General features: G+C 39.2%; 94 protein-coding genes. 58 read left to right on the forward strand and 36 right to left on the reverse strand.

Annotated features, from left to right (window positions below; translation table 11 throughout):
- Window positions 1-117 precede the first annotated feature (117 nt).
- Complete coding sequence (locus ACFSKL_RS13905) at window positions 118-249, reverse strand: hypothetical protein (RefSeq protein WP_376886901.1); 132 nt, start codon at window positions 247-249, stop codon at window positions 118-120.
- Window positions 250-585: 336 nt separating this feature from the next.
- On the opposite strand from ACFSKL_RS13905, the gene ACFSKL_RS13910 reads away from it, so the two are divergent.
- On the forward strand, window positions 586-1,713 hold the full coding sequence (locus ACFSKL_RS13910; RefSeq protein WP_376886903.1) for a hypothetical protein: 1,128 nt from the start codon (window positions 586-588) through the stop codon (window positions 1,711-1,713).
- Window positions 1,714-1,962: 249 nt separating this feature from the next.
- Here the strand turns inward: ACFSKL_RS13910 and serA are convergent, their stop codons facing one another.
- The gene (gene serA / locus ACFSKL_RS13915; RefSeq protein WP_376886905.1) at window positions 1,963-3,855 is read right to left on the reverse strand and encodes a phosphoglycerate dehydrogenase; all 1,893 of its coding nucleotides are present in this window, start codon (window positions 3,853-3,855) and stop codon (window positions 1,963-1,965) included.
- Between the two features lie 325 nt (window positions 3,856-4,180).
- Window positions 4,181-5,032 (reverse strand): DUF2911 domain-containing protein, encoded by an 852-nt coding sequence (locus ACFSKL_RS13920; RefSeq protein ID WP_376886907.1) that lies wholly within the window; start codon window positions 5,030-5,032, stop codon window positions 4,181-4,183.
- A 194-nt stretch (window positions 5,033-5,226) separates the two neighbouring features.
- On the opposite strand from ACFSKL_RS13920, the gene ACFSKL_RS13925 reads away from it, so the two are divergent.
- Both ACFSKL_RS13925 and ACFSKL_RS13930 read left to right on the forward strand, forming a co-directional pair.
- On the forward strand, window positions 5,227-6,147 hold the full coding sequence (locus ACFSKL_RS13925) for a 2-hydroxyacid dehydrogenase (RefSeq protein WP_376886909.1): 921 nt from the start codon (window positions 5,227-5,229) through the stop codon (window positions 6,145-6,147).
- An 11-nt stretch (window positions 6,148-6,158) separates the two neighbouring features.
- A complete protein-coding gene (locus ACFSKL_RS13930; RefSeq protein ID WP_376886911.1) occupies window positions 6,159-7,001 on the forward strand; it encodes a universal stress protein in 843 nt (280 codons plus the stop codon).
- On the opposite strand, the gene ACFSKL_RS13935 is transcribed toward ACFSKL_RS13930, so the two are convergent.
- On the reverse strand, window positions 6,998-7,708 hold the full coding sequence (locus ACFSKL_RS13935) for a tetratricopeptide repeat protein (protein ID WP_376886912.1): 711 nt from the start codon (window positions 7,706-7,708) through the stop codon (window positions 6,998-7,000). The genes ACFSKL_RS13930 and ACFSKL_RS13935 overlap by 4 nt on opposite strands.
- A 129-nt stretch (window positions 7,709-7,837) precedes the next feature.
- Here ACFSKL_RS13935 and holA point away from each other — a divergent pair, with 129 nt between their 5' ends.
- The 9 genes from holA to trmB all read left to right on the forward strand — a co-directional run bounded on the left by holA (window position 7,838) and on the right by trmB (window position 18,414).
- Window positions 7,838-8,860 (forward strand): DNA polymerase III subunit delta, encoded by a 1,023-nt coding sequence (holA, locus tag ACFSKL_RS13940; RefSeq protein WP_376886914.1) that lies wholly within the window; start codon window positions 7,838-7,840, stop codon window positions 8,858-8,860.
- Window positions 8,861-8,876: 16 nt separating this feature from the next.
- Window positions 8,877-11,864: a tetratricopeptide repeat protein gene (locus tag ACFSKL_RS13945; RefSeq protein ID WP_376886916.1), complete on the forward strand. Its 2,988-nt coding sequence runs from the start codon at window positions 8,877-8,879 to the stop codon at window positions 11,862-11,864.
- A gap of 26 nt (window positions 11,865-11,890) precedes the next feature.
- Window positions 11,891-13,555, forward strand: a complete 1,665-nt coding sequence (locus tag ACFSKL_RS13950) for a TonB-dependent receptor (RefSeq protein ID WP_376886918.1) — start codon at window positions 11,891-11,893, stop codon at window positions 13,553-13,555.
- Window positions 13,556-13,647: 92 nt separating this feature from the next.
- Entirely contained in the window at window positions 13,648-14,415 is a 768-nt protein-coding gene (locus ACFSKL_RS13955; RefSeq protein ID WP_376886920.1) for a hypothetical protein, read from the forward strand.
- A gap of 1 nt (window position 14,416) precedes the next feature.
- Window positions 14,417-15,109 (forward strand): MotA/TolQ/ExbB proton channel family protein, encoded by a 693-nt coding sequence (locus tag ACFSKL_RS13960; RefSeq protein WP_376886922.1) that lies wholly within the window; start codon window positions 14,417-14,419, stop codon window positions 15,107-15,109.
- A 2-nt stretch (window positions 15,110-15,111) separates the two neighbouring features.
- The gene (locus tag ACFSKL_RS13965; protein ID WP_376886924.1) at window positions 15,112-15,504 is read left to right on the forward strand and encodes an ExbD/TolR family protein; all 393 of its coding nucleotides are present in this window, start codon (window positions 15,112-15,114) and stop codon (window positions 15,502-15,504) included.
- A gap of 2 nt (window positions 15,505-15,506) precedes the next feature.
- Complete coding sequence (locus ACFSKL_RS13970) at window positions 15,507-16,460, forward strand: energy transducer TonB (RefSeq protein ID WP_376886926.1); 954 nt, start codon at window positions 15,507-15,509, stop codon at window positions 16,458-16,460.
- An 8-nt stretch (window positions 16,461-16,468) separates the two neighbouring features.
- Window positions 16,469-17,752, forward strand: a complete 1,284-nt coding sequence (locus ACFSKL_RS13975) for a bifunctional folylpolyglutamate synthase/dihydrofolate synthase (RefSeq protein ID WP_376886928.1) — start codon at window positions 16,469-16,471, stop codon at window positions 17,750-17,752.
- A gap of 2 nt (window positions 17,753-17,754) precedes the next feature.
- Entirely contained in the window at window positions 17,755-18,414 is a 660-nt protein-coding gene (trmB, locus tag ACFSKL_RS13980; RefSeq protein ID WP_376886930.1) for a tRNA (guanosine(46)-N7)-methyltransferase TrmB, read from the forward strand.
- Here trmB and ACFSKL_RS13985 read toward each other — a convergent pair.
- From ACFSKL_RS13985 to ACFSKL_RS14020, 8 genes are all read right to left on the reverse strand, one after another.
- Window positions 18,407-18,868: an RES family NAD+ phosphorylase gene (locus ACFSKL_RS13985; protein WP_376886932.1), complete on the reverse strand. Its 462-nt coding sequence runs from the start codon at window positions 18,866-18,868 to the stop codon at window positions 18,407-18,409. The two genes, trmB and ACFSKL_RS13985, sit on opposite strands and share 8 nt — an antisense overlap.
- On the reverse strand, window positions 18,868-19,302 hold the full coding sequence (locus ACFSKL_RS13990; protein ID WP_376886934.1) for an antitoxin Xre/MbcA/ParS toxin-binding domain-containing protein: 435 nt from the start codon (window positions 19,300-19,302) through the stop codon (window positions 18,868-18,870). The genes ACFSKL_RS13985 and ACFSKL_RS13990 overlap by 1 nt, the downstream gene beginning before the upstream one ends.
- 185 nt (window positions 19,303-19,487) lie before the next feature.
- Complete coding sequence (locus ACFSKL_RS13995) at window positions 19,488-20,255, reverse strand: SDR family NAD(P)-dependent oxidoreductase (protein ID WP_376886936.1); 768 nt, start codon at window positions 20,253-20,255, stop codon at window positions 19,488-19,490.
- Between the two features lie 250 nt (window positions 20,256-20,505).
- On the reverse strand, window positions 20,506-22,986 hold the full coding sequence (locus tag ACFSKL_RS14000) for a S9 family peptidase (protein ID WP_376886937.1): 2,481 nt from the start codon (window positions 22,984-22,986) through the stop codon (window positions 20,506-20,508).
- A gap of 261 nt (window positions 22,987-23,247) precedes the next feature.
- The gene (locus tag ACFSKL_RS14005) at window positions 23,248-23,700 is read right to left on the reverse strand and encodes a GNAT family N-acetyltransferase (RefSeq protein ID WP_376886938.1); all 453 of its coding nucleotides are present in this window, start codon (window positions 23,698-23,700) and stop codon (window positions 23,248-23,250) included.
- Between the two features lie 11 nt (window positions 23,701-23,711).
- Window positions 23,712-24,413: a TetR/AcrR family transcriptional regulator gene (locus ACFSKL_RS14010; protein WP_376886939.1), complete on the reverse strand. Its 702-nt coding sequence runs from the start codon at window positions 24,411-24,413 to the stop codon at window positions 23,712-23,714.
- A 268-nt stretch (window positions 24,414-24,681) separates the two neighbouring features.
- Complete coding sequence (gene tyrS, locus ACFSKL_RS14015; RefSeq protein ID WP_376886940.1) at window positions 24,682-25,974, reverse strand: tyrosine--tRNA ligase; 1,293 nt, start codon at window positions 25,972-25,974, stop codon at window positions 24,682-24,684.
- Window positions 25,975-26,724: 750 nt separating this feature from the next.
- A complete protein-coding gene (locus ACFSKL_RS14020; protein ID WP_376886941.1) occupies window positions 26,725-28,371 on the reverse strand; it encodes a UxaA family hydrolase in 1,647 nt (548 codons plus the stop codon).
- Window positions 28,372-28,476: 105 nt separating this feature from the next.
- Here ACFSKL_RS14020 and ACFSKL_RS14025 point away from each other — a divergent pair, with 105 nt between their 5' ends.
- From ACFSKL_RS14025 to ACFSKL_RS14065, 9 genes are all read left to right on the forward strand, one after another.
- On the forward strand, window positions 28,477-29,472 hold the full coding sequence (locus tag ACFSKL_RS14025; protein WP_376886942.1) for a PfkB family carbohydrate kinase: 996 nt from the start codon (window positions 28,477-28,479) through the stop codon (window positions 29,470-29,472).
- 298 nt (window positions 29,473-29,770) lie between these two features.
- Complete coding sequence (locus ACFSKL_RS14030; protein ID WP_376886943.1) at window positions 29,771-30,430, forward strand: beta/alpha barrel domain-containing protein; 660 nt, start codon at window positions 29,771-29,773, stop codon at window positions 30,428-30,430.
- 28 nt (window positions 30,431-30,458) lie between these two features.
- On the forward strand, window positions 30,459-31,439 hold the full coding sequence (locus ACFSKL_RS14035) for a TRAP transporter substrate-binding protein (RefSeq protein WP_376886944.1): 981 nt from the start codon (window positions 30,459-30,461) through the stop codon (window positions 31,437-31,439).
- Window positions 31,440-31,470: 31 nt separating this feature from the next.
- Window positions 31,471-31,959, forward strand: a complete 489-nt coding sequence (locus tag ACFSKL_RS14040; protein ID WP_376886945.1) for a TRAP transporter small permease — start codon at window positions 31,471-31,473, stop codon at window positions 31,957-31,959.
- A 1-nt stretch (window position 31,960) separates the two neighbouring features.
- Window positions 31,961-33,256 carry a TRAP transporter large permease gene (locus ACFSKL_RS14045; protein ID WP_376886946.1) on the forward strand — a complete coding sequence of 432 codons (1,296 nt, stop codon included), beginning with the start codon at window positions 31,961-31,963 and terminating at the stop codon, window positions 33,254-33,256.
- 384 nt (window positions 33,257-33,640) lie between these two features.
- Window positions 33,641-34,039, forward strand: a complete 399-nt coding sequence (locus ACFSKL_RS14050) for a hypothetical protein (RefSeq protein ID WP_376886947.1) — start codon at window positions 33,641-33,643, stop codon at window positions 34,037-34,039.
- 173 nt (window positions 34,040-34,212) lie between these two features.
- A complete protein-coding gene (locus ACFSKL_RS14055) occupies window positions 34,213-35,118 on the forward strand; it encodes a DUF1684 domain-containing protein (protein WP_376886948.1) in 906 nt (301 codons plus the stop codon).
- A gap of 193 nt (window positions 35,119-35,311) precedes the next feature.
- Window positions 35,312-35,776 (forward strand): DUF6364 family protein, encoded by a 465-nt coding sequence (locus ACFSKL_RS14060; protein WP_376886949.1) that lies wholly within the window; start codon window positions 35,312-35,314, stop codon window positions 35,774-35,776.
- 28 nt (window positions 35,777-35,804) lie between these two features.
- Window positions 35,805-36,050, forward strand: a complete 246-nt coding sequence (locus ACFSKL_RS14065) for a type II toxin-antitoxin system RelE/ParE family toxin (protein WP_376887387.1) — start codon at window positions 35,805-35,807, stop codon at window positions 36,048-36,050.
- A 66-nt stretch (window positions 36,051-36,116) separates the two neighbouring features.
- Here ACFSKL_RS14065 and ACFSKL_RS14070 read toward each other — a convergent pair whose 3' ends face one another.
- From ACFSKL_RS14070 to ACFSKL_RS14100, 7 genes are all read right to left on the reverse strand, one after another.
- Window positions 36,117-36,551, reverse strand: a complete 435-nt coding sequence (locus tag ACFSKL_RS14070; protein WP_376886950.1) for a hypothetical protein — start codon at window positions 36,549-36,551, stop codon at window positions 36,117-36,119.
- Window positions 36,552-36,865: 314 nt separating this feature from the next.
- Window positions 36,866-38,053 carry a class I SAM-dependent rRNA methyltransferase gene (locus tag ACFSKL_RS14075; RefSeq protein WP_376886951.1) on the reverse strand — a complete coding sequence of 396 codons (1,188 nt, stop codon included), beginning with the start codon at window positions 38,051-38,053 and terminating at the stop codon, window positions 36,866-36,868.
- Between the two features lie 257 nt (window positions 38,054-38,310).
- Window positions 38,311-38,991, reverse strand: a complete 681-nt coding sequence (locus tag ACFSKL_RS14080) for a LytR/AlgR family response regulator transcription factor (RefSeq protein WP_376886952.1) — start codon at window positions 38,989-38,991, stop codon at window positions 38,311-38,313.
- A 179-nt stretch (window positions 38,992-39,170) separates the two neighbouring features.
- The gene (locus ACFSKL_RS14085) at window positions 39,171-39,305 is read right to left on the reverse strand and encodes a hypothetical protein (RefSeq protein WP_376886953.1); all 135 of its coding nucleotides are present in this window, start codon (window positions 39,303-39,305) and stop codon (window positions 39,171-39,173) included.
- A 372-nt stretch (window positions 39,306-39,677) separates the two neighbouring features.
- Window positions 39,678-41,084: a sensor histidine kinase gene (locus tag ACFSKL_RS14090; RefSeq protein ID WP_376886954.1), complete on the reverse strand. Its 1,407-nt coding sequence runs from the start codon at window positions 41,082-41,084 to the stop codon at window positions 39,678-39,680.
- Window positions 41,081-41,248, reverse strand: a complete 168-nt coding sequence (locus ACFSKL_RS14095; RefSeq protein WP_376886955.1) for a hypothetical protein — start codon at window positions 41,246-41,248, stop codon at window positions 41,081-41,083. The genes ACFSKL_RS14090 and ACFSKL_RS14095 overlap by 4 nt, the downstream gene beginning before the upstream one ends.
- Before the next feature lie 364 nt (window positions 41,249-41,612).
- Entirely contained in the window at window positions 41,613-42,071 is a 459-nt protein-coding gene (locus ACFSKL_RS14100) for a copper resistance protein NlpE (RefSeq protein ID WP_376886956.1), read from the reverse strand.
- Between the two features lie 287 nt (window positions 42,072-42,358).
- Here ACFSKL_RS14100 and ACFSKL_RS14105 point away from each other — a divergent pair, with 287 nt between their 5' ends.
- Window positions 42,359-45,145 carry an outer membrane beta-barrel protein gene (locus tag ACFSKL_RS14105; protein WP_376886957.1) on the forward strand — a complete coding sequence of 929 codons (2,787 nt, stop codon included), beginning with the start codon at window positions 42,359-42,361 and terminating at the stop codon, window positions 45,143-45,145.
- A gap of 156 nt (window positions 45,146-45,301) precedes the next feature.
- On the opposite strand, the gene ACFSKL_RS14110 is transcribed toward ACFSKL_RS14105, so the two are convergent.
- Genes ACFSKL_RS14110 through ACFSKL_RS14120 form a run of 3 tightly spaced genes read right to left on the reverse strand, consistent with a single transcriptional unit; the run spans window position 45,302 to window position 47,421 of the window.
- Window positions 45,302-45,751 carry a hypothetical protein gene (locus tag ACFSKL_RS14110; RefSeq protein ID WP_376886958.1) on the reverse strand — a complete coding sequence of 150 codons (450 nt, stop codon included), beginning with the start codon at window positions 45,749-45,751 and terminating at the stop codon, window positions 45,302-45,304.
- Window positions 45,726-46,289 carry a GNAT family N-acetyltransferase gene (locus tag ACFSKL_RS14115; protein WP_376886959.1) on the reverse strand — a complete coding sequence of 188 codons (564 nt, stop codon included), beginning with the start codon at window positions 46,287-46,289 and terminating at the stop codon, window positions 45,726-45,728. Before ACFSKL_RS14115 ends, ACFSKL_RS14110 begins: the two co-directional genes overlap by 26 nt.
- A gap of 7 nt (window positions 46,290-46,296) precedes the next feature.
- Complete coding sequence (locus ACFSKL_RS14120; RefSeq protein ID WP_376886960.1) at window positions 46,297-47,421, reverse strand: pyridoxal phosphate-dependent aminotransferase; 1,125 nt, start codon at window positions 47,419-47,421, stop codon at window positions 46,297-46,299.
- A gap of 222 nt (window positions 47,422-47,643) precedes the next feature.
- Between ACFSKL_RS14120 and ACFSKL_RS14125 the strand changes: the two genes are divergently transcribed.
- Window positions 47,644-48,435: a hypothetical protein gene (locus ACFSKL_RS14125; protein ID WP_376886961.1), complete on the forward strand. Its 792-nt coding sequence runs from the start codon at window positions 47,644-47,646 to the stop codon at window positions 48,433-48,435.
- 287 nt (window positions 48,436-48,722) lie between these two features.
- Here the strand turns inward: ACFSKL_RS14125 and mgrA are convergent, their stop codons facing one another.
- The 3 genes from mgrA to ACFSKL_RS14140 all read right to left on the reverse strand — a co-directional run bounded on the left by mgrA (window position 48,723) and on the right by ACFSKL_RS14140 (window position 52,360).
- Window positions 48,723-49,739 carry an L-glyceraldehyde 3-phosphate reductase gene (mgrA, locus tag ACFSKL_RS14130; RefSeq protein WP_376886962.1) on the reverse strand — a complete coding sequence of 339 codons (1,017 nt, stop codon included), beginning with the start codon at window positions 49,737-49,739 and terminating at the stop codon, window positions 48,723-48,725.
- Window positions 49,729-50,760 carry a patatin-like phospholipase family protein gene (locus ACFSKL_RS14135; protein ID WP_376886963.1) on the reverse strand — a complete coding sequence of 344 codons (1,032 nt, stop codon included), beginning with the start codon at window positions 50,758-50,760 and terminating at the stop codon, window positions 49,729-49,731. The genes mgrA and ACFSKL_RS14135 overlap by 11 nt, the downstream gene beginning before the upstream one ends.
- A gap of 268 nt (window positions 50,761-51,028) precedes the next feature.
- Window positions 51,029-52,360 carry a YfcC family protein gene (locus ACFSKL_RS14140; RefSeq protein ID WP_376886964.1) on the reverse strand — a complete coding sequence of 444 codons (1,332 nt, stop codon included), beginning with the start codon at window positions 52,358-52,360 and terminating at the stop codon, window positions 51,029-51,031.
- Between the two features lie 121 nt (window positions 52,361-52,481).
- On the opposite strand from ACFSKL_RS14140, the gene ACFSKL_RS14145 reads away from it, so the two are divergent.
- The 10 genes from ACFSKL_RS14145 (at window position 52,482) to bglX (ending at window position 70,054) form a co-directional block, all read left to right on the forward strand.
- Window positions 52,482-53,081 (forward strand): RNA polymerase sigma factor, encoded by a 600-nt coding sequence (locus tag ACFSKL_RS14145; RefSeq protein ID WP_376886965.1) that lies wholly within the window; start codon window positions 52,482-52,484, stop codon window positions 53,079-53,081.
- 544 nt (window positions 53,082-53,625) lie between these two features.
- Window positions 53,626-54,648 carry a FecR family protein gene (locus ACFSKL_RS14150; RefSeq protein WP_376886966.1) on the forward strand — a complete coding sequence of 341 codons (1,023 nt, stop codon included), beginning with the start codon at window positions 53,626-53,628 and terminating at the stop codon, window positions 54,646-54,648.
- A 151-nt stretch (window positions 54,649-54,799) separates the two neighbouring features.
- Complete coding sequence (locus ACFSKL_RS14155; protein ID WP_376886967.1) at window positions 54,800-58,159, forward strand: SusC/RagA family TonB-linked outer membrane protein; 3,360 nt, start codon at window positions 54,800-54,802, stop codon at window positions 58,157-58,159.
- Window positions 58,160-58,173: 14 nt separating this feature from the next.
- Window positions 58,174-59,718, forward strand: a complete 1,545-nt coding sequence (locus ACFSKL_RS14160; RefSeq protein WP_376886968.1) for a RagB/SusD family nutrient uptake outer membrane protein — start codon at window positions 58,174-58,176, stop codon at window positions 59,716-59,718.
- Window positions 59,719-59,750: 32 nt separating this feature from the next.
- The gene (locus tag ACFSKL_RS14165; RefSeq protein WP_376886969.1) at window positions 59,751-60,836 is read left to right on the forward strand and encodes a LamG domain-containing protein; all 1,086 of its coding nucleotides are present in this window, start codon (window positions 59,751-59,753) and stop codon (window positions 60,834-60,836) included.
- Window positions 60,837-60,938: 102 nt separating this feature from the next.
- A complete protein-coding gene (locus tag ACFSKL_RS14170) occupies window positions 60,939-62,903 on the forward strand; it encodes a glucoamylase family protein (protein ID WP_376886970.1) in 1,965 nt (654 codons plus the stop codon).
- A gap of 11 nt (window positions 62,904-62,914) precedes the next feature.
- Window positions 62,915-64,276: a glucoamylase family protein gene (locus ACFSKL_RS14175; RefSeq protein WP_376886971.1), complete on the forward strand. Its 1,362-nt coding sequence runs from the start codon at window positions 62,915-62,917 to the stop codon at window positions 64,274-64,276.
- A gap of 24 nt (window positions 64,277-64,300) precedes the next feature.
- On the forward strand, window positions 64,301-65,863 hold the full coding sequence (locus ACFSKL_RS14180) for a sulfatase family protein (RefSeq protein WP_376886972.1): 1,563 nt from the start codon (window positions 64,301-64,303) through the stop codon (window positions 65,861-65,863).
- Between the two features lie 235 nt (window positions 65,864-66,098).
- Entirely contained in the window at window positions 66,099-67,724 is a 1,626-nt protein-coding gene (locus tag ACFSKL_RS14185; RefSeq protein ID WP_376886973.1) for a family 43 glycosylhydrolase, read from the forward strand.
- A gap of 38 nt (window positions 67,725-67,762) precedes the next feature.
- Window positions 67,763-70,054, forward strand: a complete 2,292-nt coding sequence (gene bglX / locus ACFSKL_RS14190) for a beta-glucosidase BglX (RefSeq protein ID WP_376886974.1) — start codon at window positions 67,763-67,765, stop codon at window positions 70,052-70,054.
- A 124-nt stretch (window positions 70,055-70,178) separates the two neighbouring features.
- Here bglX and ACFSKL_RS14195 read toward each other — a convergent pair whose 3' ends face one another.
- From ACFSKL_RS14195 to topA, 3 genes are all read right to left on the reverse strand, one after another.
- On the reverse strand, window positions 70,179-70,874 hold the full coding sequence (locus tag ACFSKL_RS14195; RefSeq protein ID WP_376886975.1) for an SIR2 family NAD-dependent protein deacylase: 696 nt from the start codon (window positions 70,872-70,874) through the stop codon (window positions 70,179-70,181).
- Window positions 70,871-72,058 (reverse strand): carboxypeptidase-like regulatory domain-containing protein, encoded by a 1,188-nt coding sequence (locus ACFSKL_RS14200; protein WP_376886976.1) that lies wholly within the window; start codon window positions 72,056-72,058, stop codon window positions 70,871-70,873. Before ACFSKL_RS14200 ends, ACFSKL_RS14195 begins: the two co-directional genes overlap by 4 nt.
- Window positions 72,059-72,222: 164 nt before the next feature.
- The gene (gene topA, locus ACFSKL_RS14205; protein ID WP_376886977.1) at window positions 72,223-74,541 is read right to left on the reverse strand and encodes a type I DNA topoisomerase; all 2,319 of its coding nucleotides are present in this window, start codon (window positions 74,539-74,541) and stop codon (window positions 72,223-72,225) included.
- Window positions 74,542-74,697: 156 nt separating this feature from the next.
- Between topA and ACFSKL_RS14210 the strand changes: the two genes are divergently transcribed.
- Together ACFSKL_RS14210 and ACFSKL_RS14215 are read left to right on the forward strand one after the other, a co-directional pair.
- Window positions 74,698-75,180 (forward strand): SixA phosphatase family protein, encoded by a 483-nt coding sequence (locus tag ACFSKL_RS14210; RefSeq protein WP_376886978.1) that lies wholly within the window; start codon window positions 74,698-74,700, stop codon window positions 75,178-75,180.
- Between the two features lie 188 nt (window positions 75,181-75,368).
- On the forward strand, window positions 75,369-76,436 hold the full coding sequence (locus ACFSKL_RS14215) for an agmatinase family protein (RefSeq protein ID WP_376886979.1): 1,068 nt from the start codon (window positions 75,369-75,371) through the stop codon (window positions 76,434-76,436).
- Between the two features lie 462 nt (window positions 76,437-76,898).
- Here ACFSKL_RS14215 and ACFSKL_RS14220 read toward each other — a convergent pair whose 3' ends face one another.
- From ACFSKL_RS14220 to ACFSKL_RS14230, 3 genes are all read right to left on the reverse strand, one after another.
- Window positions 76,899-79,853, reverse strand: a complete 2,955-nt coding sequence (locus ACFSKL_RS14220) for a TonB family protein (RefSeq protein WP_376886980.1) — start codon at window positions 79,851-79,853, stop codon at window positions 76,899-76,901.
- Window positions 79,854-79,860: 7 nt separating this feature from the next.
- Window positions 79,861-80,223 (reverse strand): BlaI/MecI/CopY family transcriptional regulator, encoded by a 363-nt coding sequence (locus ACFSKL_RS14225; protein WP_376886981.1) that lies wholly within the window; start codon window positions 80,221-80,223, stop codon window positions 79,861-79,863.
- A gap of 205 nt (window positions 80,224-80,428) precedes the next feature.
- Window positions 80,429-81,178 (reverse strand): acyl-CoA desaturase, encoded by a 750-nt coding sequence (locus tag ACFSKL_RS14230; protein WP_376886982.1) that lies wholly within the window; start codon window positions 81,176-81,178, stop codon window positions 80,429-80,431.
- 142 nt (window positions 81,179-81,320) lie between these two features.
- On the opposite strand from ACFSKL_RS14230, the gene ACFSKL_RS14235 reads away from it, so the two are divergent.
- Window positions 81,321-81,689, forward strand: coding sequence for a phage holin family protein (locus tag ACFSKL_RS14235; RefSeq protein WP_376886983.1), 369 nt, complete (start codon window positions 81,321-81,323; stop codon window positions 81,687-81,689).
- Window position 81,690: 1 nt separating this feature from the next.
- Here ACFSKL_RS14235 and ACFSKL_RS14240 read toward each other — a convergent pair whose 3' ends face one another.
- Window positions 81,691-82,128, reverse strand: a complete 438-nt coding sequence (locus ACFSKL_RS14240; protein ID WP_376886984.1) for an AlbA family DNA-binding domain-containing protein — start codon at window positions 82,126-82,128, stop codon at window positions 81,691-81,693.
- 129 nt (window positions 82,129-82,257) lie between these two features.
- Between ACFSKL_RS14240 and ACFSKL_RS14245 the strand changes: the two genes are divergently transcribed.
- The 8 genes from ACFSKL_RS14245 (at window position 82,258) to ACFSKL_RS14280 (ending at window position 90,849) form a co-directional block, all read left to right on the forward strand.
- Window positions 82,258-82,830, forward strand: a complete 573-nt coding sequence (locus tag ACFSKL_RS14245) for a hypothetical protein (RefSeq protein WP_376886985.1) — start codon at window positions 82,258-82,260, stop codon at window positions 82,828-82,830.
- A 59-nt stretch (window positions 82,831-82,889) separates the two neighbouring features.
- Complete coding sequence (locus ACFSKL_RS14250; protein WP_376886986.1) at window positions 82,890-83,792, forward strand: histone deacetylase family protein; 903 nt, start codon at window positions 82,890-82,892, stop codon at window positions 83,790-83,792.
- 417 nt (window positions 83,793-84,209) lie between these two features.
- A complete protein-coding gene (locus ACFSKL_RS14255; RefSeq protein WP_376886987.1) occupies window positions 84,210-84,824 on the forward strand; it encodes an OmpH/Skp family outer membrane protein in 615 nt (204 codons plus the stop codon).
- Window positions 84,825-84,947: 123 nt separating this feature from the next.
- Window positions 84,948-85,919, forward strand: coding sequence for a deoxyhypusine synthase family protein (locus tag ACFSKL_RS14260; RefSeq protein ID WP_376886988.1), 972 nt, complete (start codon window positions 84,948-84,950; stop codon window positions 85,917-85,919).
- A 16-nt stretch (window positions 85,920-85,935) separates the two neighbouring features.
- The gene (locus tag ACFSKL_RS14265) at window positions 85,936-87,651 is read left to right on the forward strand and encodes an OmpA family protein (protein WP_376886989.1); all 1,716 of its coding nucleotides are present in this window, start codon (window positions 85,936-85,938) and stop codon (window positions 87,649-87,651) included.
- An 11-nt stretch (window positions 87,652-87,662) separates the two neighbouring features.
- The gene (locus ACFSKL_RS14270; RefSeq protein ID WP_376886990.1) at window positions 87,663-88,178 is read left to right on the forward strand and encodes an acyl-CoA thioesterase; all 516 of its coding nucleotides are present in this window, start codon (window positions 87,663-87,665) and stop codon (window positions 88,176-88,178) included.
- 371 nt (window positions 88,179-88,549) lie between these two features.
- A complete protein-coding gene (locus tag ACFSKL_RS14275) occupies window positions 88,550-89,143 on the forward strand; it encodes a DUF3244 domain-containing protein (protein ID WP_376886991.1) in 594 nt (197 codons plus the stop codon).
- 164 nt (window positions 89,144-89,307) lie between these two features.
- Entirely contained in the window at window positions 89,308-90,849 is a 1,542-nt protein-coding gene (locus tag ACFSKL_RS14280; RefSeq protein ID WP_376886992.1) for a M20/M25/M40 family metallo-hydrolase, read from the forward strand.
- 123 nt (window positions 90,850-90,972) lie between these two features.
- On the opposite strand, the gene ACFSKL_RS14285 is transcribed toward ACFSKL_RS14280, so the two are convergent.
- Complete coding sequence (locus tag ACFSKL_RS14285) at window positions 90,973-92,292, reverse strand: hypothetical protein (RefSeq protein WP_376886993.1); 1,320 nt, start codon at window positions 92,290-92,292, stop codon at window positions 90,973-90,975.
- 290 nt (window positions 92,293-92,582) lie between these two features.
- Here ACFSKL_RS14285 and ACFSKL_RS14290 point away from each other — a divergent pair, with 290 nt between their 5' ends.
- From ACFSKL_RS14290 to ACFSKL_RS14305, 4 genes are all read left to right on the forward strand, one after another.
- Window positions 92,583-93,470 carry a LytTR family DNA-binding domain-containing protein gene (locus ACFSKL_RS14290; protein ID WP_376886994.1) on the forward strand — a complete coding sequence of 296 codons (888 nt, stop codon included), beginning with the start codon at window positions 92,583-92,585 and terminating at the stop codon, window positions 93,468-93,470.
- A 262-nt stretch (window positions 93,471-93,732) separates the two neighbouring features.
- Window positions 93,733-94,896 carry an acyl-CoA dehydrogenase family protein gene (locus tag ACFSKL_RS14295; RefSeq protein WP_376886995.1) on the forward strand — a complete coding sequence of 388 codons (1,164 nt, stop codon included), beginning with the start codon at window positions 93,733-93,735 and terminating at the stop codon, window positions 94,894-94,896.
- A 175-nt stretch (window positions 94,897-95,071) separates the two neighbouring features.
- Entirely contained in the window at window positions 95,072-96,754 is a 1,683-nt protein-coding gene (locus ACFSKL_RS14300) for an AMP-binding protein (protein WP_376886996.1), read from the forward strand.
- Window positions 96,755-96,825: 71 nt separating this feature from the next.
- Window positions 96,826-97,248 carry a hypothetical protein gene (locus ACFSKL_RS14305; protein ID WP_376886997.1) on the forward strand — a complete coding sequence of 141 codons (423 nt, stop codon included), beginning with the start codon at window positions 96,826-96,828 and terminating at the stop codon, window positions 97,246-97,248.
- A gap of 52 nt (window positions 97,249-97,300) precedes the next feature.
- Here ACFSKL_RS14305 and trpS read toward each other — a convergent pair whose 3' ends face one another.
- Window positions 97,301-98,272 (reverse strand): tryptophan--tRNA ligase, encoded by a 972-nt coding sequence (gene trpS / locus ACFSKL_RS14310; RefSeq protein ID WP_376886998.1) that lies wholly within the window; start codon window positions 98,270-98,272, stop codon window positions 97,301-97,303.
- A 71-nt stretch (window positions 98,273-98,343) separates the two neighbouring features.
- Here trpS and ACFSKL_RS14315 point away from each other — a divergent pair, with 71 nt between their 5' ends.
- Both ACFSKL_RS14315 and ACFSKL_RS14320 read left to right on the forward strand, forming a co-directional pair.
- A complete protein-coding gene (locus tag ACFSKL_RS14315; protein ID WP_376886999.1) occupies window positions 98,344-99,438 on the forward strand; it encodes a DUF1573 domain-containing protein in 1,095 nt (364 codons plus the stop codon).
- Between the two features lie 128 nt (window positions 99,439-99,566).
- A complete protein-coding gene (locus ACFSKL_RS14320) occupies window positions 99,567-99,824 on the forward strand; it encodes a YtxH domain-containing protein (protein ID WP_376887000.1) in 258 nt (85 codons plus the stop codon).
- A gap of 60 nt (window positions 99,825-99,884) precedes the next feature.
- Here the strand turns inward: ACFSKL_RS14320 and ACFSKL_RS14325 are convergent, their stop codons facing one another.
- Window positions 99,885-101,093: an acyl-CoA dehydrogenase family protein gene (locus ACFSKL_RS14325; protein WP_376887001.1), complete on the reverse strand. Its 1,209-nt coding sequence runs from the start codon at window positions 101,091-101,093 to the stop codon at window positions 99,885-99,887.
- Window positions 101,094-101,213: 120 nt separating this feature from the next.
- On the opposite strand from ACFSKL_RS14325, the gene ACFSKL_RS14330 reads away from it, so the two are divergent.
- From ACFSKL_RS14330 to ACFSKL_RS14365, 8 genes are all read left to right on the forward strand, one after another.
- Window positions 101,214-102,173, forward strand: a complete 960-nt coding sequence (locus ACFSKL_RS14330) for a tryptophan 2,3-dioxygenase family protein (protein ID WP_376887002.1) — start codon at window positions 101,214-101,216, stop codon at window positions 102,171-102,173.
- A 417-nt stretch (window positions 102,174-102,590) separates the two neighbouring features.
- Window positions 102,591-104,171, forward strand: coding sequence for an NAD(P)/FAD-dependent oxidoreductase (locus tag ACFSKL_RS14335; protein ID WP_376887003.1), 1,581 nt, complete (start codon window positions 102,591-102,593; stop codon window positions 104,169-104,171).
- 89 nt (window positions 104,172-104,260) lie between these two features.
- Window positions 104,261-104,872, forward strand: coding sequence for a fumarylacetoacetate hydrolase family protein (locus ACFSKL_RS14340; RefSeq protein WP_376887004.1), 612 nt, complete (start codon window positions 104,261-104,263; stop codon window positions 104,870-104,872).
- Window positions 104,859-106,718, forward strand: coding sequence for a M23 family metallopeptidase (locus ACFSKL_RS14345; protein WP_376887005.1), 1,860 nt, complete (start codon window positions 104,859-104,861; stop codon window positions 106,716-106,718). The genes ACFSKL_RS14340 and ACFSKL_RS14345 overlap by 14 nt, the downstream gene beginning before the upstream one ends.
- Before the next feature lie 23 nt (window positions 106,719-106,741).
- Complete coding sequence (gene bcp / locus ACFSKL_RS14350) at window positions 106,742-107,191, forward strand: thioredoxin-dependent thiol peroxidase (protein WP_376887006.1); 450 nt, start codon at window positions 106,742-106,744, stop codon at window positions 107,189-107,191.
- Between the two features lie 15 nt (window positions 107,192-107,206).
- Entirely contained in the window at window positions 107,207-108,058 is an 852-nt protein-coding gene (locus tag ACFSKL_RS14355; protein ID WP_376887007.1) for a transketolase, read from the forward strand.
- Window positions 108,059-108,069: 11 nt separating this feature from the next.
- The gene (locus ACFSKL_RS14360) at window positions 108,070-109,038 is read left to right on the forward strand and encodes a transketolase family protein (protein ID WP_376887008.1); all 969 of its coding nucleotides are present in this window, start codon (window positions 108,070-108,072) and stop codon (window positions 109,036-109,038) included.
- A 564-nt stretch (window positions 109,039-109,602) separates the two neighbouring features.
- Window positions 109,603-110,124: a hypothetical protein gene (locus tag ACFSKL_RS14365; protein WP_376887009.1), complete on the forward strand. Its 522-nt coding sequence runs from the start codon at window positions 109,603-109,605 to the stop codon at window positions 110,122-110,124.
- A gap of 61 nt (window positions 110,125-110,185) precedes the next feature.
- On the opposite strand, the gene ACFSKL_RS14370 is transcribed toward ACFSKL_RS14365, so the two are convergent.
- Window positions 110,186-111,568: an exonuclease domain-containing protein gene (locus tag ACFSKL_RS14370; RefSeq protein ID WP_376887010.1), complete on the reverse strand. Its 1,383-nt coding sequence runs from the start codon at window positions 111,566-111,568 to the stop codon at window positions 110,186-110,188.
- Window positions 111,569-111,903: the final 335 nt, after the last annotated feature.

Here is a 111,903-nt window from a genome sequence, read left to right on the forward strand (position 1 = left end):
GACACGGAAGGCGAGAGGCGGGAGTTTGTGGACTACATGGGCATCAGCATCGGAAAGCTCGACGATGAGATCAGGATGGTCTACGACAGGATCGAAAGCGTGGATTAGCGGGCTGGGTCAGGAATTGATCTTGGTGATCCTGTTTTGAAGCTCCGCATAATGGTTCTTCCCTATCGGGATGTTGTGGTTGCCGATTATCAACTCCTTCGAATTGATGGCATCGATGTTTTTTAGGTTGATCAAAAACACTTGCTAAGAAATTTTATCTATTTCAAGATTTGTTTTTTGTTGAAAAATTATCTGTCCGGTACGGTTTAATATCTACATCTGTATTTTTTAGTCGTTGGGATTATCTCAGCAAGTCTATAAATCTATGAGTCTCCCTACAAACTATAACAGGTATTGGTTTCTGTTCCAAAATACATTTAATGTAATTTATTTGACGTTTTAAGTGGTGTTATACAAAATAAAAATGTAGTTTATTTTATAATTACAAAATATAGTTTCTTTTCTTTATCTTTGACTTTCAAGTCTATGATTTGAATTATATAATTATTTTGGATTTTTCCAAGAAAAGGAAATATCATGAAATATTGGTTAGGGAAATTGAAAATATCAGTATTTGGTATCGCTTTAAGTATGTTGCCGATATGGAATTATGCCCAAGGTGACTTGAGAAACTGTGGATTTGGTTGTACTTCCAATGATATTACCATTATGGGGTTTGCACTTGTCGATGCAGTTACTGGAAATCCTATTGCAAATTCGGTGTCTGAATGTGGAGATGGGCAGACTTTTCAGGTGAAACTGGAAATGACCTACAAGTTTAATGCTGCCGCAACACGTTATAATGCCAGATTTCAGAGCCTGCTGCGAATTGGGAACATGGATATATTTGTAAACGATTATGTGGGGACATTCAGCAGTACAACAACCGAAGCCAAGTTGATTGTATTTGATACCTTCACATGGGAATGTGGTACAAACTTATCTTTTTTTAATCCCCAGTTCTTTTGGAAAGCAAGTGAAGGTGAGGGGACTCTGGAAACTACCTATGCTTGTAACGATTATTCCAATTCAAAATGCAGTGCATCAACGGGAGAAATGATTGTTGAAATACCAGTTGAGCTACCGGTCGTGTGGCATAATTTCTCGGTGTCTATGTCTGAAAAAAAGGACTATGCAGAAATCAATTGGTCTACTTTAAAAGAATGGGAATCCAGCCATTTTGAGATAGAGCGGTCTATTTATGGGATAGATAAATTTAAAATAATAGACAGTGTATCTGCTGCCAATTATAGCTTTGAGATCAATTATTACCAATATTTGGATAAAAATATACCTCCGTATGTTAGCCGTGTGTATTATAGGCTAAAGCAGGTGGATCTTGATGGAAAGTATGATTATAGCAAGGTGCAGATGTTGAACATCAATAGGACAAAAGAAGATGTTGGGGCTTGGTTGTTTTATCCAAATCCAATGAAAGAAAATGAATTAAAAGTAAGCCTGAAGAAACCCAGTGTATATAATGGAGAAGAAATAACCATAAAGGTAATTGCTAATCAAAAAATCTATGTTCAATTACAATTTACCCCATCAAATCCCTATGAAATTGATCTTGGGCATTTTTTAAAAAACATCCCAAAAGGTATTCTTTTAATTGAATTGTCTTGGAGGGATCAATCGGAAGTCTTTAAAGTCATCAAGCACTAAAATCTTTTGGGATGTTTCAATACATGCCTAATGTTACAAAAGACGAGGGGAAAATCAGAAATAGTAGTAAAGTGAAGTACTCAGATATAATAATCATATCAAGTACAATCAAAAAAATAAACATCTCATTCTTTTGGATTTGAGATTCCTCCTGATCGTAATAACACTGAATTAGTGAAACAATTTAACCAACAATCGCTACGAATAGCAATTGTTGGCTTTGTTTATATAGGTTTGATAGGTAATGAATTAATAAAGTACCCTAAATCTGATCGTGCCAGGGATTTCCTTCATGGCATCAATCACTTCGGGGGAATAAGCTTTGTCAATATCAGTGATCACATATCCAATTTTCTCATTTGTCTTTAGGTATTGGCCTACGATATTGATCTCGTGTTTTGCTAGGCTGTTGTTGATTTTTGCCAATACACCAGGTTCGTTTTGGTGGATGTGGATCAATCTATGTGCATCTTTCAAGAAAGGTAACTGTATGTTTGGAAAGTTTACAGAGTTATAGGTGTTTCCTGTATTGATATATTCCATGATTTTTCCAGGTACAAACCGTGCGATATTCTGCTGGGCCTCCAAAGTAGATCCGCCAATATGTGGGGTAAGGATTGTATTTTTCATACCGATCAATTCAGAAACCAATGGCTCGGAATTGTTTTTGGGCTCTTCGGGAAATACATCTATAGCAGCACCTGCAATATGTCCGGATTCCAAAGCGTCTTTGAGTGCCTTGATATCGACAACATGTCCCCTGCTAAGGTTTAGCAAGTAGGATCCAGGTTTCATTTTTGCGATTTTAGCTTTGTCAAGGATGTTTTTGTTGTCTTTGCGTCCATCTACATGGAGTGAAATCACATCACAAGTACTCAATAGCTCATCCAGGGAATCCACTTTGGTCGCATTACCTAGGGCCAACTTCTCAATCACATCAAAGTAATACACATCCAAGCCCATGTTTTCAGCCAAAACAGAAAGCTGTGCACCAATATTCCCATAACCGATTATACCAAGTTTTTTGCCACGGATTTCGAAGCTACCTGTAGCTGATTTGTCCCAAATTCCCTTGTGCATGCCATGGCTTTTGTCATGGAAGCCACGCATCAAGAAAATAATCTCTGCGATGGCCATCTCCACTACAGAACGTGTATTGCTGAAGGGTGCATTGAATACAGCTATTCCTTTTTCAGTACAGGTTTCCAAATCAATCTGGTTGGTACCAATACAGAATGCGCCTATAGAAATCAACCTATTGGCATTTTCCAAGACTTTCTTGGTCACATTTGTTTTGGATCGGATACCCAAAATACTGACATTCTTGATTTTTTCGGCCAATTCATCTTCTGAGAGTGCAGAAGAAATCACCTCTACATTGTATCCTTCCAGCTTCATCAATTCAACACCAATAGGGTGGACATTTTCCAGAAGCAATACATTGATACGGCTTTTTGGGTAGGAGAATTTTTTGTTCATTTTGTTAACGTAAAGGATTTCATCTAGACTTGGGGCAATGTGGTCGGCTTTGGAAGTGACTTTTGGTCTCTCTACATTTTCTGTGAAAGCATAGAATTTATTGGCCATCCCCGAAGCTTTGATTTCGTAGTCGGTATAACCATCACCGATTACATAAATCTCACCCTCTAAGTTAAGGTTTTTGATGGTCTCAGGCTTGCCTCCATTTTTGGAGAGTATATTTTCCCTGTCAAAATCAATGATTTTTCCCGTTTTGTCATATACAAATTCATTTGCAAAGACATTCTCAGCTTTGATTCCATATTCTCCTACAATAGGGGTAATGAAGTCCTTGAAACCATTGGAAATGATAATGATGTTGTCTGCATTTTCCTCGAAAAATTCTTTGTTCCTCTGAAATGATTTGGAAACTTTATGCTTCAAAGCATCGATCAATTCTGAAATCTGCGGTTTTGAAGCCTCAAGAATTGCTAATCTCTTCTCTAAACTCTCCCTAAAATTGAGCGTACCTTCCATTCCCATATCGGTAATGTCTTTGATCGCCTGCAATTTTTCGTCTCGCTTCGGGTCATTTTCTAGGCTGATTTCCCCAAGGACATCCAATGCTTCTACTTGGGTGAATGTACTGTCAAAGTCAATGATGAATTTTGTATTATTGGGCATTATTGTGATGAAGTTTGAATGAATTGATGTCCAAAATTAGGATATTATTAAAAAATAAACACTTTTATTGACAAAAATACTTTTCAAGATTGGTCGATCCTGCTACGAAATCGATTGTATATGATTTAAATGCATTATTTTGGGTAAAGATATTTTTACTAACTAATATTTTGCTGATTGTTTCCTATGCAATTGAAGATGTAAGTATGTGTTTTACTTTCATTGTACGATGGTATAATAAGATGGGAACCTAAAAAAATGGAAGGGATTTTAAGTAAAAAAGATGATCTTCCAGGAATTCAATTCCAGGAAGATCATTCAAATTTTATTTAATTGATTTTATAAGTCTTTCGTTTAGGCCTACATAGTCTGGGTTTTTGGCCTCCATGGCCATTTCCTTTGATTTTGTAGCACTTGAAACAGCCTCTTTTTTCATTCCCAAGGCCAATTCAATTTTCGCTTTCAGGTGCATCGTCCAATATTTGGGATCAGAATCAACTGATTTATTGATCCATTCCAAGGCAACGGGAAGTTCTTTTTTGTTTGTGAAATAATAATTTGCAGCTTGGTAATACAAACCTGGATTTGTAGGCTCTTGATCGATGACCAATCGTTTGATCTGATCCATGACGATTCCATCGACTTCGGTTTCTACTCTAAATTTGATACCTACCTGTTCCCATTTGATTGCCACAGATGCCCCGGTATCAGTCATGTCTATGAAGCTAATTTCCATCGTTTCATATTTAGTACCGGTTTTGCTTGGTTTTACTTTGAAACGCAATAGATCATCTGCTTGGTTGTAACCTACTGCACCCCATAATTTTGTGTTTTTGGAAAGTATCACAGTCCACTCACTTTTGTTTGGGATAGCGTATAATGCATATGAACCTTCTGGCACATCATTTCCCTCGATTTTTACTGCTGTCGAAAAGCTAATAATGGTGGCTGCATTGGCCCCTGCTCTCCAAACTTCACCATAGGGTACAAGCTCACCGAAGATTTTCCGGCCTTTGGTACTTGGTCGGCTGTATTCGATTTTGACATCACTCAGACCGATTTTCTGTGAAATACTGGATGCGGGGCTAGCTTGGGGCATTTCGATCTGTTGTGCCTTTAAAGCAACTGAAGTACACAAAATCAAAGCAAATAGGAATAGGGCTTCTTTAAGTTTCATTTTTGTAAGTTTATTGATTTAAATTTATATTCGTAAGTAGGTAATTCTTAATAGCGACTTTTAGAATTTGGGACTATTTCATTTTCACATTCTAGATTTGCTTATAAATTTGGGCATTCTTTAGCTATGCTACAAACTATCGAATATTTAAAATTCGACATTTTATTTAAATTGACTAAAACACTTTCATTTCCATGGGAATAGCTATTATATCACCTAACAGAAATCCACAGGTTTGGATACAGAATATTAAGAAACTTGACGACAGCATAGATATCCAAGTCTATCCGGAGATCTCAAGAAAAGACGACGTCGAAGTTGTTTTGTTATGGCAGCACCCAAAGGGGATTTTGAAAGAATTCCCCAATCTGAAGCTGATTTGTTCTATGGGTGCAGGAGTGGATCATATATTATCAGATGATACCATTGATCCGAAGTTACCAATAACTAGAATCGTGGACGAGAAACTAACTTTCTCGATGACAAATTATTGTATCATGGGAGTATTGAATTACCACAGACAAACAGAAAGATACAAGCAACAACAAAAAGCAAAAAAATGGGACATGACAGATCCCGAAAAAGATGTTCACGTGGGGGTATTGGGAGTAGGGGAGTTGGGAGGCGATGTGATAGAAAAATTACAGTCATTGAATATCAAAGTGTCAGGATATGGGAATTCTGAGAAAAGTGGATTGTCCTTCCCGTACTATTTTGGAGATCAGTTGGATACGTTTCTCAATGAAGTAAACATTATTGTTTGTCTGCTGCCTTTGACTAGTCAAACTGAGAATTTTCTAAATATTGATTTTTTCAGAAAATGTACAAAAGGGACTTATATTATCAATGTGGCCCGAGGCAAACACCTGGTTGAAGAAGATCTTTTGGAAGCAATCAGGGAAGGACAAATTTCCGGTGCCTTGTTGGATGTGTTCAGAACTGAGCCTTTACCTGTTGGGCATGCTTTTTGGGATGAAGAGAAAATTACCATAACACCACATATAGCAAGTGTAACAAATCCGGATGCAGCAGCTCCCCAAATTGTCGAGAACTATCACCGTTTGTTAAACAATCAACTTTTAAAAAATTCCATCAATAGATTGAAAGGTTATTAAACTCAAATAAAATGCATAAGAATTTTAAGATCGTTTGTCCTGTAGATTTTTCAGAGTGTTCATTAAATGCGATCGAATACGCCGCTAAATTGGGTGAGAAATACAATGCAGCGCTTTTTGTTTTCCACGTACCCAGCAAAGAAGATTATCTGAAACTTAGTTCAAAAGACGGGCATGGAGGTGATCAATATAGTTTTATCAAAAGGAAGTTAGACAGCTTGGTGGCAACTGTCACAGAAGAGTGTATTGAAAATGGTTTGGCTTCCTGTATTTCCGAAATCAAAGAAGGGAAAACCGTTGATACAATCTTGCAGTTTGCAAATGAAATCAAAGCAAACTTGATCGTTATGGGGACAGAAGGAGTGAATGACTTCAAGAAAAACTTTATTGGGACGAGGTCATCTACTTTGATGGAAAAGTCCGACATAGACGTGTTGTTGATCCCCAGAAAGGTTTTCTTCAAAGTTCCAAGGAAGTTCGTCTATGCGACTGATTATCATGAAGAAGACAAGTTGGCAATTCAAAAAGTTGTCCAAATGGCCAGTTTTTATGATTCAGAGATTGATATGGTGCATGTCAGTTCCAAGTTGACTTCAATTGACAAAGTCATGCACCATTCTATGGTTCAGGATATAGAACCATTCATAAAATATGAAAAGACAACATTTGTCCTGAAGACATACAGGGACGAGCCTGGCTTGGGATTGGAGAATTATCTAAATACAGCCAAAGGTGATGTCTTGGTTACATTGAGCACCAAAAAGACATGGTTTGACCAACTCTTTGCCCAAAATCTTTCAAGAAAAATGTCCTATTTTATCAATAAGCCATTGTGGGTGATCAAGCAACCTTAGCTTTTTTTGCTTCTGAATCCACCACCGATAAAATCAACAAATTCATTCCATGTTGATTTATCAGTGAATATTTTCTTGAACGTATTCATGTAGTCTCCAAATGACAAGGACTGAGAAGCATTTTCTTGTTTTGGCATAGAGAATGCCGGTTTTTTCTCTTCCGTATTTCCATCCATTTCCTGTTTTTCAGCTTCCTTAGGTTTGTAACCAACCAATTCATCAGCTTTCTCAAAACTTTCCTTTGATTTGGATGCGTAGCCCATTTTTTCTTCTACCAGGCCTCTGTTGTTGTAGGCTACAGCGTCTTCGGGATCCAGTTCTATAGCCCTGTCATAATCTTCGATAGCACCTTGAAAATCACCGATCCTATCTCTGAAATATGCCCTGCTAGAGTATCTATATGGATTGGAAGGCTCTAGGTTCAATGCCCTGTCAAATTCAGAGGCGGCATCTTCATTCCTTTTTAATAAGTGCAAAACAACTGCCCGATCACTGATATAGCTTGGATTGAATGGTTCTAGTTGTACCAGGTAATCAAAATCATCCAGCGCAAGATTGAAATTCCCCATTCTGGAATGTACCCTTGCCCTGAAAAAATAATATTCAGAATTATTACCTTCAATCTCTAAGCATGAATTGATTGTAGCCAATGCGTCTTCAAATTTTCCTTCTTTGAAGTATCCAACTCCTATTTCGAATTTCCCCACTTGTTTTTGGTTTGATTTAATACTGATACAAAAATATAGCTTAGAAAGTTTAGATTTATATAGTTTTGATTTAAAAATGCCCTTTTTAAAATATGAAATCTTTCTATCTTTGACTTGAAAATTTCAACTATGCCAAGTAAACCAGAAGACGTTCTCAAAGACCTCCAAGCAGGTAAATATGCTCCTATTTATTTCCTGCAAGGTGAAGAACCTTTTTTTATTGATCAAATCTCGGATTTCATAGAAAAAAATGCCATTCCAGAACATGAAAAAGGCTTCAACCAGACAGTCATGTACGGGAAAGATGCCCAAATGAGCGCTATTATTGGCAATGCAAGGCGCTTTCCGATGATGGCAGAAAGACAAGTGGTCATTGTCAAGGAAGCTCAAAATATCCCCAACTTAGGAAAGGAAGATACAGATACACTTTTGTTGAATTATGTCCAAAACCCACTTCCAAGTACCATTTTGGTTTTTGCGCATAAGTACAAGGTTCTGGATGGTAGGAAGGCGTTGGCCAAGGAGTTGGATAAAAAAGCCATTCTTGTAAAATCCGAAAAAGTTCCGGAGTATAAACTTGCGGCATGGATAGAAAGTTACATTGCATCAAAAGGACATAAAATCGATACGAGGACAGCAACATTGCTAGCCGAGAGTATTGGCAACAACCTAGAGGTGATGACCAATGAAATCGGTAAAATGCTGATCAATTTTACGGAACAGACTCAGATCGACTCGAACCATGTCCATAGATATGTAGGGATCAACAAGGATTTCAACAATTTTGAACTGACAAAGGCAATAGGGGTAAAAGACATTATCAAAGCCAATAAAATCGTCCATTATTTTGCCCAAAACCCAAAGGGGCATCCCTTGATCCCATTGATAGGATTGATGTTCAATTACTTCAGCAAGATTGCGATTACTCATGATATGAAAGGGGCTTCAGATGGGGAGTTGGCCAGGAGTTTGGGGGTCAATCCATACTTTGTTAAAGAATACACCATAGCAGCCAAAAATTACCATTTGGGCAAGGTTATTGATGCCTTCGAATACATAAAAGAGGCAGACCTTCGTTCTAAGGGAGTTGATGCCAACGGGATGGAGGAGTCCCAAATCCTTAAAGAATTGATTTTCAAAATTATGCACTAATTAGCATATTGACACTATGAAGAAAACTCTCGCATTGCTTTGGATGGCTATCACCGTTCAGCTGTCTTTTGCTCAGTCGGGCTTGTACCAAACAGGATCACAAAAAATTTTAGATGATAATTTTGAATTGTTTGATAAGCAGCTATTCAGTGCTTCCAAATATGAATTCGAAGATCTCAAGTCCAAGGAACTTTCGGGGAATGAAGAGGTTTTTGTAGATTTTCACCATGCTATATCGGCATTGAAAATCGATAATCCTGGAGCAGCGGATTTGGTTTATAATTTTATCAGAAAACACCCCGATCATCCTAAAATCAACGAAGCAGCCCATGTTTTGGGTAATTTCTTTTTTGAGAAAAGAAATTACAGGGAAGCGATTCCAGCTTACCAAAAGGTAGATATCAATAAAATCTGGCCAGAGCAAAGAGCTGAAGTGCTTTTTAAGATGGGCTATGCCCAATTTCAGCTTAAGGATTATAATGAAGCTTTGGTAAACTTCAATCTTGTAAAGCGCGAAAGGACAGCTTATACACCCGATGCAAATTATTATGCAGGGTTTATCCATATGGAAAACAAGCGCTATGACCAGGCGATTGCGGATTTCAAAGAAGCGGATAAATCTAATTTTTATTCTGGAAAAATCCCATACATGCTCTCGGGGGTATACTATCGTCAAGGTCTCTATGATGAGCTGATCGCCTATGCAGAGCCTGTTTTAGCCAACAGAAAGAATTTGGATAGAAAAGAAGAGATTCATTTATACCTGGCTGAAGCTTATTTTGAGAAAAGGAATTTTTTGAAAGCTGGACAGCAATATGATGAATTTGTCAATACTAGAAAGGGTACTTTGGAAAGACCTCAAATTTACAAAGCAGGTGTAGCGCAGTACGAAGTCCAGAACTATCAGCGAGCGACGGATTATTTCAAAGTATCGGCTGGGGGAAATGATAGAATCGGACAGGTTTCGAGCTATTATCTGGGACATTCTTATCTGAAATTAAATAATCCCCAGTTTGCCTCAACAAGTTTCAATGCTGCCTACAAAAGTGATGCAGATCCCAATATCAAAGAAGAGGCATTGATCAATTATGCCAAAGTCAACTTGGAAAGAGGGAGTTTTCAGGATGCAGTGACAGGATTGGATACCTATTTGGAAATCTATCCAAGAGGTCAATATGCACGCGAAGCGGAAGATCTTTTGGCTGATGCCTTGATCAACACGAGTAATTACCTACGTGCGATTGAACAAATCGAACGCATGCCCAACAAATCCACAAGAATCAACGCTGCCTACCAGAAAGTTTCTTTTTATCAAGGCATTGTATATTACAGAGACAAAAGAAATGATCTGGCGACAGCTTATTTCGATAAGGCAATCAATACATCTGTAGATAAGGATTTGGTGAACCAGGCACATTTTTGGAAAGCTGAGAATTTTGCGGCAAGGGAAAATCTGCCAGATGCCATCAAGTCCTATGAAAGATTGCAGGCTTTGAGGCCGAGGGCAAACGATCCTTATTTGATCAAGTCCCACTATGGATTGGGATATGCTTATTTCAATTCACAGCAGTATGCAAAAGCCGAAACCCAATTTAAGTTATACATTGACAAACTACAGAGGGCTGAGGACAAAGAAAATTATGATGATGCTTTGATCAGATTGGGTGATACATACTATGTCCAGAAGAAATTTGGAGATGCATTGAACACATTTCAACGTGCAGTAAGAGAGGGGAATGCCTATACAGATTATGCACATTTCAGATCCGGTGTGGTGCACAACTTCCAGAACAACAATCCCGAAGCGATCAATCAATTGAATAGGGTTATTGACAATTTCCCATCGAGTCTGTATATGGAAGATGCTATTTTCCAAAAAGCACAGATCAATATGGAAATGACGCGTTATGCTGAGGCAAAAAGTGGCTTTAGCAGATTGATCTCATCTAGGCCAAACAGCCAATTTATCCCTTTTGCACTGGAAGGCAGGGCTATTGCGAGTTATTCTCTTCAACAATACGACGAGACGATCAATGATTATAAGAAAATCTTGGAAAACCATCCAAACTCCTCCAATTCTGAGTCTGCATTGGTAGGCTTGCAGGAGGCGTTGGCATTGCAAAACCGATCGGGAGAGTTCTCGAATTACCTTTCAAGATACAGAAATGCAAACCCTGATAACAAGAGTTTGCAAAATGTGGAGTTTGAGGCTGCCAAAAACCTCTTCTTCTCAAACTCACATCAGCAAGCAATTCAGGCTTTTCAAACGTATTTGAAAAATTACCCACAAACATCCAATAGGGCGGAAGCAACCTATTTTATAGGCGATGCATATTCCAAACTTGGAAACCAAGCCGAGGCTTTAAATTACTTCTACCAGATTGATGGCCTGAAAGAATCTCCACAGAGAATAAGGGCTGTTCAGAGAATTGCAACCATTGAATTGGAGAATAAAAATTATACCAAAGCGCTTCCCTATTTACGAGAATCCTCAAAAAGTGCAAGGAATAAACTGGAGGAATTCGAAGCATTCAAGGGGCTGATGGATGCGCATTATTTTACAAATAAATATGACTCGGCTGTTTTCTATGCAGATAGAATCATCAACTTAGGAAATGTGATGGCTGATGGCATACCTTCGGCAATGTTGACCAAATCCAAGGCATATTTCCAAACAGGAAATGTAAATGCAGCTGAGGATGCATTGATGACACTGATCAATGAATACAAGACAGTTCAGGGTGCAGAAGGCCTATATCTTCTTGCGGAGAGTTATAGCAAGAAGAAAAACTTCACCCAGTCCAATGATGCCATATTTGATTTCTCAAGTCCATTCTCCGCCCATGCTTATTGGTATGGAAAATGCTTTATCCTGCTAGCAGACAATTACATGGCTTTGGGGGAAGATTTCCAAGCAAAAGCCACCCTTGAATCTGTAGTGGAGCAGGCAGAAGATGAAGGTATCAAAAAGGAAGCACAAGATAAGTTAGCCCAAATCAAATAAAATCCGAGAATTATATTTAAATAATTATGAATAAGAATTTGATTTTCAGATATATACTTATTGTATCATTCTCAGGATTGTCGACGTCAATCTTTGCACAGCAGAGAGGAGAGGTTCAAGATCAGGAATTTGTCATCAGAAAGGACAGGGTATTGACTGTTCCTGTCCAACCGAGAAATTTTGAGAGAATTCCAGTATTGCCCAGTCCCAAAAGCACTGCCAACTTCAATTATATGGTAAAACCGTTTTTTCTGGAATTGCCACCGTTGGAGATTGCACCAGAAGCTTCTTCGAAGCAGTTTCCAAGGAACAATGAAGAATTGTTTCCCGGATTTGCAAGAGTTGGTTATGGTAACTATTCTTCACCAATATTGGAGTTGAGGTATAATCTTTGGGAAGATGGGGATTATAATATTGGGGCAAAGCTCAAGCATGAAGGATTCTATACAGGACCAATTGGCGGAAAAAATTCAGCTGAAACACACACGAATGTTGGGCTGGATGGTACCTTGTTCAAAGATTATTTCTCGTTGTACGGCCAGGTAGATTACAGTAGGGATCTATACAATTTCTATGGCTATGACCCCGGGAATATTATTTTACAGGATTATGTCACTTCCCAAAATATCTTCAACACATTCAAGATCAAAGGTGGGATTTCAAATATCGAAAAGATGTCGGATTTGAATTATGACGCGAACCTGAATGTGAGGTTGTTTGCAGATAGTTATATGGCAGTGGAGAATGAAGTGGGGATCAATGGGAAAGTGGATTTTTGGTACAACGAAAATCTCAGGACCGGAATCGACGCCAAACTATCCCTGACTACCCCTTCTGATGAATTGTACAGCGATATCAACAGAAACTACTTCAAAATCAAACCATTTGTAGAATACAGAAAGCAAGGCTTGAGTGTATCTGCCGGAGCAAATATTGTTTTTGAGAATGATATCACGATGAATAAAAAATCAGATTTTCATGTATTTCCCGCTATCAAAGGTAGCTATATGCTGGATGAAGGATTTGGGATATATGCCGGGTTTGAAGGTGATGTGATCCGGAAGACCTATTATGATTTTGTGATGGAAAACCAGTTTTTGGGACCAAGTAACGAATTGTTGAATACAGTTCAAAATTTTGTGGCAAGTGCAGGTGTGAAAGGGACGGTCAACGGAGAGTTTACCTACGAAGCTGGAGTCAATGTTGGGAAGTATGCTAACATGCATTTTTTCAATACATCCCCAACCGATAGTCTGAGATTCAATTTGGAATATGATTCAGATACCAGAGTGATCAATTACACTGCCAGTGTAGGTTGGGAATATCAGGATTGGTACAAATTGACCGGATCGGTCAATTATTATCAATATACACTGAATGACTTAAATGCAGCATTCCATAGGCCGGAGTGGGAGTTGAGTTTGGGAAATACATTCAAACCAACCGAAAAATTCCTGATCAACGCCAATATTAATTCGATGGGAGGCATAGTAGCTTATCGTTCAACTACGGATAAGACTGAAGTCTTACCAGTCATCTTTGATTTGAACTTGAAATTTGACTATAAAATCAACAACCAAGTATCCATATTTGCTGTAGGAAACAACCTGCTCAACCAAACAAACCAAAGGTATCTGAATTATCCTGTAAGGGGAATTCAGGGTATTGGGGGATTGACAGTCAAGTTTTAAACATAAATACTGATCGGGAGAAACTATAATTTGCGAATTGGGGCAAATGTCTTTAGTTTCGTAGATTGAACCTGAAAATAACTAGATGGCCAATGAGGGAAAATAGAAAGAATTTAGATGACCAAGACCGTGATTATGGTTTTCCTTTTGTGGAACTAGTACCATTGGAAATAGCCGAACCTGCCAATGCAGATGTTGTTGTAGCTCAAAATGAGATGGAGCAGGAGGAGAAAATGGAAGAAGCGGAAGCATTGGTACCGGCAGCATCTAAATTACCCGAAGTTGAGAAGGTTCAAGAACCACCTCTACAAGCAAAAAAATCTCCCGATAAAGCATTGGATCAAGCGAGTAAAAAATCATCATCACCTATGATCTTGATTCTTTTACTCTTGGCTATCGTGATATTGGGGGCAATGGCTTATTTCCTCTACTATGTTCCAAATCAGGAACAAAGTACTTCCGTGGATGCTTCCGAAGCGGTTCAGGAAACTATCAATGCACCAATAACCATCGAAGAAGAAAATATACAGGATGAGAATGCCGTTAATGAAGGTGAAACGCAGGTAATTGAGGAGGAAGAGATAACTCCAACTGAGCCTGAATTGACAATAATTCAAAGCAGGGCAGACAAGCCACGGTATTTTATAGTAGTAGGGAGTGTGGTAGCAGAGCGCTATGCAATGGAAGAATCAAAGCAATACTTGGAAAAAGGGCATCATACCTGGATAGTTTTCCCATATGGGGATATCAAAAATTTCCGTATTGCCGTTGGTAAGTATGATAATATAGAGACAGCCACTGAAGCTTGGGAAACAGCGAAAAGTGAATTTGGAGATGCAATTTGGATTTTGAAATATTAATATGATTTTACTACAAACACTTTCTACCGACGATAACCTGATGGTAGATAGCCTGGCAATCATGGATGCCGGAAAAGGGGACATAGGTCTTCTGGATTTATTGATCAAAGGTGGATACATGATGATCCCACTGTATGCCTTATTTGTTTTGGCTATTTTTATTTTCGTAGAGCGGATCATTACGCTCAGAAAAGCAGAGAAATCCCCAAAGCATTTGATGGATCAAATAAAGATTTTGGTACAAGGCGGTCATGTAGAAAAGGCGAAGATTTTATGTCAGGGTGAAAACTCCCCAGTTGCGAATATGATAGCCAAAGGACTGGAAAGAATAGGAAGCCCTTTGAAAAACATAGAAGTAGCAATCGAGAATGTAGGTAAAATCGAGATTTATAAACTCGAAAAAAACCTAAACCTACTGGCGACTGTTTCTGGAGCAGCACCGATGATTGGCTTCTTGGGTACAGTTGCAGGGATGATTCGGGCATTTATCGGAGTAGCACAAGAAGAGGGGATGGTATCTCCAAAGTTGCTTTCCACTGGCATCTACGAAGCCATGATCACGACAGCTGCAGGCCTTGTGGTAGGAATCATCGCATATTTGGGTTACAACTTCTTGGTTTCAAGAGTTTCAAAGTTGGTGCACAATATGGAATATACTTCCATTGAGTTTATGGACATTTTACAAGAGAAATAAGGATGGCATTACAATCCAAACATAAAGTAGAATCAGCATTCAGCATGTCATCCATGACTGATATCATTTTCTTGCTGTTGATTTTCTTCATGCTGACTTCATCATTTATCACTCCATCTGGACTACCTGTAAACCTCCCTTCCAGTGAGGCATCAGACATAGTCATGCAGGAAGTGACAGTAACCATAACCAAAGACCTCAGGTTTTCCGTTAATGATAGGGTAGTCGATAGAGAAGCTATCAAAGGAGAATTGACGACGCTGCTAAAAGATAAGAAGGGTCAGGTCGTTCTACATATAGACAAGGATGTACCTGTGGAATATCTGGTAGAAATAGGCGGGATAGCAGCAGGCTTGGAAGCCAATGTTTCGATAGCCACAAAACCATACAAATAGAAATGCAAGTTTGGGAAGCAGATAAAGAAGAAGCAGATAGCAAGCGCAAAGCTTGGATCATTACCATCGTTGTAAACGTGCTGGTATTGCTATTCATTTATTTTATGGTTGTCTGGAAGCAGCCTATTCCACCTTTGCCACAATATGGATTGGAATTGAATCTTGGTTTTTCTGATTTTGGAAGTGGCAATACACAAACACTCTCCCAACCGAATGAGATCAAATCCGAAGTGACTACACCAGCCGCTCCAGGGGAAGTTTCGACCACACCGACAGAGAGTGCTACACCTATTTCCCAACCTGCACAGGCAGCAAAACCTACCACCCCAGCAAAGTCGACCCTAGAAGCCAAATCCAAAACGGCAAGTCCACTGAAAGGTGCGGAGAAAACAACTCCAGTAACGAAAGAATCAACTCCAGTCCAAAAAGAAACTACAGCAATATCAGAACCTGCCAAAGCAGAAGCCGAGAAAACCACGACAAAAAGCGTAGAGCAACCAAAAGTGGATCAAAGGGCCTTGATGGGAGCGGGGGGTACTTCCGGTACGGGAACGCAAGCAGCAACAGGAAGTGCGCAAGGATCTTCTGAAAAAGCCGGGGATGAAGGGAAACCGACAGGAACGATTGACGGAAGATCATTGATGGGTTCGGGAACGGGGCCAGGTGTGGCAGGCCCAGGTGCTGGATATAATTTGGATCTTGCAGGCTGGGACTTTGCCTCAAGACCAAATATTCGTGATAATGTTTCATCAAGGAACGGCAGGATTGTATTCAAAATCACCGTGGATGACTCAGGGAAGATCGTACAAGCTATTCCTCTGGAATACAATGTTTCCAATGAAGTACTCGCATATTACAGAACTGTAGTCAACCAGGTATCTTTTAAGCGCCAAAGTGGAAACCGTACCGCTGATTATTCTTCGGGAAAAATTACTTTTATCATCAAAGTAGATTAGTTTTGGGCATGAATTACACGCAAACATTGGACTACATGTTCAATGCGCTTCCCATGTTTCAGAGAATTGGCTCTGCTGCATTCAAAAAGGATTTGGGCAATACGATTTCACTTTGCAGACATCTTGGAAATCCCGAAAGACAATTCAAAAGTATCCATGTTGCAGGTACGAATGGAAAGGGAAGTACATCCCATGCTTTGTGCTCTGTATTGATGGAAGCAGGTTATAAAGTCGGACTTTATACTTCACCGCATCTCAAATCATTTACTGAAAGGATAAAAATCAACGGGCAGGATATTTCCGCAGCAGCCGTTGTGGACTTTGTTGGTACACACAAGGCATATATTGATGAATTGAAGCCGAGCTTTTTTGAAATGACAGTCGGGATGGCTTTTTGGTATTTTGCCAAAGAGGAGGTGGATATCGCTGTCGTGGAAGTTGGAATGGGCGGAAGGTTTGACAGTACAAATGTATTGATTCCGGAGGTTTCTGTGATCACGAATATAGGTTTTGACCACATGCAGTTTTTGGGCAATACCTTGCCAGAGATAGCAGGAGAAAAGGCGGGGATTATCAAAGAAAAGATTCCGGTTGTAATCAGTCAGAGACAAGAGGAAACTTCTGCTGTTTTTGAAAATATTGCCAATTCGAAAAATTCCCCGTTATATTTTGCTGAAGATTTTTTTGAGATTCATAAAAAAACAAATTCACCTTTAGGGGTTTTTGAAGTGAAAACTGCTTCCAAGCAGTTCAGAATAGCACTGGATCTGAAAGGGAATTATCAAAGAAAGAATCTTGCCGGGATCTTGCAAACCATCACTGTTCTCCAAAATCTAGGCTATCAAATAACCCAAAGCCATATCGAATATGGTCTTGGCCAGGTAACCAACAACACAGGCTTGAAGGGGAGATGGCAGCAAATTGGTGCTGAACCTACCGTGATTTGCGATACCGGACACAACGAAGATGGTGTGAAGTATATTATAGATCAGATCAGTCAATATGCTTACAATCAATTATATATAGTTGTAGGGATGGTCAATGATAAGGATGTGTCAAAAGTATTGTCTTTGTTGCCAGAAGATGCTTATTTCTTTTTTGTACAGGCAAATATTCCGAGGGCAATGAGGGCTGCGGACTTATCCATCAAGGCAAATGACTTGGGCTTGAAAGGGGAAATCATTGAGGATGTGAATATGGCAATTGCGGCAGCGAAGAAAAAGGCCGGAAAAGATGATTTAATATTTGTGGGAGGCAGTACCTTTGTGGTCGCTGAAATTAATGGATTGTAATAATGGGTAGGAACAAGCTACAGAGATTTAAGGAAAACGAAGAAAACAGAAATGTTGTCCAAGACGGAAAAGACATTTTCAAAAATATAAAGGGAAACTGGAATAAGCTCCAGTTTGAAAATGCAAAACCGCTGGTGGTAGAGCTGGCTTGTGGTAGGGGGGAGTTTACCGTAGGATTGGCAAGAAAGCATCCAGAGCAGAATTTTATCGGTGTGGACATCAAAGGTTCAAGAATCTGGAAAGGAAGTAAGATCGCTACCACTGAGGGCTTGGAGAATGTCGCATTTCTCAGAACTCAGATCCAGTTGTTGGAAGAATTTTTTGAAGAGGGGGAAATCTCTGAGCTATGGATTACATTCCCCGATCCATTTCCTAGGGATGGAGATGAAAAAAGAAGGTTGACCAGTCCAAGATATTTGGATATGTACAAACCAATGATTAAACCGGGTGGAATTATCAATTTCAAAACAGATAACACAGGTTTGTTTGATTATACCTTAGAGATCGTTTCTGGGAGGGAAGATTGTGAAATATTAGCCCATACACATGATTTTTACCAATCTGATTACAAGGATGACCACCATGGTATCAAAACCCGCTACGAGGGGATCTTTAGCGAAAAAGGAGAGAAGATCAAGTATTTGAAATTTAGGTTTAAGTAGCTTGGCGATATACTCTGGGATCAAAAACAAAAGGTTCTGTTGCAAGTAATTTGAGATTATCGATGTTTCTAGAATTTGGATTTATCAAAAAATTGAAATTTGAATGTATGATGGCACTGGGAACTTTCAGTGCCAATATTTTTTCATCTTGATAATACTTTTCGGCAATCTTTGCCAAAGAATTGGGGTATGGATATTTGAACCAATTTGGAGGAAGCTGGTCTTCAGGCAAATTGAAGATAAATTGATCAGGGATTTCTAAAGTCATCAAATTCATCAGAGGCTGCATCATGGGAGGAAGGTTTACAATCACTTCCAATAGCGATAGCGCAATAGATTCACTTGAATAAACAACCGCCCTCCCTTTGGTATTCCAACGTCCTCCCGCCAATGCAGCACCCGTACCAGTTAGGTCAGTGGAATACTTTCTGTTTGCCAACCTATATACGAGCATCAGCTATAAACACCAAATTCTATCCTATTCAGAAGATCTCTTATCTTGGAGATTCCTTCAGGATATTCGATTACTTTGGATGGTATGAGGCCTCCAAGGGCAGTATTGGGCAGCTCCAGCCATTTGAAAAAATTCTCCCTTGATTCGAATACTTTTTCACCGTAAATATATAAGTCTGTCACTTCCAAAAGCTTAATGCCATCAGATGTGCTTAACTTTTGGTTTGACTTGATCTTACGATACAGGGTGGGCTCAGAAGTACCAAGTATGGCAGAAACCTGGCCAATCGAAAGATCGTAATAGACCCTGAAATTATTGATGGTGTCGGAAGCCAGACCCTCTGAAGCCAATGAAATGTACTCAAGGGAATTATCATCATCCAAAGTAAATGAAGAAAATCCCAAGATGCTTGATATGGATTTATACTTTTTCATTTGATAATTTATTTTATCAAATTTAATTTTTTTATTTGGTATTTCAAATTTTGATCAACTCTTTTTTTTAAATGACATCCAATAAATCAATGTTTTGAAGGAAATTCAATTTCTGAACATTATTATAAAAATATTAAAATAAAGTCTTCGTCTAAAGGCGAGGGATTTTCCCCCAGAGTGAAATATTAAATGGTGAAGCCCCCATCAGCCGTCAATACGGCTCCGGTAGTATAAGAGGCACTCTTGCTTGCCAAGAAGAGCGCCATGACACCAATATCGTCAGGGTTGCCTATTCTCTTGATAGGAAGTCTTTTCATGATACGGGACATGATTTTTTCGTTGCTCCACAACGCCTCGGAAAATTTTGTCTTGATAATACCCGGACATATCACATTGACCCGGATTTTGTGTTCCCCCCATTCCTTGGCAAAGCCTTTTGACATGGAGATCAAGGCTGCTTTGCTTACTGAATAGATTCCCAAGTCTGCTTCCGGAGAAATCCCACCGATTGAACTGATATTGATAACAGCTGCGGAAGAGGATTTTCTAAGGTGGGGAAAGCAAAGCTTCATCAGTTCAAATGGTGCTTTCAGGTTTACATTCATGATTTTATCGAAAGCATCTAAACTAGTTTCATGAATAGGACCAAAGACTGGGTTTGCTGCAGCATTGTTTACAAGGATATCGATTGTACCATATTTTTCAACTGTTTTATCGACCAACCCTTTCAATTCATCAATGTTTCCAACATTACAGGCAATCCCAAACACCTCATAGCCTTTGCATTTAAGTTTGCTTGCAAGTTCATCTAGAACATTCTGTTTTCTGCTGGATATAACGACTTTGGCACCAGCTGCAGCAAAAACCTCTGCAATACAATATCCGATTCCTTTGCTGGCGCCAGTTATTAAAGCTACTTTGTTTTCCAGTGAAAAAACATTCGATAAATCCATGTTTGGTTGGTTTAGTTGTTGTGATTAGTAATTCCCAAGATATGATAGCATTTTGTTGGTTGCGACAGATCAGTCTGGTCGAACTGAACCGTTCACCCTGTACATATGCTATAATGATACAAATATTTATTTGAATAATCACTTTCAAGTTAACCAAAACTGATCGTTTTTCTAAACATAAATCAAAAAATCCCAACCAAAATGGCTGGGATTTACAGGTTTGTTTTTTCAGTAGGAGTTTTCGTGAATTTTATTTTGTCAATGCTTTTTCCCTCTGGACTTCAAGCATATCAGTTGGGGGAGGAGTATTGTCGCCGAGTAGATGTTGGACAAAATAGTCACCCATTCTCCAAAAGAAATACTCGGTCATATCCCCAAATCCATGTCTTTGGCCCGGTAAAACGATAAAATCAAAACGCTTGTTTGCTTTGATCAATGCATTTGCCATCCTGATTGTATTGGCAGGGTGTACATTGTTGTCGACATCCCCGGTTACCAAAAGAAGCTTTCCCTTCAGATTTTTTGCCAAATCTGGATTTTTTTCAACCTTATATACAAATGAGGTGTCTCCTTTGGGAGAAATCAATTCCTGAACGCCATGATGCTTTTCTGACCACCATCTGTTGTAGATATTGTTTTCGTGATTCCCGGCAGAAGAAACTGCCACTTTGAAGAAGTCGGGATAAACCAACATTGCGGCGGTAGACATGAATCCCCCTCCGGAATGTCCATGGATGCCAACCCTGTTCCTGTCTATGTATGGGTGGCGGTCTGCCAACTGCTCAACAGCAGCTTTTTTGTCTGCCAATCCGTAATCCCTAAGGTTTCCGTATCCATAGTTATGATACCACTTGGATCTTCCCGGATGACCACCTCTGTTTCCAATCGTCACTACTACAAAGCCAAATTGGGCCAGACGGTCTGTTCTATCCAATCCTCTACCGAATGATTTGTTTACTGCTTCGGTTTGTGGCCCTGGATAAACATATTCGATGATAGGATATGATTTGGTAGAATCAAAATCGAAAGGTTTGTACATTACCCCATACAAATCCGTGATTCCATCATCCGCTTTGAATTTGAATGTCTCAGGGAATTTGTATCCAGCTGCAAAGAGATTGGTTAAATCGGCTTCTTCCAAATCCATGATTTTTCTTCCTGTATTGTCGTGTAGGGAAGAAGCAGGGATGGTATTGACTCTGGAATAGTTGTTGACAAAATAAGTGCCTTTGTCATTTGCAGAAGAACTGTGATTGAAATCACCAGGGTTCAACAATGTAATAGCGCCACCATTCAAACTTACTTTATACATATGTTCGTAATATGGATCTTCCCCTTTCTCCTTTCCATTGGCAATGAAATACAGAAACCTGCCTTTCTCATCTACAGTGGCAATTCTATCAGTGTGAAATGCACCAGAGGTGAGTTGACGTTTTAAGTTTCCGTCTCTATCATAAAGATAAAAATGTCCCCAGCCATCTCTTTCAGACCAATGGATTATTTCATTGCCATTGTTGATGATTTCGGGTTTGTTGATGTCGATGTAGGTATTGCTTCTTTCTTCTATGATGATTTCCTTCTTGCTCTCTGATAGGTTCCATCGTACGATATCGATTTTTTTCAGATCCCGTGAAGTGATGGAGAAATAGAAGCTGTTTTCATCTCCCAACCATGTTATTGGGGTGAAATCATCATCTCTGTTTGTCACAGGCCTGGAGGCAGTATACAGACCGATTGTCTGATCCTTAAATGTATTCACATCCAATCTGGACATTTCTTTGGAATCAAAAGAGTAATGTACCAATTCGGTGATAGGCTGCTCTTTTTCACCAGGCATAGCATACTTGTAGGTTTCCAAAGTAGGTCTTGGATCCTTGGTGTTCTGTATAACCCAGAGATCCTTCACTTTGCGCATATCTGATCGGGTAAACACAAATTGTTTACTATCTACAGCCCAGATGATACCTGCACGCTTTCTTTTATCCTTGTTTTTTTCTTCATCGACATTGTCCTCGCCGCGACCACCACCATAGCTATAATCCTTCTCACCATCTTCTGTCAATTGATTTTCTACAATCGTACTGTCCTTTTCATCTTTTACAGCTTTCAGGAAGTTCTCCTTATCCATCCAAAAAAGGTTGTTGTGCTTTGCAAAGACTATCTTGGTAGAGTCTGGTGAAATATTTGCCCAGGCAAGTCTTTTTGCATCCTCTTCAGGATCAGAAATTTCAGTCAACTGTTGGTTTTGGAGGTTGTACCTAAATACAAACGTCTTTTTCTCTAAAGAATCTTTGGCACTTTTGTCTTTTTCTTTGATCTCTTCCCAGTCTTTTTTGACTACATCCTGAGTACTTTTGATTTTGAATTGGATGGTGTTTTCATCTTCCAAAAACTTCAAACTGGTAATATCCAAGTGCTGTCCATCAAATGGATCTTTGACAATCTTGGTGATTTCAGCTGCTAATTTGTCTTTGTCGAAAAACTGCTTTTTAGACTTTGCAACAGGGTCTACGAGATACCATTCCTTTCCGGCAGTTGTCTCATAGGTATACCAAAAGCGATCCGATTTCTTTAACCAATGAGGATCAACATCGGTCGTAAAAATCATTTTTTTTACTTTTTCAGGAGAAAATCTGGAGGCTAGCTCATAATTTCCTTTAGTGGGGGATTCCTGTGCTTGGGCAAATCCAATGGAAATGGAAAACACAAGAAAAGCGTATATTTTCTTCATATAGGATGTTTTATATGAATGTAAAAATATTAAATCATCCTGCTAGGCTAGAACCACTGATGTAAAATATCTATTGGAAGGTAATTTAGGCGATTACTTTGATAAAGGCGGTTAGTTTTTTCGAATCTAGCCTCGTCTCATTTGGAAGATTGGAATACTTGATAGAATTCCAATCTTCCAAAATGACTTTAAGATAAAATATTTAAAAGTCAGATTTATAATTGATTATCGATGTTATGATTGTTATTTACTGCCTTTCATCTATCCAATAATTTTTCTCATCCTCAAAATTGGATAGGCATTCCCTTGGTCATCCAATTCCGACCTTTCGTAAACTACAAATCCGAATTTTTGATAAAATCCAACAGCATGTTCATTTTGCTCATTTACATCTACTTTGTCAGCTCTAAGGTCATTGATAGCAAAGTCCAGTAACTTTCTCCCCAAATTTTTCCCGATATAATCTGGAGACAAAAACAACATTTCAATTTTGAAGTCAAAAACCCCAATAAAGCCAAGCACTTTTTCTTCCTGTACCAAACAAAAAACATCAAGCTCATTGAAGTCCATAGATTGAACCAATTCCTTTATTGATTCAAAATCAGAAGGTTTTAAAAATGAATGGGTTGCCAGTACAGATTTCTCCCATACATCAATCAATTGACTTCTGAAGTTATTTGAGTAAGGGAGTATTTGAAAATTATAATTTTCCATTATTTTGATTCTTAAAATAGACTTCCTTGAACTACGTTCGGTTTGGTGGCTTGGATTGTGCCTTTGAGCATATCTTGCATCAAGCGGATAAATCCCGGCTTCCAGTTATCAATGTGGATTTTGATCTCCTTGTTTTCGTAGTTGACAGGACCACTCAGTCTTTCATAACCTATCAACATGCTCCAGATGGTATAAAAGGTGATTTCTGGTTGGAGTTCAGGTCTGATACTCCCATCTTTGATACCCTGTGAGACCATCTGTATGCCAAATTTTCCGCAATCATGGTGAATGTCCAGAAGCTTTTGGAAATGCACACTTTCCAATATCAACGGATCGATTTTTTGACGGGTCTCTTCATTGTTATAGAGACTCAATACGCCAAGAAAATTTAAGATTGCTTCATAATACATTCTGTTTTCCATGCTGTAATCCAAGTATTTTTGGACAAGATCTATCAGCATCTGCATGCCATTTTTACCCTTTGAGCGAAAGACGTCCCTGAAGACATCCTTCAATCCATCAAAAGCCTTTCTGGTAACTGCCATGTAGAGATCTTCTTTGTTTTTGTAATAAAAATAAGTGAGTCCCTTTGATATTTTTGCACCTTTGGCAACATCATCCATTTTGGTAGCATGATACCCTTTTTCAATAAAAAGCTTGATAGCTGATTCTAATATCAGTTTTTCCTTTTGTGTTCTTTCCTGTGCACCCATGGTCTAAAGAATTGTTGAATAGTATTCAAATATATTAAACAAAATTCAAAGAAAGGTGCTGGATTGACCCCTGAATCTCTAAAGAGGTGGTATTGAGACTGAAAAAAATCTATTTTGTTGCAAAGAGATTCCATGTTAAAAAATGCTGTATAGTTAAAAAAAAAGACCTGGCAGGTTTAGAGCTTTCTAATTGTCTTCCTTATTACATATTACACAGAAGATTCATAAAAAACCTGCCAGATCTTATCTAATTGACATCGAATGATAACTAGATAACTTCGATAATATAATAGTTCTTTTTACCCTTTTGGACGAGTAAATATTTGTTTTGAAGCAAACTTGCAGCAGTTGCAGCATTGGGGTCAGTGATTTTTTCCTTGTTGATACTGACTCCACCACCTTGGATCATCTTTCTGCCTTCACCTTTGGAAGGGAAGATAGCTGATCCGGCTTTTTCTGCCAAAAGATCCAATACCGAGCCAGTTTCCTCAAAATCAGCTTTCGAAATCTGAACTTGGGGAACACCATCAAACACCTGCAAGAACGTACGCTCATCCAAAGATGCAAGATCTTCGGTGGATGATTTTCCGAATAGGATAGAAGAAGCTTTCAAAGCCATCTCGTAATCTTGTTCACTGTGGACCATGATCGTCACTTGCTTGGCGATTTCCTTTTGCAAGGCTCTCAGGTGCGGTGCTTCTTGATGTGCCTTTTCCAATTGCTCCACAGTTTCTTTGTCAAGCGTGGTAAATATCCTGATGTATTTTGATGCATCTTCGTCAGAGACATTCAACCAAAATTGATAGAATGCATATGGGGATGTCTTCTCTGGATCAAGCCATACCGAACCGCCTTCGGTCTTTCCGAATTTAGTACCATCAGCTTTGGTAATCAAAGGAACTGTAAGGGCATATGCTGAGCCAGAACCCATTCTTCTGATCATTTCTGTACCCGTCACGATATTCCCCCACTGGTCTGACCCGCCTAGTTGTACACTTACATTCTTGTTTTTCCAAAGATGGTAAAAGTCATATCCCTGTATCAATTGGTAAGTGAATTCTGTGAATGAAAGTCCATTTCCTTCTTCCAATCTTCTTTTGACAGAGTCTTTGGACATCATATAGTTGACAGTGATATGCTTCCCAACATCCCTGATGAAATCCAAAAATGAAAAATCAGCCATCCAATCATGGTTATTGACCAATTCAGCTTTGTTTTCGGATCCTTGGTTGAAATCCAGAAATTTACCCAATTGCTTTTTGATTCCAGCGATGTTGTGGTCAAGTGTTTCTTTATCCAAGAGATTCCTTTCGGCTGATTTGAAACTTGGATCACCAATCATACCTGTAGCTCCACCGACCAAAGCGAAAGGTTTGTGACCAGCTCTTTGGAAGTGTAAAAGCGTCATCACACCCACCAAATGTCCGATATGCAAAGAATCCGCTGTTGGATCGAAACCCAGATATGCTGAAGCCATTCCTTTGTTGAGGTGTTCTTCGATTTCTGGTGTCATGTCCTGGAGCATTCCTCTCCAGCGCAATTCTTCGATAAAGTTGTTCATTATAATCTGTTTGTTTTTTTGATTTGCAAATATAACTGAATGTTTTGGGAAGCAAATAGGAGAGATTGGGTTCTCTTGTAGATTTAATCCAAGGGAAGGGAGAAGTAAGAAACAAGTGTGCTTTCTACTACCAAGTCACCTCGACGGTAGGAGAGGTCTCGACCCGTCTTTATATAAAGAAGTGGGGACATGAATAGTATGTATAAATTTCAGTTCGAGATTTCTCTCGTTGTTCGAAATGACCACCAAGTCACCTCTCTCCTGAAAGCATTCGGGAGAGAGGTCTCGTTCCGTCTTTATCGAACATCGGGAGGTTGAATCTTTTAATTTATCTATGAAAAAAGTGTCAAGTACAATCAGAACGTGATAACAAGCAAAAGAGTCAAGAAGCAAGAGAAAAGATGCAAGACACAAGACGTGAGATTCAAAGAGCCAAGATATTTCAAATCTTGGCTCTCAGAAAGAGAAGTAAGACCTTTGAGTGTGCCGTGGCGTACTCGAAGATTCACAATAAAGTGCCAAGCAAATTCAGGCATGGCGAATTCTTCTTATAAATCAAATTTCATATCTAAATCTTACATCTCGTTGGAACGAGTGGGATAAAAGAAAGATGTGAGACTAGAGGGGTGGCAATAAAGCGAGAACAAGCTTTTGGTGAAATAGATTGAAATATTTCAATTTTATTTCTATTGTATTTCAACTTTATTTCCACCTACCTAGCCTCTCATTTCCTGTTTTTCGATTCATCCTTTACAAAGACACCCCTCTTTTCCAAGGGATGAAATCATCTTGGTCTAGGAGTTGTGCTTTTGATTTGATTTCTCCACTCGCAACTTTGATAATGTGTTCGAGCATTTCTTCCCCCATTTCTTGGATGGTTTTTTCACCGGATATGATACCACCTGTATTGACATCTATGATATCAGGCATTCTTTCAGCCAATTTGGTATTAGATGATACTTTGATCACTGGAGTCACAGGGTTGCCGGTAGGAGTACCGAGACCAGTTGTAAACAAGATGACATTGGCACCAGATCCCGCCATGGCTGTGGTACTCTCCACGTCATTTCCTGGTGTACAAAGTAGGTTTAGCCCTGGTTTCGTTGCATATTCAGTATAATCGAGAACATCCACAACTGGTGAAGTTCCTCCTTTTTTTGCTGCTCCGGAAGATTTCATGGCATCTGTAATCAAACCGTCCTTGATATTGCCCGGGGATGGGTTCATATCGAAACCTGAACCTACAGCCTCAGCAGATGCAGCATAATCTACCATCAGTTTACTGAATTTGTTCGCGATTTCGTTGTCTACGCATCTATTGATCAATTCCTGCTCCACACCACAGAGTTCTGGGAATTCGGAAAGGATAGATTTCCCTCCCAATGCTACTACCAAGTCAGAGACATGGCCCACTGCTGGGTTGGCGGAAATACCGGAGAAGCCGTCAGATCCACCACATTCCAATCCTACAGTTAGTTTGCTCAAAGGAGCATCTTTTCTTTCATACTGATCGGCTTCTGCCATAGCTATAAAAGTCTGCTTGATCGCTTGGGAGAGTAGCTTGTTTTCAGTTCCTTCTTTCTGCTGTTCCAAAAGAATAACTGGTTTATCTAAGTTAGGGTTGATTTTGGCAAGCCTGTCTTTTAGTATGGATGGTTGGGCATTTTGGCAACCCAAGCTCAATACTGTAGCTCCGGCTACATTGGGATTGTTGATATATCCTGCCAGCAATGCACAAAGGGCATCAGAATCCTGTCTGATACCTCCGCAACCGCCCTGATGGGTCAAGAATTTGATTCCATCTATATTTTTGAACAATTTTGGGCCACTTTCTTGGATCAACTCTTCTACAACCAAGCTTTCTATCTGCTCTTTTTTTCCTGATTTGTACAAATCAGCCATTTGTTGCACAAGACTTTTGAATGGATTTGGCTTGCCAAAACCGAGTTCGTCTATAAATGCCTGTTTGATGACTTCCACGTTTCTGTTTTCACAAAATACCAATGGGATTACTATCCAGTAATTGGCAGTACCAACTTGTCCGTCTTTTCTGTGGTAACCTTTGAATGTACGGCCTTCGAACCTGCTAAAATCAGGTTTAGTCCATCCTGTGGTTTCTGTTTTTTCGCTGAAAGAATTGGCTTCATGCTTCACATTGGCAATTGTTAGTACACCTCCTTCAGGTATACTTGATACCGCTTTGCCTACTACAGAACCATACATAAAAACATATTCTTCTTGGTCTATTTTGCTCAAAGCAAATTTGTGTTTGGCTGGGATACTGTCTTTCAGAGTGATAGATTTACCTCCAAATTCTATTATTTCACCAACGTTTAAGTCGGTTAGTGCGACAAGTACATTGTCTTGTGGATGAATTTGTAAAAACTTATGGTTCATTGATTTTTTTGTTTATATTGCGCAATCGATTGCACAATTTAGGCAAAAGAATTTCAAAAAAGAAAATATAAGCCATTAATTTACCATTGGAAATAATTTTACAAAATGACTAAAAAGGTAATTACATTAGGGGAAGTGATGATGCGCCTAAGTACACCGGGCAATGATCGCTTTTTGCAAACGGATCAATTCCAAATCGTCTATGGTGGTGCAGAAGCAAATGTCTCTGTTTCATTGGCCCAATGGGGCGTAGATGCATACCATGTTACGGCATTTCCAAACCATGACCTGGGAAAAGCCGCAACAAATTATTTGAGGCAGGTAGGAGTGGGGATTGACTATATATATACTGCCGAAGGTAGAATGGGGCTTTATTTTTTGGAAAATGGAGCGATGCAAAGGGCTTCCAAGATTATTTATGACCGTTTTGATTCTGCTTTTGCCGATTTTGATGGTGAAGAGATAGATTGGGATCAGGTATTTGATGGAGCAGATTGGTTCCATTGGACTGGAATTACCCCAGCGCTTTCCCAGAAAGCAGCAGACCTTACTTTGAAAGCCTTGGAAGCAGCCAGCAAAAAAGGAATCATGGTGAGTGGTGACATCAATTATAGAAGAAACCTTTGGCAATATGGCAAAGGACCGCTTGAAGTAATGCCTGAGTTGATAAAGCATACCCAGGTTATTGTGGCTGGTTTGGCGGATTTCGAAAACTGTATGGGCATCAAAGCTGACGATTATGTCGAAGCATGTACACAAGCCAAGTCTGAATTTCCACAAATCAAATACATAACCACAACTGAACGGAATTCAATTTCCGCATCTGTAAACGAATTGTATGCAGTTCTCTGGGATGGAAAGGATTTGTTGACATCACAAACCTACGAAATGACGCATATAGTGGATCGAGTAGGTGGGGGCGATGCATATATGGCTGGATTGATTTATGGCTTGCTACATCTGTCCGACCAAGAAGCCCTTGAGTTTGGGGTAGCTGCTTCAGTATTGAAACACAGCATTCCCGGAGATGCCAACTTAGTCAGTTTAGATGAAGTAAAGGCGCTTGTAAAAGGAGAAAATGTAGGGAAACTGCTGAGATAAGGATGAATTAAGAAGGAGGAATTAGGAAGGATGAAAGAGAAGTTCAACATTTGAAGTTCAGAGTTCAAGATTCAAAATTTCGATTGATGAAGGGTGCCTCGCGTAGGAATTTGCAAAAGTTCGCAGATCAATAACCTAACCTTCAGGGTTTTCAAAACCCCGAAAGTTTAAAACCTATTCAATCCAAAATCATGCGTTAGCCAACCTTAAAACATTCCAACTTTCAAACCTTTCAATTTCTCAATTCTACAACCTTCCAACTACTACCTAAATTTAAAATTTAAAATCTACAATATAAATGAACCATCACAACACCATCCTTCAAGCCATGACAGAAACCGGAATGATCCCGGTGTTCAACCACAAGGATATTGAAGTTTCCAAATCAGTATTGGCATCTGCTTACAAGGCAGGAGTCAGGGTATTTGAATTTACCAATAGAGAAGAGAATGCTTTTGAGGTTTTCAAGGCATTGAAAATATACAGTGAACAGTTTGAAGGATTGTATTTGGGTATCGGGACGATATTTTCAGCAGCGGATGCACAGAGATTTATTTTTGCCGGAGCTGATTTTATAGTATCACCTGCACTGATTCCTGAGGTTGCACATTTTTGTAACATGAAAGGGATGCTTTGGGTACCGGGATGTGCTACAGTGTCTGAAGTGTTCCAAGCGAAAAGTTTTGGTGCCAAATTGGTGAAAGCATTTCCGGGAAACCTCTTGGGAGCAGGCTTTATCAAAGCCGTAAAGTCCATCATGCCGGATGTCAGAATGATGCCGACAGGAGGGGTAGAGCCAACAAAGGAGAACCTATCTACGTGGTTTGAGTCTGGAGTTCATTGTGTGGGAATGGGTTCACAGCTTTTTGACAAAAATGTGATCGCAGCAAAAAAGTTTGATGAATTGGAAAGTAAAATAAAAGTGGCCTTGTCAGTTATATCTGACATCAGGGCATAAGATTGTATGTCGATTAAATTTACCCAAAATGAAGTATAGATTATTTTATGCAATTGCAGTTTCGTTCTTTTTTCTCTCAGCCTGCAAAGGACCGGGAGGAGTGAGGGTGATCAAGTTAGGGCATGGGTTAGGTGTAACACACCCAGTGCATGAAGCGATGGTTTTTTTGGCTGAAAAAGTCAAGGAAAAATCCAATGGAGAAATGATGATCAAAATCTATCCCAACCAGCAATTGGGATCTGAGAGGGAATTGGTAGAGTTACTCCAAATAGGGAGCCTGGGTATGACGAAGGTATCTTCTGCCGTGATGGAAAGTTTTGCACCGAAGCTTCAAGTGTTTAGCATGCCATATCTTTTCAAAGATGACGAGCATAGGGATCATGTCCTGAAGGGACCTATTGGTAAGCAGCTTTTGCTGGATGGTGAAGATTTTTGGCTTAGGGGCTTGTGTTATTACGACGCTGGAAAAAGAAGCTTCTACACCAAAGCCAAACCGGTTGAGTCTCCAGATGATCTGAAAAGTTTGAAGATTAGGGTGATGGAAAGCAATACGGCCATCAATATGGTAAAGAGTTTTGGGGGTTCCCCAACTCCGGTTTCATATGGTGAATTATATACGGCATTGCAGCAGGGTATTGTGGATGGAGCAGAAAACAACCCCCCTAGTTTGTATACATCCAGACATTATGAGGTCTGCAAGTATTATTCAATCAATGAGCATACAGCGGTACCTGATATTATGATCATCAGCACAAAAGTCTGGAATTTGCTTTCTGACCAGGAGAAAGAGTGGTTGCAGGAAGCTGCTGATGAATCGGCTGTTTTCCAATACAAAATTTGGGCAGAAGCGGTGGAAGAGTCATTGGCAGAAATGGAAAAAGCAGGGGTTACCATTGTATATCCTGAGCAAGCTGGCTTTAGGGCATCAGTGGAAAGTATGTATGAAGACTTGAAGATTTCCCAGCCGGAATTATATTCTGTGGTAGACCAAATCAGAAATGAACCTTAAAATCAACCTAACCTCCAAGACCTATTAGAAAATGTTTAGTATAGAATCCAAACAAAGTTTAGATAAAATCATAGCCTGGCTATTGATCTTTTTGATGGGATCGATGGTTTTGAATGTTACTTGGCAAGTGTTATCCAGATATATTTTTCAAAATCCCTCTTCTTTTACCGACGAACTCTCAAGATATATGTTGATTTGGTTGGGTATGTTGGGAGCTGCATATGTTGCAGGTCAAAACCAGCATTTGGCCATTGATATTGTTTTGAGGAAATTGGAAGGGAAGGCAAAAATGAAGTTGCAAATCCTCATCAACGTTTTGATTATAGTCTTTGCGTTAGCGGCTATGATAATGGGAGGTAGCAATTTGGTTTACATTACTTATTTGTTGGGACAGAAATCTGCCACATTGCAGATTCCGCTGGCCTATATCTACAGTATCATTCCAGCGAGTGGCTTGTTGGTGTTTTATTACCAAGTTGCTGCGATTTTTCACATGATCAAAACCCAAAACAACGATTAAGATGGAGTATATCAGTATTATCATACTTGTATTGACATTTGTCACCTTGATGGCTATCGGAATGCCGGTAGCCTGGAGCTTGGGTTTATCAAGCCTTGTTACCCTGATGGTTTCAGTAGCGGTTGGGCCATCTGCGACCACTATTGCCCAGAGGATGGGTACAGGTTTGGACAGTTTCTCACTTTTGGCCATCCCATTCTTTGTGTTGGCAGGCGAGATTATGAATCGGGGAGGTATTGCAAACCGGTTGATAGAATTGGCAAAAGCAATTACGGGAAGGCTTCCAGGTGGTTTGCTTTATGTCAATGTGATTGCAGCCATGCTATTTGGTGCCATAGCAGGATCAGCAGCGGCGGCTGCTTCGGCGATAGGAGGGATTTTGGGCAAAAGAATGGAAAATGAGGGTTATCCAAAGGAACTTGGGGCTGCTGTGAATATCACTTCCTCAACTACTGGTTTGATTATTCCACCTTCCAATATTTTGATTGTATATTCATTGGCTTCTGGTGGTGTTTCTATAGCAGCACTTTTTGTGGCAGGCTATGTCCCTGGGATTTTTATTGGATTATTGTTGATGTTGACAGCAGCAGTATTTGTCAAAAGAAAGAACCTTCCGGGTGGGCAAATTACTAGTATAAGAGAATTGACAAGTAAGTTCTTAAGAGCATTGCCAAGTTTGATGTTGTTGGTCGTGGTTATGGGAGGTATCGTTGGAGGTGTTTTTACCGCAACGGAAGCTTCTGCAATCGCAGTAATCTATACGCTTGCATTGTCCTTTTTCTACAAGGAATTGAAATGGAAGGAACTTCCTTCAATACTTCTTAAATCTTCGGAAACTACAGCTGTCGTGATGCTTTTGATCGCTACCTCCATGAGCATGTCATGGGTGATGTCAAGCGAAGATATTCCCCAATCAATCTCGGAATCATTGCTATCGATCAGTGACAATATCTTCGTCATCCTTTTGTTGATCAATATTCTACTTTTGTTTGTAGGTATTTTCATGGACATGACTCCGGCAGTATTGATTTTCACCCCGATCTTCTTGCCAATAGTTACGGCATTGGGAATAGATCCTGTGCATTTTGGAATTATCATGATCTTGAATCTTTGTATTGGACTCTGTACCCCACCAGTAGGGTCGGTGCTCTTTATCGGCGTGGGGGTCGCCCAGACCAGTATCGAAAAAGTCGTCAAACCTTTGATCCCTTTCTTTATTGCAATGATTCTTGGTTTGATAGTCATTACCTTATGGCCTGGATTGACTTTATGGCTTCCAAGGTTGTTTGGATTGTAAGAATAAAATTGTTGAATTAATGGTTAATAATTGAAATAAGAGGCTGGCCGGTGGTCAGCCTTTTTTTATAGTTATCAAGGGTAATCGTTATTTACCCCACTTCTTGAAGCCTTGGTGTAGCGCTCAAGAGTTATTTGTCGATTAGTTATCAGTGCATTAATTGATTTAAAAAGTATCAATGGTTTTGTCTAAAGGTGAAAAAGCAGATATACATGTTTCTTTTATGGCCCAAATTGATATCTGAAAATCTATTTTTTTAATCCGTGATCATCTGTTCAATCCGTCCAATCTGTGTTCTATAATTTTTCAAGATTTTGGACAAGGATTTTCTTATATTGCATAGATAGTTCAGAAAAACACCTTCTTTTGATCAATGTAAAGCCTATGAAAATTTATGACAAGCATTCATATAAGTTTTTGATTTTTTTCTCTGCTCTTCAGGTTGTATTTGGTCTGATTGGGCTATTTACAGATTACCCCAAATTCACTGCGTATCCACAAATTTTAATTGGATTGGCCGGAATTCTGGCTGGTTTTTATTCGATCAAAATCCCTTATGTTGAGATAGTGGGAAGGACAATTGTCAAACATAGCCTTTTCAAAAAGAAAATGGATATGGATGAAGTGCAAACTATCGAGAAAATAGATAATGTTCTGATCTTAAAATCTGAGAAATCGAAAATAAAAATACGAAGAGCTATGTTGGATGTTTTGGAAATCCGGGAGTTTGAGGAATTTGTAAGGAATGCTATTGCCAGTCGGGAAATACAAGTCGAGAAGTAATCATTTATTATACCCTGAGGCAATTCGGACTGTAAAGTATCGTGAGAAATCTTAGGCTTAATATGTTTTACAAACGTCTCTCTCTACATCTAGTATGCTTGGAGCAGTTTGAGTGAAAAAATTGAATACAAAATTCTTATCTTCATGTATTATTAGCACAACTTAATCTTTTCATGAGGCAACTTTCATTTTATCTATTGCTTTTCTGTATCATATTCTCCTCTTGTCAGGAGCAAAAAGAATTTCACTATCCAATTTCTGAAGAAGATCATTTGGAGGAAATAGGCAAATGGTATAACAACAGAATAGAGTCTTTGAAGTCGGAAGATGGTTGGTTGAATCTGATTGGTCTGTATTGGTTTGAGCAAGATACCAATAGGTTAGGTTCTGGAGTAGAGGTGGACTTACAGGTTGAAGAAGAATTGTTTCCAGCATTTTTCGGCACTTTTCAAAAATTGGACAAGCAAGTATATTTTGAGCCTTCAATAGATGGTATTCAGATAGGTGAGGATAAATTGGAAGGAAATACGCTTGTTTTTGATGCAGAAATGAATTTTTCACCGACTTTAAGTTTTGAGTCATTTCGTGCAAATGTTTTGCAACGGTCAGATTTGGTAGGGGTGAGGCTAAGGGATTTGGAATCCGAAACCATTTCCAATTTCAATGGGGTTGATAGGTTTCCAGTCAATTTGGATTGGAGATTTGAAGCGGAATTTATCCCTTATGATCCTGTCAAAGAAATCCCCATATCCAATGTGCTGGGGCAAACTTATCCTGCCAAAGCATTGGGATACCTAAGTTTTGGTTTTGAAGGACGGGTTTATAATATCGATGCTTTGGAAGAAGGAGATCAGTTGTTTTTGATCTTTGCTGATGGCACCAGTGGTGCCGAGACCTACGGAGGAGGTCGCTATCTCTATACCAAGAAGCCTGATGAAAATGGAATTGTTGTTTTGGATTTTAACAAGGCTTATAATCCGCCATGTGTTTTTACTCCTTTTGCTACTTGTCCACTGCCACCAAGGCAGAATATCTTGGAGCTGGCAATAGAGGCGGGGGAGAAGAATTGGGGGAAGTAGATTTTTAGCTCGCAAAGTTTGCTAAGGTGCAAAGGGCGTAAATAGGAATTAGAGTTGGACGAAGAGCTTTATTAAAGTAAGTATTAAGGCATGAACTAGTTTTGTATAGTCTTTATTATCAGTTTTCTTTGTGTTTTTCCTTTGATTTTCACGTATAAGTTTTTAAATTTTATTGTACAAACGATTAAATATTATGGATTCTAAAATCACACTCTCTTTTGATAAAAAAGTAATTGAAAAAGCTAAGGAATTTGCTGCAAAGCAAAACATGAGTCTTTCAAGGCTGACTGAATATTTGTACAGTCAAATTACATCTGGAGATTACAAGGCTTTAGATGATATGTCAGTTGCTGAATGGGTCAATGCTGTAGCTGAAGGTCAGGCTGAATACAAGAAAAGCTCTTTTCGTGAAAACTTTAAATCTACTTATTTTGATTCTAAAAAGTTAGAGTTAATTGATATGTTATTAAAAACAGAAGAAGAAAGTGTATTGCAAAAAATCAAGGCATTATTAGATGACTCTTCAAATAATGATAAAGGGTTATCTGATAAAGATTACAAAGTTATGGATCAGAGAAGAGAAAGGCATCTTGCTGGTCAGTCTAAATCTTTTTCTTGGAATGAAGTCAAAAATTCAGCTAGAAAGTTAACGAAATGAACTTGCTTTTAAAAGAAGAAGCTAGATTATTGAAGCTTATGTTTATTACGAAAAAGAGCAAGCTGATCTTGGTGAATTTTTTTTAACTCAATTAGATAAAAGTTTTGAACGTATTAAGTCAAACCCCTTACATTTTCCTAAAAAGAGAGATCCCTTCCGTGAAGCTTTAGTCTCGAAGTTTCCATATATTGTGATTTTTGAAATTGAAGAGGAAAACATAATAATATATTCAGTTTTCAATACTTGGAAAGATCCTAGGAAAAAACCTTTATAATATTTCCATAAAAAAACACCCAAACATATCTGCTTGGGTGTTCTAAGTTAATTTTTGTTCAGAGAATTAACCTAACCAACTTGACCAAGGGATTCTGCTTAGGATCAATACCAAACCAATGCCATAAGCCATATAGATAGCTCTGAATCTAGCTTTACTGTCTGTCATTTTCTTGGCTTTGGAATAGCCTACTGTGATCACCACAATAGCAATGATGTTGATCACTGGGTGCTCCAAGGCTGTCAATCTTGCAATTCTGTCTCCCATAGCTCCGCCACCTGTCAGCAAAGATAAACCGAGTGGGCTCACGAAGTATAGAATCAAGCCAACCAAAAGTTGAATGTGGGAGAGGATAAAACCAATCAAAGCGATTTTTCTGTGTTTTTCGGTGAACTCTTTCCCACTTAAGGCCCCAATCAGAGCAATAATCATGATAATAGCCAATGCTGCCAATACCAAATAGGCAAGTCCGGAATGTGCGTGTTGTAGTCCTGTATACATTTTATTTTAGATTTATGAATTAAGATTGTAGATTTTATATTTTGGTATTGTAAGATTTGAAGATTGAAAGATTGTTAGAAGGTTTGGGTGTTTGAGAGAATGTTGGGTTAATAGATTTAATCTCTCTTTTAAGATTAAATTGCTTAATCTCTGAATTTAAAATGTTGATTTTAAGAATTCTATGATTTTCTTTAATAGTCATTCCATTAATTGACTAAGGAGATATCTCCTAAAGTCGATGTGAATAAGAAACAGAAATCAAGTTTTGATCTCTCGCATCTCGTATCTCGCCTCTGATATCAAAGTCTCATATCTCATTCAACATACACCACCAATCCCTTCAAATACTCCGTTTCTTGGTGGAAGATGTTGATGGGATGGTCGGATGGTTGGGAAAGATAGTGAAGGATTCTGATATTTCTACCACTTTCCAGCGCTGCTGCGGTGATGGTGTTTGCAAAAAGCTGTTTGTCAACTACCTGTGAGCATGAGAATGTAAATAAAATCCCACCGCTTTTGATATGTTTGAATGCTTCGGCATTCAGTCGCTTGTAGCCTTGTACTGCATTATGCCTCGATTTTATATTTTTGGCAAATGCCGGCGGATCCAAGACAATGACATCATAATCCTGTTCGATTTCTTTGATGTATTTCACTACATCGGCTACGATAGATTGATGCTCTCCTTTAAATTCTGACGCATTCAAAGCCACATTTCTGTCCGTCAGCTCAATCGCTTTGGCTGATATATCTATAGAATGCACTTCTTTTGCACCAGCTTTCAAAGCAGAGACGGAAAATCCACCGCTATAGCAGAATGTATTCAAGACCTTTTTTCCGGCACTGTACTTTCCAAATAGATGTCTGTTCTCTCGCTGGTCTACGAAAAAACCTGTTTTTTGACCTTTCTCCCAGTCGATTTCATATACACAGCCATATTCCTTTACCAAATTGGTCTGAGGCTCTCCGAAGATCAATTTGTTTTCAATCCCCGAAATATTTTTTGGTAAGGTCTCGGCTGATTTGTCATATATAGCCGAAAGTTTTTTTCCATAAACTTCCCGAAGTGCTTGGGAAATCCCCTCAATATGCTGATGCATGCCAATAGAATGAGCCTGAATTACAGCTGTGCCATTATAATAATCAATAATCAAGCCCGGCAGCCCGTCCCCCTCTCCATGCACTAACCGATAAACACTGGTTTCTTCGTTGTCTGTCAGTCCAATGCTTTGTCTTACCGCAAATGCACTTTTGATCTTTTTTTGCCAAAATAATCTATCAATTGGCTCTTCTACAAAGGAAATCATCCGGACCATGATAGATCCATTCTGGAAATGTCCAATTCCCAAAAACTGATCTTTGGCACTGATAACTTGCACCAATTGGCCGTTTTTCAAATCATTGTCTCTTGTGGCTATAGCTCCTGAGAAAATCCAATGATGTTTTCTGAGGATTGATATTTCTTTGTTCTTTAATAGGATGATTTTTGGATAATCAAGCATGTGTATTTTTGTTTTTTGGAAAAATCAATATTCCCAATATCATTTAATAGGCTCCTCTAAAAAAGGGCTTCTGGGTAAGGTATGTTTGGAGGAATCAAATTTTCAAAGGGCAAATATTTGTTGTTATCAACTACTGAAGCTCTTATTGATAACCATTCCCTTGGCTTCAAATAAGTACAAACCCGCAGCCAAAGGTACGAATAAACTTGTCAACATGGGTATGGAAAGGTACCCAGTAATCGGAAAAAATACTTGACCTACTTTACACTATCCATCAAGATTTCATAATAACTCCCACTGACTGGTGCAGTTTTGTTTTGAAGGGTGACTTGGTGCTTTTCTATTTTTTCTATTTTGGACTTGTTGACAATAAACGAGCGGTGTGTTTTGATAAAGTAGGAAGGGAGCAGGTTTTCAGTTTCTGCCAAAGTCATTCTGCTGAGGATTTTTTCTTGGGCTAAGTGAAAATTTACATAATTGCCATTGGCTTCACAAAATAAGAGGTCATCAAAACTGATTTTTACTTGTTCATAACCTGTTTTGATGAAAATAGAACCATTGCCGTAAGTCTGGCCATTTTTGAGTTCATATAGTTCTAGGGCTTTTTGGCAGGATTTGACAAAACGCCCCAAGTTGAAAGGTTTCAATAAATAATCGATGGCATCCAATTCAAAACTTTTGACAGCATGCTCTGAATAGGCTGTGGTAAATATAACCATACTGTTTTTTGGAATCAGCGTGGCTAGTTCCAAGCCTGAGATGTCAGGCATTTTGATATCCAAAAAAATCAAATCTACAGGATTTGCTTTCAGATAATCCAATGCTTTGATAGCATCGGTAAATGTTTCTTTCAAATCAACGAACGACACTTTGGAAGCATGGTTTTTCACAACTTCCAAAGCCATAGGTTCGTCGTCGATAGCGATTGCTGTTAGCATTTTGATTGTGGTTAGAAGGTTATAATGTTGGAAGGTTTTAAAGTTGGGAGTTAAGTTTTAAGATTGGAAGTGTCACGTCCTAAAATTACTTGACACTTTTTTATGCTTACGTCCTCGTTTTAGGGGAAAGTCATTTCGACTAGAGGGAGAAATCTCGTACTGAATTTCACACTCCAACTTCAATTTTCACCTTCTTGCTTCAAAGACGGGACGAGACCTCCCCGCAATTCTGCGGGACAGGCTTCTGCCGAATGCTTTCGGTATGGGAAAGGCATTTCGGGGCATTTGTTTCTCGCCTTTTTGTCTTGCTTCATGTTTCTCGCCTCTTTATCTTATGCCGAGACAGGGTTTTTCGGACAAATATTTCAATTTATTTCTATCATATTTCTACTTTATTTCAATACTGTCACGTCCTGAAAATACTTGACACTTTTTCTTATTGTTTTACTTTTGTTTTCAATCCTCTTAAATACCTCTTAGTCCAAGTAAAGAGACCTCTCCTGCCGTCGAGGTGACTTGGTGGTCATTTCGAATTTACCTTACTTTAGGGAGGCGTGGAGCCTGTCCCGCAGGATTGCGGGAAGAAATCTCGAACTGAAATTTATAGACACTGTTCATTTTCCAACTTCTTTGTGTTTTTGTCTCATATCTCATGTCTCACGTCTCTTTTTTCTCGTCTCTCGCTTCTAAAGCTTGACACTCAAATGTACAAAATACTCCAATTCATTTTCTCTTACGACCAAATCATGTTTACCGGGATAGAGGATATTGAGTCTTTGTTTGACATTTTCCAACCCTATTCCGGATGATTTGCGTTCGGGATCTTCTTCATTGCTTCGGTGGATGCTGTTGTTGACATCCAAATGGACAGATCCATCTAGGCAGCGCAAACTTATTTTGATCCATGATTTTTTCTGGAAACTGATACCGTGTTTGAAAGCATTCTCAACAAAGGGAATCAATAACATTGGGGCGATTTCTCCTGGACAACTTCCATCATTGTGGCTAAAGATGATTTCAATATTCTCCTGTTCCTTGATTCTCAGGTTTTGAAGGTCTACGTAATTGACTAGGTATTCTTTTTCCCTGATTACAGGGATCAGGTCTTGATTGTTTTCATGAAGCATAAAGCGCATCATGTCTCCGAGCTTTTGGATGCCTTCTGCAGTGTTTTCAGCATTTTCATGCAAGGCATTGCCATAGAGTGTATTCAATGCATTGAAGAGAAAATGGGGATTGATTTGGGAGCGGAGGAAAGAGAGATCGGCTGTACTTCTGTCTACTTTGACAGTAAGCGTATTGATTTCACTGAGGTAATTTTCATATTTCCTGAAAAAGAAATTCGAAATTGGGAAAAGGATGGCAATGATACCAATAATGATAACTATACCAGGAATTAAAAACTCAGGATCCCCATTGGCAATAGCAAGGGAAGTAAAAAAAACAGCTATAATAAAGATTAAGAGTACGTAAAATGCTGTTGCTTCACCTTTTCTACCTTGATTTTTTAGTCCATAGACCAAAAAGAAATTATATAGAACCAAGGTCAGAATGGAGGGAAGAATCACAACAAAAAGTATTGTGATTGGATCACCTGCTATTCTTTGGAACTGTAGGAGGAAAATAACTACAAAAATATATATCAAAACAAAACGGATGATGTTATATGGTTTAAAATCTTTGTCCTCCTTAGCTAACAGGATCTGGTTCAAAATGTATATAATCGCCCCATAGCCTGCATAGACAGCAAGTGAATTGAAGTAAAATGGCATCAAAAAGTCAGAGGTGAAGTTAGCACCAACAGAAAATGCCCCAATTAAGATAAACGAACCAAAAAAGATTAAAATGGAATAGATGATCAGTTTTGCTTTTTTTCCATCTTGGAGAAAGTTGGGAAAAACCCTCATGTGGAAAAGGTAGAATGAAGCCAAAAATATCAATGGGATAAATATTTTGGCAAAATAGGCAATGCTTTGATCGAAATTGAGGTGGAAAGTAGGAGTCGATACTACATTGGAAAGGATGATGCTCACAAAAAGGAAGGTGACTACCCACCACTCGATTTGTCTAAAAGGTAGAATTCTGTCTTTCATAATTTATTGAATATAGTGTCTGTTGATTGAATTGAAGTAGAATCTATGGAAATACTTTCCGATTTGTTTTTTTGGATTTTGCTTTCCTTTTTCGCAAAAAGAATGAAGTTGTAAAGCAATCCCGCAAAAATCAAGAAGTAATAGATTCGATTTTTCTTTTTCATGGATAGGGAATTAACATGACACAAGAATAAGCGAACTCTGAAAAATGGACAAAAAAATGTGATGAAATAGGGTGATTTAGGGGTGGATTTGGTAAAAAAAAGGTTGTAGAAATTGAGGGGTTTCAGTTTGAATTGTCAGTGGGATGTAACAGTTGTTTTCGAATAATACATCAAATCCCATCCGAGAGGTAGGGTTTTTGCTGATTTTGAATGTTTTATAGTCCTAAATCAGCAACTATAAAGCCATATATCTTTCTTCAAAAATAGCTTGGCCAATCGGCCAGGCTATTTTTATGTTACCGTATGCTTTAGTCAAAACAGGGTTGGTATACCCAGTGTTGACCTGCATTTACCTGTTGAGTTTTTACTCTTTTTTCAACTTATAATTTTCTGCCAAATCCCCTTCAATTCTATTTCCATCCATATCTAGGTGGAACAGTACATTTTCTCCTACAAAATACTTGTTGGGTTCATCATCTTCATTGAGTGTGATGGTATTCCCCTCATCATTCCAAGTGAATGTGCCACTGGATTCTGTTACTTTCTGATCATCTTTTCCCAAGTAAATGACTTTCTTAACGTAGGAATTTCCGCTTCCAAGTTCTATGATTGTCTCGATGCCTTCGCAATCAGCGCAAGGTAGAGTACCTTTGTAGATCCCCATGTAATCAAGAGAATTCATTGCGTTGTGATGGTCTACAAACTCTTCCGATTCGAAAACTTCGTCATCAATAACCAAGTCATCAGCATGCTTTGATTTTTGGCAACTGAACATAATAAGTAGCAGAGAGCATGTCAGTGCAATTTTCAGGTTGTTATTCATAATAGTCTTTGTTTGTTTCAGTAAAAATGCAAAAATTTTTATAATCGGTAATTTAATGAATTAACTCTAATAAAAACGAAAGCATAGGGGGATAATTTTTCACAATTATCCAATTAAAAGGTTAGGAATTGACCAATCAAATCCAATTTTATACCAATCAAATAAACAATGACCATCTGCATTTGGTATTTGACTAGTGGTTTGTAAACCGTCTTTTGCGGGTCTAATTTTACATTTCCTATGCGGGATTTGATGCTTCCAATAGGACGTAAACCAAAAAAATTAAAATGATGATTCGAGTAGTATTTCTATTTTTAACCTTTTTTGCCTGCACCAATTTTACTTTTGGACAATCTGAAATCACGGGAAGGGTAGTGGATAAAGCTACCAAAGAATCCTTGCCTGGAGCCTATGTGTTTATCAAATCGCAATTTGGTGAAACCATCTCCTCTACCTTTACCGATGGAAGTGGGAAATTTTCCTACAAAAGACCAACAATCAATTCCTACAACATTGAGGTAACATTTATAGGGTTTTCGAAATTCACCAAAAACGTAGAAAACTTTGATGGCAACAATATCGGGGATATTGAGATTTCTGAGGATGGTCAACTTTTGGAGACTTTTGAAATTAAGGCCCAAGTCTTGACTGGGGAGGTGAAGGGGGATACCATTGCGTTCAATGCGGATGCCTTCAAAACCAGGCCACAGGCGAATGCAGATGATTTGATCAGCAAAATGCCTGGTGTGGTGATGAGGGGAGGGACTATTGAAGTTCAGGGTGAGGTAGTGGGGAGGGTATTGGTAGACGGGGAACCTTTTTTTGGGGATAATCCTGCAATGGCTATGGCAAACATTCCAGTTGAGATTATCGATAAAATTGAGTTTTTGGATCAGCGAAGTGACCAAGCTGTGCTTACGGGTTTTGATGATGGAAATACTACAAAAACAATCAATATAATCACCAAAAAGGAAGTGAAATCAGGGATGTTTGGGAGAGTTTCCGGTGGCTATGGAACAGACAACAATTATTTGGCATCAGCTTCATTGAATTTTTTCAATGGAACAAGAAGAACCACAGTGCTTGGCTTGACAAACAACATCAACCAGCAAAATTTCTCATCGGATGACCTTTCCGGTGCTTTGGGGGAAAATGGTGGACAAGCAGGTGGTGGAGGAAGAGGTGGAAACGGTGGCAATAATGCCCTTCAGACGCGTGAAAGGGACGGAATTACGGTTACCAATGCACTTGGTTTAAACTTTTCGGACAAGTTTGATCAGGGAAAAGCGAAATTGACAGGTTCCTATTTCTTCAATGATAGTAGAAATGTATTAGAGAGGACTTCTTCAAGAGCATACATTTTGCCCAGCGATAGTTTGCAGCTGTATAATGAGCAAACCAGAAATATCAGGGAATCACAAAGACATCGATTGGATTTGCGTTTGGATTATGATATTTCAAAGCGCTCTGCCCTTATCTGGAGACCAAGGTTAACGTATGCGGTTAATGAATCCAGGAACGAAACCTTCGCCCAAAACCTTTTTGATCAAGACACCCCAATCAACGATGTGAACAATGTTACAATTGGAAATAATAAATGGATGAGTGTTGACAATGACTTTACCTACAGGTATAAATTTGGTAAGGAGGGAAGGGTAATATCAACCAATATTACTTCTAGGTTTAACGAGTTTGACCGTACCGCCAGACTTACCTCAGTAAATACAGATTATGGCAGTTCACAGGTAGACAGCCTGATCCAGAATTCATTTAGCAATTCGGATAATCTTAACTACAGATTAGGTATAGATTATAGTGAGCCTTTGACCGCAAACTCCCAATTGAGGCTTGAATATAGAATCGGGAATGATCTGGGGAAGACCGATCAAGACGTGTTTCAAAGGGAAGCAGAATCAACATTGTTTGTCTTGGACAGTGCCCTTTCAAACCAATTTGAAAACAGGTATCTTCAGCAGCAGAGTGGGATTGGTTACAGATTCAATAATGAAAAATGGAGGATATTTACTTCATTGGATTATGAAATCTCGAAATTGAACAGTGATAGGCTGTTTCCTGGATTTGAGAATACACAAAGAACATTCGAAAACTGGATTCCCAGGGCGGTAGTCAATTACAACTGGTCAGAGCAGACCAATATCCGGATAGATTTCCGTACAAGTACAGATGCCCCATCCATCAGACAGTTACAATCGTTGATCGACAACAGAAATCCTATCCAGATTTTTGCAGGAAATCCAGATTTGGTACAGGAATATCAACAAAGGTTATTCGCCAGAATCAGGAGGGTAAACGCAGAGACCTCCAGGTCTTTCTTTATGTTTGTTTCAGGATCTAGACGGAACAATTATTTGGGTAATGCTACATTCATTGCGTCTCAAGATACTTTGATTGGTGGGGATGTTTTATTGAGGCAGGGAGGGCAGTTCAACCGACCTGTCAATTTGGATGGGTTTTGGGATACTAGGGCATATATGTCTTTTGGTTTTCCTGTCTCACTCATCAAAAGCAATATCAACCTCAGTTCTAGGGCGAACTATTCCAACCGTCCAGGGATCATCAATGATCGTTTGAATATCAACAAGAATACGACTTTTGGGCAAGGTATTGGTTTAAGTAGCAATATCAGTGAAAGGGTAGATTTTAACTTCAATACGGAAGGCAATTACAATCTAGTCCGAAGCAGCTTGCAGGAAAACCTAAACAATAATTTCTATATGCAAAACACCAGGATTGATATGTATTGGCAGTTTTTGGGAGGGCTATTTATCAGTACCAATATCAATAACCAGATTTATTCCGGTCTAGGTGAATCATTTGACCAGTCCATCTGGTTGATGAATGCGGATGTTGGGTATCGTTTTGGAGTAAAAGAAAAACTGGAAGCAAAATTGTCCATATTTGATTTGCTCAACCAAAATACAAGCATCGCCAGAAATGTAACCGATGTCTATATCCAAGATGATAGAACACAGGTTTTGACACAGTTCTTTATGCTTAGTCTGACTTATAACCTCAGGAGTTTCTCGGGAGCGAGACCAATAGAGCAGGATTAGGTGAGGAGGGATTGGAATCAAATATTGCGGAAAGCCTATTTAAAGCATTTTCATATTCTTGCTCTATGGTGATGATTTTATCCCATTTCATATCTAAGATTGGATTTTCTGATTTAGAACTGCTCAATTCCCGATGCTGAAACAACAAAGCCATTCTCACCTCACAGGGAATGGTTTTGTTATTTTTTCACGAATCATTTCTTTGAGCGATTCTCCAGTTAGTATCAGGGCGCCAAAGCATAACATGATGTCTTTGATGATATGTAAGAAGATCATTTTAAAAGGGACATTTTCACTGTACTCCAAAATACCCAAATAAATTACTGTGATCAAGAATAGCAGGGAAGCCAACGCTCCTCCAATTGCCCCATATTTTGGAAATTTGAAATGTAAAAGCAAAAGTGTGGAGGTAACCAAGAGAAGAATCAATAAGAGAAGGTTTTGAATCAAACTGCCTCCGCCACCAATTCCATTGCTAAATTGAAGTGTGCCGATAAAGAGAAAGTAGGCTACCATGCCAAATCTGAGTAATTTCTTTCCAATTTTTTCGATTTTTAGGATGTTGTCTATCATTGTGTTTTTACCAATCGTTTTCTCTTTTGACATGATTCCATTCTGAGGACAAGATACTAAAATATATGGTGTCTCTTCTCCTTCCTTTTGTCATCACAGTATGATTTCTAAGGACACCCTCTTCAATTGCCCCAATATTTTTAAGTGCTGATCTTGATTGGGCATTGAGAACGTCTGTTTTGAATTCAACCCTTTCCATGCCAAGTTTTTCGAAAGCATAGGTGATCATCAATTGCTTTACTTGCCCATTGATACCAATTCCTTGGAATTCTTTTCCCAACCAAGTCCAGCCAATTTCGATCCGTTTATCCTTCATAGAAAGATTTCCAAAAGCAGTTGTGCCGATCAATTCTTGCTTGGTTTTGTCAATGATTGCAAATTGCAGCCTTTTTTGGTTGAAAGCAGGATCGAGCCACGCTCGGAATTCCAATGGATCAGAAAGGTCGTGTGTGAAAAACCTCCACATAGCCGGATTTCCTGTATAGCGACTTAATTTCTCAATATCCATTAGCTCGATGGGCCGTAGCTTAAGTCGGTCATTTTCCAATATAATGTCAAGGTTGATTTCCATGGTCAGATTATGAATAAATTTCAGTCAGTGCTAGATTGAAAAGTTGGACTTCTTCAAGTGTGCCGGTACTTATCCTGCACCAATCGTTCAGTGGGGGGAAAGGCCTTCCAATTACCACTCCTTTTTCCCTCATTTTTTCTCCCAAAACCCCTACATCCTGTTTGGCATGAAAGAACACAAAGTTTGCTTGCGATGGAATATAAGCCAAATCCAATCTTCGGAGTGTGTTTTCAATTGATTTTCTGGCTTCGTGATTTTTCTTCAAACTGAAATCATAAAAATCTTGGTCTTCCAAAGCTGCTTTGGCAGCCTCTATTGCCATGATGTTGGTATTTGCCACCATTCTATCGGACAATTGTTCTGCGATTTCAGGCTTTGCAATCAAATATCCGATCCGGATACCTGCCAATCCATATACTTTGGAAAGCGTTTTGGATACGATTACGTTTTTGCCTTTTTTTACCAATTCTACCATCGAGGGGTAGGTATTATCTTCGATATAATCATAATAGGCTTCATCACTGAAGACCATGGTTTTGTTGGAGGCAGTTTCACAGAAATCCAATACCTGTTCTGCGGGCAAAAGCTTTCCTGTTGGATTGTTGGGGTTACATACAAATACCAATTTGGTATTTCCATTGATTCTTTTCTCCATTTCCTGGAGATCGAAATTCATTTCCGAATCTAAGGGAACCCAATTGATTTTCGCTCCCCATACTTCGGAATAAGACATTAGGGACAAAAAGGTAGGCAGTCCAGAGATTATTTCACCGCCGTTGTTCGCATATGTGATCCCGGCAATTTTCAATCCTTCCATAGATCCGGCTGTCAAGATTATATGATCCGAGGGAACCCCTTCTTTTTTTGCAACCATCTCCTGCAATTCCCTATTATAAGACCATGGATATCTACATGCCAAATCAAATCCATTCTTCATTGCCTCCCGTACTTTTAAAGATGGACCATAGGGATTTTCATTGGAACCAAGCCGTACCAATCCATCCAAAGGGCGGGGGTTGAAATTTCTTTTTTCCTCTTCAGTGAGTGCAAAAAGGGATGTTGGTCCTGATAGTAATGCCAAACTACCAGTCAAACTTGCATTTTTAAGCCATTGCCTTCGGGATAATTTCATATAGGTGGGTATATGTTTTTTAAAAGTTAGCAATATCAAGATTTTATTCCTAATGATACTTTCAAAGATTTATTGAAAATAGTATAGTTCTCAAATTGGTGAATTTTACCAAATTGATATTTTGCAATAAAAAAATGGGTGAAAAATTATTATTATCAAAATTATATTCTTAAATTTTAAGAGAAGCATATCAAATGACAAAAACCCAAAAGATCTATAGCCATGAAAAAATCAGTTTTATCTCTAATTCTCGGAATATTCTTGCTTGGAGCAATGCATGCTCAGGAATCACGGTATCTTGTATTTGAATTTATTAAAGTTGAGACTTCTCAAATGTATGACTTTATTGAGTATAAAGACTTTATGGAAAAGGTTTATCAATCAGCAGTAAATGACGACAGGATTTTAGGTTGGGATTTTTGGTCTCTTCACTCTGGTGCTGATGCTGGAGAGTTTCAATATATAACCATCACTTACTACAAGGATCCGGTTTCAATGTTGAGTGGGCTTACAGAAGAAGATTTAATAAGGTACTCAATGGTTTCAAATCCACATATGACAGAGAAACAAGTGAGGGAAAAATTTGAACATGCTTTTTCAACGCATGATTTGGCGCAAAGAACATACATGCAGCAAATTTCAAATACCAAAGATAATTTTAGAATGAAAAAAGGGGTGTTGGCATCATTTGATTTGATGAAAGCAGTAGAAGGGAAATTTCAGGATTATGAAAAAGCTGAAAGGGAAGTTTTCATGCCAATCCATCAAAGTAGGATAGAGAAAGGTTTGATGGGAAGTTGGACATTGTTGCGGACTGCATTACCTTTTGGAAGTGAGGCCAAATCAACGCACCTGACGATGAATATGTATTCTGATTATGTGCAGTTTTTCAATGCAATGGAATACGAGGATCTGGAGTCTACTGCTGAGCAGCAGGCAGCCGTGGAAAAGGGATTGAAATCCAGAGACCAAAAATGGGTTTATCTTGCTACCCTCGAAAGTACAATTAGATAACCTAATTAATGTACCGGTCAGGGGGAAATCCCTCTTGTTTAGGCGAAAATTTCAGTTTAATATTTTTGTGTCCTTTGCGTATTCATAGTGTTCCTTGTGGTTAAGTTTTTCACCACCAAGCCCACTAAGGTTTCAACAAAGTCTGCAAAGTCAAGTTTTTGTCTAGGCCAAAGGAAAAAGGGAAAAGAAGCTATTCTTTTTCCCTTTTTTCTTTCCCCCACAAGTATTTAATCTACAGAATGGTATATTCTTGAAGTAAAGCAATTACTGACTGATAATTGTATTACCTATTTCAGGATATCTTCAATGGCATCAATCTCTTCTTTGCTGAAGATAGTGTTATTGACAGATTTGACATTGTCTTCCAGTTGGGATGGTTTACTTACCCCAATGAGTACTGTGGTGATTCTTGGGTCTTTGAGTAACCAAGCAATAGCCATTTGTGCCAAACTTTGGTTTCTGTTTGAGGCGATTTGGTTGAGTGATTTTACTTTATTGAGCAGCTCCTCTGAGATAACCTCCTTTTTGAGATACCTTCCGTCTTTTGCTATCCTGCTATCTTCAGGGATTCCATTCAGGTATTTGTCAGTCAAGATTCCCTGACCCAGGGGGGAAAAGGCAATCGAACCAATCCCTTCTTCTTCTATGACATCCAAGAGCCCATTTTCCACCCATCTATTCAGCATGTTGTACCTTGGCTGGTGGATTAGACAAGGGGTACCCAGATCTTTTAAGATTTTGGAAGCCTTGAGAGTGTCTTCAGGACTGTATTGTGAAATACCTACATATAGTGCCTTTCCTTGTCGGACTATGTGATCCAAAGCTCCCATGGTCTCTTCCAGTGGTGTATTCGGGTCAGGTCTATGGTGGTAGAATATGTCCACATATTCCAATCCCATCCTTTTGAGACTCTGGTCTAGGGAAGCAATCAGGTATTTTTTAGATCCAAAATTCCCATAAGGGCCAGGCCACATATCCCATCCAGCTTTGGTAGAAATGATCAGTTCGTCTCTGTAGTTTTTAAAATCCTTCTCTAGGATCCTGCCAAAAGTTTCCTCTGCTGAGCCATAAGGTGGCCCGTAGTTGTTGGCCAAATCAAAATGGGTGATTCCAAAGTCAAATGCTTGTCTCAGGATACTTCTGGCATTGTTGAAATCAGCATTATGCCCGAAGTTGTGCCATAAGCCGAGGGAGATTTCGGGAAGTAAGAGGCCACTCTTTCCACATCTTCTAAAGGGCATTTGGTCATATCTGTTTTCTTTGGCAACAAAGGTCTTTAATGGTTCTTGATCGTTAATCTTCATAGGTTTGGTTTGCGATAAGTTTGTCTACAAGGATATTGATTTTTTCGGGATTATCCTTGACATATTTTATGGCTGCATCTCTTAAGGCATTCATATTTGACCTACTTGCATCATCCATATCAGGTTTTGCTTGATGTAGTTCTGGCTCAATCCTGATAAAACCATCCCTATTGTTGCCAGCATCAAACAGCCACTCAAGTTGGTGCGAAACTGTTTCGGAATTTCCGGACATCATGACATCTATGAGGGGCTTGATCCACTGTGCCAGCCCGAAATTCTTGGCTTTGCTGTACGGGATTTCTTCTTTGACAGAGCCGGTACCCAAGGAAAGTAACAACATGTCTTTGGAGGTAGGGTTTGCAATATTTCCAAAAGTGCATTTTCGAACCTCTGCATAAGCACACATAGCTGGATTGTTGGCAAATACACCTCCATCTATCAAGGGATACTTTGATCCAAATCTTGACTCGATGAGCGCAGCTTCGAAATATGTAGGAGCAGCGGCAGTAGCCAGCGATACATCCCTCACATAAAAATCATGGGATTCATCTTGACAGGCATATCCATGTTTGAAAAATTTCGCTTTCCTACTTTCAATGTCATAGGAAGCAAAAAGACTTGGCCTCATCAATTCGCTGAGGTATACATCACCAAAGTACTTTTTTAAAGCTATTTTTAAGTTTGTGCTGGGGTACTTTTCTTCCCGCCAGCCAAAAACCGATTTCAATTTGTGTCCAAGGCTTTTGCTGAAAATAGCAGCACCATTTTCATGATAAAGATTGACGACCTCTTCCATGCTGTATTTCGGGCGTGAAGGATCAATCGGATCTGGCACCAGCATGGCACAACCCAGAATCCCTCCGGTACTGGTACCTGCCACAAAATCTATATAGTCCAAAAGCCGTGCCTGTGGATTTTGTGTTTTCTCCTGGATTTTCTCTTCAATCAGTTGCAAGATTGTGCCTGGAATGATTCCCCTTATTCCACCGCCATCTATGGAAAGTATAGCTACTTGTTTCATGGGTATTGAGCGATTATTTGTTTGAAAATAGAATGTCAGTAGCTTAAAGTTAATGAAATATGGAATAATATTAATATTAATGGTTAATAATTAAGCAGTTATAATCATTCTGTATGATTGCCTGCATTAACACCTTAAACTAAATTGAAAGACAGGTTCAAGCGGATAATCATTATTTACCCCACGGCGGACAAGGGTTATTAGTCTATTGTTGCAGTGAATCATTTCGGATACTCATATTATTTCATAAAAAACCATTATAAAACCATTATAAAACGTAAATCCCCAATACCACTGATATGGATGCGATTAAAAAAATCACCAAAATAGGTTTCCACGCATATTGGATCCATTCTTTGTATGATACACCAGCTGCAGCCAGAATTGCCATCAAACCACCATTGCTGGGAGTCACCAAATCCATGATGCCAGCGCCATATTGGTAAGCCAGTACCACTACTTGTCTGGACATGCCTATCAAATCAGCTATAGGAGTAAGCAAAGGCATGGTCAATACAGCTTGTCCAGAAGTACTGGGAACAGGGATATGTAAAATTGCCTGTGCTATCATCATCCCGAATGCCGACAATCCCAATGGCAAGCTTTCAATTGGCGCAAACAAAGTGTAAATGATGGTGTCAATGATCTGCCCTTCTTGGAGTAGGAGGTAAATACTCCTTGCAAGCCCTACTATGATGCCGGCAAAAATAAGTTCAGCAAACCCTTCTGAATAAGCTTTGGCTGTTCCATTGATGCCCAGTTTTCCAATAAATCCGGCTGCCAATCCCATTGCAAAAAAGATAGCTGACATTTCATTGTAATCCCATGCCCAATTGGTCAAGCCATAGATCATCACCACAAATGTCAAGGCTACCAGTAATAAAATGACAATATGGGAAGGGGAAATGTTTGCTGGCTTTTCAGTGTACGAGTGCCACTCAGCGCTATCATCTTTTCCGGTCTTGATCACATAGATGATCCAAAACAGCAAAGCGATACCGAAAAATACCATCCTATACATGCCAGCAGAGAACAATGGTACTTCGGCAAGCTTCTGTGCGATGATTACCGAGAATGGATTCGTAGGGCCAAAGGCTCCACCAATCAAGGCTGCTCCCAAGCTGATCGCTATACCTGCCACTTTCGTGTAACCTATCCTTTGGGAAAGTATCATCAGAATAGGGACCATGGCAATAATCTCCTCTTGTAAACCATTCAGTGCCCCAGCTGTGGCAAAGAGAACCGCAATGATGGCTAAGAGATACGATTTGGCATTTTTGAATCTATAAATCAAAGATTCTAAGCCAGTTTGAAAAGCACCTGTCTTGTCCACTACATAAAAAGCCCCGCCGACAATAATAATCAAAACCACAATCTCTGCTCCTTCGATAATCCCTTCAGGAACACTCAAAAACATCTGCCCAACCCCGACAGGTGCATTCTCAATTCTTTTGTAACTTCCCTCAACAACCACCTCACGACCTGTTTCTACATCCAAAACCCTGTCATATTCCCCAGAAGGTATCAGGTAGGTACATATTGTTGCCAATACCACAAAGGATAGCATAATAATCATGGGGTGTGGAAATGATCGTTTCATATGGGTAGAAATCAGAGTGTTAAAGATAATTAATTGAAGATTAAATGGTATTGCTTTCCAAATATCTAATTTAAATGACTAGATTTAAAAGTATTTTAAATTTGTTATAATCACTAAGATTATGGTAAATAGCAATAAACCCTATTATATTAATTTTGTTGAACCAGATTCAAAACCTGTAAACAAGGCGTCGGATATTGAAATCTGGAATGCTTTTAGATCTGGAAGCGAATCGGCATTTATCATGATTTATCAAAATTATTTTGATAAGCTCTATGCCTATGGATGGAAAATTTGTCATTCGGAAGCGATGCTGAAGGATGCCATCCAAGATTTGTTTATAGAGCTGAGAAAAAACAGGTCAAAGCTGGGCCAGACAAGTTCCATAAAATTTTATCTTTTTAAAAGCCTTAAAAGAAAACTGATCAAAGAAGAAGGCAAATGGTATTCAAACCTGGAAACTGTGGATGAGAATTATTTTTTTGATTTCAGTTTTTCACCAGAGCAATTGTTGATTGATAGACAAGTTGATGATGAGAGGTCAAGAAAGCTCAATCAGGCGATCAAACAGTTGAGCCCAAGAAAGAAAGAAGTGGTATATTATTATTTTTATGAAGAACTGACCTACAGGGAAATTCAGGAAATCATGAATTTGGATAACATCAAGTCAGTCAGGAATCTGATTTACAAATCAATATCGTTTTTGAGGGATATATTTTAAGGTTTTTGATTCAACTGTTTTTCAAAAAGAATCTGATAATCATATCGACAAGAAAAACACAATCACAAGCAAATGAAAAAAGGGCGTTAGCCCTGAAACATCAATGCTTACCGAACAAATTCAAGATCACAGGGCTACGCCCCTTAAACCCACAACATCGAGCATTTTTTCTACTAAGAAAAGAGGGCTACGCCCCCAACGCCAAATTGAAGGGATGCATGAATGATATTTTGTCAATGTTTTTTTTGTGAACTAGTCTAAAATTTCACCATCTCTTCAATCAACAAATCCATTTCAAATCAAACAAAGACGTATTCCTACCATCTTTGTATTCTCAAAAAACCTTGCTACGCAATCCAGGGGCGTAGCCCTGCATACTTCGTAGAAAAACAATAGACCGCCATTCCCATGAGGGGCGTTAGCCCTGAAATCTCCCTATAATTTGGTGATTTGAAAAAAACTTAAAATTTCTTAAAAAATAGTGATGTCATTTAACGGTTTTTTGTCTTTACTAAATGTAAGACAACGCTAATATTAATTATAAATGTACACGAAAGAAAGTTTTTTGATGAATCCCGAATTTATTAAGTGGGTCAAATCACCTAATGAAGAGTTGGAGCTTTATTGGAAAAATTGGTTGGAATCAAACCCAGAATCATTACCGGCTTTCAAAGAAGCTAGGGAATTGGTCGCTGGGTTGAAGTTTGAAGATAAAATACCAAGTGAAGAGTTGAAGAAAGCTGTTTTATCACAAATATTGAAAGAATCGGCAAACCATGATGGTGAGATAAAAGGTGAAAGCGGTTTTCAAAAGTGGTTTAACTTTGGCCAATTTTTTAAAGTTGCTGCAATATTTGCATTTGCTATATTGGTTTCATGGTCATTTTATGCTTGGAACTATTCTGTCACTGAAGTCGATGAGGTCATATTTTTAGAAAAGAAAGCTGGGGTAGGGGAAAAATTGAGTTTCACTTTGCCTGACGGAACCAGGGTATGGTTGAATACGAACAGTAAATTGATTTTTCCAGATAAATTCTCTGATTCTACGAGGGTAGTAGAGCTATTGGGCGAAGGTTTTTTTGATGTTGCCAAAGATGAAGAGAAACCATTCAAAGTTATTTCCAGAAATAGTATTACAACAGCACTCGGCACTTCATTCAATATCAATTCCAAGACTGATGGGCTTATCAAAATCTCTCTGGTTTCAGGAAAAGTAATTGTTGGAGATGATCAAGATATTTTGGAATCAATGGCTTTGAAACCCAATGAAGAGCTGCATTTTAATCTTACGTCTAAGGAATTTGAGGTGCGATATTTTGATTATTCCAAGGTATTGGCCTGGAAGGAGGGGAAAATTATTTTTGACAACAATTCGCTTCCTGAAGTAATAGAAAAATTGGAAGAGTGGTATGGTGTGGATATCAGTCTTTACAATTCCAATGGAATCAAATGGGATTTTTCGGGTGAGTACCAAAATCAATCTTTAGAAGTGGTACTCAAAAGTATGTCCTATGTTGAGCATTTTGATTTTAAAATAAAGGATAAACAAGTGGAAATTAAATTTTAGCATTATGTACAAAGACAATAAAACTTAAAAAGAAGGCCAATAGATACGGGTATCTATCGGCCTAATTTGGGTCAATTGATAAAAAACATTGGGGAATGGCATTATCAAAAGACCTTTTATCGAATCGTTCAATTCAATAAACCATGAAAATATGAAAATAAATTTTAGAAAAGTCATTTATATGTTTTCCAAATATTTTATATATGGATTTGCATTCCAATTATTGACGTTCAATTTTGTTCTTGCCACAGCTGCCAATGGTCAATATAAGCCTATTGACAAAGTAAGCATAGACATCAAGAATGGTAGTCAAAGTCTTGGTCAATTCTTCAATCAGGTGGAGAGTCTCACTCCGTACAATTTTTCGTTTGACAGGAAAGATATCAAACTTGATACAGAGATAACCATTACAAAAAAGACAGGTACTGTTGAGTCTTTTTTGATAGAGGTAGCAAAGCAGACTTCATTTTCATTTAGACAAGTCAACAATAGCATCGACGTCAGGAAAGATAGAAGAAATGTCAGCAATGTAGTTTCTATCATGGAGGAAATCACAGTCAAAGGTACGGTTGTTGACCCTTCCGGTGAACCTTTGCCAGGTGTTACGGTAGTCATTGATGGAACTACAAGTGGTACGGTTACAGATATCGATGGGAACTATTCCATTGAAGTAGAGGAAGGTCAGGCTTTGGTTTTTTCATTTGTAGGGTTCGAAAAGCAACGTTTTGTAGTAGGCAATTCTGACACCATCAATGTACAGATGCAGGAAGATCAGAGTACCTTGGATGAGGTAGTCGTCATCGGTTATGGTACCATCAAGGAAAGGGATTTGACATCTTCAATTTCTACGGTAAAGACAGAGGATATCGTAAAAACCCCAAATGCCCAAGCGATGCAATCATTGCAAGGTAGGGTAGCAGGTGTTCAGATTGTTTCCAATGGTGCACCAGGTGCTTCGCCAACGGTACGTGTAAGAGGTGTAGGTTCATTCGAAGGAGGGGGAGCACCGCTTTATGTGGTGGATGGGATGTTTTTTGACAATATTGATTTTCTAAATCCAGGGGATATTGAGACTATCAATATCCTAAAGGACGCATCTGCCGCAGCAATTTATGGGGTAAGGGCTGCCAATGGTGTGGTATTGATAGAAACCAAATCAGGAAAATACAACCAAAAGGCAGAAATTATCTATGATGGCTATGTAGGTATCCAAAACCCACAGAATGTTTTGAAAATGGCAAACACGCAACAATATGTTGGGTATGTTAATGAGACTGGAAGTGCAGCAGATATTGCTTTTGTAAACAATGCAATCCAGCGCTATGGAAGAAGCAGGATTGATCCTAGTTTGCCGGATGTAAATACAGATTGGTACTCTGAGGTCATGAGTCCGGCATCTATCCAAAATCATTCATTGACTTTTAACGGTGGAGGTGAAAATACCAGGTATTCGATTGGAGGTAGTTATTTCGAACAGCAGGGATTGTTGAATGATACTAGAAATGAATATAAGAGGTTGAACTTCAGGGTTAAATTGGATTCGGATTTGAGAGATTGGTTGTCAGTAGGAGGGAATATAAACCTAAGTACAGCCCGACAATTCAATGGAGACAACAGTGCCTGGTTTAGATCGTACTTTGCTGTCCCTATTCTTCCAGTGTATGATCAATTGAATACCGCCGCAGAACCTTTTGGGCTTTCGAACGCGCAGCAATTGGGATATAGAAATAACCAAAATCCATATTATAGCTTATTATACACTGACAGAAGAAATCATGTTGCTAAAGTAATGGGTAATTTCTTCGCAGATTTTGAGATTATTCCAAACAAATTAAAATTCAGGACTGCTTACAATTACAGCATTGATGTCGTAAATGCGAGAAATGTCAATTTTTCTTACAACGACGGTGTGACCGAGAATCCATCAGGAATGAGTAGAAGAAATTTAGCTGCATACAATCAAATTGTGGATAATTTCTTTACCTATACTGATGGATTTGGAAAGCATGACTTTACTGCTGTATTGGGCCAATCTTTCCGTACAGAATATAATGAGGTTTTATTCGCAACAGGCCAAGGACTGAATCCAGAGCCTAATAGAAATCAAGAAGAGTTTTGGTATCTATCAAATTCCACAAATTTCGACCTTGATAGAATTGGTGATGAAGGTTTAAGATTGAACTACCTTTCATTTTTCGGAAGGGTAGCCTACAATTATGACGATAGATATTTGCTCTATGCTACTCTAAGAAGGGATGGTAACAATAAGTTCCAGGAGAAATGGGGTAATTTCGCAACTTTTGGTGCAGGATGGGTTTTGACTTCAGAGAGTTTTTTCAATGTCAGAGGAATAGATTTCCTGAAGCTAAGAGGTTCTTGGGGGCAACTGGGGAATGATGCGATTGATCCAGCTGTAGGGAGACCTACTTTTGGACAAAGAAATGTTGCATTAAATAATACACTAATTGTTGGTAGGACACTAAACCCTACTTTTGATTTGATTGACAGATGGGAGACCACTGTGGAAACCAATGTTGGGATCAATGCAAGATTCTTAAATGACAGGTTAACCTTAGATGCCGATTATTTTATCAGAGATACTAGGAATCTTGCTGTTCGTATCATTCCTCCGGTAATCAGACCGACTGAAAGAAGAAGTGTTGGACAAATTAGAAATCAAGGTATTGAATTGACCTTAGGTTGGAGTGATCAAGTTACAGAAGATTTTTCCTACTACGTTTCTGGGAATATTGCCACTTTGAAAAACTCGGTTTTGAGCCTTGGAGGTCCTGAATATTTGGATGAAGGTCCTGCTGAGTTCCGTCAGCGATCGATTGTGGGACAACCGCTTTCAGCGTTTTTCGGATATGAAGTAGATGGTGTATTTCAAAACCAAGCGGATATTGCCAACAGTGGTTATACAGAGGAGTTTATTGCTGAGAATAATATCCAACCGGGGGATTTAAGGTTTAGGGATTTGAATGGTGATGGAATTATCGATGACTTGGATAGAACAGTTTTAGGATCATTCCTTCCAGAATTGACTTATGGTTTCAATGCCGGATTTAGGTATAAGAATTGGGATTTTTCTGCCTTGTTTCAAGGCCAGTCCGGATTTAGCATTATGAACAGAAAAAGAGGGGAAATGATCTTTACCAATGATACCAATATCGATGCGAATTTAGCGGATAATCTTTGGAGAGGTGAAGGCACATCAAATATGTATCCATCTGCAGCAGGATTGAGAAAGGGTTGGAATCAAAATATGAGTACTTACTTCGTGGAAGATGGATCATATTTTAGAATCCAAAATGTCCGGGTTTCTTATTCCATAATTGACAAGCCACTTTTTGGATTGCAGATGCCTGAAACAAGGATTTCCTTTACCGCAGAAAGGCCATTGACGATGTTCAACTACAATGGTTTCAATCCAGAGGTTGCAGATGGTATAGATAGAGAAGTTTATCCAATCCCTGCAGTTTACACAGTAGGTCTGAATGTTAAATTTTAAGAAAGGAGAATATCATGAAAACTAATAAATATATAAAAAGTGGCTTGGCATTGATGTTTGTTGCCTTGTTCAGTATAACTTCTTGCTCGGATTTCTTAGATCATCCACTTGAAAACGAAATTATAGCAGAAGAAACAGATTATTCCCAATCTGAAAATATGATTTTACTGCTGTACGGGGCTTATGGAGAGCTGTATGATCTTCAATGGGAAACCTTCCCAACGATTGCAGTAAGAGGAGACGATGTGACTCCAGCAGGTGACCAAGAAGCATTAATTGAAACAGACTTGTTTAGATATGACAGAAATTTTTGGATATACAACTCTTCTTGGTTGAATTTATATACAGATATTCTCCATTGGAATGGTGCTATGGAAGAAATCAGAAAATATCAAGAAGCTGGAGCAACAGCTTCTACTGCCGAACAATATATCGCTGAGATTAAAGTAATGAAGTCTTTTCAACTGTTGCTTTTGGCTAGACTTTGGGGTACAATCCTGATTCCTGAAATCTCACAACCTACTGCATTGTTTGATGTAGAATTGTCAAATTTTGATGAGGTAATGACCTATATATCGACACAGATGGATCAGGCAATTCCTTTGTTGCCAAATGTCCATCCAAACCAAAGATCGGATATCAGGGGAGGTGTGACCAGGGCTACAGCATTGGCAATCAAAGCACAGGCAAATTTGGAAATGAAAAACTGGCAGGGAGTAGCAGACGCTACCAGTCAGATTATCAGCTCGAATCAGTTTGCATTGGAGTCTGACTATTATGAATTGTTTAAAATTCCCGGTAAGCTAAATAGGGAAAATGTATTTGAGTTTCAATATTCTGACTTTGGTAATGCTACAGGTACTGTGTTGAGCTATAATTTCTCCTTCTTTGGTCCTTCCAGCTGGACACCAGCTGTGGCAGGTGCATCCAACGGGTGGGGATTCTGGGCTCCTACTCCTAAATATATCAAGTTTATGCTTGATAGAAACGAAAGAACCAGATTGGAAACTACAGTCATCTTTACTCCAGATGGAATTGCGGAAATAAGGTCAGATCCGAATTACTCGAATTTGCCTACTTGGATTTCCAATGTAACACCAGATGGGGATGTTTTCAATAACCATCCTAGGTATAACTTTATGAGTGGCAAACACTATTTACCATCTAACCAACTCACCCCAGGAAGATTTACTTATGGCACCAACAAAAACATGACGGTCATCAGATATTCCGAAATTTTGTTGATGCATGCTGAAGCTTTGGTGAATGGAGCCAATTCTCCATCACTGTCAGCTACTGAGGCTGTTAATTTGGTGAGAAATAGAGCTGGATTGGGATCGGTAAGTACAGTTACACTTGATACTGTTTTGGATGAGAAGTTTGCTGAATTTGGAATGGAATGGGGTATCAGGTTTTACGATTTGATGCGCTATGATAGGGGTAGTGAATTGAATTTTGGAGGAAGGAATTTCCAACCTGCTATACACAAGTACTATCCATACCCATTGATCCAAGTAGATATCTTACCACAATTGTCTGGTGATACACCCCAAGGTTAAGAATGATTGTTAAAATCTTAAAACGACTAAAAATGAAAAACTTAAATATATACCTGATTGCATTGGCTTTGATAGCCTTTGGATGTGATGGGACCTATACTGACGATATCGTACCGGTAGCTCCCGGTCCCGATGAGACGGCACCTTCGATTGTCATAAATTTCCCGCTTGAAGGAACACAGATCAGGGTTCCTGATGAAACTACTACGCTCAATATCAATTTTGAGGTTTCTGATGATATTGAAATAGAATCTGTAATAGTGAGGTTGAATGGAACAGAAATCCTTCAGGTGAATGAGTTTCTTGATTATAGGAAGTTTGTAAAAACCTTTGCCCATGAGCAATTGGGAAATGGTAATCATGTCCTTGTGATCGAGGCAAAAGATCTCTCGGGAAAGACTACGATAGAGACTGTGAACTTTGAGAAAGTAGAGCCTTATGTTCCTGTATATGACAATGAGGTTTTCTATTTGCCATTTGATGGGGATTACCTTGAGTTGGTGAGTGTAAAAGAAGCCACGATTGTCGGTTCTCCGGGGTTTGCAGCTGCTGGCGTCCAAGGAAGAGCCTATCAAGGTAGCAGTAGTGGCTACTTGACACTGCCTACCACTGGGCTTACAAACGAAGAGTTCTCAGCTGTATTTTGGTACAAAGTAAACCCTAATCCAGATAGAGCTGGAATCTTGGTCATGGGGCCACCAGATCCAAACAATCCAACAAACCAAAATTTCAGAAACCATGGGTTTAGGCTGTTCCGGGAAGCAGCTGGATCCATGCAGAGGATCAAACTCAATGTAGGTAATGGTTCAGGAGAGAATTGGTTTGATGGTGGGCCAGCAGCAGATATCGATCCTAGTCTCAATGAATGGGTACATATAGCAATTTCTATCTCAGGCTCAAATGTTGCAGTTTATTTAGATGGACAAGTCGTTAGCCAAGGTTCTTTTTCAGGAATTGATTGGGCTGGATGTGATCTTTTGTCAGTTGGCTCTGGAGCACCAAGATTTGCTGAGTGGGGACACCTCTCTACACAGAGTTTGATCGATGAGCTGAGAATATTCAGTAAAGCACTGACACAAACTGAAATCCAAGCAATCATCGATGAAGAAAAACCATAATGTTATTCTATAAATAATAATTCAAGGGGAAGGTTTGGTCAGGCCGAACCTTCCCTTATTTAGGGCCCTATTTATTTACTAAACATTTTGATTGCTTCAACAATGAAAAGATTCACAATTTTGTTTTCTGCAATTTGGCTTTTGTTGATTTCCTGCAAAGAGGAAAAAGAACTTCCAAATATCATCATGACTGAATTCTCGGTAGGCAGTGAAACGCCAATTATGCAGGATTTTACATACCAAAATATTCCATTGGATAAGCCTTTGAGCTTTAAATTTTCGGGTGCCTTGGATCCCAGTTCAATTGAAAATGGAATTGTGTTTAAAGGTCAGTTGCAGGATGAAGTAGTGCATACTTTCACCTTGGTTTCGAGCAATAGGGAATTATTGATTTACCCAAATGGTCTTTTAACCCCAAATCATATCTATACACTAGACCTAATGAACTTTAAGGGGGCAAATGGTGAAGGTTTTACCAACACAGGAATAAGGTTTATTACCGAAAAAACAGACAACGAAATTAGGAGAATAGATTTTCACGGAGGGAAAATCACCAGTACTGGCCGATATGTAAATACACCTAGATTCCTGAATGCTACCATAGAATTTACAGATAATCTAAATGAAGACCAAAATCTATCCGATAAAATCAGATTGATAGGACCAAGTACAGTTCAATTGGAAATCTTTCAAATAGGAAGGATTGTCATAGTTAAAAGTGAGGTTCTTTTAAAAGGTTTTTCAAAATATCAACTTGTATTTGAACCTGGAATTGAATCAGAAAATGGGGTGGTTACCCAAAACAGTAAAACATATGAATTTTTTACTGTTCCGAATTTTGAACAGTCGAATTTTCCAAGAATTCCGACAGAAGAACTATTGACTAAAGTTCAAGAGCAAACTTTTAGATATTTCTGGGACTTCGCACATCCGGCATGCGGTATGGCGAGAGAGCGAAACACATCAGGAAATTTGGTAACAGTAGGAGGGTCTGGTTTTGGTGTGATGGCGATTGTTGTGGGCATAGAAAGAGGATTTATCACTAGGCAACAAGGTGTTGAAAGGTTGACACGGATTGTAGACTTCTTGGAAGGTGCAGATAAGTTCCATGGGGTTTGGCCTCATTGGCTGGATGGCAATACTGGAAAAGTCCTTCCATTTTCTCAATTTGATAACGGTGGAGACTTGGTAGAAACAGCATTCATGATCCAAGGCCTTTTGACTGTCAAGCAATACCTTGATGAATCTACACCAAACGAGAAAACCATCATCGATAAAATCACCAAGCTGTGGGAAGAAGTAGAATGGAGTTGGTACACTAGAGGCAATCAAGATGTTCTATACTGGCATTGGTCTCCACAGCATGAGTGGACAATGAACCTACCGATTCGTGGCTACAATGAATCTCTGATAGTATATGTATTGGCAGCATCATCGCCTACTTTTCCAATAAGCAAATCTGTTTATGACAAAGGCTGGGCAAGAAATGGGAATATGGGAAATGGCTCAGATTTCTACAATATCACACTTCCTCTAGGAGAGGATTTGGGAGGTCCCTTGTTCTTTTCCCATTACTCTTTTTTGGGGCTTGACCCCAGGAATTTATCAGATCAGTATGCTAATTATTGGACTCAAAGCAAAAATCACACTTTGATCAATAGAATGCATGTGATTACAAACCCTCTAGGTTATGCCGGATACGAAACATATTCTTGGGGGCTTACGGCAAGTGACAATCATGAAGGGTATTCTGCACATTCACCTATAAATGATAAAGGTGTAATCACTCCAACAGCAGCACTTTCTTCCATGCCTTATACACCAGAAGAGTCGATAGAAGCCCTTGAGTTTTTTTACTACCAGTTAGGAGATAGGTTGTGGGGTGATTTTGGATTTTACGATGCCTTTAACTTAACGGAAAATTGGTTTGCAGATTCTTACTTGGCGATTGACCAAGGGCCAATTATATTGATGATAGAGAATCATCGAACTGCTTTGCTCTGGGATTTATTCATGAAAGATGAAGAGGTCAAAGCAGGTTTGGACAAATTAAATTTCAATTACTAAAATTACATAGAATGAAGAAATTAAGCTTATGGATATTATCGGTTTTGTTCTTTGTAGTCTCCTGCAATCAAAAGAATCGGGAACAGGTGATTCAAGATTCTGAAGACGATATGATCTCTGATGATTCGTTGATGACTTTGGTCCAGTATAGGACATTCCAGTACTTTTGGGATGGTGCTGAGCCGACATCGGGTTTGGCGAGGGAAAGGGTTCATCTAGATGGAGAATACCCTGAAAACGATCAAAATGTGGTAACAACAGGAGGGTCAGGTTTTGGGATAATGGCTATTTTGGTAGGCATTGAGAGAGGTTTTATTACAAGAAAAGAAGGATTTGATAGACTGAATCATATTGTTGATTACTTGGAAAAAGCAGATAGATTCCACGGTATTTGGCCACATTGGATTTATGGCGAAACGGGAAAAGTCAAACCCTTTGGTGCTGATGACGATGGAGGAGATATTGTAGAGTCTGCATTTTTGATTCAGGGATTGTTGACAGTGCGCCAATATTTTCTGGATGGAAACGGAGAAGAAAAGGCAATGGCCAATAAAATTACGCAACTCTACGAGGAGATGGAGTGGTCATGGTACAAAGCCAAAAATGAAAATGTATTACTATGGCATTGGTCTCCGAATATTGAATTCAAAATGAATCATGGATTGCGAGGATATGATGAAACGCTGATAGCATATATTCTTGGGGCATCCTCACCAACATATTCTATTGATCCCAAATTGTATCATGAAGGATGGGCGAGAAAGGGAGCAATAAAAAATGATACAGAACCATTTGGACATCTTCTGGAATTGAAGCACAATGGTGCGGAAGAGATGGGTGGGCCTCTTTTTTGGGCACATTACTCGTATTTGGCTTTGGATCCCAGAGGCTTGAAAGACCAATATGCAGACTATTGGAGGCATAATGTCAACCACACATTGGCTAATCGTGCCTGGTGTGTCGAGAATCCCAATGGGTTTGAAGGATATGGGGAGCAGTCCTGGGGGTTGACTGCAAGCTATTCGGTCAATGGATATGCTGCCCATGCACCGGGAGAAAAAAGAGACAAGGGGGTGATTTCTCCAACGGCGGCACTTTCTTCTTTTCCCTATACACCGGAGTATTCTATGGAAGCTATGAGGTTTTGGTATGAAGAATATGGGGACAAACTATTTGGAAAATATGGTTTTTATGATGCTTTTAGCGAGACGGAAAATTGGTTTCCACAGAGGTATTTGGCTATAGACCAAGGACCAATAGTAGTGATGATCGAAAACCATAGGACTGGTTTGCTCTGGGATTTGTTTATGTCCTCTCCAGAAATCCAGCAGGGACTTGGGAAATTAGGCTTTCAAAACCCTGGCTTGAAATAAATATGAACTGAAATCACGACAATTATGATGAAACCCAAACTACACCATATCTATTTCTTTGCCATTTGTATACTTCTGATCTCATGTGAAAAACCTAAAAAAAAGGAAGTAGAAAGGCCAAATATCTTGTACATCATGGCCGATGACCATGCGGTACAGGCAATCAGCGCATATGGACATCCTATATCCAAGCTTGCACCTACTCCCAATATTGATAGGATTGCGAAGGCAGGGGTATTATTTACTGCGAATTATTGTGCCAATTCCATTTGTGGTCCAAGTAGGGCAAGCATCCTAACCGGAAAGCATAGTCATGCCAATGGGTTTATGCAAAACAACAACGAGGGTTTTGATGGGAGTCAAGCAACTTTAGCGAAGATATTTCGGGAAAATGGTTACCAGACTTCCTTGATAGGAAAATGGCATTTGGTTTCTGAACCTACTGGTTTTGACCATTGGCAGATACTGAATGACCAAGGCGAATACAACAATCCCGATTTTGTCACGTCCAAAGATACTGTAAAGATATCTGGGTATGTGACTGATATCATTACAGAGCTTACGGTAGATTGGTTGGATCAGAGGGATCCTGAGAAACCATTCTTCTTGATGATGCAACACAAAGCCCCCCATAGGAGTTGGATACCGGCAGAGCGGCATTACAATCTTTATGATGATGTAGAATTTCCTGTTCCCAATAATTATTTCGATGATTATGAAGGAAGATTTGCGGCAGCCAATCAAGAAATGAATGTATATAGGGATATGTTTGAGGGGCATGATCTCAAATTGAGTATAGAAAGAGGAGTTGATAGCTTACGTTTTGACCCTTGGTCTCATGTATTTTTTGGCAGAATGACTCCGGAAGAGATAGAAAAGTTTTGGGATGCATACAGGGAGAAGAACGATGCCTACTTTGAAATAGATCCAAGTGATTCGGTGAGTATCGCTGAATGGAAATTGCAAAGATATTTACAGGATTATCTAGCTGTAATTAAGGCGGTAGACGAAAGTGTTGGTAAAATTTTGGATTATCTGGAAGAAAATGACCTTGTGGATAATACACTTGTAGTCTATACAACAGATCAAGGGTTTTATCTGGGAGAACATGGTTGGTTTGATAAGCGGTTTATGTATGAAGAATCATTTATCATGCCTACACTGATGCAATATCCCGGAAAGATAGAAGCCGGTATTTCGATTCCACATTTAACGCAAAACATAGATTTTGCACCTTCATTTTTGGATATATGTGGGATTGCAATTCCCGGGGATATGCATGGTGCTTCATTTAAGCCATTACTTTTCGGTGGTTTGGCGGCAGATTGGAGATCATCTATTTATTATCACTATTATGAATTCCCTGGGATTCATAATGTGAGAGCCCATTATGGAGTCAAAGAAGAAAGATACAAGCTGATTTATTTTTACAAAGAGGATATCTGGGAGCTCTATGACCTTCAAAATGACCCTACTGAAATGAAAAACATCTATGGAAATGAAGGGACCGAAGCAATCTCGGAAAGATTGAAGACGGAGCTTAGAAAATTGCAAGACCAATATGCAGTTCCTGATGAGCATAGGTAAATCGATTTGAAGGAAAAAAATGTGCAGGTAAAAACTTACTCACCTTGGTTGGATAATTGGCTTGCATATGAAAACAAAGAGTTTTGTTATAGTCTAAAATAAACAATAGATGATGATATCAAACAGAAGGGTTTTGGTTAAAATAGTAAAATGCATTTGGTTATTTAACATTTTAGCTATTTCAGGTACGTTAGCCCAATCCATGACCCAATCGACTTATTGTAATCCGATTAATATGGATTATACCTACATGATTTACAATTCCCATCAGGACAAATCCTACCGATCAGGTGCAGATCCTGCGGTGGTAGAATTTAAGGGGGAATATTACATGTTTGTCACCAGATCCATGGGGTACTGGCATTCTTATGATTTGAATAACTGGACATTTATAGAACCTGAAAAATGGTATTTTGAAGGTTCCAATGCACCAACAGCCCATAACTACAAAGACTCTGTCCTTTATGTTACCGGAAATCCATCAGGCCACATGAGTGTGCTTTACACGGACAATCCAAAGAAAGGGGATTGGAAAGCCGTACCGGGTATCCTCAACAACCTTCAAGACCCCCATGTATTCATAGATGATGATGACCAAGCCTATGTCTTTTGGGGTTCATCAAATAGATTTCCAATTCGGGCGAAAAAATTGGATATGAAGAAGAGGTTTCGCCCTTCCGAAGAGACTTATGAGCTTTTCAATTTGGATATGGAGAAGCATGGATGGGAGAGGTTTGGGGAAAATCATGCAGACACAGTTTTGGGAGGTTACATTGAAGGGCCCTGGTTGACAAAATATAATGGGAAATATTATATGCAGTATGCTGCACCAGGAACAGAATTCAATGTGTATGGAGACGGTGTTTATATCGGTGAAAGTCCTTTGGGACCTTTTGCGTATGCTCCAAACAACCCTGTTTCGTATAAGCCAGGTGGATTTATGAATGGAGCAGGACATGGAAGTACAGTTACAGGACCCGGAAATTCCCATTGGCACTTCGCCAGTATGGCGGTTTCCGTAAATATCGGTTGGGAAAGAAGGATTGCCATGTTCCCAACTTTTTTTGACAAGGATGATTTGATGTTTATGGATACCTATTTTGGGGATTATCCACATTATGCTCCGGCAGCACCAGGTCATCAAGGTGAGTTTGCCGGTTGGATGCTTTTGTCCTATAACAAGCCCATAAAAGCATCATCATCCATCGAAAGCAATGTTGCAAGTAATATGGTCGATGAAAATGTAAAAACATTTTGGCTGGCTGAAAATACCAACCAAGGGCAATGGGTCAAAATTGATTTGCAAACACCAAGTACGATACATGCAGTTCAGCTGAATTTCCATGATCATGAATCAGATATGTATGGAAGGATTTCAGGATTGTACCATAGATATGCTGTCATGGGTTCTGTTGATGGAAAGGAATGGGAGTTGATTGTAGATAGAATGAACAGCTACAAGGACGTTCCAAATGATTATGTGGAAATAACCAATCCAAAACAATACAGGTATGTGAGGTATGAGCATATCCATGTACCGACCCCACATTTGGCGATTTCAGGTTTTAGGGTATTTGGGAAAGGGGCAGGAAAATCCCCATCTGAAGTAAAGAAATTTACTGTCGAAAGGAAAGTGGACAAAAGAGATGTAATAATTACTTGGGAAAGCGATCCACAAGCTCAAGGATATAATATCCTATGGGGAATAGCTCCAGATAAGTTATACAGTTCATGGATGGTTTATGGTGAAAATGAGTTGGATTTGAAAAGTCTGTCAATAGACCAATCCTACTATTTCACTATTGAAGCATTCAATGAAAACGGTGTTTCGAAAAGGAATCCAGTTGTTAAAGTTGATTAGGATATTAACTGTTTTATTTTATTGATAGATAATGTATTATGATAAGAAAATATGCGATTTGTATACTGCTTTCAGGAAGTTTCATAAGTTCCTGTTCACAAGTTTCAAGTGATAGATTAGACGATGATTTCTCCTTCAAAGTAGATTCTGTATTGGCATTGATGACATTGGAAGAAAAATTGGGTCAATTGAATTTACCAGCGGCTGGTGATATTACAACTGGTCAGGCAGAGAGTTCCAACATTGCCGAAAAGATCAAACAAGGAAAAGTGGGAGGACTATTCAACTTAAAATCTGCAGTGAAAATCAGGGAAGTGCAAAGAATCGCTGTTGAAGAAAGCAGGTTGAAAATCCCACTGCTATTTGGGATGGATGTGATCCATGGATATGAAACGCTCTTTCCAATTCCATTGGGGCTATCCAGCAGCTGGGATATGGAGTTGATTGAAAAGAGTGCCAGAATTGCAGCAATTGAAGCAAGCGCTGATGGGATCAATTGGACATTTTCACCTATGGTGGATGTATCCAGGGATCCAAGATGGGGGAGAGTATCAGAAGGAAATGGAGAGGATCCTTATTTAGGTGCCCAAATAGCCAAGGCAATGATCAAAGGTTATCAAGGTGATGACCTTACTTTGGAAAACACCATCATGGCATGTGTGAAGCACTTTGCTTTGTACGGTGCACCAGAAGCCGGAAGGGATTATAATTCAGTGGATATGAGTAGACAGAGGATGTTCAATGAATATTTTTTGCCCTACAAGGCTGCGATAGAAACAGGAGTAGGAACAGTAATGACCTCTTTCAATGACATTGATGGGATTCCTGCCAGTGGGAACAAATGGTTGATGACAGACTTGTTGAGAGAGCAATGGGGATTCAATGGTTTTGTGGTAACTGACTATACCGCTATCAACGAGATGATTGATCATGGAATGGGAAATCTCCAAGAAGTTTCTGCCATGTCACTGAATGCAGGGGTAGATATGGACATGGTTGGAGAAGGGTTTTTGAGTACTTTGGAAAAATCACTTGAAGAGGGGAAAGTAACCCAAAATCAAATTGATGAAGCTGTTGGAAGAATATTGACCGCAAAATTTAAACTTGGTCTTTTTGATGATCCTTACAAATATGCTGATCCCGAACGATCTAAAAGAGATGTTTTTAATGCTGAACATAGAAAAGTAGCCAGAGAGATTGCTTCCCAGACATTTGTTTTGCTAAAGAACGAAGGGGGAATTCTTCCGATCAAACGAGAAAGCAGGATCGCATTGATTGGTCCAATGGCAGACAATAAGGAAAACATGGCTGGAACTTGGAGTGTAGCTGGTAAGTTTGAAGAAGCAATATCTCTGAGGGAGGGGCTAGAGAATGCAATAGGAGATAAAGCAAAAATAGTCTACGCCAGGGGTTCAAATATCACAGCCGATTCTCTGTTGGAATCCAGGGTAAGTATTTTTGGAAAACCTACCTATCGGGATAACAGATCAGAGGAAATTATGATCAAGGAAGCGCTTGCAGCCGCAAAAAATGCTGATGTCATCATCGCAGCTATGGGAGAGTCTGCCGAAATGAGTGGTGAGGCATCAAGTCGATCGGATATCGAAATTCCCGAAAACCAAAGAAAACTGATGGAAGCTTTGCTGAAGACTGGCAAACCTGTGATCATGGTTTTGTTTACGGGACGGCCATTGGCAATCAAGTGGGAGTCAGAAAATGTGCCAGCCATTCTGAATGTTTGGTTTGCTGGAAGTGAGGCAGGGGATGCCATAGCAGATGTCCTTTATGGAGATGTCAATCCTTCAGGGAAATTGACTGCAACTTTCCCCCAAAATGTAGGCCAAGTTCCGATTTTTTATAACCATAAGAATACAGGAAGACCTTTGCCGGAAGGAGAGTGGTTTCAGAAGTTCAGGTCAAATTATCTGGATGTATCCAATGAACCTTTGTATCCTTTTGGTTATGGTTTAAGCTATACTTCGTTTGAATATGGGGATATCAAATTGAGTGCGAAGGAACTTGAAGGAGAACAAATACTAACAGCAAGTATTGACTTGAAGAATTCCGGAAAGTTTGATGGAGCCGAAGTGGTTCAACTTTATGTACGGGATTTGGTGGGTTCTATCACCAGGCCTGTGAAAGAATTGAAAGGCTTTCAAAAAGTTTATTTAAAGGCGGGTGAGTCCAAAACCGTTGGATTTGAATTGACTCAGGAAGATCTGAAGTTCTACAACTACGATATTGATTTTGTGTTTGAGCCAGGGGAATTTGAGATCATGGTTGGAGGCAATTCCAGAGATGTCAAATCGGCGAAGGTAAATTGGAAATAGGATTTAAAGATAAAAAAGGGGATCAATTGAGTTTGATCCCTTTTTTTATGGTTTTTCCTATTCGATTAAGTAGTAGTTTAATTGCATCTTTATTTTCTTATGAGGTTCAACTTTGAATTTAATATCAAGTATATTTTTCAATAATTTCTTCCGACATTTTTTTTGTTCCCACAGAAGCTAGGCCTTCTATTGGATAGAGCCTATGGATGTTACCCACATCTGGGATTCTCAGATCAATGATGTATTTGGTACAGGATTTAGGAGCATATTGGATCAACCCTGCAGCTGGATATACGAGCATAGAAGTGCCGATGACAGCAAAGAGGTCAGCTTGGCTGACGATGTCGATGGCAGGTTCTATCATGGGAACCATCTCTCCAAACCAAACTATAAAAGGCCTGAGTTGACTGCCTTTTTCACATTTGTCGCCGATCTTGATTTCCCAGCCATCCATTTCATAAACCAAAGAAGGGTCTACAGTACTTTGGGATTTGAACAATTCTCCGTGGAGGTGTATCACGTTGCTAGAGCCAGCTTTTTCATGGAGATTGTCCACATTCTGGGTGATGATCGTGACATCAAAATACTTCTCCAACCTTGCCAATTCATAATGGGCTTCATTCGGTTTTACACTCAGCGCCTGCTTTCTCCTTTGGTTGTAAAAATCAAGCACCAATTCCCTGTTTTTTCTCCAGCCTTCAGGAGAAGCGACTTCCATGACATCATGCCCTTCCCAAAGGCCATTGCTGTCCCGAAAGGTCGCAATTCCACTTTCTGCTGAAATGCCAGCACCTGTAAGTACTACTAGTTTCTTTTTCATTTTGATTCCGGATAATAATCTAATGGTAGCATGTCGCCTGTTTTCATCCAACCCATATACCCCTCAAACAAAAGGTCATAGGGTGGAGAGTAACTACCGTTTTCATAAATTACAATTTGTCCATTTAGGAAGTGGATGAGACTCTCTTGGATTTGGAGATTTTGTGGATTTGGATAGTTTTGGTCTGGTTTGGATTTGGTATATATCACTTGGAGGTAGTCTTCAAATTTCAGAACTTTTTGCCCACCTTCGCCTTCCTCAATCATCTGACTTAGATCTAAGGGGTTTTTATCCAGTACATCGATTGTTTTAGGTAGTCTTTTCAATCTCGCATACTCCTCAAAAGAATAGGGGGTAGGCCGCCCGGTTCTAAAATTTTCAGCAATAGTATTTAGCTCCTCGTCGTCGGGTCGGTTGATGTTTGGGATTTTTTTGAGCCTTCTCACTATAAAACCTTCTTCTTCCACTTTGCCTTCGTACACAGCTCTCATAAAGTGCATTGTACTTCCTAAGTAAGCCCTCACCCGGCTTTTCCCAACTTGTTTTATTTTTCGCTTTGATAGCGTGGAATCTGAGGTGAAAAATGCATAGCCACCATAAAAAACACGAAAATCTGCTTTTGAATACTCAAAATTTTGGAGGATGTATCTTATAGTGTATCCCAAATTGGCATTTTCAATGAGCAAAGCATCATTAGCTCTTGCTATCAGCACCTTTGGAGTGGACTGGTCATCCAAAACCAAAATATTGGGATTCTCCAACTTGATTTTTTGGGAATTGGTACTTGTGCCTAAGAAGTAGCGTTTGAAAATTTCCAGATTTCCATACCAAGCTTGATCCCTTTTCGAATTGACTTCTAATTCTGAAAGTACCAAATCATCTGAAGCCAATTTGAACCGGTAAAGTTTATCTTGGATCTCTGTATGCTCAAACTCATAGGTCAACGTAACGAAGCCAATGGACCTGATGACCAATTCATATTTTCCGTTATCAATCATCAGTGAAAAATGCCCCAAAGAATCACTCAATGTACCATTGCTTGTATTGGTCAGGAATACCATTGCATACGGGATTGGAGTTCCATCGACTGCATTTTCGATGATTCCATTGATTGTAGTCTGTGAATATGATACGCTAGTATAGATCAATAAGAATAGCGCAATTAGGCAATATTTGAGCTTCATGTTTACTTCATCTCCATTTTTCAATGTATCCTTTATCGCAGAATAATATTAATTAATATTGTCTAAAAAAATCAATTAAATAGAATATTTGTATAAAGAGAAGTCTAAAGATGTATCAATTTCCGTAGGCATAAAAAAAAGCAGGATTTTACCCCTGCTTCCAATTACTTTTTCTTGGCAAACCTACCTTTTTTCTTTTCAGGTTGATTTTCTATAATCTCGATGGTCTCTGCATAGCTTAATTCAGCAGCTTCTTTGTCTTTTGGTATTTTGAAATTGTTTTTGCCGAACTTGATATAGGGTCCCCATCTACCATTGAGAATTTGGATTTCTTCATTTTCCTCAAAGCTCTTGATGTGTTTCTCTGCATCTGCTTTTCTTTTGTCCTTGATAAGTTGGATTGCCTCCTCTTCGGTTATGCTCAATGGATCATATTCTTTTCCCAAAGAGACAAATTTACTGTCATGTCTGAGGTATGGCCCAAATCTTCCGATTGCAGCTACAATTTTCTTTTCTTCAAACTGGCCAACATCCCTTGGTAGCTTAAACAACTCCAATGCATCTTCTAATGTGATATTCTCAATGAATTGACCTTTTTTCAGACTAGCAAATTGTTTTTCTTCATCTTCCTGATCACCAATCTGCACCAAAGGTCCAAACTTCCCAAGTCTTGCAATGATCATTTTGCCTGTTTTGGGATCGAGGCCTATTTCTCTGGAGCTGTTGACATCTGCTCTAGCGACGTTAGCCGTTTCTTCCACCCTGGTGTGGAATGCGCCATAGAAATTTTGGATCATGTCTTCCCAGTTTTGGGTTCCATGGGCTATTTCGTCAAATTCCTTTTCTACCCTTGCCGTAAATGTGAAATCAATCACATTTGGGAAATGTTCTACCAAAAAATCATTCACTACCATTGCAATGTTGGTAGGGAACAATTTGTTCTTGTCAGCACCGGCGATTTCGGCTTTGCTTTCTTTCTTGAATTCGCCTTTTGCAATTTTCATTTCTACATACTTCCTTTCATTTCCATCACGCGACTCTTTGATCACATAATTTCTCTTTTGTATTGTAGAGATGGTCGGTGCATAGGTAGAAGGTCTTCCTATTCCCATTTCTTCCAGTTTCTTCACCAGAGAAGCTTCTGTATATCTGGGGGCAGGTCTTGAGAATGTCTCCCTGCCTTTCATTTCCATTAATTTCAAGGCCTGACCTACAGTCAATGGAGGCAATAGACCTTTTTCAGTACTTTCATCATCCTCAGGCTCCTCGTCGGTACTTTCTAGATAAACTTTAAGAAATCCTTCAAACTTGATGACTTCACCGCTTGCAGAAAGTGTCTGCGGCAGTGTAGAGATGGCTATGCTTACATTGGTTTTCTCCAGTTCTGCATCCGCCATTTGTGAGGCGATGGCCCTTTTCCAGATCAATTCATATAAGCGCTGCTCGTTTCTATCTCCTGAGGTATCGTGCTTGGAAAAATCCGTAGGACGTATGGCTTCGTGGGCTTCTTGGGCTCCTTCGGATTTTGTTGCGTATTTCCTTGATTTATGGAATTCAGAACCATAGGAAGAGGTGATCTCATTCTTTGCGGCTGCCATGGCATCTTCTGATAGGTTGGTACTATCAGTCCTCATATAGGTGATCTTACCAGCTTCATAGAGCTTCTGGGCTACCGACATAGTTTGTGCTACTGAGAAGCTTAGTTTCCTACTTGCTTCCTGCTGTAGGGTAGAAGTGGTGAATGGCGCGGCTGGGGTTTTCTTTCCAGGCTTTTTTTCCAAACTCTTGATGCTGAAATCAGCACCTATACATTTCTTCAAAAATTCTTCAGCCTCTTCCTGCGTGTCAAATTTCTTTGGCAACTCGGCAGAAAGTGTTTTTCCATCTACATCGAATAATGCCGTAATCCTAAAAGAGGATTTTGAATTGAATTTTTCAACCTCTCTTTCCCTTTCTACGATCAAGCGGACAGCAACAGATTGAACCCTGCCTGCAGATAATCCTGCTTTGATTTTCCTCCAAAGAATTGGGGAAAGCTCAAAGCCAACCAACCTGTCCAATATTCTTCTGGCCTGCTGTGCATTGACCAAGTCATAATCGATTGTCCTGGGATTTTCGATTGCTTTGGTGATCGCATTTTTGGTTATCTCCCTAAAGACAATCCTTTTGCTGTTTTCATCTTTTAGCTTTAGTACTTCTTTCAAATGCCAGCTGATGGCTTCCCCTTCACGGTCATCATCACTTGCTAGGTAAACCATTTCTGATTCCTTTACAAGCTTCTTCAGTTGTTTGATCACTTCCTTTTTGTCGGCAGTGACTTCATAAGTTGGTTTGAATTTATTTTGGATGTCTATCGCATTGTCACCTTTTGGCAAATCTCTCACATGGCCATAGCTAGAAGCTACTTTGAAATCTTTCCCCAAGTATCCTTCTATGGTCTTGGCTTTGGCGGGTGACTCTACTATCACTAAATTTTTTGACATATTTCCTATATATTTATGAATGGAATCTTTTTTAATAGATCCATTTAAATCCTAAAAATAGATGTGATTAAATTCTATTCCAAATTATGAAAGACACTATATTGTATTTGGCATGATTATTTCAATTGGTCTTCTTGTAACATAAGCAAAGGATTTATGCAGAAAAGTAAGCTATTAGTTGTATTAAGGCACGGAGAGGCAGATTTTAGTTTTGGGAATGGTGCAGATTTCCAAAGGGAATTAAATCAAAATGGTATAGATCAATTGCATCGGATTAAAGTACTTTTTGAAAAAACAGGCATCAAACCGGATAAGATTATAGCAAGTGCTGCTATCAGGACTACCCAAACTGCCAATATTATTGCAGCTGATTTAGATCAATCCATAATCCAATATTCGCATGAAATATATGAAGCGGAAGCTTCTGAATTGTTCAAAGTCATCTCTGGTGTGGATAATGCTATTGCTTGTCTTATGATCATAGGACACAACCCTGGAGTCAGTGCACTCGTGTCTTCAATTACAGACCAGGGATATATAAATATGCAGACAGGTATGTTGGCTATTGTCGAGCTTACTGTAGACTGCTGGAGTCTACTTGGGATCGGGACTGGGCTTGTAAGGGAAGTGATGCAATAACCTAAGTCCATTCAGAAAAAAAATAGCCTTGATTTAGAAGAGAGTAGGCCAAAATACGTATATCTATACGTTGAATTAAGCTAACCTTTGAAATTATTACTCGATTATCTCTGTTTTGATCCTAAAGACGGCAATTGATAAGATTGCATCTTATAAGATTGGGGAATTAAATTAAAAACAAACTAAATATGTCTATTAAACATCAGCTTATTGATAATTTTGATCCTAACGGAGTAAGTACACATAATGCATTGTTTGGACTTCCATTTGATGCCGAATCTGCTGAAATGATCATTATCCCTGTACCTTGGGAGGTCACAGTTTCCTATTCTTCTGGAACAGCAGATGGTCCTGAAGCAATATTGGGTGCATCCCTTCAAGTGGATCTTTTTCAAGACGACATAAAAGATGCTTGGAAAATGGGGGTTTGCATGCTGCCAATTCCTCAGGATATAGCAAACAAAAGTTCAAATTTTAGAGTTTTGGCAAAGAGCTATATTGATTGGTTGGAGAGTGACTCGCCGGAAGAAGAAGAGGAACGGTTTGCGGCTGTTCCAGATTTGATCAACAAAGCTTGCGTTGAAATGAATGAGTGGGTTTATGGACAAGCTAAGAAATATAGATCCCAAGGGAAAATGGTAGCCTTACTGGGAGGGGATCACAGTACCCCTTTGGGCTTGATCAAGGCAATTTCAGAAGAACATGATAATTTTGGCATACTTCAGATTGATGCCCATGCGGACCTGCGGGTTTCCTATGAGAACTTTGAATATTCTCATGCTTCCATTTCCTATAATGCCCTGAAATTTCCCCAGATTGAAAAATTGGTGCAAGTTGGGATCAGGGATTTTTGTGAAGCAGAGTCAATTATGGCAAAAGAGAATAACAGGATCACAACCTTTTATGACAAAGAATTGAAAAAAGAATCATATGAAGGGAAAGCGTGGAAGATCATCTGCGATGAAATCATAGATCAATTGCCAGACGAAGTTTATATTACGATAGATATTGATGGTTTTGACCCAAAACTTTGTCCCCATACAGGTACGCCTGTCGCTGGTGGTTTTGAATTGGAGCAAATAATGTATCTGATGAAGGAGCTGGTGAAATCAGGTAGAAAGATTATAGGTTTTGACCTTGTAGAAGTAGCTCCAGGGCCAGAAGGGGACGAGTGGGATGGAAATGTAGGAGCCAGAATTCTTTATAGGATGGCAAATCTGTATGGTGCTTCCCAAGGTAGGTTGGATTTGAAGTAATTGGAAAAAAGTGACATGCCAATTTTTTTCCAATGCTGGGATTGCCTGGTATGACATCAATAGATAGGGTCTACTTAAAAACACAAAACCAATTAGTAATGTATGGGTTCGTTTACATAGTCAATATCTTACGCAGGTTTTTTCAGCAAATGAACGCAAAAACCTTGCAGTATATTAACTTAGTTTTGTTAGCCAGCTTCATCCCGATACGCTTCGACATCGGGACTACTTCCTTGGCTTCAGTTCGCAGTATATTTATACAGCTTCACTTCGCCAACTCGTATCTTACGCAAATCTGACTTTTTCAGCAGACCCTAGATATCTATTTGAATTGTTCATAAAAAAATCCATATCACAGGATATGGATTTTTTTATGGAGTAAAGCTATCGGGAATCACTTGCCGATAATTTGTACCTTTATATAATTGTCAAAAAAATATACAAGGTTTGGGGTAATGAGAATTACTTTTTGCCCAACTGAACGAAAATAATTCCATTTTTTGCCCCTTCACCATATTTAGACAAATCTTCACTACTTGGTTTTTTAACAACTTCCATATTTTTAATTTCACTTGGTTTGATGTCGTTTAGCTCTCCAAACTCTTTGATAGTCCCATCTACCACAACCATTGGTTTTGCTTTTACACTGGATTCAAGAGGTGTAGAGAACTTGTCTGCGTAGGTGTTAAATTGTTGCTCCTTATATTCATCAATGACTTTACTTGATTTTGAAGTTGAACCATAGCCTACTACTACGATCTCATTTTTCATGCCAGCGCTTGGTTTGGATTCACCGCTACTGACTCCACCCAATCGAAATGTAATCGGTAGAACAGCCTTGAACTGGTCACCATTCCCAGAAACTTTCCAAGATGGGGCAGACGTATTTACCACGCGATCGACTTCTTCATCAATCTCTTTGCTTATCCCTTTTACAATCTTAGAGGATTCAATCTTCCCTTTTGAATCAAAATCCAATTGCACCAAAACAGTACCTGTTTCTCCACTTCTCCTGGCTTCCGTAGGATATTTGATGCTTTTCGTGACGTGCCTATTAAATGCTTCTGTAGGGGTAACTTCTCCGGTTTCTCCTGAAGCTTTGCTTAGATTAAAGCGTATGGGAAGTCTCATTCTTACATCGACAGCTTGTCCTCCTTGCTTTCCTGGATTCCACTTCGGTGAATTTCTGACAACCCTCAATGCTTCTTCATCGCACCCAGCTCCAATTCCCCTTAAAATTTCAGGGTTTTCAACCGTCCCATCCTTTTTTACTATAAAAGTCAAGTAGACGGTACCCTCAGTTTTATTTTCTTTTGCTGTATTTGGATACTTTAAGTTTTCGGCAAGATATTGATTCCATCCTTCCATCTTGCCTTGTGGTGATGGAGGAGTATCTACTTTATCATAAGGTTCGTTGTTGTTACGGACTACAGTGGGGATTTCCTCGGTGCTATTGGCAGTAGGATTTATACTTCCATTCTTAAAGCGAATAGGAAGTCTCATTCTTACATTCATATCTTGCCCTCTTTGCTTTCCAGGCTCCCAATTTGGAGAAGCCTTGACTACTCTTAGAGCTTCAGCATCAATTTCAGGGCTTACACCTTTTAAAATCTCAGGATCTTCTATGAAACCTGTTTTATTGACAACAAACACCACAAAAACGGTACCTTCGATACCATTCTCTTTTGCAGCTTCAGGATATTTGAGATTTGATTTGAGGTATTCGTTCCAACCTTCCATTCCTCCAGGAGGATTCGGAGCTTTTTCTACAACATCAAAAATGGTGTCATCATTGATTATCCTATTTCTGGTGTTGTTGATTGGGACTTCTATTACTTCTGGGAAAAAATCATAAGAATCCCTGTTTTCAGCCATCTTGGATGGATATGACAATTTTAAATTAAGATGATGCACTACATCAACCTTCTCACCACCATGCTCGCCAGGTGTCCATGATGCGCTTTGCTCATCAACCAGCATTTTAATGATTTTCTCGTCCACACCGCCACCAATGCTTTTTCTGACGATTGGATTTTTGATTTTACCTTCTGAGGTAATGATGTATTCCAGTTCAATTGATGAGGCCAGGCCTAATTCCTTTTCTTTCTCTGGCATGATCTCGGCAAGTGCATCTGCAAGGGTTTTATGCCATTCATCTTCACCATTTTTTGGAGAAGGCTTTATGGCGACCTGATCATATGTTTTTACTGGGCCATAGTTTTTGACAATCCTTGAATTGCCTCTAAGGGTATTTATCAAGCTTCTTACTTTGATATATTCTTCATCGGAAGAAATGTCCGAGAATTCATAGATTAACTCACCTAGTTGTGCAGTAAGTTTGTCACCTTCCAGAGCTCCTATGAGCTCATAATGAACCGGATTTTTGATTTTTTTGACTTTGATGGCTACCTCAAGGGAATCTTGGGAAGCTGTCAATTGATCTTTGATCAATTCAATCTTTTGAGTGTTCGAAATCAAAAAGTCAGTCAGACCGACTTTTGTTTTCATTGAGACCAAGGCCAACAGCATCAATGTCAGCGGAAGGATCATCGTCATTTTAAACCTGTTTGGTTTTTTTGAATTTTTCATCATTAAAATTCTTTTAAGGGTAGTTGATCTAATAAAATAGTTACCAATAGGAAGATCCATTCCCTTAAATGCAATTTTTACGATTAATTTCGGATAATTTTCTTTGTTCGTAGTTTGTTTGAGTACGTTTTCGTCAGCAAGGTATTCATGCACATCTACCAATGCAGCACGCATCAAATGGATGGCAGGATTAAACCAAAACAGCACACTTAGAATTTGGTAATACATAATATCCCAAGAGTGGCCCTGTCTTATATGTTCAATCTCATGTTTGATGATCTGGTCTTTTTCCTCGTTGCTCAACTCCTGCGTTTCGTCCCAATACAATTCGTTGAAATAGGAGAAAATAGGGGCAAGACCAAAGGTTGGGATAAGGAAATACTTTTCTTTCAGCTTGTAAATCGTTTGATACCAGCCTTTTTCCTTCAAAAGTCTTAATTGTATAACCTGCCAGAACACCTTTGATGCCAAGAAAGTAAATACAATAAGATAAAAAATGATGAAATAATCTTTCAATTCCATCAACATAGGAAGTTTGGTGCTTTGCACTGTGACTTCGGGCAATCCGTAGAAGCCTGCAACTTCGTCGGGCACCTGCTCAAGTGAAAGTGCCCGAAAAAGCTGTGAATTTTCTAATGATATATCTGGCTTGTAAAAGCTGACCGGTATTTTAACCAAGGGAAACAACAACGCAAGAATCGGGGTGATTAGGATGTAGGCCCTTGTGAATACAAATACTTTTTCATTCCTCAAGAATACCCAATATACTCCAAAGAAAAAGAAAAGACAGAAAGTACTTTGCCAGATATAGTCAATTAGAACGGCCATAAGGTGTTTATTTAACTTCCTCTTTGACCTCGCTCATTATTTTTTCCAGTTCTTTGATGTTCAAATTTTCATCTTTGGCAAAGAATGATGCCATTTTCGTAAATGAACCTCCAAAGTAACCGGAAAGTAAATTTTTGATTGAGTGGCTTCTGTACTCGTCTTTGGATACTATTGGGTAATATTCATGGGACTTTCCATAAGCCTTGTGTTGTACAAACCCTTTTCTTTCGAGTATTCGAATGATGGTGGATACGGTATTGTACGCTGGCTTCGGCTCAGTCATTCTTTCAAGTAGATCCTTTACGAACCCCTTTTCTGCTTCCCACAGGATTTGCATTACCTGCTCTTCTGCTCTTGTTAGATTTCTCATAATATGTGTTTAAGTTTAAATTACGCTTCAAATTATTCACTTAGTTTCGGAAAAGCAAATTTTTAAGAACGAATCTTTTCTATTGGTATCTATAAAGTTAGTAATAATAGTTTAGGTAAACAAATGAAATATTAGTTATATTGGTTTGGACAGAAAAAAAGAGCCAATCTCTTGACTCTTTGTAATGAATTTAGCGAAGATACAATCAGGCTGCCCTCAACTTAATGATGCCGCTGGCGTGCAGGAGCTTCACAATAGGGTAGGTGGGGTCAAACTCGTACCATTTGACTGCAAAATTGGGTCTGTTGGGCAATTTGTGGTGGTTGTTTTGGAACAGCTCACCCAGCATCAACACATCCAGCAACAAACTGTTTTTAGATTTGTCATTGTTGTCAAAATTGGCATAGCCGTATTTATGGCCACTCCAGTTGACGATGGCTCCATGGACAGGCCCCATCATCAAGTGGATAGGCAGTAGGAAATACATCCACCAATGGGTTCCAGCCAATTCAAACACAGATATGGATAAGACATAGATCAATATATAAAGTAATGCCCATCCAACCCTTGCGATCATAGAATCGGCAAATAGATCAAACTTGTTCCAATCTGGGACATCTTTTGAAAAACGCTCTTCCGGTTTCAACCTAAAACTGAAGTAGTCGTTGTATATATTCTTTGTCTTCCACATCATCGTAAACAAGTTCTCTGTATGGTGCGGGCTGTGGGGATCCTTTGGAGTGTCACTGTATGCATGGTGCATTCTGTGGAGAATGGCATATGCCCTTGGTGATAGGTAACTGCTTCCCTGTGTAATCCAAGTAAATATGTAGAAGAATTTTTCCCAATATTTAGACATGAAAAACATTTGATGTGCTGCATATCTGTGAAGAAAGAAGCTTTGGCAAAATAGGGAGAAGTACCAATGCAATAAGAAGAATACTATTAAAATCACTTTTATTTTATTGTTTTGAATGTGGATGTAAAGATACAGGCTAATTTTTTACAATAATATTTAGATAGAATATTTTTATTCAATTAACTCTCAAAATCAAATTTATAGTATATTAGAGCAGTTTAAAACCAAAATAAAAATTATGAGCAAAGCATCTGAAACTTGGGGGATTCTTGTACAATTACTGTTGGGAGGTATTGCTGTGTTGATTACCAGCTATCTGCTTCCTGGTGTTTCGGTAGAGGATTTCCTTACAGGAATTGTCATAGCAGCCTTGATTGCCTTATTGAACATCACTGTAAAGCCGATTTTGGTAATCCTGACCATTCCTATTACTATTGTGACTTTGGGCTTGTTTTTGATCGTCATCAATGCACTCTTGATTCTATTGGCTGCCAAAATCGTCCCTGGGTTTAGTGTCGATGGGTTTTGGTGGGCCCTGCTGTTTGGCTTGATCCTAGGCCTGATCAATTCCCTGTTGGGGGTTTCTTTGGGAGGTAAAAATGTCTGAATTATTCCGAATATATATCAGGTAGGTTGTTGTCAGCCTTCCTGGTATATTTGATGAGTTCACCATTTTTATGTTTTAGATAATGTGTATCCATTGATTTTGGAATGCTTACTATCAGGATATAAAGGTTTTCATCAAGTTTTTCTTCGTCGAGATATTCTATTTCGTAAACTTCGGCGCTGAATATGACTTTTGGCTCGCAATATTCACTTGAGGCTTTCTCAATCATGAATAGCTCTTCTTCTGGATCTATGCCCTTGATTATTTTTTGGTCGTTGATACCAATAGCAATGATTCCACCCTTGGTGTTTGCAAATGCAACCAGTGTCTTTGCAATCTTATAGCTATCGGATATATTGAGTTTATAGTCCAACTCTTCATTTTCTTCATTGCTCAGAAGGGTTTTGACAAACTCTGGATTTTTTAAGGGAAAAAACATTTTTTTTTAAATTAAATAGTTGTATTTTAATTACTTAAATTTATATTGAAAGACGATGTAAACAAAACGTTTTCAAATTACCCTTTTACGTCGTAAGTTGTCCATACTAAATTAAGATTTTTGAAAAATATGAGTTATCAAAACGAAGGATTCGATCCACAAATTATAGAAGCACTCAAAAGAGAGCTGAAATCTTCAAACAAATCATTCAAGATGATTGAGGGTGATGAAGAGAATACAGATGATTTTGTGAATTTCCTTTTTGTAGGAATGTTTGAGGGCAAAGAAGTGATCTATGACGCAGCTCTTTATACCTTAAGACTTCATCATTCTTCTGAAGTGTTTGAGCTTGCAGAACATGAAGCCGCCAAGAAATTCCCGAATTTCAAAGGGATCAAATATGAAGAAGATGAAAATGGAAACTTAATTCCCCTGACTAGCGAAGAAGAAGAGATTGGATGGTTTATTACTGAAATCATCATGGATATGGAAGAAGAGGAAACCGTGAAAGTCCAGGAATTTATCGATTTGGATACACACCACGACTATGGTATCGGTCTAGATGCAGCATTGAATGTTGAATCGATTGATGAATCGGTTATAGAAAAATTCATCAGGGAATTCAATGACGACAGTATCAGATTGGATGATACGCACTATTCCTTCCAGACAGCTGAAGAAGAAGATTACGAGGAAGATTGATTCAGTTTCATTTTCAACAAAAATTCAAATCGCTTGTTATATGACAAGCGTTTTTTGTTATGCTAAAGATTGCCTATTCACCGCTTTATTCCCACCCATTGCCTTCAGGACATAGATTTCCCATGGAAAAATATGAGCTGTTGCCAGAGCAGTTGCTCTACGAAGGTACCGTCTCGATGGAGAACTTTTTTGAGCCAGGTCTATTGGATGAAAAATGGATTGTCAATACCCACGAACCAACATATTTCAATAAACTAACCAGCCAAACACTCAGCAAATCAGAGATACGGAAAACAGGATTTCCACTGAGTGAAGCTTTGGTGCAAAGGGAAATCCATATCATGCATGGCTCTGTACAGGCGGCGTTATTTGCGTTGGAGTTTGGAATAGCCATGAATATTGCCGGAGGCACCCATCATGCCTTCACGGATAGGGGGGAGGGATTTTGTTTGCTGAATGACATTGCCATCGCAGCCAACTACCTCTTGGAAAATCGGTTGTCGAAAAAAGTGTTGGTTGTGGATTTGGACGTACATCAAGGGAATGGAACTGCAGAAATATTTAAGAATAATGATGACGTTTTCACGTTTAGTATGCACGGTGCTTCCAATTACCCCATGAACAAAGAAAAATCAGATTTGGATATTGCCTTGCCTGATAAGATCGGTGACTCGGACTATCTTAGGTTACTGGTAGACAATCTCTATCCTTTGCTTGATAATCTCCAGCCGGACTTTATAGTGTTCCAATGTGGGGTAGATGTTTTGGAAACTGATAAGTTGGGAAGGTTGGGGTTGTCTGTATTGGGATGCAAAGAACGGGATAGGATTGTGATAGAGTTGGCTAAAAGGAACAATATCCCAATCATGTGCTGTATGGGAGGGGGATATTCCCCAAAAATCAGCGATATCATCGAAGCACATGCCAATACATATAGAATAGCACAGGAAGTATATTTTTAGCATGAAAAAAGTAGAATATAAGTGGATACATAAAATCATCGGAGGTATTCTATTGGTCAGTTTTGCCTTTTGTCTATTTGAAGACAGTAATTATTTGCAAACACAAAATCCTAATAACAAGAACTGGACTCTATTATATTTGTTGGCTACTTTCATATTGTTCCTCGGATTTTACTTTTTGATCATCGGGCCAAACAATCATAAAAAGAATAAATCCAAATGAATTATCTCAAGTGATAACTCCAATATATGTATATCCACTTTCATACCAGTAAGCATATTTATTTCCTTACTGGCAAAGTAGCGGATAATCACATTAATATTTAACTCAAATTAACAAATCAACAATGGATAATAATTTGAACCAACAATACTTTGTTTATATTTGCGCCAAGTACAAATAATAAGCAAACAAACGTGAAAAAATTATCAAAAGTATTGGGCCTCCTAGGATTTGCAACAATTGTTTTTTCTTCTTGCAATAATTCAAGCTCCCCCTCAGAAAAAAGTTCTGAATCAGAACAAAGCTCAGAAGTAAGTATTTCAGATCTAAAAATCGCCTATATACTTACCGATAGCGTTATTGCCAATTATGATTTCTTCAAAGAACAATCAGGGCAGATTACTGAAAAGGGCAAAAAATTCGAAACGGAATTGGGTAGCAGAGCTAGGGGATTTGAACAGGAAGTTTCAAATTTTGAACAGACTGCAGGTTCCATGACACCAAACCAAGCTAGGGCTAAGCAGGAAGATTTGATGAAGAAAGAAAGAAACCTTGTGACTTACAGAGATAATCTGATGCAGGAACTACAGACTGACGAATCAAAACTTTATAGTGATGTAATAGATCAGATCCAAGAGTATTTGACAGAATATGCTGAAGCCAATGACCTTGAAATGATCCTTTCCTACACAAGGGGAGGGGCAGTTTGGTACTCCAAAAAATCTTTGGACATTACAGATAAAGTTACAGCCGGATTGAATGCGAAATTTTCAACAAAGAAGACCGAACCGGTGACTCCTGAAAAGTAAATTGTATAAAGTAGAGTATGTCAATCAATACGCTAATAAAAAGGCTACCAAAACATTTGGTAGCCTTTTTTTGTGTCGTTTAAATTGATAATTTTATAACCGCAAATCAACAAATACAAATTCATGAAGATTACTGAATTTTTAAAACATAACTATAGACATTTCAATGCTGCGGCATTAATCGATGCTGCCGAAGGGTATAAGGCCCACCTTGATAACAACGGGAAAATGATGGTTACTTTGGCAGGTGCTATGTCCACTGCCGAGTTGGGGATTTCACTTGCCGAAATGATTCGTCAAGATAAAGTTCAGATCATCACTTGTACAGGAGCCAATCTGGAAGAAGATGTTTTCAACCTTGTTGCCCATGACTACTATGAAAGGATTCCAAACTATAGGGATCTTTCTCCAGAACAGGAAAATGATCTTTTGGAGCGTCATATGAATAGGGTGACTGACACATGTATTCCAGAGATGGAAGCCATGAGAAGGATTGAAGACGTGATCTTGGAGGAATGGGTAAAGGCTGATCAAGCTGGTGAAGCTTTCTTCCCCCATGAATTTTTCTACAAAATTCTTCTTTCCGGTAAACTTGATAAATCTTTCCAGATAGATCCCAAAAACAGCTGGTTGCTTGAAGCAGCCAAGAAGAACCTCCCTATCATCGTACCGGGATGGGAAGACTCAACTTTGGGCAACATGTATGCTGGACACGTAATATCAGGTGATATCAAGGATGTCCATACTGTAAAAGGAGGAATCCAATACATGATGTATTTGGCAGATTGGTATACCAACAATGCAAAAGAAGACAGCACGGTAGGTTTTTTCCAAATCGGTGGTGGCATTGCCGGTGATTTTCCTATTTGTGTAGTGCCAATGCTGCACCAAGATTTGCAAAGAGATAGTATTCCATTATGGGGGTATTTTTGTCAAATATCAGATTCCACGACTTCTTATGGCTCTTATTCGGGAGCTGTTCCAAATGAAAAAATCACGTGGGGCAAACTGGGGATCAATACACCTAAATATATTATAGAATCTGATGCAACTATAGTCGCACCATTGGTGTTTGCGATAGTTTTGGATCAATAATTGATAAGATTCAATTATGATGAAAATTGAATTGAAGACTAATATAAAAAAGGCAAGCGGGATATTTCTGCTTGCTTTTTCATTATCCACTATTGGTAATGCACAGAGTATTTCTTCCCTGAAAAATCTCAATTCCCCTTATGATGAGCAGCATCCTGTCATTTCTCCGACAGAAGAGATATTCTTTTCAGTAGGCTATCACCCCGATAATATTGGTGGTGAAACAGATTTTGGTGATATATGGATGACAAAAAAATCAGACAATGGTGATTGGAGTAAGCCTTCCCATATCAAAAGTTTATCAACAGATGGGAACGACGTAGTCGTAGGTTTTCCAGATGCCCTGACGGTTTATGTATACCATAGCGGCAGTGGAAATGGACTGAAGCAGGGGATCCATCAGTACGCAAGATTTGGTTCAGAATGGAATTATGTGAGACCTCTGGAAATGGGGAATTTCAGAAACCAAGGGACGCATTTTAGTGGAAGACTCAGCCAGGATCGTTCAGTGATCATTATGTCGATGAAGTCTTTTGGGTCCTATGGGAATGAAGATATTTATGTCTCTCGGCAGATTCGGGAGGGAAATTGGACTTCTCCCCAAAATTTAGGTGCAGACATCAATACTTTTTCGCAAGAATTGACACCTTCATTATCCAAAGATTTAAAAACTTTGTATTTTTCCACCAATTCAAATACGTCCAACAGTGGGCGGAATGTCTACTCTTCGACAAGATTGAACGACTCTTGGGAAAGTTGGTCAAAGCCAAGGGCTATCGAGAAAGTGAATTCTTCAGGTGCAGAACTCAGTTATGTGGTCCATGAGGATTTGGATAACTTGGCTTTATATACCTCAACCCAAAATTCAGAAGGTTTTGGAGATTTGATGATGGTAATGCATCAAATAGAAGATGAAGTACCTGTTGAAGAAACACTTGCAATTCAGAATTCGAATGAGGAAATTGAGGAAAGGATTGAAGTTGAAGTTAAGAACGAAAATGAAGTTGCTGAGTCGCAGGTTGAAAATATAGAAAGTACGAATGAAGCCACAGTTACTTCAAGTATAAGTGAAGCATCGATTGAAGTTATAGAGACAAGCATTGATTCTGCAATGACTTACGTTGAAAAAACAAAGCCAATTTTGGATTATAAGGTTTTGGATGCAAATACCAATAAGCCTATTCCTTACTTGATCACGTATACAAATAGACAGGGGATCAAAAAAACTGCGGGAAGCTTTTCGATGATCGAGTCCGCACTTGAAGAAAATTCATTGGATAGGTTTGCCATTACTTCAAATGGCTATATTCCCAGAGATTTCTCTGCTGAGGATTGGAAGAATTCCGAAACAGAAGTGATAACCATGATGCCTGTCAAAGCAGGAGCAAGTATGGTGTTGAACAATATCCAGTTCAACAGAGGTACTTCCGATTTTGCCGATTCCAGATCCATACAGCTTTTGGATGATTTGGTCGACTTTATGAAAACAAACCCAAGTCTCAGAATCCGGTTAGACGGGCATACAGATAATGTTGGGGATCCACAGCTGAATAAGGAATTGTCCATGAATCGGGCGTCCAAGATCAGGGGGTATTTGACTTTGAAGGGGATTGATTTTGAAAGGATAAGGATTGCTGGTTGGGGAGGTTCAAAACCTATAGCCGATACTTCCACGGAAGAAGGACGAGCTTTGAATAGGAGGGTAGAGTTGGTGATTGAGAGATTGAAATAACCAGAATAGATATGTTTGAATTGAATCCGGATAAGCATTATCCAAAAGAAACAGAGAGCAGGGTAGTCGTTCGCTTCCAAGATTGTGACCCACTACGGCATTTGAACAATGCGAAGTATTTCGATTATTTCTTTAATGCAAGGGAAGATCAAGTCCCTAAATTATATGGAGTGGAAATGATCGACTTTATCCAGAAATACAAAGCTGCTTGGGTGGTGTACAACCACAACATAGCTTATGTAAAACCGGCAAAAGTCGGTGAGTGGGTACGAATCATGAGTCGTCTGCTTTGGCACAACCATAATACAGTGGTAGTGGAGTATTACATGACTGATGATAGCAAAAAGGAATTGAAAACCCTTTTATGGACTACCATGCGGTATGTGACTATCAAAGAGGGGATCTCTACCAATCATACTGGTGCGGTGGAAGATTTTCTAAAAGCGACTTCGGAGAATCTTGATATTTCAAGCATGACCATTGCCGATAGGGTAAAGTTTTTGAAATACAATCTCAAACAAATATAATTTCTTCACAAAATTGTTCGATTTAAATCATAACCTGTACGCTCGTGTACAGGTTTTTTTTGCTTTTGGCATTGGCAAACACCGGTTAATTTTTTCTGAATTTTTTTTTGGGATTATTTTTTGGAATGGTGCAACCTTGATGGATTTCAAAAACAATGGTTTTGAGTAAAAATATGTTCGTTTTCAATACAGTCGGACATGGATTTGACTGGTATTGATACAGTTTTCTTTGAGTTTGTAACTTATTTAATATTAAGGGAATATGATGTGATTTTTATCTTTTTCACAATCTGGTTTTGACTGGAAATATTGGTACAGATCATGGATAATACCCGACAGATATCAAACAAAACAAAAAAAACATATATATCATGAAAACTCTATTAACATTCGCATTGGCACTTAGCTTAGGAGCAAGCACTTTTGCAAAAGAAGGAACTACAAATGTCAAAGGATCTTCACATGTGAAAACGCATGAGAAGACAATAAAAGTCACCTTAGGGGAAGACCTTGGAAAAGTAAGGATGACGATCACAGATGAAAACGGCAAAAAGCTACATCAACGTATGATGATGGTAAAATCCAATGTGACCATTCCTTTCAACCTATCTGAATTGCCAGCAGGACAATATAATATTGAAGTGGCTAGTTTTGAGAAAAAAGATATGGTGGGTGTTGCAAATTACAAGGTGGAAACCAAAGAGCCAGCAACTCAAATCCAATATCCATTAATGGCTTCCGGTAAAATCGTTGAGGACAACAGAGTAAGGTTGTCAGTCTTTGGTCTGGAAAAGCCTGGGGTTAAAATTTTGATAAAGGACGAGTATGGCAAAGTTCTACACAAAGAAACAATCAATGAAGAAGCAGGCTTTATCAAGTACTACAATTTCAAAAATATTGATCCCCAAGGAAAAACTTTAGAGCTTGAGGACGTCAAAGGCAGACAGAAGACTATACAACTGTAAACAAATTGAATAATCGGTAAATCCAAAGTCTCAGCGAAAACTGGGACTTTTTTTATGTCAAAAATTACACTAGCGGTGGTTTGAAGATGGAAAAAATCAACATTTTTGATAAATGAAAAAAGCTTCTGGAGAAGTTCAAAAGTAAAATATCTAAACCGAAAAACATGAAATTATATTACCGATTTTCATTGGTGCTTTTTGTTGCCGTATTGTTTTCTTCCATTGTCCATGCCCAGGAGGAGATAGATCTTGAAGTGATGTACAAGATTAAAACAGAAGGGACACGAAATTCCCAAATACAAGATTTAGCTTTTCATTTGACAGATTTGATGGGGCCAAGACTTTCCGGATCCACGAATCTCAGAAGAGCAAGGCAATGGACTGCCGATAAATTTACCGAATGGGGCTTACAAAATGTAAAAATTGACTCGTATGGTGAATTTGGTAGGGGCTGGGATGTGAAAAAATCATACATCGCCATGAAAGATCCTTATTATGCTCCATTGATCGGTTACCCCAAAGCTTGGACAGAGGGTACAAACGGTCTTGTAAGCACTGAAATCATCCTGTTGGACATCCAGTCAGAATCCGATTTGGAAAAGTATAAAGGTAAACTCAATGGTAAAGCCATCATGATACCGACTACTTTGTCTACTGCTCCTGCGTTCGAGCCTGAGGCTAGAAGGTTGACTGATGAGGATTTGGAAAACAGGAAAGTTGTCTCTATCAACCCTAGTTCAGGAGGAAGGTACTCACCTGCACAGCTTCAGCAAATGAGGGAACAAAGGGAGTTGGACCAAAAAATAAATGAGTTCTTATTGAATGAAGGAATTGCTTTGCGGTTGTCTGGTACAAGGGGGAATTTCGGTACAGTATTTCATACCAGGGCAGGTTCGTACAGCATTGACAAGAACAAAACCCTTCCAGAAATGGAAATTGCCTTGGAGCACTTTGGAAGAATTGAGAGGTTGATCAAGAATGGGCAGACTGTAAATATCGATGCTGAGATTGAAGTAGAATGGCTGGATGATGACTACAAAGGATACAATGTATTGGCAGAAATCCCCGGAACGGACAAAACCCTAAAGCCAGAGCTCGTGATGCTTGGTGCCCATTTGGATAGTTGGCATGCTGGAACTGGGGCGAATGACAATGCTGCGGGCGTTGTTGTGATGATGGAGGCGATCAGGATTCTCAAAACACTGGGAATCCAACCAAAGAGGACAATCAGAATTGCCCTTTGGGGGGAAGAGGAGCAAGGTCTATTTGGTTCTAGAGGCTATGTTCAAAAGTATGTAGCCGATAGGCAGACACAAGACAAAAAAGGAGAGTGGGATAAAATTTCGGCATATTACAATGTTGATAACGGATCAGGAAAAATCAGGGGAATCTATCTGGAAGGAAATGACCAGTTGGTACCGGTATTTGAAAAATGGTTTGAGCCATTCCACGAAATGGGTGCCAAAACGATCACCAGAAGAAATACTGGATCTACAGATCACGTTGCATTTGATGCTGTGGGTGTTCCAGGTTTCCAGTTTATCCAAGATCCGATAGATTATGGAAGAGGATATCACACGAACATGGATCTTTACGAAAGGATGCAGCAGGGAGATATGACCCAAGCAGCGATCATTGTTGCCGCGATGGTTTACAACACCGCCCAAAGAGATCAAAAACTCCCAAGAAAACCTTGGGGTAAATAGGAACTCAAAGAGTTGGACTTGGGGTAAGTGGCTAAAATCAATCAGTTATTCCAAAATGATGAAATTGTAAAAAAGCTCAGGGTGTTTTTCCTGAGCTTTTTTGATTGATGGCTATTTATACTTCTAAAATTCGACAAACATGCTTGTCCCCGGTGGAGATACAGCCCTAAACCCAAAGTTCAGCTGGCCGTTCTGGTTACGTATAAAGGTGATAGATTCTGGGTCAGTCCCGTCTATGTACTGGAGCAATACTTCAATCCCCCTTGGGGAAACATGATCCAACGGCAGTGCAGTAATGCCACCAGAAATCAATTTTCGCTCAATTAACCTCGTGTCTCCAGAATTCATGTCAGCCCACCAAATAGCCAGACCTGATTCATTATATCCTGAAGTAAAGCCTCTTTCTGATGCTTCTGTGTTGATGTTTTCCACAATAAGATATTCATCCGGAGATCGGTTGCTATAGAGGATCAGTGCAGCCTCAGTTTGGGCACTAGCCTGGATTCTATAGCATCTTCTTCCTTCAGGAATCCGTTGGTTGGCAGGAAGTAGGATTCGGGGTTTTACCCAGCCGATTTTCATCTTGTCATAGATAGTCATGTGGATATTTCTGAAATTGTCACTCATGATGTCAAATTGTCCCCCACGCCCTGTTCCCGAAAAATCCTGATACCTATCGGGCAATCCGAAGAATCCGTGCCCTAATTCATGCCAAATAAGTGGGTAGTTGTAGCTTATCATCCTAATATCCCTTTCTGGCTCATCTAGCCTTTTGCAATCCATGAATGTAAAACTACTGTTGATAGTATAAGGTTGTCCGTTATAGGTTATGTTCACTGAGCCAGGTCTATTTGCACCAAGATTTCCAGCTGGTATGATAAATCCGACCAATGCTTCATTAGGAGTTATTATCCTGTCCCCATTGAGATCCACACTAGCCCAATCTATAGTGGATGCTTGGCAAGCATCGCGATACATGTTGCTGTTGCGTGTCCAATCTCCACCTTGACCGTAAAACTCACGGTCATTTGCCAATGTTATCCAATCGCTGATGCCTGCATTGGTCAGACTAAATTGCCCCCAGGAATTTTCATAAAAATAATCCCTAACACTTCCCGTACCTGATCTGAAAAAGGCTGTTTCGATGATTTCCCTTGTCACGAATTCATTGGCAGGTAAATTTGGAAAAGCCGTAGGGATTAGAACTAATCTTCCGTTTCGATTATAATCTGGATGTTGGGTATGGATGACCCAAGTCTGTGGGGCAGGATTATAAATCCGGTTTTTCACTTCAGAGGATACATTGCTGTCATCCAAACTTAAAACAGATGCCCCAGAAGTACAATAGTTGTCATCAGGGCCTACTTGGTCAGGTAGATCGCATGAATACAGCAATAAGTACATAGCCATTAATGCGATGCTTTTTTTGTTGTTTGCTTCCATAGTTAAAGAGAATTTAGATTAATTAAAGAATTGGTTTTTGATCAAAAGCTTGTTGCAACAAACTTTTTTTCCTGTTATTTTGGAATTAAAATCTGCCAGTTATTTACTTTTCCCATACTTTTTTAGGTATGGAGAATGTCCTAATATAATGTGATATTGGGATTGCATTGGATCCTTTGGGATGGATATCGAATATATGTGATAGAAAACAATGATGATTTAACCCTGAGTGAATAGACAGTGTCTGTTGGATTTTTTTTATATTTAAGATTCACTATTTGAATTGGTAAATGATCAGGAAGATCAGGGCATTTTTGGGGCAACCACATCCTGATTATCAGTATTTCAGGATATATTTCCGTACTATTACAGGGATTAGCATAATCGTATTTCTGATATTGCTGATCTTAAGACCGTTCGATATTGGCCATAGAAATATCCAGAACAGTGCAGGACTTACGGCCTTGGTATATGCGGGAGGTGCATTCATTACTATGTTGGTTAGTTATGTCTGGATTTTGTTGTTTCCTGTTTTTTTTACAAGTAAGTATTGGACATTAGGAAAGGAGTTGATTTTTATAGTATATCAAATGTCTAGTATAGCCATGACAGTTTGGTTGATAAATCTTATCAGGGGAACGATGTATCCGGATGGTAATACATTTTTAAGGGCGTTAATAATTGTAGTCTCAATCGGGATATTGCCATATATTTTAATAACACTAATTCGACATAATTACCTGCTAAATCAAAATTTTCGGTCTGCAAAAGAGTTAAACTTGGGGTTGGGAGAAGGGGCGGCTTTACCAAATAAAAATGAAAATATTTTGGTTGTTTCCAAGCTTCTAGTTCCTGTCCACTTATCTGAGTTCTACTTTGCAGAATCCAAGGGCAACAACCTCCATGTTTTTGTTGTAAAAGATGGACAGCCCCTTGAGTATGTCATTCGTTGTACGATTTCTGAATTTGAAAATGACAACAGTTGCCATTCCCAAATATTCCGCTGCCATAGATCATTTATTATCAATCTAGACAAAGTAAAGCAAATCGAAGGGAATACAACGGGGTATAGACTATGGATGCATCAAAAGCTATCCGATGTACAGGTTTCTCGCTCTAATGTCTTTGATTTCAAGCAAAAAATCAACTTTCGGAACAATGAGAGTGGTTTGGCATGAGATGAACTTGTTGTAGTTTTTTAGAAAATAAACATTGACAAAGAATGAATTGTAGGGATTGTTTCAGTATTGATAAAATCTTTTTTTGATAGGGAGAGGTCGTTTGGGGTAAGGAAAAAGAGAATGACGGAATGCAACAGTCCCAAATACACGGCCGTATGAGGGGAATCATCTGGTTTTGTATTATATTTATCCGGAAATATCCCCTTTTAACATTACCATACCCAGAGAGTGGATATTTATAAGTAAACCCAAATAAAACATGAACGGAATACCAAGAACGATTTTTACGGAAGAGCACGAGATGTTTAGGCTGTCCGTTAGGGATTATATAGCCAAAGAAATCAGTCCAAAAAATGCTGAATGGGAGAAAAACAAGATGGTTTCAAGAGAATCATGGTCAGCTCTTGGCAATAATGGATTCTTATGTCTCCAAGCACCAGAGGAATTTGGTGGGATGGGGATCAATGATTTTAGGTACAATGCGCTTTTTATTGAGGAATTGGGCTTAAGTGGCTGCTCGGGACCGGCAATTGGCTATCCTTTGCACAGTGATATTGTACTTCCCTATATCCTTCATTATGGTACCGAAGCTGCCAAATCCAAGTATATTCCAAGCATGGTTTCAGGAGAAATGATCTCAGCGGTTGCAATGACAGAACCCGGTGCCGGAAGTGATCTTCAAAATATCAAAGCCACAGCAAAAGATATGGGCGATCATTATCTGGTCAATGGCTCAAAGACTTTTATCACCAATGGATACCTATGTGACTTGGTGGTAGTGGCAGCCAAAACAGACCCCAACCTTGGTGCAAAAGGCATCAGTCTTTTTATAGTGGACAACAAGATGGAAGGTTTCACCAAAGGTGTTCCATTTGAAAAAGTAGGGCTTCATGCCCAGGATACCTGCGAGCTCTTTTTCGAAGATGTAAAAGTACCAAAAGAGAACCTGCTAGGGAACGAAGGCGAAGGGTTTAAATACCTAATGACAGAATTGGCCCAAGAAAGACTCGTAGTAGCATTGGCGGCATTATCCCTTGCCGAAGGCACATTTCTTTCAACGGTGAATTATGTAAAGGAAAGGCCTGCATTTGGAAAGACTGTTTCCGACTTTCAGAATACCAGATTCAAGATAGCAGAGATGTCTGCGAAGTTGGAAATGGCAAGAATCTATTGTGACCAGTTGGTGGTGCTTCACAATGATAAACGGGTAGATTCGGCGATGTCTTCGGCAGCAAAATACAGCATGACAGAGTTGCAATGCGAAGTAGCCGACGAATGCGTACAGTTGCACGGTGGGTATGGGTATATGTGGGAATATCCTGTCGCAAGAGCGTATGCCGATGCACGGGTTCAGAGGATCTATGCAGGGACAAATGAAATCATGAAAGAGTTGATAGCCAGAAAAATCCTCAAGAAAGATTGATGTTCGTTTAGAATTTCAGATTGTAGATTTCAGATTGTAGATTTAAAACCTGAAAGCTACAATCTGAAATATTCTCTACTAAATGAGCTTTCTTTTTTTAAAAATCGATATTTCTTTTATATTTTACCGAATTAGAAGTTGAAATAAATCTTTAACCCAAAATATTTAGATATTCATGCAAGACTTTCCATGGTATAAATTTTATCCGCAGTCGGTAGACAAAAACATAGATGTGGAAGCGTATTCTTCTGTAGTCGATCTTTTTGAAGAAAGTGTCAAAAAATATGGTGATTCCGTCGCATATGAATGTATGGGCAAAACGCTTACGTTTAATGAAGTAGAGCAGTATTCAAAAATCTTTGCAGCCTATCTTCAGAATGGATTGAAAATGAAAAAAGGAGATAGGGTTGCCATCCAGATGCCAAACTGCCTCCAATATCCGGTTGCGATGTTCGGTGTATTGCGTGCAGGAATGGTGGTGGTCAATACAAATCCACTCTATACTTCCAGTGAGATGAAGCACCAATTCAATGACTCTGGTGCGGATGCAATAGTTATTTTAGCCAATTTTGCGGCTAACCTTGAGAAAATAAGAAATGATATTTCTGCCAAGCATGTCATTGTTACCGAACTTGGTGATATGCTGGGTGGGTTGAAAGGATGGATAGTCAATTTTGTGGTAAAACATATCAAGAATATGGTGCCTTCATACAATCTTCCTAAAGCAATAGGTTGGAAGAAAGCCATGTCTCTTGGAAACAACAGCGAATTCAAAAGGGAGAACATGTCACTTGGGGAGCCTGCTTACCTGCAATATACTGGAGGTACGACGGGTGTATCCAAAGGCGCTGAACTGACACATGGGAATATCGTTGCCAACATGCAACAGATTTCTGCCTGGATGAAACCAAAGCTGAAGGAAAAGGAAGAAGTGGTCATCACCGCCTTGCCGCTTTACCATATTTTTGCCTTGACGGTAAACTGCCTTGCCATGATGAAGATTGGTGCACATAATGTTTTGATTACCAACCCAAGGGATATGCCTGGTTTTATCAAAGAATTATCTAAACATAAGTTCACGGTATTCACTGGGGTAAACACACTGTTCAATGGCTTGCTGAACCAAGAGAATTTTCAGAAACTGGATTTTTCTTCCCTGAAGATCGCTGTTGGCGGTGGCATGGCTGTACAACAAGCGACTGCTGAAAAATGGAAAAAGGTAACCAATACACCTTTGGCAGAAGGGTATGGGTTGACAGAAACTTCCCCAGTAGCAACCTGTAATCCCATAGACGGAACAGAAAGGAACGGAACCATAGGTGTGCCACTTCCAATGACTGATATCAAAGTAATTGATGATGATGGGAACCAACTTTCTGTCGGCGAAAAGGGAGAGCTTTGTATCAAAGGACCCCAGGTAATGAAAGGGTATTGGAACAGGCCTGACGAGACTGAGAAGGTAATGGAAGGGGAATGGTTCAAAACAGGGGATATTGCTGTGATCGATTCGGATGGCTTTGTCAAAATAGTGGATAGGAAAAAAGAAATGATTTTGGTTTCCGGCTTTAATGTATATCCCAATGAAGTGGAAAACGTACTTGCATCCCATCCAAAAGTCCTTGAAGTAGGTGTGATAGGAATGCCTGACCCAAGGTCAACTGAGAAGGTGGTGGCTTATATAGTTCCTAAGGATAAGTCAGTTACTGAAGAGGAGCTGATCGCTTTCACCAAGGAGAATTTGACAAACTACAAAGTCCCTAAGGAAGTATATTTCTCTGACGAATTGCCAAAAACCAACGTTGGAAAGATTTTAAGAAGGAAAATCAAAGAAATGCATGAGAAAAAAGTAGGCTCTTAAATACTTCTATATTTTGGATTCACTCAGGAGATTCAATACCTTCGTACATTAATGAAAAACAAAATTAATCGATGGATTTAAACAAACTGGATCAAGACCTAACTGCAATCGTAGAAAAGAGAATTGCCTTGAGTAAGATTACCTACGCAGACGAACGCTACGATGATATTGAAGAAGAGCTACATGATCTTGAAGATGATTTTAATGAAGAATATGGAGACGAGTTGGAGTCTGAGTTAGAAAAAATATATGCCAAACTCAAATCTGACAATGATGTGTTGCTACCTTCTGCCTATTTGGCAAATGCATACACACCAATGTTGCCCGATGCTAGAGGTATTATCTCTTATGAAGTAAAAGGTGCCGAAGGTGTTCCGATTGAGTCAGAACAATTTGATAAACAGGATGTCAGGATAGTCCTGATACCCAATCCAACAAGATTTGTAATGCAGATCAATGGGCTGTCATTGAAAGATCTTTGGAGATCCAGATAAGTACATTGTATAGATAAAAAAACGCCTGAAATTCAATTTCAGGCGTTTTTACTTAAAATCCCAATTTTTTCCTGATTCTGACCAATACGTCTTTGGCTACCAACCTGGCTTTTGCTTCACCCTCAGCTAGTTTCTGTTCCAGTTCAGCTTGGTTGTTCATAAAGTAGTCAAAAGTTTTTCTTTCTTCTGCATATTTTTCCAGGATCAAACTTAAAAACTCTTTTTTGGCATGTCCATAGCCAAAGTTTCCTTCCAGATATTTCTTGCGGAGTTCTTGGGTCTGTATTGGATCTGCGACCAGCGAGTACAGTTTGTAAACATTGCAGGTGTCAGGATCCTTTGGCTCTTCCAATGGTGTGCTATCAGTGACGATACTATTGATGTTTTTCTTCAATTCCTTTTCTGGAAGAAAGATGTCTATATAGTTGTTGTAAGATTTGCTCATCTTTTGCCCATCCGTTCCTGGTATGATCTTTACTGATTCACTGATGCGTGCCTCTGGCAGGATAAGGATATCCTCTTCTATCCGACGGTTGAAGGTAGAAGCAATGTCCCTGGAGATTTCCAAATGCTGCAATTGATCCTTACCGACCGGAACAAGATCAGCACTGTACAATAAAATATCCGCTGCCATCAATACAGGATAGGTAAACAAGCCTGCATTGACATCTGATAGCCTGTCAGACTTGTCTTTGAAACTATGCGCATTGGCCAGCATCGGGTAGGGGGTAAAGCAACTCAGATACCATGTCAATTCTGTTACTTCAGGAATCTGTGATTGGCGATAGAAAACCGTCTTGTTGATATCCAGACCGAATGCCAGCCAAGCTGCTGCTACTGCCAAAGTGTTTTTTCTCCTAAGTGGGCCATCTTTGATGGTCGTAAGAGAGTGCATGTCTGCTATAAAAATGAAAGACTCATTCTGGTCTTTCTTTGTTAATTCGATCGCAGGAACTATTGCTCCCAAGATATTTCCCAAATGGGGACGACCGGAACTTTGAATACCTGTTAATACTCTTGCCATTATTCAGAATTTTGACGCAAATTAATCAAATATGGGTACAATTCGGTTGAATTTTATCGTTATTTGCCATTATGAACAAATTGATTTTACCATCATTATTATTTCTTATTGCGCTTTTTCATTATGGACTGGCTGATGCTCAGGAGCTTGAAAGGCAATTGTTGTTTTGGGAAAACAGGACAATCAATATCGGTACTACATTGGAAGAAAATGGACATGTGGAATTGGAATTTTTCGGATTGAACCAGACAGATTCTTTGATTGTCATTTCTGATATAATTACGGATTGTGGATGTACCACCGTGTTTTACAGCAAGGATACCATATATCAAAGCAAAATAGGAAGTGTCAAAGTGAATTTTGATCCTGATCATAGGGGTGGCCCTTTTACAAAGATGATTGTAGTCAGGACAAATCAGGATATTTATGGAGATACTCTTTATCTACAGGGATTCAATATCCCTTTCCCTGATGATCTTGAGACTGCCTATCCATACAGGGTTCAGGATATAGGTCTGAGACTTCCTGCTGTGAATATGGGGAACGTCTACACCAACGAACCAAAAAGCAAATATATCGAGTTGTACAACTTTGGCACAGATAGTCTGATGTTGTCAGCTATTGCAAATGATTTACCTGATTTTTTGAAAATCAATCTTTTCCCAAATGCTTTGGGACCGAACCAAAGAGGATTGCTGCATCTCGAATATGATGCTTATCTTAAGAATGATTTTGGTTATGTAGAAGATGCTTTGATTTTGGATTTTCATAACAAACCCGAACCAGTGACCTTGAGGTTGATGGCAAATATTTTTGAGCATTTTGAACCTGTACCGAAATCCTTGGAAAAAGTTGTCCCGCACTTAGCTGTTTCGGAAGTTGATATTGACCTGAAAGATATCAATTCAAAGCAAGTGGTAAAAAGAAATATAAAACTATCAAATCAAGGGGCTGAAGAATTGTTTATCAGAAAAGTAGTTTCAAATTGTGAATGTATGGAAGTGGTAGTGGATAAGAGTGTGTTGCAAAACGGGGAGAGTGCTGAACTACAGCTTAGATTTGATCCAAAAGGGAGGAGGGGAATAGATCACAGACACATCAATATCTTCACCAATGATCCCATCAATCCAGTCAGGACAATAGTCATCAGAAGTTCTGTTAAATAATAGAAATTTAAACAAGTTATAAACTTTGTGGCATAGTTTTCGTTTGTATTACAGTGGTTTATTATTGGATTATACGGATTTGATAATGACTAAATTTTAATTTTATTTTCACTCAAAACGAAAATCACATGAGTTCTACAAAGTTTCTTTTAGGCGCGCTATTAGGTGCTGCAGTTGGCGTACAGGTAGGTATTTTGATCGCTCCGGACAAAGGCGTGAATACTAGGAAAAAATTGGGAAAAAAAGGCAATGAGTACCTTGATGAAGTGAATGGTAAGGTTAATTCATTTTTGGATGGATTGAGCAAGAAAGTATCTGAAGCATCAAGCGAAGTAGACAAATTGACCAAAAAAGCCAAGGCAGAAGCCGAAAAATTGACCAAGTAATTTGATGAAGTCAATTAAAAAAGCGTGATAGTATTCAAACTATCACGCTTTTTTTGTGAATTACTTGAAGGCAGGAATGCCGGTAATTTCGTGTCCTAAGATGAGGAGATGGATGTCATGCGTTCCTTCATAAGTCACTACAGACTCCAGATTCATCATGTGGCGCATCAGGGAGTATTCACCTGTGATTCCCATTCCGCCATGGATTTGCCGCGCTTCCCGGGCAATATCAAGTGCCATTGCTACATTGTTTCTTTTGGCCAGGGAAATGTGGGCTGTAGTAGCCTTTCCTTCGTCCATCATTTTTCCGAGTTTCCAAACAAGTAGTTGTGCCTTGGTGATTTCCGAGAGCATTTCTGCCAGTTTTTTCTGGATCAATTGGAAAGAGCCTATTGGCTTGTCGAATTGTATCCTCTCCAGAGAATATCTGCGCGCAGAATCATAACAGTCCATCGCAGCACCCAAAGTCCCCCATGCGATGCCATACCTTGCAGAATCCAAACACATCATCGGGGCACCAAGTCCCGATTTGCCGGGAAGTAGGTTTTCTTTGGGAACTTTCACGTTATCAAAAACCAATTCTCCGGTACAAGAGGCCCTTAATGACCACTTGTTGTGTGTTTCTGGTGTAGTAAACCCTTCCATTCCCCTTTCTACGATCAGTCCGTGAATCCTTCCTTTTTCGTCTTTCGCCCATACTACTGCGATGTCTGCTTTTGGGGAATTTGAGATCCACATTTTTGCGCCATTCAAAAGGTAGTGGTCACCCATATCCCTGAAATTGGTCGTCATCCCACTTGGATTTGACCCATGGTCAGGCTCGGTAAGCCCAAAGCAACCCAACATCTCTCCGGAAGCCAATTTTGGCAAAAATTTGTTTTTCTGCTCTTCTGTTCCAAATTTGAAAATAGGATACATCACCAAGGAACCCTGAACAGATGCCGTCGAACGCATTCCAGAGTCACCTCTTTCTATTTCCTGCATGATCAAGCCATAGGAAATGTAATCCAATCCACCCCCTCCGTATTTGGCGGGGATTTGAGGCCCAAATGCCCCAACTTGTCCAAATTTTTCTACAATTTCATGAGGAAAATGGGCATTTTGTGCCCAGCCTTCTATATAGGGGCTAATCTCTTTTTTTACAAAGTCCCGCATCGAAGCCCTGATAAGCTTATGTTCTTCGGTCAAAAGATCGTCAATACCATAAAAATCTACACCCTCAAACAGGTCTTTTTTGGTGGATTTGCTCATTGTTTCATTTGGATTCATATCTGTTTTGGTTTATTGCCAATTAAAACGGATTTTTGTGCCGTCATCATTTCATATTCCTGCCTTGAATTAAAGAAGAAGTGGGTAAAAATACTACCTAATTTCACAAAATATTAAAACATGAGCCCAGCACAAACTCAAAAAGACATTTTAGATAAAATAGAGCTACTTCAAGAGAAATTTAAAGCATCCGGCCAAGATCTTTCCTCATACCTTGAGGGCTTGCTTTATGCCGATTATCTCAATTATTGGGATTATATCAATTTAGATATTCTGCTCTCACTGCAGCAGCCCAAAACTTCCATGAAGGATGAGAAAATATTTATCATTTATCATCAAATTACAGAATTGTATTTCAAGTTGATCATTTGGGAATTGGAGCAAATTTCAGATCAAGAAGACATCAAGGTCGAATTTTTCAAAGCAAGGATGGAAAGGGTGATCACATACTTCGATCATTTGATTTCCTCGTTCGCTGTGATGTGGAAAGGGATGGAAAGAGAGCAGTTTTTGAAATTCAGAATGTCACTTCTTCCTTCCAGTGGCTTTCAAAGTGCCCAGTATCGAATCATTGAAATTTTGTCCACGGAAGTCAAAAACCTGGTTCACGTGGATAAAAGGGAGAGTCAACATGAGGATTCCACAACAGAAGAGATGTTTGACAACCTTTATTGGCAACAAGGTGCAATTGAATTGGCAACTGGCGAAAAGACACTCACATTGAAGACTTTTGAAGCTAAGTATGGAAAAGAGCTGAAAGAGTTGATAGAAACTTATCGCATCAAGAATATTTGGGGAAAATATCAATCTTGCCAGGATAAAGACGAGGACTTGATGAAGTTGATGAAGTCATTTGATTTGAAGGCAAATGTATATTGGCCCTTGGCACATTATAAATCTGCTGTGAGATACCTGCAAAAAGATCCTGTTGATATATCGGCTACAGGGGGTACAAACTGGCAGAAATATTTACCTCCAAGGTTCCAGAAAGTAATATTCTATCCAGAACTTTGGACAGATTCCGAAATAGAAGATTGGGGCAAAGGCTGGGTAGTGAAGGAGATATTTGGTGAAGATTAAAGGGTGAAGTACGAAGTACAATATACAAAGAGACGAGAAGCGAGAAACGAGAGGCAATAAGCAAGAGACAAATGAGAATTAAGATTTGATGCAAGGGATGTGATAAAAAAAACCGAATGGGGTTAAACCTCAATTAGCCCCGTATGAAATGCGGGGAACATAGAAAGGATACCCGTCACGGTTTTATCAACCACGGAGTGGTTGAATATCTTGAATTGAAATAAAAAGTGTCAACTAATTTCAGGCAAGGTCAACAAATCAACCAATAACCAAACCATATATACCTATCAGCTACAAATCTTTCAATCTTCCAATCACTAACTTCCCCACAACCTTTCAACTTTAAAACCTTTTAACCCATCATAAAACAATCTTCCAATCCCGACAAATATTTAAGGATAAATACCTTACCCGAATATGAAAAAAGAAATCCAATTACAATTGACCCCTCAACAAGCTTATGATGGGGAGAAATTCCAAGAAACAGTCATCAAAAAACTGGGGATTTCGACAAGCCAATCGAAGATTCAGGCGAAGCAAGTCAAGCGTTCCATTGATGCCCGGGGAAGACAAGTCAAAATCAATGTCACGGCAGAGGTATTTATTGATGAATTGGTTACTCCTTTGATAGATTCAAACAAGACTTATCAAAATATCAGCAATGCAGCACAAATCATCATCGTTGGTGCAGGTCCGGCGGGAATGTTTGCAGCTTTGAGGGCAATAGAACTTGGGGTAAAACCTATTTTGATAGAAAGGGGAAAAGATGTTCAAGCCAGAAGGAGAGACCTTGCCGCTATCAACAAAGAGCATATAGTCAATCCTGAATCCAATTATTGTTTTGGAGAAGGTGGGGCTGGGACATATTCGGACGGAAAGCTGTATACAAGATCCAAGAAAAGAGGGGATATCCGCCGAATCATGGAAATCTTTGTAGCCCATGGAGCTACAGAAGAAATATTGGTTGATGCCCATCCACATATAGGCACCAACAAACTTCCAAAAATCGTCACAGAACTGAGAGAATCCATACTCCAAGCTGGCGGGGAAGTTTTGTTCAATACGAAAGTTGTGGATTTTATCCTTGAGGATAATGAAATGAAAGGAGTGGTTACGCAGGATGGGGAGAAGATTTTGGGATTGGGAGTAATCTTGGCGACTGGACATTCTGCGAGGGATATCTATCATTTGTTGCATCAAAAGAATATCTTGATAGAAGCCAAGCCTTTTGCACTTGGAGTACGGATCGAACACAGCCAAAACTTGATAGACAAAATCCAATACCATTGCGAAGTTGACAGGGGACCATATTTGCCGGCATCAAGCTATTCCTTGGTCCACCAGACCAAATTCAAAGGGAAACAGCGGGGGGTATTCTCCTTCTGTATGTGTCCGGGAGGTTTTATTGTACCTGCAGCCACTTCCCCCGGTGAGTTGGTGGTGAATGGCATGAGTCCAAGCAGGAGGGACAGCAAATTTGCAAATTCAGGGATCGTCGTAGCCGTGGAATTGGAAGATCTCCCTCAGTATGCGCAGTACGGCCCACTGGCAGCGATGGTATTTCAGGCTGAGATAGAAAAAAAAGCATGGATTGCCGGAGGAAGCACGCAAGCAGCACCTGCACAAAGAATGGTGGATTTTGTAAATAAGAAAGAAAGCAAATCCCTGCTGGAGACTTCTTATCAACCTGGCCTGAATTCAGTCAACCTGCATGAGGTTTTACCTGACTTTATAGCTAACAGATTGGCAGATGGATTCAAGGCTTTTGGAAACAAAATGAAGGGGTATTATACCAATGAATCACAATTGGTAGGAGTGGAGAGCCGGACTTCATCACCAGTAAGGATTCCCAGGGATAAGGAAACCTATGAACACCCGGTCATCAAAAGACTTTATCCATGTGCCGAAGGAGCTGGCTACGCAGGAGGAATAGTTTCTGCTGCCATGGACGGCGAAAGATGCGCAGAAAAGCTGATTGAAGAATATATAAAAAAATAAACGTAAAAAATACACTTAATAAATTTTACTTGCTTATATTTATGACCTATAGCAGGTTGAATAAATCAAACCACCCTAATTGACCCAGAATGAAAGTTATTGCTATCGGTAGAAACTATGTGGAGCACATAGAAGAGCTTAACAACGAGCGTTCCTCAGTGCCAGTAGTGTTTATGAAACCTGACACTGCTGTGTTGAAGAACAACATGCCTTTTTTTCATCCGGATTTTTCGGAAAATATCCATCATGAAGTAGAGTTGGTGCTCAAGATCAACCGGGAAGGAAAATATATCAAAAGAGAGTTTGCCCATAGATATTTTGATGAAATTGGGATTGGCATAGATTTTACAGCCAGGGATCTCCAAGATAAATGCAAATCCAAAGGGCTTCCATGGGAAATAGCAAAGTCCTTCAATGGATCAGCTCCGGTAGGAGAATTTTTGCCTGTGGGAGAAGTTGGTGATATGAAGGATATCAATTTCCATCTCGATATCAATGGAGAATTGAGGCAAAAAGGAAATACATCCATGATGCTTTTTGATTTTGGGGTAATCATAGAATACGTATCCCAATTTTTCACTTTGAAAAAAGGGGATTTGATTTTTACAGGTACCCCGGCAGGAGTTGGAAAAGTCAGCATAGGGGATAGGTTGGAAGCATATATAGGAGACAGAAAATTATTGGATTTTGAAGTTAAGTAAGGCTGTATTCATTTTTGTTTATTTTTTGAGCATGCATGTGTCAGCTCAAGATTACCTTTTCCCCGTAAAACCGGGGCAAAGGAATTTTCTGTCCGGCAATTTTGCTGAAATCAGACCTAACCATTTTCATAGTGGAATAGACGTGAAGATTGGAGGGGTGGATGGAGAGCCGATCAGGGTGATCGAAGATGGCTATGTGTATAGGGCAAAAGTATCTACTTATGGATATGGAAATGTTCTCTATATCAAGCATTATAATGGACAGTCATCAGTATATGCCCATTTGCAGAAATTTTCCCCAAAAATAGCCGAACGCATAAGGCAGGAAATGTACAGTGTCCAAAAAAATGATTTGGAAGTATATTTCGATGAAGACGCTCTTCCTGTCAAAAAGGGTGAAATAATCGGTAATGGGGGAAACACAGGAAGTTCAGGTGGTCCACATCTACATTTCGAAATCAGGGATAGCCTGGATAGGGCCATAGACCCTTTCCAATTCAATTTCCACAAAGAGATTGCTGACAATACTCCTCCAATTTTATTCAAGGTAGCACTAAGACCCTTGGATTATGAATCCCGGGTCAACGGGAAATTCCAGAGGGAAGAATTCACGCCGATCTTGGAAGGAGGAAGGTACGTGATTCCACAAACAATCAAAATCTCAGGCAGTGTAGGCTTGGAAATCTATGCCGTGGATAAACAGGATGGGGTCAACAATATTTTCGGGATTCCGGTTTATGAGCTTTTGGAGGAAGGCAGGCCTCTCTTCATGATAAATGTAGATAAGATAGATTTCAACAAAGGACGGTTTTTGTTGAGCCATACCTATTTGAACCGATTTACAAGACTATATGATTATCCTAACAATCAACTTGAAATATATGAACTAGATTCAATCACGGGTGGGAGGATTTCTGCCATGGTTGGGACAAAGAAAAAGTTGCAGGTTAATCTCAAGGATTACTTTGGCAATACCAGTGTTTTGAACTTGGAAGTAGAAGGTGGAATTCCGGAATACCAACAGGGAGGAGCTGCTCCAAAGGATCAAAAGACCAATATTTCTTATCAAAGAGAAGTAATGGTGATCCAGACCAAACTCTCCGACGTAGGGACTTTGGCAAAAATCTATACCAACTCCCATATGTTTGAAATTCCTCCGGCTTACGAATCCAATGGCATGAGGACTTATCTTTGGGATATGGAATTTGGTATTCCTGATTCGGTGGATTTGTGTACTGAGGTAGTGGTGCCTGATGTCCTGAAAAAAATCCCATTTGGGGAAGAGATAAATTTCACAAACAAAGATATCAGTATTGGTTTTGAGGAAAACACCTTGTTGGATGACCTGTTTCTTAGGGTATTGAGGAAAAACACCAATGGAAATATGTCTGTTACCATCAATCCATCCGGTGATTATTTGCAAAACAACATGTTGGTACATATCAACAATACCGGATATAGCGGTGACAAAAACAAAAGCCACGTCTACTCCCAAGCCAGCAATGGAAGAAAAAGTTTTGTTGGAGGCGAATGGGAAGGGGATGATATCCGATTTAAAACCAGAAATTTTGGTACTTTTGTCATCGACAGTGACATGGTGCCTCCAAAAATACTTCCCATACAATTGAGTCCCAATGAAATCAGGTTCAGGATTTCGGATGATAAATCTGGGATCAAGGATTTTGAAGCCTTTGTAGACGGTAAGTGGGTATTGATGCGCTACGAACACAAGCAGGCCACTATTTGGTCTGAAAGATTAGATAAACAACCTTTCAAGGGAGAGGTTTTATTGAAAGTCCGAGACATGGCTGGAAATGAATCCAATTGGTCCGGCACTATAAAATAAACTTAACCTTAAATATTAAAATTATGTCATTAGAAGTTGGGAATTACGCTCCGCAATTTGAATCAAAAGATCAAAACGGCAATGTGATCAAACTTTCAGATTTCAAAGGGAAGAAAGTAGTCCTTTATTTTTATCCGAAAGACAACACGCCGGGATGTACTGCACAGGCATGTAACCTGCGCGACAATTATGAAGCATTGCAAAAAGCTGGATATGTGGTATTGGGAATCAGCACTGATTCCGAAAAATCCCACCAGAAATTTATCGAAAAGCAAGAGCTGCCATTTTCACTGATTGCCGATGAAGACAAGTCCGTCCATGAAGCTTATGGCACATGGGTAGAAAAATCCATGTATGGCAGAAAGTATATGGGAACAGCCAGAACTACCTTTGTCATCGATGAAGAAGGAAAGATCGAAGAGATCATAGAAAAAGTAAATACAAAAGAACACACGAATCAAATTCTCAAATAACAATATTCCAAAACAATGGATAAGCAACCTTTAGCACAACTTACAAAAATTTCGAGCCAAGTCAGACGGGATATTCTACGCATGGTACATGCGGTTCAGTCAGGACACCCGGGAGCCTCTTTGGGCTGTACAGAGTTCTTTGTCGCGCTTTATTTCAACCAAATGAAGCATGACAGTAATTTCAAAATGAATGGAGCCAATGAGGATCTTTTCTTCCTTTCCAATGGCCACATTTCTCCAGTATGGTATTCTGTATTGGCAAGAAGTGGCTACTTTCCAGCCGAAGAATTGAAGACTTTCAGAAAATTGAACAGCCGTCTTCAGGGACATCCTGCGACAGAGGAGAATCTTCCTGGAATCAGGATTGCGTCAGGTTCTTTGGGTCAGGGACTTTCAGCAGCGATCGGTGCTGCCCAGGCAAAAAAAATCGATAAAGACGACAGCACAGTCTATGTATTGATGGGAGATGGAGAGCAGCAGGAAGGCCAGGTATGGGAAGCTTGTATGTATGCCGCACACCACAAAGTAGACAACTTGATCGCAACGATTGATTTCAACAGACAGCAAATCGATGGTCCGACGAAAGATGTGATGGACTTGAAAGACTTGAAGGCAAAATGGGAAGCTTTTGGCTGGGAAGTGATCGAGACTTTGAAAGGCAACGACATGGAGGCAGTACTTGAAGGATTGGAAAAAGCAAAATCTTTGACAGGAAAAGGAAAGCCAGTGTTGAATCTATTGCATACCGAGATGGGATATGGAGTTGATTTTATGGTGGGTACACACAAGTGGCACGGAATCGCTCCAAGCGACGAGCAACTTGAAAATGCACTTGGTCAATTAGAAGAAACTTTAGGGGATTATTAATAACAGGAACAATGGATAAGACATTAGATTTAAAATATACATATACTGAGAAAAAAGATACACGTTCTGGATTTGGGGATGGTTTGCTGGAAGCAGGAAGAAAAAATCCAAATGTAGTAGGTCTTTGTGCAGATTTGATCGGTTCTCTTAAAATGGGTGCTTTTCAGAAAGAATTTCCTGAAAGATTCTTCCAAGTAGGTATCGCTGAGGCGAATATGATCGGTTTGGCAGCTGGGATGAGCATCAATGGTAAAATCCCATTCACAGGAACATTTGCAAACTTTTCGACAGGTCGTGTTTATGATCAGATCAGACAGTCAGTAGCTTATTCTGACAAAAATGTGAAAATCTGTGCTTCCCACGCAGGTTTGACATTGGGAGAAGATGGTGCTACGCATCAGATCCTCGAAGATGTGGGCATGATGAAAATGCTTCCACATATGACAGTGATCAACCCATGTGACTACAACCAAACAAAAGCAGCCACAATGGCAATTGCCGAATTCGAAGGCCCAGTTTACCTAAGATTCGGACGTCCAAGCTGGCCGATCTTCACACCAAAAGACCAGAAGTTCGAAATCGGAAAAGCGTGGCACATGATCGAAGGAACAGACGTGACCATCTTCGCTACCGGTCACTTGGTATGGGAAGCAGTAGTAGCCGAGGCAATGCTTAGAGAAGAAGGAATCTCAGCAGAAGTGATCAATATCCATACGATCAAACCTTTGGATGAAGCAGCTATCATCGCTTCAGTGAAGAAAACAGGTTGTGCAGTATCAGCCGAAGAGCACCAACTGAATGGTGGGCTAGGGGATAGCATCGCACAAACCCTGATCAGAAACAATCCAGCTCCATTGGAATATGTAGGTGTAAATGATTCCTTCGGAGAATCAGGAACCCCAACCGAACTCCTAGAAAAATACGGATTGAATGCTGAGAATATAGTAAAAGCAGCTAAGAAAGCTATTGCTAGGAAGTAGGGTTTAAATTTTAGATTTAAAATCTTAGATCTTAAATCTAAAATAATGTAAAACAACAAACCACAGTTTAGAGATAAGCTGTGGTTTTTTTTGTAGAAAATACTCAGGTGATTCTAATCAGTTTAGGGAGGTTTTTAGTATTTTTATAGTACTTTAAAATAGATTTTTGGAAGAGAAAAAAGCCTAATTGATTCCTGAATTTTCAAGGTACACAGTTTCGGATTTGGGCTACACAACGTGAGAAAGACGGAAAGACTAAATCTAAATCTTGGTACGACCCGAAAACAGGTGAAACGAAAAATGAATAACTGTGTGGTAACATCACTTATGATCCAGCGGGTGGTATCAAGTAAATATGAAAATCATTATCTTTAAGAGGCTAGGGGTGAGCGTGAAATATGATTTGCATAATATTCCGTCCCTAGAGAAGATTCTGTTCCATAAACTATCACCATGAAAAGAAGCGTTATTATTTCAATTTTTATACTGACTTTGACTTTGTCATGTGGTGATAAGAATGTTGCGGACTTGACCCGCAACTTTGAAGAAAACAAACAAGGGATATTGGAGCTTAAAGCGTTTTATCGCGATTTAGTTCCTGAGGGATTTCTCGTTAGAGTGAGATTTGATTCAAAAAGACAGATTGACTTATTTGTATACGAACCTACAGAAGTTGAAGGAAAGCGAAATTTACTTTTTCAACAATGGGATTTGGATATTAAGAACTACAAACCTGAATTTGAAAGATCTGAATTTGACCTAAAATACAACGGAAAAACCAACTCTTTCGAAGAAGTAAAAGAAAGATTGAATTGGACAAATGATACTTTTGAAATGCTTTACAAAAAGTTGAAAGCAATAAACTGTATCGGGATTTCAAACAGTAATCCCTTTGAAATAGAATATGGTTTCCGAGTGATGGGTGTATATAGTTATTTGATATTTGACGATAATTTGCCAAGTCAAAAGCAGGTTGAGTATACAGATGAATGCACTGTGAAATTTTACAAAGACAATATAGTTTTTGCATATGGGAGCGGGGCATTTGGGAGTTTATGTACGGCTGAATTTAAAAAAGATAAATGAAGCCAGCGCTTATTGCCATAAGATCTCTGCCCGCAATACTGTTCAAAGCACATCCCCTTCACTACTTGACCAAAAATATATTTTTGAAATTCAATTTTGGCAAAAAGCTCCGTAAAATGTATTTGCTTTCTTGGTAGGGTTTGAGTTTGGGGATGTTGTCAAATAGGGTTTCTGGGCTGCCAATGTCTTCGTTTTTGTCAATGAAACTGTATCCTATGAACATGCCCTTTTCGAAAAGGAGTGCAGATTCTTCTAAGGGAGTCCTTCCTTTTTCCTTGATGATGATCGTGCCATCTTCATTTGACAGTTTGTCGAGAAATTCAAATATCCTCTTGTTGTATTCCTCTGGACTTTCTTGTCCACAGCAAGCCCCCTTGCATTGTTGTATCTGATAGTCATAACAAGCATCGTTGGACTTTTGGATTCCGCAGAGTTTGGGACAGAGCTCATGGTTTTCTACTGCCTCCAGCAGGAATTTCCAAGCTTCAGCATGATTCTCAAACTGCCTGACGCAGGCTTGACTGGTTTTTACCTTTGAAATTTGGAACCTGATAAATCCGGCACCATCCTCATATTGGATAATTCCCCAAGTGTTGCTGATGAATTTTTGGGATTTATTATACTTTGGCCACAACCTTTTGATTTCATGCAACTCTAGCAGATAGGCCAAAAATTCATTTCCAGTCAGCTCCCAAGTAATGTCATGGATTTCATTTTTGAGGTTTAGCTTGTCTCTCCCTTTGGAATTTCCCGAAAAATGCCCCTTGAATCTACTTTTTATATTCAAGGCTTTGCCTACATATATCACCTGTCCATTCACATTGTGGAAATAATAGACGCCCGTTTTTTCGGGTAGGGCCAAAAACTGATCCTTATTGATATTGGGAGGCAAAAATGCTTCTCCGTTGTTGCCCTTCATCATCCCGAACACCGCCTCTGGATCTTTTTCATAGATCTTTTCAAAGAGTAGGGCAGTAGCAGCCGCATCTCCATATGCCCTGTGCCTAGAGGAAATCTGAATGTCCAAATGTTCACAGATTCTGCCAAGCCCATATGATTTATAGCCGGGGAAAACCTTTCTGCTCAACCTTACAGTACAGAGCTTTGGGGCTTTGAAATGAATGTTTGATTTTTCCAGTGATTTCTGGATAAATGTATAGTCGAAATTTACGTTGTGGGCAATGAATACCCTGTGTTCCAATATTGAGAAAATCTCCTCTGCCACTTCTGCAAAAGTAGGCGCATTCTCTACCATAGATGCGTCAATTCCCGTTAGCCCAGTGATAAAGCCAGGTATATTTCTCTCCGGATTGATCAAAGTCTGGTAACTGTCAAGGATTTCAAATCCGTCATGGACTATAATGGCGACTTCGGTGATCCCTCCACCATCTCCCGGATTTCCACCTGCCGTCTCTATGTCAACTATTGCAAATTCCTGTTTCACTCAAAAGTATATTTTCCTTATGAATATAACACAATTTTGAGACAGATGTTGCGAAATGTAGCATCAATACTTTATTGCGATCCAATGTCGTTTAGATAGGATCCACCAGGTTTTCTATTAAATGTAAGAATAGGGATCTTATTTGACAAGAATGACCATGAAGGGATGTAAACGAAGCAGGTCTCGTTTTTCAATCCAACAGTAATAACCTGAGTTCGACTATTCTCACTATGTCAAAACGGTTTTAAATGGTGAGAACTACGAAAAGAAGGTGCGAACTTTTTTATGAAGTAATATTGGGATATTGCGGATTGAAAAAGTGAAGTAGGTTGCCG

The organism is Belliella marina (assembly GCF_042682445.1).
In the GTDB taxonomy this organism is placed as follows: Bacteria; Bacteroidota; Bacteroidia; order Cytophagales; family Cyclobacteriaceae; genus Belliella; species Belliella marina.

Bases quoted from the DNA above. Each gene is read 5' to 3' on its own strand.
- ACFSKL_RS14000 (WP_376886937.1), bottom strand. From the start codon at position 22,986: ATGAAGAAAATATACGCTTTTCTTGTGTTTTCCATTTCCATTGGATTT.
- ACFSKL_RS14195 (WP_376886975.1), bottom strand. From the start codon at position 70,874: ATGAAAAAGAAACTAGTAGTACTTACAGGTGCTGGCATTTCAGCAGAA.
- ACFSKL_RS14080 (WP_376886952.1), bottom strand. From the start codon at position 38,991: ATGCTAACAGCAATCGCTATCGACGACGAACCTATGGCTTTGGAAGTT.
- ACFSKL_RS14335 (WP_376887003.1), top strand. From the start codon at position 102,591: ATGAAAAAAGAAATCCAATTACAATTGACCCCTCAACAAGCTTATGAT.
- bcp (WP_376887006.1), top strand. From the start codon at position 106,742: ATGTCATTAGAAGTTGGGAATTACGCTCCGCAATTTGAATCAAAAGAT.
- ACFSKL_RS14040 (WP_376886945.1), top strand. From the start codon at position 31,471: ATGTTTAGTATAGAATCCAAACAAAGTTTAGATAAAATCATAGCCTGG.
- ACFSKL_RS14140 (WP_376886964.1), bottom strand. From the start codon at position 52,360: ATGAAACGATCATTTCCACACCCCATGATTATTATGCTATCCTTTGTG.
- ACFSKL_RS14005 (WP_376886938.1), bottom strand. From the start codon at position 23,700: ATGGAAAATTATAATTTTCAAATACTCCCTTACTCAAATAACTTCAGA.
- ACFSKL_RS13930 (WP_376886911.1), top strand. From the start codon at position 6,159: ATGCATAAGAATTTTAAGATCGTTTGTCCTGTAGATTTTTCAGAGTGT.
- ACFSKL_RS14280 (WP_376886992.1), top strand. From the start codon at position 89,308: ATGAAATTATATTACCGATTTTCATTGGTGCTTTTTGTTGCCGTATTG.
- ACFSKL_RS14215 (WP_376886979.1), top strand. From the start codon at position 75,369: ATGTCTATTAAACATCAGCTTATTGATAATTTTGATCCTAACGGAGTA.
- ACFSKL_RS14235 (WP_376886983.1), top strand. From the start codon at position 81,321: ATGAGCAAAGCATCTGAAACTTGGGGGATTCTTGTACAATTACTGTTG.
- ACFSKL_RS14050 (WP_376886947.1), top strand. From the start codon at position 33,641: ATGAAAATTTATGACAAGCATTCATATAAGTTTTTGATTTTTTTCTCT.
- ACFSKL_RS14360 (WP_376887008.1), top strand. From the start codon at position 108,070: ATGGATAAGACATTAGATTTAAAATATACATATACTGAGAAAAAAGAT.
- ACFSKL_RS14030 (WP_376886943.1), top strand. From the start codon at position 29,771: ATGAACCATCACAACACCATCCTTCAAGCCATGACAGAAACCGGAATG.
- ACFSKL_RS13945 (WP_376886916.1), top strand. From the start codon at position 8,877: ATGAAGAAAACTCTCGCATTGCTTTGGATGGCTATCACCGTTCAGCTG.
- ACFSKL_RS13995 (WP_376886936.1), bottom strand. From the start codon at position 20,255: ATGGATTTATCGAATGTTTTTTCACTGGAAAACAAAGTAGCTTTAATA.
- ACFSKL_RS13970 (WP_376886926.1), top strand. From the start codon at position 15,507: ATGCAAGTTTGGGAAGCAGATAAAGAAGAAGCAGATAGCAAGCGCAAA.
- mgrA (WP_376886962.1), bottom strand. From the start codon at position 49,739: ATGAAGATTAACGATCAAGAACCATTAAAGACCTTTGTTGCCAAAGAA.
- ACFSKL_RS14200 (WP_376886976.1), bottom strand. From the start codon at position 72,058: ATGAAGCTCAAATATTGCCTAATTGCGCTATTCTTATTGATCTATACT.
- ACFSKL_RS14250 (WP_376886986.1), top strand. From the start codon at position 82,890: ATGCTAAAGATTGCCTATTCACCGCTTTATTCCCACCCATTGCCTTCA.
- ACFSKL_RS14265 (WP_376886989.1), top strand. From the start codon at position 85,936: ATGATGAAAATTGAATTGAAGACTAATATAAAAAAGGCAAGCGGGATA.
- ACFSKL_RS14175 (WP_376886971.1), top strand. From the start codon at position 62,915: ATGAAGAAATTAAGCTTATGGATATTATCGGTTTTGTTCTTTGTAGTC.
- ACFSKL_RS14070 (WP_376886950.1), bottom strand. From the start codon at position 36,551: ATGTATACAGGACTACAACACGCACATTCCGGACTTGCCTATTTGGTA.
- serA (WP_376886905.1), bottom strand. From the start codon at position 3,855: ATGCCCAATAATACAAAATTCATCATTGACTTTGACAGTACATTCACC.
- ACFSKL_RS14060 (WP_376886949.1), top strand. From the start codon at position 35,312: ATGGATTCTAAAATCACACTCTCTTTTGATAAAAAAGTAATTGAAAAA.
- trpS (WP_376886998.1), bottom strand. From the start codon at position 98,272: ATGGCAAGAGTATTAACAGGTATTCAAAGTTCCGGTCGTCCCCATTTG.
- ACFSKL_RS14135 (WP_376886963.1), bottom strand. From the start codon at position 50,760: ATGAAACAAGTAGCTATACTTTCCATAGATGGCGGTGGAATAAGGGGA.
- ACFSKL_RS13955 (WP_376886920.1), top strand. From the start codon at position 13,648: ATGAGGGAAAATAGAAAGAATTTAGATGACCAAGACCGTGATTATGGT.
- ACFSKL_RS14270 (WP_376886990.1), top strand. From the start codon at position 87,663: ATGTTTGAATTGAATCCGGATAAGCATTATCCAAAAGAAACAGAGAGC.
- ACFSKL_RS14025 (WP_376886942.1), top strand. From the start codon at position 28,477: ATGACTAAAAAGGTAATTACATTAGGGGAAGTGATGATGCGCCTAAGT.
- ACFSKL_RS14225 (WP_376886981.1), bottom strand. From the start codon at position 80,223: ATGAGAAATCTAACAAGAGCAGAAGAGCAGGTAATGCAAATCCTGTGG.
- ACFSKL_RS14305 (WP_376886997.1), top strand. From the start codon at position 96,826: ATGGATTTAAACAAACTGGATCAAGACCTAACTGCAATCGTAGAAAAG.
- ACFSKL_RS13985 (WP_376886932.1), bottom strand. From the start codon at position 18,868: ATGCTCGTATATAGGTTGGCAAACAGAAAGTATTCCACTGACCTAACT.
- ACFSKL_RS14150 (WP_376886966.1), top strand. From the start codon at position 53,626: ATGTACACGAAAGAAAGTTTTTTGATGAATCCCGAATTTATTAAGTGG.
- ACFSKL_RS14315 (WP_376886999.1), top strand. From the start codon at position 98,344: ATGAACAAATTGATTTTACCATCATTATTATTTCTTATTGCGCTTTTT.
- ACFSKL_RS14290 (WP_376886994.1), top strand. From the start codon at position 92,583: ATGATCAGGAAGATCAGGGCATTTTTGGGGCAACCACATCCTGATTAT.
- ACFSKL_RS14055 (WP_376886948.1), top strand. From the start codon at position 34,213: ATGAGGCAACTTTCATTTTATCTATTGCTTTTCTGTATCATATTCTCC.
- ACFSKL_RS13950 (WP_376886918.1), top strand. From the start codon at position 11,891: ATGAATAAGAATTTGATTTTCAGATATATACTTATTGTATCATTCTCA.
- ACFSKL_RS13920 (WP_376886907.1), bottom strand. From the start codon at position 5,032: ATGAAACTTAAAGAAGCCCTATTCCTATTTGCTTTGATTTTGTGTACT.
- ACFSKL_RS14010 (WP_376886939.1), bottom strand. From the start codon at position 24,413: ATGGGTGCACAGGAAAGAACACAAAAGGAAAAACTGATATTAGAATCA.
- ACFSKL_RS14325 (WP_376887001.1), bottom strand. From the start codon at position 101,093: ATGAATCCAAATGAAACAATGAGCAAATCCACCAAAAAAGACCTGTTT.
- ACFSKL_RS14085 (WP_376886953.1), bottom strand. From the start codon at position 39,305: ATGAAGCAAGACAAAAAGGCGAGAAACAAATGCCCCGAAATGCCTTTC.
- ACFSKL_RS14210 (WP_376886978.1), top strand. From the start codon at position 74,698: ATGCAGAAAAGTAAGCTATTAGTTGTATTAAGGCACGGAGAGGCAGAT.
- ACFSKL_RS14240 (WP_376886984.1), bottom strand. From the start codon at position 82,128: ATGTTTTTTCCCTTAAAAAATCCAGAGTTTGTCAAAACCCTTCTGAGC.
- ACFSKL_RS13910 (WP_376886903.1), top strand. From the start codon at position 586: ATGAAATATTGGTTAGGGAAATTGAAAATATCAGTATTTGGTATCGCT.
- ACFSKL_RS14185 (WP_376886973.1), top strand. From the start codon at position 66,099: ATGGATTATACCTACATGATTTACAATTCCCATCAGGACAAATCCTAC.
- ACFSKL_RS14180 (WP_376886972.1), top strand. From the start codon at position 64,301: ATGATGAAACCCAAACTACACCATATCTATTTCTTTGCCATTTGTATA.
- ACFSKL_RS14355 (WP_376887007.1), top strand. From the start codon at position 107,207: ATGGATAAGCAACCTTTAGCACAACTTACAAAAATTTCGAGCCAAGTC.
- ACFSKL_RS14220 (WP_376886980.1), bottom strand. From the start codon at position 79,853: ATGGCCGTTCTAATTGACTATATCTGGCAAAGTACTTTCTGTCTTTTC.
- ACFSKL_RS14245 (WP_376886985.1), top strand. From the start codon at position 82,258: ATGAGTTATCAAAACGAAGGATTCGATCCACAAATTATAGAAGCACTC.
- ACFSKL_RS14275 (WP_376886991.1), top strand. From the start codon at position 88,550: ATGAAAACTCTATTAACATTCGCATTGGCACTTAGCTTAGGAGCAAGC.
- ACFSKL_RS14110 (WP_376886958.1), bottom strand. From the start codon at position 45,751: ATGTCAAAAGAGAAAACGATTGGTAAAAACACAATGATAGACAACATC.
- ACFSKL_RS14090 (WP_376886954.1), bottom strand. From the start codon at position 41,084: ATGAAAGACAGAATTCTACCTTTTAGACAAATCGAGTGGTGGGTAGTC.
- ACFSKL_RS14285 (WP_376886993.1), bottom strand. From the start codon at position 92,292: ATGGAAGCAAACAACAAAAAAAGCATCGCATTAATGGCTATGTACTTA.
- ACFSKL_RS14020 (WP_376886941.1), bottom strand. From the start codon at position 28,371: ATGAACCATAAGTTTTTACAAATTCATCCACAAGACAATGTACTTGTC.
- ACFSKL_RS14260 (WP_376886988.1), top strand. From the start codon at position 84,948: ATGAAGATTACTGAATTTTTAAAACATAACTATAGACATTTCAATGCT.
- topA (WP_376886977.1), bottom strand. From the start codon at position 74,541: ATGTCAAAAAATTTAGTGATAGTAGAGTCACCCGCCAAAGCCAAGACC.
- holA (WP_376886914.1), top strand. From the start codon at position 7,838: ATGCCAAGTAAACCAGAAGACGTTCTCAAAGACCTCCAAGCAGGTAAA.
- ACFSKL_RS14295 (WP_376886995.1), top strand. From the start codon at position 93,733: ATGAACGGAATACCAAGAACGATTTTTACGGAAGAGCACGAGATGTTT.
- ACFSKL_RS14035 (WP_376886944.1), top strand. From the start codon at position 30,459: ATGAAGTATAGATTATTTTATGCAATTGCAGTTTCGTTCTTTTTTCTC.
- ACFSKL_RS14155 (WP_376886967.1), top strand. From the start codon at position 54,800: ATGAAAATAAATTTTAGAAAAGTCATTTATATGTTTTCCAAATATTTT.
- ACFSKL_RS14095 (WP_376886955.1), bottom strand. From the start codon at position 41,248: ATGAAAAAGAAAAATCGAATCTATTACTTCTTGATTTTTGCGGGATTG.
- ACFSKL_RS14170 (WP_376886970.1), top strand. From the start codon at position 60,939: ATGAAAAGATTCACAATTTTGTTTTCTGCAATTTGGCTTTTGTTGATT.
- ACFSKL_RS14125 (WP_376886961.1), top strand. From the start codon at position 47,644: ATGAAAAAATCAGTTTTATCTCTAATTCTCGGAATATTCTTGCTTGGA.
- ACFSKL_RS14340 (WP_376887004.1), top strand. From the start codon at position 104,261: ATGAAAGTTATTGCTATCGGTAGAAACTATGTGGAGCACATAGAAGAG.
- ACFSKL_RS14105 (WP_376886957.1), top strand. From the start codon at position 42,359: ATGATGATTCGAGTAGTATTTCTATTTTTAACCTTTTTTGCCTGCACC.
- ACFSKL_RS13990 (WP_376886934.1), bottom strand. From the start codon at position 19,302: ATGAAAAAGTATAAATCCATATCAAGCATCTTGGGATTTTCTTCATTT.
- ACFSKL_RS13965 (WP_376886924.1), top strand. From the start codon at position 15,112: ATGGCATTACAATCCAAACATAAAGTAGAATCAGCATTCAGCATGTCA.
- ACFSKL_RS14160 (WP_376886968.1), top strand. From the start codon at position 58,174: ATGAAAACTAATAAATATATAAAAAGTGGCTTGGCATTGATGTTTGTT.
- bglX (WP_376886974.1), top strand. From the start codon at position 67,763: ATGATAAGAAAATATGCGATTTGTATACTGCTTTCAGGAAGTTTCATA.
- tyrS (WP_376886940.1), bottom strand. From the start codon at position 25,974: ATGAACAACTTTATCGAAGAATTGCGCTGGAGAGGAATGCTCCAGGAC.
- ACFSKL_RS14120 (WP_376886960.1), bottom strand. From the start codon at position 47,421: ATGAAATTATCCCGAAGGCAATGGCTTAAAAATGCAAGTTTGACTGGT.
- ACFSKL_RS13960 (WP_376886922.1), top strand. From the start codon at position 14,417: ATGATTTTACTACAAACACTTTCTACCGACGATAACCTGATGGTAGAT.
- ACFSKL_RS13975 (WP_376886928.1), top strand. From the start codon at position 16,469: ATGAATTACACGCAAACATTGGACTACATGTTCAATGCGCTTCCCATG.
- trmB (WP_376886930.1), top strand. From the start codon at position 17,755: ATGGGTAGGAACAAGCTACAGAGATTTAAGGAAAACGAAGAAAACAGA.
- ACFSKL_RS14320 (WP_376887000.1), top strand. From the start codon at position 99,567: ATGAGTTCTACAAAGTTTCTTTTAGGCGCGCTATTAGGTGCTGCAGTT.
- ACFSKL_RS14075 (WP_376886951.1), bottom strand. From the start codon at position 38,053: ATGCTTGATTATCCAAAAATCATCCTATTAAAGAACAAAGAAATATCA.
- ACFSKL_RS14300 (WP_376886996.1), top strand. From the start codon at position 95,072: ATGCAAGACTTTCCATGGTATAAATTTTATCCGCAGTCGGTAGACAAA.
- ACFSKL_RS14115 (WP_376886959.1), bottom strand. From the start codon at position 46,289: ATGGAAATCAACCTTGACATTATATTGGAAAATGACCGACTTAAGCTA.
- ACFSKL_RS14100 (WP_376886956.1), bottom strand. From the start codon at position 42,071: ATGAATAACAACCTGAAAATTGCACTGACATGCTCTCTGCTACTTATT.
- ACFSKL_RS13925 (WP_376886909.1), top strand. From the start codon at position 5,227: ATGGGAATAGCTATTATATCACCTAACAGAAATCCACAGGTTTGGATA.
- ACFSKL_RS14145 (WP_376886965.1), top strand. From the start codon at position 52,482: ATGGTAAATAGCAATAAACCCTATTATATTAATTTTGTTGAACCAGAT.
- ACFSKL_RS14045 (WP_376886946.1), top strand. From the start codon at position 31,961: ATGGAGTATATCAGTATTATCATACTTGTATTGACATTTGTCACCTTG.
- ACFSKL_RS14330 (WP_376887002.1), top strand. From the start codon at position 101,214: ATGAGCCCAGCACAAACTCAAAAAGACATTTTAGATAAAATAGAGCTA.
- ACFSKL_RS14165 (WP_376886969.1), top strand. From the start codon at position 59,751: ATGAAAAACTTAAATATATACCTGATTGCATTGGCTTTGATAGCCTTT.